The 115343-nt window shown below is 70.3% G+C and carries 84 protein-coding genes, 2 tRNA genes and 1 pseudogene (2 of these 87 cut by a window edge); 35 read left to right on the top strand and 52 right to left on the bottom strand.

What is annotated here, in order from left to right; all coding sequences use genetic code 11:
* Positions 1-1198: the 3' portion of a glutamate decarboxylase gene (locus OHB13_RS20610; protein ID WP_266854719.1), read on the top strand. 224 nt of this gene lie to the left of the window's left edge; only the last 1198 of its 1422 coding nucleotides appear in the window; its start codon lies off the left edge, out of view; its stop codon occupies positions 1196-1198.
* Positions 1199-1233: 35 nt separating this feature from the next.
* Here the strand turns inward: OHB13_RS20610 and OHB13_RS20605 are convergent, their stop codons facing one another.
* From OHB13_RS20605 to OHB13_RS20595, 3 genes are all read right to left on the bottom strand, one after another.
* Positions 1234-1875 carry a PadR family transcriptional regulator gene (locus OHB13_RS20605; protein WP_328378090.1) on the bottom strand — a complete coding sequence of 214 codons (642 nt, stop codon included), beginning with the start codon at positions 1873-1875 and terminating at the stop codon, positions 1234-1236.
* A 21-nt stretch (positions 1876-1896) separates the two neighbouring features.
* Complete coding sequence (locus OHB13_RS20600) at positions 1897-3354, bottom strand: aldehyde dehydrogenase family protein (RefSeq protein ID WP_328378089.1); 1458 nt, start codon at positions 3352-3354, stop codon at positions 1897-1899.
* 79 nt (positions 3355-3433) lie between these two features.
* Entirely contained in the window at positions 3434-4327 is an 894-nt protein-coding gene (locus tag OHB13_RS20595; RefSeq protein WP_405753406.1) for a helix-turn-helix domain-containing protein, read from the bottom strand.
* 279 nt (positions 4328-4606) lie between these two features.
* On the opposite strand from OHB13_RS20595, the gene OHB13_RS20590 reads away from it, so the two are divergent.
* On the top strand, positions 4607-5098 hold the full coding sequence (locus OHB13_RS20590) for an ATP-binding protein (protein WP_328378087.1): 492 nt from the start codon (positions 4607-4609) through the stop codon (positions 5096-5098).
* 194 nt (positions 5099-5292) lie between these two features.
* Here OHB13_RS20590 and OHB13_RS20585 read toward each other — a convergent pair.
* Positions 5293-5467, bottom strand: a pseudogene (locus tag OHB13_RS20585) (IS1380 family transposase); the annotation flags it as partial.
* A 49-nt stretch (positions 5468-5516) separates the two neighbouring features.
* Positions 5517-6140 carry a TetR/AcrR family transcriptional regulator gene (locus OHB13_RS20580; protein WP_328378086.1) on the bottom strand — a complete coding sequence of 208 codons (624 nt, stop codon included), beginning with the start codon at positions 6138-6140 and terminating at the stop codon, positions 5517-5519.
* 125 nt (positions 6141-6265) lie between these two features.
* Between OHB13_RS20580 and OHB13_RS20575 the strand changes: the two genes are divergently transcribed.
* A complete protein-coding gene (locus OHB13_RS20575) occupies positions 6266-7717 on the top strand; it encodes an amidase (protein ID WP_328378085.1) in 1452 nt (483 codons plus the stop codon).
* A gap of 111 nt (positions 7718-7828) precedes the next feature.
* Here the strand turns inward: OHB13_RS20575 and OHB13_RS20570 are convergent, their stop codons facing one another.
* On the bottom strand, positions 7829-8074 hold the full coding sequence (locus OHB13_RS20570; protein WP_266854733.1) for a DUF397 domain-containing protein: 246 nt from the start codon (positions 8072-8074) through the stop codon (positions 7829-7831).
* Between the two features lie 258 nt (positions 8075-8332).
* Here OHB13_RS20570 and OHB13_RS20565 point away from each other — a divergent pair, with 258 nt between their 5' ends.
* Positions 8333-8821: a hypothetical protein gene (locus OHB13_RS20565; protein ID WP_328378084.1), complete on the top strand. Its 489-nt coding sequence runs from the start codon at positions 8333-8335 to the stop codon at positions 8819-8821.
* On the opposite strand, the gene OHB13_RS20560 is transcribed toward OHB13_RS20565, so the two are convergent.
* The 3 genes from OHB13_RS20560 to OHB13_RS20550 all read right to left on the bottom strand — a co-directional run bounded on the left by OHB13_RS20560 (position 8822) and on the right by OHB13_RS20550 (position 13380).
* The gene (locus OHB13_RS20560; RefSeq protein WP_328378083.1) at positions 8822-10906 is read right to left on the bottom strand and encodes an FUSC family protein; all 2085 of its coding nucleotides are present in this window, start codon (positions 10904-10906) and stop codon (positions 8822-8824) included.
* 268 nt (positions 10907-11174) lie between these two features.
* Positions 11175-12305 (bottom strand): DUF2786 domain-containing protein, encoded by a 1131-nt coding sequence (locus OHB13_RS20555; RefSeq protein ID WP_328378082.1) that lies wholly within the window; start codon positions 12303-12305, stop codon positions 11175-11177.
* 163 nt (positions 12306-12468) lie between these two features.
* Positions 12469-13380: an NADP-dependent oxidoreductase gene (locus tag OHB13_RS20550; RefSeq protein WP_328378081.1), complete on the bottom strand. Its 912-nt coding sequence runs from the start codon at positions 13378-13380 to the stop codon at positions 12469-12471.
* Between the two features lie 264 nt (positions 13381-13644).
* Here OHB13_RS20550 and OHB13_RS20545 point away from each other — a divergent pair, with 264 nt between their 5' ends.
* Both OHB13_RS20545 and OHB13_RS20540 read left to right on the top strand, forming a co-directional pair.
* A complete protein-coding gene (locus OHB13_RS20545) occupies positions 13645-15327 on the top strand; it encodes a bifunctional 3'-5' exonuclease/DNA polymerase (protein ID WP_328378080.1) in 1683 nt (560 codons plus the stop codon).
* A 100-nt stretch (positions 15328-15427) separates the two neighbouring features.
* Positions 15428-15901, top strand: coding sequence for a Dps family protein (locus tag OHB13_RS20540; protein ID WP_266854745.1), 474 nt, complete (start codon positions 15428-15430; stop codon positions 15899-15901).
* 97 nt (positions 15902-15998) lie between these two features.
* Here the strand turns inward: OHB13_RS20540 and OHB13_RS20535 are convergent, their stop codons facing one another.
* Entirely contained in the window at positions 15999-17672 is a 1674-nt protein-coding gene (locus OHB13_RS20535; RefSeq protein WP_328380348.1) for a SpoIIE family protein phosphatase, read from the bottom strand.
* Positions 17673-18064: 392 nt separating this feature from the next.
* Here OHB13_RS20535 and OHB13_RS20530 point away from each other — a divergent pair, with 392 nt between their 5' ends.
* The 3 genes from OHB13_RS20530 (at position 18065) to OHB13_RS20520 (ending at position 20878) form a co-directional block, all read left to right on the top strand.
* Positions 18065-19120 (top strand): aldo/keto reductase, encoded by a 1056-nt coding sequence (locus tag OHB13_RS20530; protein WP_328378079.1) that lies wholly within the window; start codon positions 18065-18067, stop codon positions 19118-19120.
* Positions 19121-19310: 190 nt separating this feature from the next.
* The gene (locus OHB13_RS20525) at positions 19311-20540 is read left to right on the top strand and encodes a hypothetical protein (protein ID WP_266854749.1); all 1230 of its coding nucleotides are present in this window, start codon (positions 19311-19313) and stop codon (positions 20538-20540) included.
* The gene (locus OHB13_RS20520) at positions 20537-20878 is read left to right on the top strand and encodes a hypothetical protein (protein WP_266854750.1); all 342 of its coding nucleotides are present in this window, start codon (positions 20537-20539) and stop codon (positions 20876-20878) included. The genes OHB13_RS20525 and OHB13_RS20520 overlap by 4 nt, the downstream gene beginning before the upstream one ends.
* Here the strand turns inward: OHB13_RS20520 and OHB13_RS20515 are convergent.
* On the bottom strand, positions 20820-23153 hold the full coding sequence (locus tag OHB13_RS20515; RefSeq protein WP_328378078.1) for an ATP-binding protein: 2334 nt from the start codon (positions 23151-23153) through the stop codon (positions 20820-20822). The two genes, OHB13_RS20520 and OHB13_RS20515, sit on opposite strands and share 59 nt — an antisense overlap.
* 235 nt (positions 23154-23388) lie before the next feature.
* Here OHB13_RS20515 and OHB13_RS20510 point away from each other — a divergent pair, with 235 nt between their 5' ends.
* Positions 23389-26574: an AfsR/SARP family transcriptional regulator gene (locus OHB13_RS20510; protein WP_328378077.1), complete on the top strand. Its 3186-nt coding sequence runs from the start codon at positions 23389-23391 to the stop codon at positions 26572-26574.
* Between the two features lie 340 nt (positions 26575-26914).
* Here OHB13_RS20510 and OHB13_RS20505 read toward each other — a convergent pair whose 3' ends face one another.
* Positions 26915-28816 carry a glycoside hydrolase family 2 protein gene (locus tag OHB13_RS20505; protein WP_328378076.1) on the bottom strand — a complete coding sequence of 634 codons (1902 nt, stop codon included), beginning with the start codon at positions 28814-28816 and terminating at the stop codon, positions 26915-26917.
* Positions 28817-29023: 207 nt separating this feature from the next.
* On the opposite strand from OHB13_RS20505, the gene OHB13_RS20500 reads away from it, so the two are divergent.
* The 4 genes from OHB13_RS20500 to OHB13_RS20485 all read left to right on the top strand — a co-directional run bounded on the left by OHB13_RS20500 (position 29024) and on the right by OHB13_RS20485 (position 33425).
* Positions 29024-30055 (top strand): LacI family DNA-binding transcriptional regulator, encoded by a 1032-nt coding sequence (locus OHB13_RS20500; RefSeq protein WP_328380347.1) that lies wholly within the window; start codon positions 29024-29026, stop codon positions 30053-30055.
* 146 nt (positions 30056-30201) lie between these two features.
* The gene (locus OHB13_RS20495; protein WP_328378075.1) at positions 30202-31542 is read left to right on the top strand and encodes an extracellular solute-binding protein; all 1341 of its coding nucleotides are present in this window, start codon (positions 30202-30204) and stop codon (positions 31540-31542) included.
* A gap of 11 nt (positions 31543-31553) precedes the next feature.
* Positions 31554-32513 (top strand): carbohydrate ABC transporter permease, encoded by a 960-nt coding sequence (locus OHB13_RS20490; protein ID WP_328378074.1) that lies wholly within the window; start codon positions 31554-31556, stop codon positions 32511-32513.
* Positions 32514-32525: 12 nt separating this feature from the next.
* Positions 32526-33425, top strand: coding sequence for a carbohydrate ABC transporter permease (locus OHB13_RS20485; RefSeq protein WP_328378073.1), 900 nt, complete (start codon positions 32526-32528; stop codon positions 33423-33425).
* Here the strand turns inward: OHB13_RS20485 and OHB13_RS20480 are convergent.
* From OHB13_RS20480 to OHB13_RS20435, 10 genes are all read right to left on the bottom strand, one after another.
* Complete coding sequence (locus tag OHB13_RS20480) at positions 33418-36861, bottom strand: SAV_2336 N-terminal domain-related protein (protein WP_328378072.1); 3444 nt, start codon at positions 36859-36861, stop codon at positions 33418-33420. The genes OHB13_RS20485 and OHB13_RS20480 overlap by 8 nt on opposite strands.
* Positions 36858-37871: an AAA family ATPase gene (locus OHB13_RS20475; protein WP_328378071.1), complete on the bottom strand. Its 1014-nt coding sequence runs from the start codon at positions 37869-37871 to the stop codon at positions 36858-36860. The genes OHB13_RS20480 and OHB13_RS20475 overlap by 4 nt, the downstream gene beginning before the upstream one ends.
* Complete coding sequence (locus OHB13_RS20470; RefSeq protein WP_328378070.1) at positions 37868-40012, bottom strand: VMAP-C domain-containing protein; 2145 nt, start codon at positions 40010-40012, stop codon at positions 37868-37870. Before OHB13_RS20470 ends, OHB13_RS20475 begins: the two co-directional genes overlap by 4 nt.
* Before the next feature lie 2 nt (positions 40013-40014).
* Entirely contained in the window at positions 40015-40488 is a 474-nt protein-coding gene (locus OHB13_RS20465; protein WP_328378069.1) for a CU044_2847 family protein, read from the bottom strand.
* 320 nt (positions 40489-40808) lie between these two features.
* A complete protein-coding gene (locus tag OHB13_RS20460) occupies positions 40809-41708 on the bottom strand; it encodes a Gfo/Idh/MocA family protein (RefSeq protein ID WP_328378068.1) in 900 nt (299 codons plus the stop codon).
* Positions 41705-42556: a carbohydrate ABC transporter permease gene (locus OHB13_RS20455; RefSeq protein ID WP_328378067.1), complete on the bottom strand. Its 852-nt coding sequence runs from the start codon at positions 42554-42556 to the stop codon at positions 41705-41707. Before OHB13_RS20455 ends, OHB13_RS20460 begins: the two co-directional genes overlap by 4 nt.
* Complete coding sequence (locus tag OHB13_RS20450) at positions 42553-43509, bottom strand: carbohydrate ABC transporter permease (protein WP_328378066.1); 957 nt, start codon at positions 43507-43509, stop codon at positions 42553-42555. Before OHB13_RS20450 ends, OHB13_RS20455 begins: the two co-directional genes overlap by 4 nt.
* Before the next feature lie 82 nt (positions 43510-43591).
* Positions 43592-44845, bottom strand: a complete 1254-nt coding sequence (locus OHB13_RS20445; RefSeq protein WP_328378065.1) for an extracellular solute-binding protein — start codon at positions 44843-44845, stop codon at positions 43592-43594.
* Positions 44842-46296, bottom strand: coding sequence for a sulfatase family protein (locus OHB13_RS20440; protein ID WP_328378064.1), 1455 nt, complete (start codon positions 46294-46296; stop codon positions 44842-44844). The genes OHB13_RS20445 and OHB13_RS20440 overlap by 4 nt, the downstream gene beginning before the upstream one ends.
* Positions 46293-47339: a hydroxyacid dehydrogenase gene (locus OHB13_RS20435; RefSeq protein WP_328378063.1), complete on the bottom strand. Its 1047-nt coding sequence runs from the start codon at positions 47337-47339 to the stop codon at positions 46293-46295. The genes OHB13_RS20440 and OHB13_RS20435 overlap by 4 nt, the downstream gene beginning before the upstream one ends.
* Positions 47340-47428: 89 nt before the next feature.
* On the opposite strand from OHB13_RS20435, the gene OHB13_RS20430 reads away from it, so the two are divergent.
* On the top strand, positions 47429-48646 hold the full coding sequence (locus tag OHB13_RS20430; RefSeq protein WP_328378062.1) for an ROK family protein: 1218 nt from the start codon (positions 47429-47431) through the stop codon (positions 48644-48646).
* A gap of 158 nt (positions 48647-48804) precedes the next feature.
* Here OHB13_RS20430 and OHB13_RS20425 read toward each other — a convergent pair.
* The 11 genes from OHB13_RS20425 to OHB13_RS20375 form a co-directional block, all read right to left on the bottom strand.
* Positions 48805-48878, bottom strand: a tRNA-Thr gene (locus tag OHB13_RS20425).
* A 97-nt stretch (positions 48879-48975) separates the two neighbouring features.
* Positions 48976-50544 (bottom strand): alpha/beta hydrolase, encoded by a 1569-nt coding sequence (locus OHB13_RS20420; protein ID WP_328378061.1) that lies wholly within the window; start codon positions 50542-50544, stop codon positions 48976-48978.
* Positions 50545-50730: 186 nt separating this feature from the next.
* A complete protein-coding gene (locus tag OHB13_RS20415; RefSeq protein WP_328378060.1) occupies positions 50731-51942 on the bottom strand; it encodes a DNA polymerase III subunit delta' in 1212 nt (403 codons plus the stop codon).
* A 195-nt stretch (positions 51943-52137) separates the two neighbouring features.
* Positions 52138-55431, bottom strand: coding sequence for a dTMP kinase (gene tmk, locus OHB13_RS20410; RefSeq protein WP_328378059.1), 3294 nt, complete (start codon positions 55429-55431; stop codon positions 52138-52140).
* A gap of 324 nt (positions 55432-55755) precedes the next feature.
* On the bottom strand, positions 55756-58602 hold the full coding sequence (topA, locus tag OHB13_RS20405; RefSeq protein WP_328378058.1) for a type I DNA topoisomerase: 2847 nt from the start codon (positions 58600-58602) through the stop codon (positions 55756-55758).
* A 426-nt stretch (positions 58603-59028) separates the two neighbouring features.
* Complete coding sequence (locus tag OHB13_RS20400) at positions 59029-59226, bottom strand: hypothetical protein (RefSeq protein ID WP_328378057.1); 198 nt, start codon at positions 59224-59226, stop codon at positions 59029-59031.
* Positions 59227-59415: 189 nt separating this feature from the next.
* Complete coding sequence (locus OHB13_RS20395; RefSeq protein ID WP_266854790.1) at positions 59416-60927, bottom strand: N5-glutamine methyltransferase family protein; 1512 nt, start codon at positions 60925-60927, stop codon at positions 59416-59418.
* A gap of 199 nt (positions 60928-61126) precedes the next feature.
* Positions 61127-61696, bottom strand: a complete 570-nt coding sequence (locus OHB13_RS20390; RefSeq protein WP_266854792.1) for a small secreted protein — start codon at positions 61694-61696, stop codon at positions 61127-61129.
* A 322-nt stretch (positions 61697-62018) separates the two neighbouring features.
* Complete coding sequence (locus OHB13_RS20385; RefSeq protein WP_328378056.1) at positions 62019-64424, bottom strand: sodium-translocating pyrophosphatase; 2406 nt, start codon at positions 64422-64424, stop codon at positions 62019-62021.
* 438 nt (positions 64425-64862) lie between these two features.
* Positions 64863-65327, bottom strand: a complete 465-nt coding sequence (locus tag OHB13_RS20380) for an ATP-binding protein (RefSeq protein ID WP_328378055.1) — start codon at positions 65325-65327, stop codon at positions 64863-64865.
* An 84-nt stretch (positions 65328-65411) separates the two neighbouring features.
* Complete coding sequence (locus tag OHB13_RS20375; RefSeq protein ID WP_003967428.1) at positions 65412-65765, bottom strand: STAS domain-containing protein; 354 nt, start codon at positions 65763-65765, stop codon at positions 65412-65414.
* Between the two features lie 79 nt (positions 65766-65844).
* On the opposite strand from OHB13_RS20375, the gene OHB13_RS20370 reads away from it, so the two are divergent.
* Entirely contained in the window at positions 65845-68364 is a 2520-nt protein-coding gene (locus OHB13_RS20370; protein WP_328378054.1) for a DEAD/DEAH box helicase, read from the top strand.
* Here OHB13_RS20370 and OHB13_RS20365 read toward each other — a convergent pair.
* The 7 genes from OHB13_RS20365 to ssd form a co-directional block, all read right to left on the bottom strand.
* The gene (locus OHB13_RS20365; protein ID WP_328378053.1) at positions 68276-68806 is read right to left on the bottom strand and encodes an Rv3654c family TadE-like protein; all 531 of its coding nucleotides are present in this window, start codon (positions 68804-68806) and stop codon (positions 68276-68278) included. The two genes, OHB13_RS20370 and OHB13_RS20365, sit on opposite strands and share 89 nt — an antisense overlap.
* Complete coding sequence (locus OHB13_RS20360; RefSeq protein ID WP_443063004.1) at positions 68803-69264, bottom strand: TadE family type IV pilus minor pilin; 462 nt, start codon at positions 69262-69264, stop codon at positions 68803-68805. The genes OHB13_RS20365 and OHB13_RS20360 overlap by 4 nt, the downstream gene beginning before the upstream one ends.
* 55 nt (positions 69265-69319) lie before the next feature.
* Positions 69320-69511 carry a DUF4244 domain-containing protein gene (locus OHB13_RS20355; RefSeq protein ID WP_328378051.1) on the bottom strand — a complete coding sequence of 64 codons (192 nt, stop codon included), beginning with the start codon at positions 69509-69511 and terminating at the stop codon, positions 69320-69322.
* A gap of 337 nt (positions 69512-69848) precedes the next feature.
* Positions 69849-70652 carry a type II secretion system F family protein gene (locus tag OHB13_RS20350; RefSeq protein ID WP_328378050.1) on the bottom strand — a complete coding sequence of 268 codons (804 nt, stop codon included), beginning with the start codon at positions 70650-70652 and terminating at the stop codon, positions 69849-69851.
* On the bottom strand, positions 70649-71554 hold the full coding sequence (locus OHB13_RS20345; RefSeq protein WP_405753380.1) for a type II secretion system F family protein: 906 nt from the start codon (positions 71552-71554) through the stop codon (positions 70649-70651). The genes OHB13_RS20350 and OHB13_RS20345 overlap by 4 nt, the downstream gene beginning before the upstream one ends.
* Positions 71515-72705, bottom strand: coding sequence for a TadA family conjugal transfer-associated ATPase (locus tag OHB13_RS20340; protein WP_328378049.1), 1191 nt, complete (start codon positions 72703-72705; stop codon positions 71515-71517). The genes OHB13_RS20345 and OHB13_RS20340 overlap by 40 nt, the downstream gene beginning before the upstream one ends.
* On the bottom strand, positions 72702-73805 hold the full coding sequence (gene ssd / locus OHB13_RS20335; RefSeq protein ID WP_328378048.1) for a septum site-determining protein Ssd: 1104 nt from the start codon (positions 73803-73805) through the stop codon (positions 72702-72704). Before ssd ends, OHB13_RS20340 begins: the two co-directional genes overlap by 4 nt.
* Before the next feature lie 484 nt (positions 73806-74289).
* Between ssd and OHB13_RS20330 the strand changes: the two genes are divergently transcribed.
* The gene (locus tag OHB13_RS20330; protein WP_328378047.1) at positions 74290-75147 is read left to right on the top strand and encodes an HAD family hydrolase; all 858 of its coding nucleotides are present in this window, start codon (positions 74290-74292) and stop codon (positions 75145-75147) included.
* Between the two features lie 377 nt (positions 75148-75524).
* Here OHB13_RS20330 and OHB13_RS20325 read toward each other — a convergent pair whose 3' ends face one another.
* The gene (locus tag OHB13_RS20325; protein WP_266854812.1) at positions 75525-76385 is read right to left on the bottom strand and encodes an oxidoreductase; all 861 of its coding nucleotides are present in this window, start codon (positions 76383-76385) and stop codon (positions 75525-75527) included.
* A gap of 102 nt (positions 76386-76487) precedes the next feature.
* On the opposite strand from OHB13_RS20325, the gene OHB13_RS20320 reads away from it, so the two are divergent.
* The 7 genes from OHB13_RS20320 to OHB13_RS20290 all read left to right on the top strand — a co-directional run bounded on the left by OHB13_RS20320 (position 76488) and on the right by OHB13_RS20290 (position 86708).
* The gene (locus tag OHB13_RS20320) at positions 76488-77477 is read left to right on the top strand and encodes an ATP-binding protein (protein ID WP_328378046.1); all 990 of its coding nucleotides are present in this window, start codon (positions 76488-76490) and stop codon (positions 77475-77477) included.
* A gap of 502 nt (positions 77478-77979) precedes the next feature.
* Entirely contained in the window at positions 77980-80664 is a 2685-nt protein-coding gene (locus OHB13_RS20315) for a SulP family inorganic anion transporter (protein ID WP_328378045.1), read from the top strand.
* Between the two features lie 216 nt (positions 80665-80880).
* The gene (gene acs, locus OHB13_RS20310; RefSeq protein WP_266854818.1) at positions 80881-82875 is read left to right on the top strand and encodes an acetate--CoA ligase; all 1995 of its coding nucleotides are present in this window, start codon (positions 80881-80883) and stop codon (positions 82873-82875) included.
* Between the two features lie 525 nt (positions 82876-83400).
* On the top strand, positions 83401-84765 hold the full coding sequence (gene nhaA / locus OHB13_RS20305; RefSeq protein ID WP_266860829.1) for a Na+/H+ antiporter NhaA: 1365 nt from the start codon (positions 83401-83403) through the stop codon (positions 84763-84765).
* A gap of 189 nt (positions 84766-84954) precedes the next feature.
* Positions 84955-85473: a phage holin family protein gene (locus OHB13_RS20300; RefSeq protein WP_266854822.1), complete on the top strand. Its 519-nt coding sequence runs from the start codon at positions 84955-84957 to the stop codon at positions 85471-85473.
* Positions 85470-86396 (top strand): alpha/beta fold hydrolase, encoded by a 927-nt coding sequence (locus OHB13_RS20295; RefSeq protein ID WP_328378044.1) that lies wholly within the window; start codon positions 85470-85472, stop codon positions 86394-86396. Before OHB13_RS20300 ends, OHB13_RS20295 begins: the two co-directional genes overlap by 4 nt.
* A gap of 129 nt (positions 86397-86525) precedes the next feature.
* On the top strand, positions 86526-86708 hold the full coding sequence (locus tag OHB13_RS20290) for a hypothetical protein (RefSeq protein WP_266854825.1): 183 nt from the start codon (positions 86526-86528) through the stop codon (positions 86706-86708).
* A 15-nt stretch (positions 86709-86723) separates the two neighbouring features.
* Here OHB13_RS20290 and OHB13_RS20285 read toward each other — a convergent pair whose 3' ends face one another.
* The 4 genes from OHB13_RS20285 to nth all read right to left on the bottom strand — a co-directional run bounded on the left by OHB13_RS20285 (position 86724) and on the right by nth (position 91654).
* Complete coding sequence (locus OHB13_RS20285) at positions 86724-88184, bottom strand: 6-phospho-beta-glucosidase (RefSeq protein ID WP_328378043.1); 1461 nt, start codon at positions 88182-88184, stop codon at positions 86724-86726.
* 142 nt (positions 88185-88326) lie between these two features.
* Positions 88327-89532: a MarP family serine protease gene (locus OHB13_RS20280; RefSeq protein WP_328378042.1), complete on the bottom strand. Its 1206-nt coding sequence runs from the start codon at positions 89530-89532 to the stop codon at positions 88327-88329.
* Positions 89533-89649: 117 nt separating this feature from the next.
* The gene (locus OHB13_RS20275) at positions 89650-90360 is read right to left on the bottom strand and encodes an NUDIX hydrolase (RefSeq protein ID WP_328378041.1); all 711 of its coding nucleotides are present in this window, start codon (positions 90358-90360) and stop codon (positions 89650-89652) included.
* 133 nt (positions 90361-90493) lie between these two features.
* A complete protein-coding gene (nth, locus tag OHB13_RS20270; RefSeq protein ID WP_328378040.1) occupies positions 90494-91654 on the bottom strand; it encodes an endonuclease III in 1161 nt (386 codons plus the stop codon).
* Between the two features lie 331 nt (positions 91655-91985).
* On the opposite strand from nth, the gene OHB13_RS20265 reads away from it, so the two are divergent.
* A complete protein-coding gene (locus OHB13_RS20265; RefSeq protein WP_164258843.1) occupies positions 91986-92660 on the top strand; it encodes a Crp/Fnr family transcriptional regulator in 675 nt (224 codons plus the stop codon).
* 195 nt (positions 92661-92855) lie between these two features.
* Here the strand turns inward: OHB13_RS20265 and OHB13_RS20260 are convergent, their stop codons facing one another.
* From OHB13_RS20260 to OHB13_RS20245, 4 genes are all read right to left on the bottom strand, one after another.
* The gene (locus tag OHB13_RS20260; protein ID WP_266854835.1) at positions 92856-93686 is read right to left on the bottom strand and encodes an MBL fold metallo-hydrolase; all 831 of its coding nucleotides are present in this window, start codon (positions 93684-93686) and stop codon (positions 92856-92858) included.
* An 82-nt stretch (positions 93687-93768) separates the two neighbouring features.
* Positions 93769-94638, bottom strand: coding sequence for an NUDIX hydrolase (locus OHB13_RS20255; RefSeq protein ID WP_328378039.1), 870 nt, complete (start codon positions 94636-94638; stop codon positions 93769-93771).
* Positions 94639-94768: 130 nt separating this feature from the next.
* Positions 94769-95236, bottom strand: coding sequence for a RidA family protein (locus tag OHB13_RS20250; RefSeq protein WP_266854839.1), 468 nt, complete (start codon positions 95234-95236; stop codon positions 94769-94771).
* The gene (locus OHB13_RS20245; protein WP_164258849.1) at positions 95233-95394 is read right to left on the bottom strand and encodes a DUF4177 domain-containing protein; all 162 of its coding nucleotides are present in this window, start codon (positions 95392-95394) and stop codon (positions 95233-95235) included. The genes OHB13_RS20250 and OHB13_RS20245 overlap by 4 nt, the downstream gene beginning before the upstream one ends.
* 59 nt (positions 95395-95453) lie before the next feature.
* Between OHB13_RS20245 and OHB13_RS20240 the strand changes: the two genes are divergently transcribed.
* Together OHB13_RS20240 and OHB13_RS20235 are read left to right on the top strand one after the other, a co-directional pair.
* The gene (locus tag OHB13_RS20240; RefSeq protein WP_328378038.1) at positions 95454-96413 is read left to right on the top strand and encodes an ArsA family ATPase; all 960 of its coding nucleotides are present in this window, start codon (positions 95454-95456) and stop codon (positions 96411-96413) included.
* Positions 96410-97864, top strand: a complete 1455-nt coding sequence (locus tag OHB13_RS20235; RefSeq protein ID WP_266854843.1) for an ArsA family ATPase — start codon at positions 96410-96412, stop codon at positions 97862-97864. The genes OHB13_RS20240 and OHB13_RS20235 overlap by 4 nt, the downstream gene beginning before the upstream one ends.
* Positions 97865-97891: 27 nt before the next feature.
* On the opposite strand, the gene OHB13_RS20230 is transcribed toward OHB13_RS20235, so the two are convergent.
* Positions 97892-98239 carry a WhiB family transcriptional regulator gene (locus OHB13_RS20230; RefSeq protein WP_164258855.1) on the bottom strand — a complete coding sequence of 116 codons (348 nt, stop codon included), beginning with the start codon at positions 98237-98239 and terminating at the stop codon, positions 97892-97894.
* 412 nt (positions 98240-98651) lie between these two features.
* Between OHB13_RS20230 and OHB13_RS20225 the strand changes: the two genes are divergently transcribed.
* The gene (locus OHB13_RS20225) at positions 98652-100916 is read left to right on the top strand and encodes a transglycosylase domain-containing protein (RefSeq protein ID WP_328378037.1); all 2265 of its coding nucleotides are present in this window, start codon (positions 98652-98654) and stop codon (positions 100914-100916) included.
* A 234-nt stretch (positions 100917-101150) separates the two neighbouring features.
* Here OHB13_RS20225 and OHB13_RS20220 read toward each other — a convergent pair whose 3' ends face one another.
* A complete protein-coding gene (locus OHB13_RS20220; RefSeq protein ID WP_266854848.1) occupies positions 101151-101615 on the bottom strand; it encodes a GatB/YqeY domain-containing protein in 465 nt (154 codons plus the stop codon).
* A 77-nt stretch (positions 101616-101692) separates the two neighbouring features.
* On the opposite strand from OHB13_RS20220, the gene OHB13_RS20215 reads away from it, so the two are divergent.
* The 4 genes from OHB13_RS20215 to OHB13_RS20200 all read left to right on the top strand — a co-directional run bounded on the left by OHB13_RS20215 (position 101693) and on the right by OHB13_RS20200 (position 108550).
* Entirely contained in the window at positions 101693-102631 is a 939-nt protein-coding gene (locus tag OHB13_RS20215; protein ID WP_328378036.1) for a metallophosphoesterase, read from the top strand.
* 113 nt (positions 102632-102744) lie between these two features.
* A tRNA-Pro gene (locus OHB13_RS20210) sits at positions 102745-102818 on the top strand.
* A 557-nt stretch (positions 102819-103375) separates the two neighbouring features.
* A complete protein-coding gene (locus tag OHB13_RS20205) occupies positions 103376-106558 on the top strand; it encodes a type ISP restriction/modification enzyme (RefSeq protein ID WP_328378035.1) in 3183 nt (1060 codons plus the stop codon).
* A 363-nt stretch (positions 106559-106921) separates the two neighbouring features.
* Positions 106922-108550: a class I adenylate-forming enzyme family protein gene (locus OHB13_RS20200; protein WP_328378034.1), complete on the top strand. Its 1629-nt coding sequence runs from the start codon at positions 106922-106924 to the stop codon at positions 108548-108550.
* Between the two features lie 264 nt (positions 108551-108814).
* Here the strand turns inward: OHB13_RS20200 and OHB13_RS20195 are convergent, their stop codons facing one another.
* Positions 108815-109312, bottom strand: coding sequence for a hypothetical protein (locus tag OHB13_RS20195; protein WP_328378033.1), 498 nt, complete (start codon positions 109310-109312; stop codon positions 108815-108817).
* Between the two features lie 454 nt (positions 109313-109766).
* Between OHB13_RS20195 and OHB13_RS20190 the strand changes: the two genes are divergently transcribed.
* The 3 genes from OHB13_RS20190 to OHB13_RS20180 form a co-directional block, all read left to right on the top strand.
* A complete protein-coding gene (locus tag OHB13_RS20190; RefSeq protein WP_328378032.1) occupies positions 109767-113807 on the top strand; it encodes an NACHT and WD repeat domain-containing protein in 4041 nt (1346 codons plus the stop codon).
* Positions 113808-114357: 550 nt separating this feature from the next.
* Complete coding sequence (locus OHB13_RS20185; RefSeq protein ID WP_266854855.1) at positions 114358-115146, top strand: GntR family transcriptional regulator; 789 nt, start codon at positions 114358-114360, stop codon at positions 115144-115146.
* 3 nt (positions 115147-115149) lie between these two features.
* Positions 115150-115343, top strand: partial view of a glycosyltransferase family 2 protein gene (locus OHB13_RS20180; RefSeq protein WP_328378031.1) — the 5' portion only. It continues 568 nt past the right edge of the window; the window shows 194 of its 762 coding nt (coding positions 1-194); its start codon is at positions 115150-115152; its stop codon lies off the right edge, out of view.

Genomic DNA, 115343 nt, shown 5'->3' with positions numbered 1-115343 from the left:
CACGACGTGGATGGAGCCGCAGGCCGGGGTGCTCCTGGCGGAGTGCCGCGACAAGAACATGATCGACAAGGACGAGTACCCGCGCACCGCCGAGCTGGAGCGGCGCTGTGTGGCGATGCTCGCCGACCTGTGGAACGCGCCGGATCCCACGACCGCCGTGGGCTGTTCGACGACCGGTTCCAGCGAGGCGTGCATGCTCGCGGGCATGGCGTTCAAGCGGCGCTGGGCGAAGCGGAACGCGGACCGCTATCCGGCCACCGCGCGGCCGAACCTCGTCATGGGGGTCAACGTCCAGGTCTGCTGGGAGAAGTTCTGCACCTTCTGGGAGGTCGAGGCGCGGCAGGTCCCCATGGAGGGCGACCGCTACCACCTGGACCCGCAGGCCGCCGCCGACCTCTGCGACGAGAACACCATCGGGGTCGTGGGCGTGCTCGGCTCCACCTTCGACGGGTCGTACGAGCCGATCGCCGAGCTCTGCGCGGCCCTGGACGCCCTCCAGGAGCGCACCGGCCTGGACATCCCCGTCCATGTCGACGGGGCGTCGGGCGCGATGGTCGCCCCCTTCCTCGACGAGGAGCTGATCTGGGACTTCCGGCTCCCCCGGGTCTCGTCCATCAACACGTCGGGCCACAAGTACGGGCTGGTCTACCCGGGTGTCGGCTGGGCGCTGTGGCGCTCCGCCGAGGAACTGCCCGAGGAGCTGGTCTTCCGGGTCAACTACCTGGGCGGCGACATGCCGACCTTCGCCCTCAACTTCTCCCGGCCGGGCGCGCAGGTGGTGGCGCAGTACTACACGTTCCTCCGGCTCGGCAAGGAGGGATACCGCGCCGTCCAGCAGGCAACACGCGACGTGGCGCAGGGACTTGCCGGCCGGATCGAGGCGCTGGGCGACTTCCGGCTGCTGACCCGGGGCAATGAGCTGCCGGTCTTCGCCTTCACGACGACGCAGGACACCACGAGCTTCGACGTGTTCGACGTGTCACGCCGGCTGCGCGAGCGGGGGTGGCTGGTGCCCGCGTACACCTTCCCCGAGAACCGGCAGGACCTCTCGGTGCTGCGGGTGGTCTGCCGCAACGGGTTCTCCGAGGACCTGTCCGATCTGCTGATGGACGATATGGAGTCGCTCCTGCCCGAACTCCGGCGCCAGTCCGGACCGTTGGAGCGGAGCAAGGCGCAGGCCACGGCGTTCCACCACTAGGTCCTTCCCGACCGGCTTCGGGCCGGCCGCACCCGTCAGGCGCTGTCCCCCGGGTGCGGCCCGCCACTCGCGTACGGGTTCTCCTCGCCATCGGCGAGTACGCCCACGAACGGCTCGCCCTCACCCGCGAAGACATACGCCCCGCCCTCGATCCGCGCGATCAGTCCGCGTGTCCACTCGGCCCCGCCGTCCGCCGTGTGGACCCAGAGGTTCATGATCTCCCCGATGTGGCCGAGCTGCTGCGGGCCGCCCTCGGGGATGTAGTGCTCGGTGACCGAGGCGCGCCAGGCCTCCATCGCCCGGACACGTTCCTTCAGGAGCGCGACGGCCTCGGCCCGCTCCAGGTCGACGATGCAGCCGAGCGCGGCCGACATGACGTCCATCTTCTGGTCGTAGGTGACGAGCGCCTCGCGGAGCAGTCTGAGGTACTCCTCCCGGCCCGCCGCCGTCATCTCGTACTCGGTACGCGGCGGGCCGCCCGCCGTGCTCGGAGCGGTCTCGTGAGCCAGCAGCATTCCCTGCTTCGCCAACTGCTTCAGGGCGTGGTAGATCGACCCCGGCTTGGCGTTGGACCACTCGTGGGCGCCCCAGTACTCCAGGTCGTTGCGGACCTGGTAGCCGTGTGCCCGCCCGTGCTGGCGGACCGCTCCGAGGACGAGCAGACGGATCGCTGACATGGGGCCAGCCTAGATCCTGTCTCAGAACGGGAAGCGGCTGCGCCCGTGCTGGATCGAGATCCACTGCTGGGTGGTGAACACGTCGACCATCGACTCACCGTTCAGCCGCCCGAGCCCGGAACGCTTCTCGCCGCCGAAGGGGACGATCGGCTCGTCGTGCACGGTGCCGTCGTTGATGTGGATCATTCCGGTACGGACCCGCCGGGCGAGCCGGACACCGCGCTCCACGTCCCCGGTGTGCACCGCGCCGCTCAGGCCGTACGGGGTGTCGTTGGCGATACGGACCGCCTCGTCCTCCCCGTCGAACGGGACGAGCAGCGCCACCGGGCCGAAGATCTCCTGCTGGAGCGCCGGGGAGTCGGGGGCCAGACCGGTCAGGACCGAGGGCGAGACCAGGCTGCCATCGGCGCGCCCCTGCACCAGGGCCGTCGCTCCGGCGGCCACCGCCTGCTCGACGACCGAGGTGACGGCCTCGGCCTGCGAGGCGTTGATGAGCGGGCCGATGTGGGTGGCCGGGTCGGCCGGGTCGCCGGTCCTGAGCGTGCACACCTTGGCGACGAACTTCTCGGTGAACTCCTGCTCCACGCTGCGGTCCAGCAGGATGCGGTTGGCGGCCATACAGACCTGGCCCTGGTGCACGTACCGGCTGAAGACCGCCGCGTCGACCGCGTAGTCGATGTCGGCGTCGTCCAGCACGATCAGCGCGCTGTTGCCGCCGAGCTCCAGGATCGCGTGCTTGAAGTGGGCGGCGCAGACCGTGGCGACGTGCTGGCCGACCTTGTCGGAGCCGGTGAAGGAGATGACCTTGGGCACCGGGTGGGTGAGCAGTGCGTCGCCGATCTCGGCGATGTCGGTGACCACCACGTTCAGCAGGCCGGCGGGCAGTCCCGCCTCCTCGAACACCTTCGCCACCAGGGTGCCGCCGCAGACCGGGGTGTTCTGGTGCGGCTTGAGGACCACGGCGTTGCCGAGCGCCAGTGCCGGGGCGACCGACTTCATGGAGAGCAGGAAGGGGAAGTTGAACGGGCTGATGACGCCCACGACGCCGACCGGGACGCGGTAGACGCGGTTCTCCTTGCCGTCGACCGGCGAGGCGAGGATGCGGCCCTCGGGGCGCAGCGCCAGGTGCACGGCCTCGCGCAGGAACTCCTTGGTGAGGTGCAGCTCGAAGGCGGCCTTCAGCCGGGTGCCGCCCAGCTCGGTGACGATCGCATCGGCTATCTCGTCCTCGCGCTCCTCGATGATGCGCAGGGTGCGTTCGAAGACGGTGCGGCGGGTGTAGGGATTCGTCTCGGCCCAGGTCTGCTGGGCGCGTTCGGCGGCGCGGTACGCCTGGTCCACTTCGGCTGCGGTGGCCACCGTGACCGAGGCCAGCTTCGCCCCGTCGTACGGGTTGAAGTCGATGATGTCCCAGGAACCGCTGCCGGGCTTCCACTCACCGTCGATGTACTGAAGAGCCAGCTCGCTGAAGAAGGACATGGAATCCCTAACTGCCGCTGCCGCGCGCGCAGATGCTCATGACGCCAAAGGCCTGATGGCATCTCATCGTACGTGCGTTTCAGGCGGTGCGGAGGATGTCCCTGATGATGGCTCGGGCGTCTTCCGGCGGCGGGCTGTCCCGCTGGAGCTGGCTCATCGCCCGGTCGTACTGGGCGACTTCGTCTCCCTTGTCGAGATAGAGGGAGCCGGTCAGCTGCTCCAGATAGACGAGGTCCGACAGGTCCGACTCGGGGAAGCGCAGCATCGCGAACGATCCGCTCTCGCCGGCATGCCCGCCGAAGCTGAAGGGCATCACCTGGAGGGTGACGTTCCCCATCTCGGAGATCTCGATGAGGTGCTCCAACTGGGCCCGCATCACGTCCCGTTTACCGTACGGACGGCGCAGGGCGGACTCGTCAAGTACGGCGTGGAACTGCGGCGCGTGCTCGGCTACGAGGACCTTCTGGCGCTCAAGACGCAGCGCGACCCGGCGGTCGATGTCGGAAGCCGACGCCGAGGAGTTGCCCCGGGTGACGACCGCGTGGGCGTACGCCTCGGTCTGCAACAGGCCGTGCACGAACTGCACTTCGTACGCGCGGATCAGCGATGCGGCGCCTTCGAGGCCGATGTACGTCTGGAACCAGCCCGGCAGTACATCGCCGTAACTGTGCCACCAACCGGCGAGGTTGGCCTCCTTGGCCAGACCCAGCAGCGCTTCGCGCTCGGTCGCATCGAGCACTCCGTAGAGCGTGAGGAGGTCCTCGACGTCCCTGGACTTGAAGCTCACCCGTCCCAACTCCATGCGGCTGATCTTGGATTCCGAGGCCCGGATCGAGTATCCGGCGGCCTCCCGGGTGATCCCGAGTGAATCGCGCAGCCGTCTGAGCTGTGAGCCCAGGAGGATGCGCCGCACGACGGACCCACCTCCGGTGCTCAGCGTCTGGGAAGACCCCCAGGACTCGCCTGCTGACACTTTCCAACCCTCCCCGGTCGTGATGTGGGGGGCAGTCTGCCACTAAAACGCTCCGCCCTGTACTCGATCGATTACAGAAAGAGCAAAGCCCGGCAGGCGGCTGTTAGAAGAGGGCAAGAAGAAATCCGCAAGAACCGGCACGGGGCCGCTCAAGTCCGGCGCGTGCACGTGCATCTGCCCTTGCATCTGCTGTGCGCATTCGGAACCATGGGCCCCGCGCACCTGCGTTCTCGTACCACCGCACGCTGGCCACGGCCGCGAATCCGGGGAGTGCCTCGCATGGGGACGAATGGATCGACCATGCTCAAGCCGTTAAGGCAGGGGCTTCCTCCCATTGACCCCTCGACCGTGTCGAGTTCCGCCTCCTGCGCACTGCCGCCGAAGTTCGAGGCAGTACGGGGTGCACGGCACTTCACCAAGTCGACGCTCACGTCCTGGGGCATCGGCGAGCGGTTCGACGATGTGGCGCTGGTCGTCTCGGAACTCGTCACCAACGCCCTGCGCCACGCTCTGCCGACCGACGCCCCGCGCGACGAGGACGCCCCGGTGCGGCTGCACCTGATGCGGTGGACCACCCGCCTGGTGTGCGCGGTGCGCGACCCGAGCGACAGCGCCCCCGCGGCCCGCCCGACGGACGACTTCGCGGCGGAGTCGGGCCGGGGCCTCTTCCTGGTCGACTCCTTCGCCGACAGCTGGGGCTGGCACCCACTGGCGGGAACACTGCACGGGAAGGTCGTCTGGGCGCTGTTCCGGTTGCAGGCGGAGCAGTAAGGGGCGCGGCGCCCAGGAAGCCGACACGGCCGGCGCCGCAGCGTCATGCGCCTGTGGTGGAAGTCCAACCAGGCGTCAAACAGGGCGCGTTCACCGGCGCGAGGTGGTGGGACGAGCCGCCCGTCCGGAGTCGTACTCACACGGGGCACCTTTGCACGGAGTGCCGGGCGCGCGACAGACCACCCGTGGCTGCGCGGGCAGGACAGCCACCGCCGCCACCGGGTGAGCCGGGCCAACGAAGTCGTGGGTGCCGCCCGCGGAGTCGGCGCGGATCAGGGCCCGCCGCCCGCGCCGGTACTTCTTCGGCAGCTGGGCCAAGGCCAGTTGGGCGACGGTCATGTGGTCGGCCGCCGTATTCGATCCCGTGTCGTCACTTGTATGCCCACGCTGAGGGCGGCGGGCGGGCGGGGCGGGGCGGTCAGTCAGCCGCCCCGTAGGCGCCGAGGTGGGAGCGGTGCCGGTCCACGATTCCCTCGACGATCTTCATCAGTCGGTCTCCCGTCTGATCGATGCTTCCGTTCTGTGTGCTGACCTGCGCCCCTTCGAGCACGAAGGTGATCTCGGCCGCGGCCTGTCCGGGGTCGGGCATCCGGGCTTTGGTGCACATGCCGATCAGCCTGCGGGTCTGGTCGGCCTTGTGCTCCTCGATCACTTGCCGTGCCGGATGAAGGCAGTCGGGCAGCTCGGCAAGGGAGTTGATGAACGGGCAGCCCCTGTATGAGATCGCCGGCAGCCCCTCGGCGATGAAGCGGGCCAGGCCCAGAATCTGCTCCTCGGGTCGGTCGGGGTATTCGGTTTCCACGCGGTCGAAGGCCGCCCGATAATCGGCGGCGACGATCCGCAGCCATTCCGCGACCAGCGCGTCCTTGGTCTCGAAGTGCCGGTAGATCGCCATCTTGGTGGTCTCGGCCCTGTCGGCGATCGCCTGAACCCCCACCTGCCGGATCCCTTCTCTCTGGAAGAGCTCTTCGGCGGCGTCGAGAATGCGCTCACGAGGCGGCAGCTTCGCCACTCTGCTCGGCCTTCTGGGGGTCGATGCCATGACTACTCCGTCACTCCGGCCGGTCGATCGTGGGGTTCGCACCCCCTACGGTACCAGCCCGGCCCTTTCGATACCGTAGGGTATCGTCCGGTGCTCGACGGTATCGTTCTTGTCAGGGAGTGACAGTGAGAGTTTCTGAATACGTGAGCTTTGACGCGGTCGGGCTGGCGGAGCTGGTGGCCAGGGGCGAGGTGCTCCCCGCCGAACTGGAGGCAGCCGCACGCGAGGCTGCACAGGCAGTTGATCCGCAGATCAACGCCGTCGTAGAGACATGGCCGACCGACGACGAACCTGTCCCCGGCAGCGCACCACTGGCCGGCATCCCTTTTCTGATCAAAGACATAGCGGTGGCCATGACCGGGAGGCGAATGGAGCTGGGAAGCCGTCTGGCGGCCGGTAACGTCGCCGGCGCCGACTCCTCACTGATGCTGCGCTTCCGTCGCGCCGGCCTCGTGACGTTCGGGCGCACCGCGACACCGGAGATGGCTTACGGCATCTCGACGGAATCAGCGTTGTACGGCGCGACCCGCAACCCGTGGGACCTGGAGCGGAGCGCGGGCGGATCCAGTGGAGGCGCGGCCGCCGCTGTCGCCGCCGGGGTGGTCCCGATCGCCCATGGCACCGACGCCGCCGGATCGGTCCGCATCCCCGCCGCCTACAACGGCCTCTTCGGGATCAAGCCCACCCGTGGCCGGGTCTCCATGGGGCCCGACATGGACGAGGTCTTCAGCGGCCTGGCCGTACACGGCAGCGTCAGCCGCACCGTACGCGACAGTGCGGTACTGCTCGACCAGATACGCGGCCCGGAACCGGGCGACCCCTACTTCGCCCAGCAGCCGTCACGGCCGTACGCGGAGGAAGTCACCCGTCATCCGGGCTCTTTGCGCATCGGTGTCCTCGCCCAAGCGTGGGGCGGACGCCGCACTACCGCACCGGTGACCGACGCCCTCTCCCGCACCGTGCGGTTGCTTGAATCCCTCGGCCACCAGGTGAACGAGGTCGAGGTCGGCCTCGGCGCCGACTGGGAGGAATTCGTCCTGGCCAATGCCCGGCTCATGACAGTGAACCTCACCACCCTGGTCGACGGGTTGGCCGCCGCCCTCGGCCGTCCCATCGACTCCTCGACCCTTGAGCCGGCGACCCTCGCCGGCTACCACTACGGGCAGCGGGTCGGCGGCGCGCAATTCCTCACCGCTCTCGCGATGCGGAACCGGGTGGCCCGAAGCCTGGCGCGGTACTTCGACGCGTACGACATCCTCCTCACGCCGACCCTGCCGGAGCCTCCAGTACCTCTGGGCACCCATACCGAGGGCGCGGAGACACTGGACGGCCTCGGCTGGATCGAGCGCATCAATGACCTGTCGCCGTTCACCATGCCGTTCAACGTGGCGGGCACGCCCGCCATGTCCGTACCCGTGACGGCCGACGCCGGGACGGGGCTCCCGGTCGGTATGCAGTTCGCTGCCGGATACGGCCTTGAAAGCCGGCTCTTCCGCCTCGCCGGACAACTCGAACAGGCAAGCCCGTGGTCAGGCCGAACCCCCACGGTATGGGCTGGGAACCACCCGGGCCGCTGAAGAACGCCGGACCAGCGCTTCCAGCACTCCATCGAGATCAAGTACTACGGATGTCCCACTGCCCGGAGACGGAGCTGCCCTCACCTTCACCGCACCCAAGTAACCGTCCGCTCAAGCCTGTTCCGCGACCAGGTGGTCGAACTCCCCCGCCTTCGCACCGTGCAGCATCGCCGCTATCTCGGCCGGGGTGTAGACGAGAGCCGGTCCGTCCGGGTGGCGTGAGTTGCGTACCGCCACGTCTCCGCCCGGCAGCCTGGCGAACTCCACGCACGAGCCCTGCGAGTTGCTCAGCTCGCTCTTCTGCCAGATGACCCCGTGAAGTGCCGTTGACGCCATGCCGTTGTACGCGTGGTGCACAGGTCGCTCCCGGGTAGTGCAGATAGTGCAGAAGTACGCGGTACCGGAGTACGGGCGTACAGAAGTACAGGTCTCAACTGTCCTGGATCATAGCTGTGTTCACTTGCATATGCATGAGCATATGCACGTGCACGCGGGGTGGTCGCTCCACTACAGCCTTGCCGGTGAAACGTTCCTCATGCACTGGGACGCACCGCGTCCCGATCCGGCTCCCTGGTAGTTTGGCGCGTTCCGTCATCCAGATCAGGGGGAAACGAAGTGAACAGGTTCGTACGTACCACCGGCATAGCGGTCGCCGGGCTCGCGGCGGCGCTCGTGATGAGCGGGTGTTCCAGCAGCGACAGCAAGAGCTCCGACGCGTCGAACGACCAGGGCAAGGGCGCGAACACCGCGGCCCCCGCGCCCTCCTCGTCCAGTGGCGGCGGCGCCGACGGTGCAGGTGCGAAGGCCGGGGACATCGAGGGCAGCTGGATCGCCATGACCGGCGGCAAGTCCACCGCGCTGGTGATCCAGGGCAAGCAGGCGGCCATCGCCGGGCAGCACGTCTGCACCGGCGTGGTCGCCGCCATGGGCAAGCAGATGCTGACCCTCAAGTGCCCCGACGGCAACAACGACCGCACCATGGGGACGATCGACTCCTCCGACGGCAACATCATGAAGGTGTCGTGGGAGGCCGGGATCAAGGACACCTTCAGGCGGACCGACGGTGCGAAGCTCCCCGACGGGCTGAAGATGCCCAAGCCCTAGCTAGGGGCTGTCGTCCGGATCGGGCCGCGGGCGGGGCGGCTCCTCGTCCAGGGCCGCGGTGAGTTCGTCGAGGGTGTCGAGCAGCAGCCCCGCCCCGCTGCGTACGACCTGGTCGGGTACGCCTTCGCCGTCCCACGCTTCGAGGTTCTCGCGCACCTCGTCCCAGTGCGGTACGCGCCGCTGCCGGATGTCCTTGGCGCCCCGCTCGACCGCGTGCAGCAGCGCCTGCGCGACGTCGCGCGCGTCCGGTACGGGGGTGGTGGAGCGGCTGGGCAGATGGGCCTCCATCAGCATGGCGGCCCGGCCCAGTTGTGCCATCGCCTCCTCCGCGTCGGCGGCTGCCGACCTGGACAGGCCGCGGTGGCGCACCGGTTCGTGGGTGGCCCGCTCCACCGCCTCCTGCCAGGCGATCCTGGCGGTGCGCGCGGCCAGCACCGCGTCCCGGACATCGGTCCTGCGGGCGCCGGCCGGGTCGGCGTAGTGCGCGACGACCGCCGCCGCGTAACGGCCGTCGGCGAGCAGCCAGTCGGCGAGCCGGTTGCGCAGCCTGGGTGTCTCCCAGGCCGGATAGACGGCGTACGCGACCATCGCGAGCAGTCCGCCGATCAGGGTGAGCAGCACCCGGTCCCGGACGGTCTGGCCGACGTCGAGTCCGCTCATGCCGAGCAGGAAGACCACATAGGCGGAGACGCAGGCCGAGCCGGCCGCGTACCCCGTGCGCATCAGGAGGAACATCAGCCCCGCGCAGACCACCGCGAGCGCCCCGGACGGGTACGGCCCGGGATGCGCCAGCTGGACGACCGCGGTGGCGACCGACACCCCGACGAGCGTGCCGCCGAAGCGCGCGACGGCGCGGCCGTACGTCTGGGCGAAGGCCGGGCGCATCACCATCACGGAGGCCAGCGGCACCCAGTAGCCATGCCCGAACGGCAGGGCGACGCCGATGAGATAGCCCACCGCCGCGACCACCGCGGTGCGGATCGCGTGGCGCAGGACCGCTGAGTCGTGGCTGTGCAGTTCCTTGCGCATGGTCCGCAGCACGACCGGGGCCATCCGCACCAGCGTGGGCCGTACCAGCGGCTCGGTGTCGTTCGTGGTGCCCTCGCCCTGCGCCGTCTCGACGACGTCGCGGAGCAGGGTCGCCAGCCGGGCGCCGGCCCGGCGGGCGGGTCCGGTGAGCACGTCGGGGTTGTCGGGGGCCTCCAGTACGGCGAGGGCCGGGGCGGAGATGACCACCGGTTCGCCGTGCCGGACGGCGTGGGCGGCGGAGTCCAGTACGGAGCCTGCGGCGGCCAGGAGTTCGCGCACCCGGTCGCGTTCGGGGCCCTCGGCAGCGGCGCCGACGGCCGGGTCGGCGAGGGAGGCGAGCACGGGCCTGACCCGCTCGGCGAGGCCGCGGGTGCCGTGCAGTTCGGCGGGGCGCCTGCGGGCCTCCCGGCGGGTGACGGCGGCGGCGCTGCGGGCCGTCACGAACGGCTCCGGGTCGAAGGGGGCGATCGGGTCCTGGCGCAGCCTGCGTGCGTAGTCGGCCTCGGCGGCCAGCGCGTCGGCGAGGGCGTCGCGCTGGGCTCCCCACCGGCGGACGGGGAAGAGGACGATCAGGCCGGCCTGGACGACCGCGCCACAGGCGATGATCGCGGCGTGGCCTGCGGCGGCCAGCACGGAGGTGGGGAGGGTGACGGTCACCAGCATCATCGCGACGTTGGAGGCAGCGATGATGCCCGCGGTGGGACCCACGGCCCAGGCCAGCCCCGCCACGAACGCCCAGAGCGCGATCAGCGTCATGAACAGCGCGGTGTGCACGCCGGAGAGATAGCCGAGGAAGGTCGACACGGCCAGCGTCCCGCCCGAGAACAACGCCAGGACGGGCCGGGCGCGCCAGCTGCGCTGGAAGCTGGCGATGGCGGCCTGGTAGGCGCCGAAGGCGGAACTCGCCGCGACGGCGGGGCCGAAGAGGTCGAGGCTGAGCAGGACGACCAGGGCGAGGCCCGCGGCGCCGCGGAAGGCGATGAGCGGTTCCAGGCGCCGCCGTTCGATCGTCAGCCCGGAGCGGGCGGTGGCGTACAGGGCCCGGAGCCAGGTCATGGGTCTGAGAGTAACGGGATATGGGGGCATATCGGGCGCATGGAAGTGCGGGGGGGGGAAGGCTGGGGCGCTGGGGCGCTGGGGCGCTGGGGCGCTGGGGTGCTGGAGTGCTGGGGCGCTGGGGCGCTGGAGTGCTGGAGTGCTGGAGTGCTGGAGTGCTGGAGTGCTGGAGTGCTGGAGTGCTGGAGTGCTGGGGTGCCGGGCGGGGCTCGCCCGCGGGGGAGGGCCGCCCGCACCTGGCCGTTGGGGCCGGGGACGGCCTCCGCCGTCAGGCCCCCGGCTCCAGCCGGGCCTTCGGCCCCAGCCCCGCCGCGTCCGCCGCCGCCGTGCCGTCCAGCCAGCCCGCCTCGTCCGTGACGCCCCGCACCCGGCTCACGGTCGTCTCGGGGAACATCCGGTCCGCCTCCGACACCACCGCCACGTCCCGCTCCGCGAGCACGGGCAGCAGCGAGCCCGCGGCCTCCGCCGTCACCTCGTCCGCCGTCCGGGCGAGCCGGTGGCCGAGCCTGCTGGCGTACGCCGCCAGGAACGACTGCCGGAACGTCTTGGTCCGCTTGCGCCCGCCCGCGCGCTGCGCCGCCTCCGCGCGGGTCATCGCCGCCGCCCCCTGGACCAGGAGTGAGGTGTGGAGCAGTTCGACGACCTCCAGGTCGGGCTCGAAGCCGACGACCGTGGAGAAGCCGAACGCGCTGTTCCACACCGCGCGGCAGCGGTTCGCGGTGGCGACCGCGTCGAGCAGGACCGCCTTGGCCGTCTCGTACGGGGCGTCGACGCCGATGCGGCAGGCCGCCGGGGTGTCCGTACCGTGCCCGTCGGCCGCGAGCCGCGCCTCGTCGATGCTGTGCCGGGCCATCAGCTCCTGCGCCTTCCCGCTGAGCGCCTCGGCCTCCGCCGCGTAGTCCGTCGCCTCGGCCTTGGCGAGCAGCGCCCGGATCCGGCCGAGCGTCCGCGGCTCGGCGTGGTGGTGGGGCGGGAGAAGTACGTCGGCGCCCGGCGCGGGGCCCACCGGTTCGATGGCCGGGAGGCGCAGGAGCAGCCGGTACAGCTCCAGGAGCGCGGTCGCGTACGAGAAGCGGTCGGCCTCCCAGGGCGGTGCGGCCAGTTCGTCCAGCTGGGTCTGCCAGCGCGGCGGCAGCCGCTTGTACGCCCGTACCTCCGCCGTGATCAGCGCCGAGAGCAGCCGGACGTGCCGGTCGGCCAGATCACGCCGGACGAGCCGTACGACATCGGCGGGCTGCCACCCCCGCTGCCAGGCCCGGCGCAGGAACTCCTCGCCGCGCCTCCCCACCTCCGCGTCGGCGGCCGGGTCGGCGGCGAGCAGGGAGGCTCCGGTGTCCAGGCCCGCGTCACTCTCGCTGTAGAGGGCGGCGGCGAAGGCCCGGTCGGTCACCGATTCCATACGTTGTCCCCGCGCCCGGCATCCCTGCGGCCAGTCTCCATACCGCCAGTCTCCATGCGGCCAAGGGTAGGTCTCGGCCGGCACCGCCGTAGGGGGCACCCCGGGCCGTGAAGCCCGACGGATTCTCTGTCCACAGCCTGTGGACAGAGAATCCGTCGCCGCCTCACACCCTCAGCACCAGCTTCCCCCGTACATGCCCCTCCTCGCTCAGCGTCTGCGCCTGCGCGGCCTGCTCCAGCGGAAGCACCTTCGCCACCTCCACACGCAGCGTGCCGTCCGCCGCCAGCAGGGCCTGCTCCGCCAGGTCCTCCGCCGCGTCGGCGGACATGGAGCCCCCGCTGAAGACCACACCCAGCTCCCGCGCCGCCGGGTCGGCGATCGTGACGACGCGGTCCGTCGTACCGCCGCGCAGTTCGATCGCGTCCGGGAGCGCCCCCTTGCCCGCGATGTCGAAGACCGCGTCCACCCCCTGCGGGGCGACCGCGCGGACCCGCTCCACGAGCCCTTCGCCGTATGTCACGGGCGTCGCGCCGAGCTCCCGCAGGAAGTCGTGGCTGGCCTCGGACCCGGTGGCGATGACCGTCGCGCCCCGGGCCGCCGCGAGCTGGACGGCGATCGAACCGACCGCCCCCGCACCGCCGTTGACGAGCAGCGTCTCGCCGTTCTTCAGCTCCAGCAGGTTCAGGACGCGCTGCGATGTCTCACCGGCCACCGGCAGCGCGACCGCCGACTCCCAGGGGAGCGCGTCGGGCTTGGGCGCGAAGGTCTCGACGAGTGCGTAGGGCGCGTACCCACCCATGACGCTCCAGCCCACCACCTCGTCGCCGACCGCGGTCCCGGTGACGCCCTCACCGATCTCGTCCACGGTCCCGGCGACCTCCGACCCCGGGATCGCGGGCAGCGCGGTCGGGAAGAATTCCTCCGCCCAGCCGCTGCGGATCTTGTAGTCGAGGGCGTTGACCCCGGCGGCGGCCACCTTCAGACGGACCTGGCCGGGCCCCGCGTGCGGCTCGGCGGTCTCTTTGAGCCGGAGCACCTCGGGGCCGCCGAACTCCTCGAACACGATCGCTTTCATGGAATCTCCTCCGTCAGTCGCAAAGTCTCGAAGTCTCGAAGTCGCAAAGCCGCGAAGCCGCGAAGCCGCGAAGCCAGTCGCAGAGTCAGTCGCCCTATCGTTCCCGGCCCCGCCCGTCTTCCACACGGTTCCACCCGTCCGAACGGACCGGGGCCGGTACAAGTGCCGCCCGTACGCAGTCGTTGCCCGGCGGCCGAAGCCCCCTCACCGTGCCCCACCGCGGCATCCGGCCGATTGTCAGTGGCGGCTGCCACACTCGATCGCATGACCGATCGGTGGGCTCTGGCGACGGCGGAGGGCGGCGGGGCACACCTCGCGCCACTCGGCGGAGACGGGCTGCCCACCGGGGACGTGGTGTTCGAGCCGGACCTGGCCGAGGCGGTGCGGGCCCGGCCGGATGTCGGGCGGTGGGTGTGGCGCTCGACCGCCGAGATCTATCCGCGGCTGCTCGCCGCCGGGGTGCGGGTCGAGCGGTGTTACGACATCGAGGACGCGGAGCTGCTGCTGCTCGGCCACGACGGGCGGTACGGCGAGCCACGGTCCGCTGCGGCGGCCTGGGCCCGGCTGCACCGGGCGCCCGTGCCGCCCGATCCGCGCCCCCGGTCGGCCGAGCCCGGCGCACAGTCCTCCCTCTTCGAACCGGCCCCCGTCCCCATGGAGTTCGGCGCGCTCCTGGAGGTGTACGCGGACCAGCTCGTCCGGTACGGGACCACCACCCACCCGGACCGGATGCGGCTGCTGACCGCGTCGGAGTCGGCGGGGATGCTGGTGGCGGCCGAGATGCACCGGGACGGGCTGCCCTGGCGGGCGGATGTGCACCGGGCCGTCCTGGACGAGCTGCTCGGCGAGCGGTATGCGGGCGGCGGCGAGCCGCGCCGGATGGCGGAGCTGGCGGACGAGGTGTCGGCGGCCTTCGGACGCCGGGTCAGACCGGAGCTGCCCGCCGATGTCATCAAGGCGTTCGCCCAGGCCGGGATCAAGGTGAAGTCGACCCGCCGCTGGGAGATCGAGGGCATCGCGCATCCGGCGGTGCGACCCCTCCTCCAGTACAAGAAGCTGTACCGGATCTGGACGGCCAACGGCTGGAGCTGGCTCCAGGACTGGGTGCGGGACGGGCGTTTCCGCCCGGAGTACCAGCCGGGCGGGACGGTCTCCGGGCGGTGGACCACCAATGGCGGCGGGGCACTTCAGATCCCGAAGGTGATCCGGCGGGCGGTCGTCGCGGACGAGGGCTGGCGTCTGGTGGTGGCCGACGCCGACCAGATGGAGCCCCGGGTGCTGGCGGCGGTCTCCCGCGACCGGGGCCTGATGGAGGTGGCAGGACAGGACAGGGATCTGTACTCGGCCCTCTCCGACCGGGCGTTCAGCGGGGACCGCGACCACGCCAAGCTCGCACTGCTCGGCGCGGTCTACGGCCAGACCTCGGGGGACGGCCTGAAGAACCTCGCGGCGCTGCGGCGCCGGTTCCCGGCAGCCGTGGCCTACGTCGACGACGCGGCGAAGGCGGGCGAGGAGGGGCGGCTCGTACGGACCTGGCTGGGGCGGACGAGTCCACCGGCGGCCGGGGCCGAGGACGGCGACGAAGCGGGCATCCCGCAGGAGGACCCGCCCCACGGCCGGTTCCCGGAGGCCGGACCCCGCTCGTCGGACGCCCGCGCCTGGGGCCGGTTCACCCGGAACTTCGTGGTCCAGGGCAGCGCGGCCGACTGGGCGCTGCTGATGCTGGCCGCGCTGCGCCGCGCTCTGCACACCGCGGGGCTCCGCGCCGAGCTGGTCTTCTTCCAGCACGACGAGGTGATCGTGCACTGCCCGCGGGACGAGGCGCCACAGGTGGTCGAGGCGATCCGCGCGGCCGGTGAGCTGGCCGGGCGGATCGCCTTCGGGGAGACGCCGGTGCGGTTCCCGTTCACGACGGCGGTGGTGAAGTGCTACGCCGACGCGAAATGACCGGTTCGCACCGCGACGACTGTTCGCCGGGCCGTCGGGTACGCGGAGGGACGAGCAGACAGCAAGCGAACAGCGAATCGACGCAAGGAGTGCACGCACCATGACTGCCACCGTGAAGAGCACCCTGCCCGACCCGGCACGTGAGACCACCGGGAAGGCGCTCCAGGACGCCCTGGTCGATCTGCTCGGCCTCTCCCTCCTCGCGAAGCAGGCGCACTGGACCGTGGTGGGGCCGCGTTTCCGCTCCATCCACCTCCAGCTGGACGAGGTGGTCACCACGGCCCGCGACTACGCGGACACGGTCGCCGAGCGGTCCTCGGCCATCGGCGTGCCGCCGGACGGGCGCATCACCGCGCTGGCCAAGACGAGTGAGCTGCCCGAGCCCGCCACCGGCTGGACACCCGACGACGACGTCGTGGCGCTCCTGGTGGACGCACTGGGTGGCACGATCACCCGGCTGCGCGCCGGGATCGCGGCGACCGAGCAGGCGGACCCGGTGTCGCAGGACCTGCTGATCGGGCTGACCGCCGAGCTGGAGAAGCAGCGCTGGATGTTCCAGGCGGAGAACGTCTGACCCGGCCCCGCCCTCCCTCGCCGACTACCGAGCCGCCGCCCTACCCCTGGGTTGTGTTTGAGAAGTCCCGTCTGTCGCGCCCTCCGGGCAGACGACGCTACTTCTCAGACACTCCCTGGGTCCGCCCCGAGCGGATCCGGGACGCGAGGACCGCGATGTCGTCCGTGGCGTCCCGGCCGAACCGGTCGAGCACCTCGTCGAGCAGGCCCTCCAGGGTCCCGCCGACCGGCAGCCGCAGGTCGGCCAGCCGGTTGACGGACACATCGATGTCCTCGTCCCTGCGTTCCACCAGGCCGTCGGTGTACATGAACAGCACGGTTCCCGGGCCGCAGGGCAGCGAGGCGGTCCGGTAGCCGCCGAGCCCCGTGCCGAGCGGCGGCCCGACCGGTATCCCGGCGATCACGGCGCCCGCTCCGCGGTCGATGAACACCGGCGGCAGATGACCGGCGCTGGCCACCTGGCACTCCCCCCGGAAGCGGTCCACGACCGCAAGCAGACAGGTGGCGGCCCGGTCGATGCCCGCCTTCTCCACCATCAGGTCGAGCCGTTCCAGGATGACGTGCGGCGGCAGTTCGTCCTGGGCGAGGAGCCTCACCATGGACCGGTAGTGGCTCATCGCCACGGCCGCCTCCACCCCGTGCCCCATCACATCGCCCATGACCTTCAGATGGCGGGCGTCCGACAGGGGTACGACGTCGAACCAGTCGCCGCCGACCTCCGCGCCCTGGCCGACCGGCAGATAGCGGGTGGCGACCTCGATGTGCGGGTGCGGTTCGCGCGGCTCGGAGAGCAGGGCGCGCTGGAGTTCCAGGGCGATGCCGTGCTCACGCGTGTAGCGGCGGGCGTGGTCGAGGTCGACGGCGGCCCGGACCGCGAGCTCCCTGGCGACCGCCACGTCCTGGTCGGTGAAGGCCGGCGAGTCCCCGGCCCGTACGAGTGCCAGGCAGCCCAGCGGACGGCCCCGGGAGGTGAGCGGCACGATGCACACGGAGTGGAAGCCGAGCGCGCGGTAGACGGCGACCCGCTCGGGGCTGGGGGCGGACGCGGTCAGCTGGGCGTCGGTGGAGAGGTTCTGCACGACGGGCTGGTTCGTCTCCAGACAGACCGGGATGGCTCCGCCGTCCTGGTAGTCGGCGTACTGCCCCGGTTCCCCGAACTGCCGTACCGCTTCCGCGAGACCCGGTACGGCCGCCATGCCCGCTCTGCGCAGCCGGGCCACCCCGGCGGGCGGCGGCCGGACCGGATGGCCGATCTCCGGTACGGACACCTCGACACTCGCCACGTCGGCGAGCTCGGGGACCACGAACTCGGCCAGCTCCCGGCAGGTGGTGTTCATGTCGAGTGTGGTGCCGATCCGGTTCGTCGCCGTGTCGAGCATCGTCAGATGCCGGCTGACCCGTTCGTACTCCGCATGCCGGCGGCGCGGCGCCAGGACCTCCAGCATGATCAGGACGAGCCCGCGGACCTCCCCGTCCTGTTCGACGCGGTGACATGCGCCCTGCCAGAACCGCAGCCCGGGATGGTCCGACGAGGGCGTACGGCCGCTGGACGCCACCTCACGGGCCCGGCCGTCGGCCAGCGCCCCGCGCAGCAGGTCCGTGGACACGTTCAGCTCCGGAAGGATGTCCTCCACGGTGCGGCCGAGATGTTCGGCCGCCGGAATGCCGTGCATCTCTTCGAGTGCCGGGTTGACGTACAGATAGCGCAGCTCGGTATCCAGCACGCAGATACCCGCCGGGGTGCCCCTGAACAGCGATTCCAGGCATTCCACGCCCTCTGGGGGCTCGACAGGCGGAACATCCGGCGCATCGGCGCACACGGGACCTCCTGGGACGGGACGGTGATCGCCCTGACCTCCATGGTCGGCCGCGCCGGCGTCGCGCGCATCCGCCAGGGTCCGTCCGCCGGGGATCGTCCGCCGGGGCCCCGCGGATGCGCGCGGCGCCGGCGCGGTACCCCAGAAGCGGGACTCCAGAGACGGGACCCGGAGACGGGGCTTGCGCTGGAGCGCGCTCCAGCTCCTAGCGTCGTGCCCACCACGCCGTACGTGCCACGCCGTACGTATCGCGTCACGCCGATACGTATCGCGTCACGCCGTACGTACCGCGTCACGCCGTACGTACCGCCACCGTACGTACCACCACCCGACCGAAGGGCAACACCGTGCGCTACACACTGTTCGGCAGGACCGGTCTGCGCGTCAGCGAGCTGAGCCTCGGCGCCATGACCATCGGCGACGACTGGGGCTGGGGCGCCGCCGAGGACACGAGCGAACGCATCGTCAACTCCTATGCCGAAGCGGGCGGCAACTTCATCGACACCGCCAACAAGTACACCGACGGCAGCTCGGAGCGCATTCTCGGGAAGCTGCTGGAAGGGCGCAGGGACCGGTTCGTCCTGGCGACCAAGTACACCTGCGCGATCGACCCCGACGATGTCAACTCGGCGGGCAACCACCGAAAGAACCTCGTGCAGTCGGTGGAGGCCAGCCTCGGCCGGCTGCGTACCGACCGGGTCGACGTCCTGTGGGTGCACGCCCGTGACAACTTCACCCCGGTCGACGAGGTGATGCGGGCCCTGGACGATCTGGTCAGGTCCGGAAAGGTGCAGTACATCGGGGTGTCCGACTGGCCCGCGTGGGAGATCGCGCAGGCGAACACCCTGGCCGAGCTGCGCGGGTGGACCTCCTTCGCGGGCTCCCAGCTGCGCTACAACCTTCTGGAGCGGACCCCGGAGCGCGAACTCCTGCCGCAGGCCCGCGCGTTCGACCTGGCCGTGCTGGCCTGGGCACCGCTCGCGGCGGGCAAGCTCACCGGCAAGTACCGCAGGGGCGAGACCGGCCGTCTGGACGGCGCCGATCCGGGCGACCGGGATCCGAACGAGGACGCGGTGATCACCGCGGTCCTCGACGTGGCCGAACAGGGCGGCTGGACCCCGGCCCAGGTGGCGCTGGCCTGGCTGCGCAGCCGCCCCGGCAACATCATCCCCATCATCGCCGCCACCAAGGAGAGCCAGCTCGCGGACAACCTGGCCTCGGTCGACGTCCGGCTGGACGACGAAGCCCTGGCCCGCCTGAACGAGACGAGCGCCGTCCCGCACGGCTTCCCGCACGACTTCCTGCGGGAGCCGGGCACCACCCGGACGGTGTACGGGGACCGCTGGGCGGAGATCGACGACCGCCGCTCCACCTACCGGCGCACCACGGGGGAGGTGCTCTGAGCAGTGGCGGGGCGGCGTCCCCCAGCGAACTTCCCGGGCCCGAAACCCGCGTTCTCCGGGCCTCTCCGCGGCAGTGCAAGGTTTCGTCAAGGCCGCGGCAAGGCTCCTGCGCCGCGCCCCGGGCATGCCCTCTGTGCACGGATCCCGCTCCGGGGTCCGTGACAGGCGCTCAAAGGCAACGGGGGAACGCATGCCAGTCAGCGAAACCGGAAGGCAAGCAGCGGCGGAGGGAGCCGGGGCGGCGCAGTGGCGCACGCTGCCCGAGCGGAAGAAGGTACTGGTACTCGTCCACACGGAGGTCTACGGCAAAAGGCTCCAGGAGGTACTGCCCCTGCTGGATTCCGATCTGCGCGTCGAAGTCGCTTTCACCGTCGCACCGCACGCGTTCAACGACGGCGCGGCGCACTTCCTGCGCGGCATCGGTGCGACGGTCATGCCCTGGCGCGAGGCGAGGAGGACCCGGTTCGACCTGGCGCTCGCGGCGGGATCACAGGGCATGGAGCAGGTACGGGCCCCGCTGATCCGGATGTCCCACGGCGGCGGTCACATGTCGCTGGCCCGATCGCCGGAGAGCGGCGGCCGGGACACCGAACGGGAGCCGGGCGGGATCACCGGGCGGAAGCATCTGACGTGGAAGGGGAGGGTCGTGCCGCGCGCGGTCGCACTGCCGCACCGTGATGATCTCGGCGCGCTGAGGCGGTGGTGCCCGGAGGCGTTGCCGGTCGCCGAGGTGGTGGGCGACCCCTGCTACGACCGCATCGCGGCGAGTCTGCCGCTGCGGGAACGCTACCGCGCGGCACTCGGCCTGCGGCACGACGAGCGACTCGTGCTCGCGACCTCGACCTGGGGCCCGAAGTCGGCGTTCAACCGGCTCGACGCCCTGCTGCCCCGGCTGCTCACCGAACTGCCCGCCCGCCGCTACCGCACCGCGCTGCTCGTCCACCCCAACGTCTGGTCCCGGCACGGCCACTGGCAGGTACGGGCATGGCTGGCCGACTGCCGCCGGGCGGGCCTCATCCTGATCCCGCCGGACGTCGACTGGCGGGTACCGCTGATCGCGGCCGACTCGGTCATCGGGGACTACGGCTCGGTCACGCTCTACGCGTCGATGACCGGCGCCCCCGTCATCCTGTCCCGCTACCCGCACCACGACGCCAATCCGCTCTCGCCCGGGGTGGGCCTGGCGCTCGCCGCGCCCTCGCTGTCCCCCACCCGGCCGCTCGCGGAGCAGCTCGAATACGCGGCCGCGGAGTATCCGCGGCGGGCCTACCGGCGCATCGCGGCGGGCATCTCGTCCGAACCGGGCCGGTTCAACCGCCGGATGCGGAAGCTGATGTACCGGGTCCTGGGCCTGGGGCGGCCCGCCTGCCTGCCGGCCACCGAGCCCGTACCGCTCCCCGACCGCCAGGTCGCGGCATGACCGGGGTGACGGTCTCGCACGACCACATCCGGGTGGACATCGACAGCGACCCGGGCGACACGTGGCTCTGCTGCGCCGATGTCCTGTACGGAACCGGCAGCGCCGGCCGGGCCGTCGAGACGGCGCGCAGCTACCCCGGCTGCCAACTGGTCGCGCTCCGCGATCCGGCGGACGGCCTGTGCGTGGTGGTGGTGCGCGGCCGCGCCGCCTTCACGGTGGGCCCGCTGTGCGGGGCCGGGGACATGGGGCCGCATCTCTCGGTGCTCTACCGGTGGCTGCTCAGCCCGCGTCCAGGGCCCGAAGCCGCTCCTGGAGACGCCGGGTGTCACCGGGACTGACCGGCGCGTAGCGGGCGAGGGACTGCCGGTACCGTGCCGCGGCGGCCCGCCGGTCGCCGCGGTCCTCCGCGCACTCCCCGAGCATCTCCAGCACCCGCCCCTGCCAGTGCACCGACCCGGTGGCCGCGAACTCATCGAGTGCCAGAAGGAGTTGGCGGTCGGCCGCGGCGAAGTCCGCGATGCCGTCCGCCGCTCTGGCCCGGCCGAGAAAGGCGAGGGCGCGCGCAGCGTCGTAGGGGTCGGGTACCGCGAGCAGGTCGCTCCGCGCGCGGGTCAGCAGTACGACGGCACGGTGCGGGTCCCCGGTGGCGAGCGCGATATCGCCCAGGCACAGCCTGCTCAGGGCCGCGCCCCGCACGTATCCGATCTCCTCGCGCAGAGCGAGGGCCTCGGTGAAGTACCCAGTGGCCCGGTCCAGCCGCCCCGCCAGCCGGTGCGACTGGCCCAGGCCGTGCAGCGCCTGGGCTTCCGCCCGGCGGTCGGCGTCCCGGCGGGCGCCGTGCAGGGCCCGGGTGAACCACCTCACCGCCTCGTCGTAATGGCCCGCGTTGTACAGCCCGCTGCCCCCGGTGGTCAGCATGCGGCTCTCGCCGTCCGGATGGCCGGCCAGGCGCGCGGCGGCCAGCCCGTACCGGTGGGCCTCGATCCACAGGTCGTAGGGGCGCAGCCGCAGGAACAACGGCTGCATGCTGTCTGCGAGTTGCCACACCGGAGCGGACCAGCCGTGCTCCACAGCGGCCCGCAGCGCCGTCATGAGGTGCAGCCGCTCGCTGTCCAGCCAGCGCAGGGCGTCCTCCGCGGAGCTGAAGGGCGTCGGCAGCCCGACGGGCTCGTAGGCGTAGTCCCTGCGCAGCGTGCGGTGCGTGGGTGAGAGCAGCGCCCTGGCTTCCGTCGCGGTGCGCAGATACCAGTCGACCGTCCTGCGTACGGTCTCGTCGCGGGTCCCGGGGGTGTCCTCGGCGGCGGCCCGCTGGGCCGCGTGCAGCCGCACCAGATCGTGGAACCGCCAGCGTTCGGAGCCGAGTTCCTCGATGAGGTTGACCTCGATCAGCTCGTCGAGCACCCGTTCCGCTTCCTCGGCGGAAAGGGCGCAGGAAGCGGCTGCCAGGAGCGGTCCGAACTCCCCGACCGGCAGCAGGCCGAGCCGCCGGTAGCTCCGGGCGGCACCGGCGGAGAGCGTCCGGTAGGAGTCGTCGAGCGCGGTCTGCACGGCCCGCTCACCGCCTGCGTTGAGGGCGCCGAGGCGGTCGTCGGCCCTGCTCATGGCAGCGGCGAGGGAGGCAAGGGACTGCTGGGGCCTGGCGGCAATACGGGCTGCGGCGACACAGACCGCGAGAGGCAGCCCGGAGCAGGATTCGGCGAGCCGGTGCGCGGCGGCGGGCTCGCCGGCCACCCGTCCACCGCCGAGCCGGTGGCTCAGCAGCTCGACGGCGGAGCCGATGGCCAGGCCGCCCAACTGGTGGAAGGAGGCGCCGTCCAGGGTGAGCCCGGGCAGCCGCCGTCTGCTGGTCACCACGACGAGCGCGCCGGGACCGGCCGGGAGCAGCGGGCGGACCTGCGCCGCGCTCAGCGCGTTGTCCAGCATGACCGCGACGCGCAGGTCGGCCGTGACCGTACGCCACAGGGCGGCCTGTTCTGCCAGCTCGGCCGGTACGTGATCGATACCGAACGCCCTCAGGAACTGGCCCAGGGCCTCGCCCGGACGGAGCGCCGCGTGCCGGGCGTGGCCGCGGAGGTCCACGTAGAGCTGGCCGTCCGGATACTCGCCGGCCACCGCGTTGAGCCAGTGGGCCGCCAGGGCGGTCTTGCCGACTCCGGCCGCGCCGGTGACCACAACGGTCGGCGGCGCGACGCCGGGGTGGCCGGTACGGAGTGCCTCCAGCGCTGCCAGGTCCGGGGTCCGTCCGGTGAAATGGGCGGGCCCGGGGATCAGTTGCCGGGGGCGGCCGGAGCGGTGCGGGGGCGGTGTCAGCTGGTGGACATGGACGTTCTTGATGTCTCTCGCCTGGACGACCGTTCCCTCGATGCGCGCCTCTCCCGCGATGCTGTTGGTCATGGGCACGGCCGTCAGCCAGAGGCGGAGGGCCGCGCCCAGCTCCTGGCGGGCGGCGGCCGCAGCCGCCAGTGCCTCGGCGAGAGCCGCCGTCGCCACGGGATCCGTCGGCGGACGCCGCGGAAGTCCCTGCCCGGGCAGCAGATCCGCCAGTGCCTGCCACGCAGCGTCATCGACCCGGCCGAGAACGGTGGCGAGCCGGGCGGCGGTCACCGGTTCCATCGCCGACCCCCCTGGTGTCGCCGTTTCCTACCCGCGCTGCGACCCGGTGCCCCGGACCGGTGGAATCCAGAACCGGTGGAATCCAGAACTCTCTCCCGACCTTGAAAGACCGAAGGCGGCAACATAAGGAACATTCGAGCCAAGCATGAGAGCCAACTGGTGTATCTATTGACCAGAGTTGACGATCTGTCACCCTTGTTGGTCTACCTGTCGGGCCGGCCGGGGGGAGCTGCTGGTGCACTTCGACATTCTTGTTCTGGGACCGGTCGAACTGCGCGTGGACGGGCGCCGCGGGATGTACGGGTCCGCGAAGGCCGTCCATATGCTGGCCGCGCTCGCCCTCGACGTCGGCACCCCGGTGCCGCTGAGCACACTTGCCGAACGCCTCTGGGACGACGACCCACCCGGTAAACCGAACTCGTCACTGCACTCCTACGCCACCCGGATCCGGAGAAGACTCGGTGCCGACCGATTACCCAACGAGGCACACGCATATGCCCTGGACATAGATCCGGACGTGGTGGACCACCATCGGTTCCTCCGTCTCACCACCCAGGCCCGTTCGCTGTCCGACAGCGGCGACGACACCCAGGCGCTGGCGCTCCTGCGGCAGGCGGAGAGCCTCTGGCGCGGGGAGCCGCTCACCGGTCTCGGCGGCCTGTGGGCAGAACGGATACGCCGCGGCCTCGGCGAACGCCTGCTCGCGGCGACGCTGTTGCGGGCGGAGATCGAACTGGGCATGGGACGGTTCACCGCGCTCGTCCCGGAGCTCACGGCCCTGGTCGAACAGCGGCCCACGGACGAGACAGTGGCGCGCCACTTCATGACCGCCGCCTACGGCTGCGGCCGGCAGACCGACGCCCTGCGCGCGTACGAGACGCTGCGCACGCTCCTGCGCCAGGAGGGCACCGAACCGGGCGAGGCCCTCAACCGCACCTACCGGCTGATACTGGACCGCTCTCCCGTCGGCGAACTGCTCCCGCAACGCGTGCCGGGTGCCCCGGCCGCGCCCGTCCCGGACAACCTCCCCGCTCACGCGGAACTGGTGGGCCGCACGAGCGAACTGCGCCACCTGGAAACGGAATCACCCGACATCACCTACGTCCACTCGATCTCCGGGATGGCGGGGGTGGGAAAGACCCTGCTCGCACTGCACACCGCGCGCCGGCTCTCCCAGCACCATCCGGAAGGTCTCCACTACCTGAACCTCCACGGCCACAGCGCGGGCCGGCAACCGCTCCCGCCGGAGACGGTGATCGCCACGCTGCTGCGTCAGCTCGGCGTCCCGGCCGGAGCCGTTCCGCACGAACTGGACGAACTCAGCGCACTGTGGCGCACCGTGCTCGCCACCCGTCGCGTGGTCGTCGTGCTCGATGACGTCGCGGACCCGCGGCAAGTACGGCCGCTCCTGGCCGGAAGCCCCTCATCCGTGGTGCTCCTCACCAGCCGCCGGCGCCTGAGCGGGCTGCCAGGTGTCCGCCACATCAGTCTGGATGTGCTGCCCCCGAAGGAGTCGGCCGCGCTCTTCGCCGGGCTGGTCGGCCGTGAGCGGGGCGGGACCCCGTCCGAGCGGTCCGCGCTCGCCACTCTCTGCGGCCACCTGCCGCTGGCCCTGGAGCTGGTCGCGGGACGGCTCAACTCCCGTCCGTCGTGGACCGTCGCGCACCTCATCGAGCGCATGTCCCGGCCCAGTGACCGGCTCTCCGAGATCCGCGACGGCGACACCGAGATCGCCTCCGCTTTCGCACTGTCCTACGACACACTGCCGGCCGACCATCAAGAGGTCTTCCGCCTCCTCGGCCTCCACTTCGGCCATGACTTCGGCCCGCACGCCACCGCCGCCCTCACCGGCCGGTCCGTGGGAGCCACCGAGCGCATCCTCGAATCGCTGCTCGACTCGCATCTGCTGCAGGAACCGGCCCCGGACCGTTACCGGTTGCACGACCTCATCGGGGAGTTCGCCCTCGGCCTGACCACCGCGCACGACACAGTGTCCGCCCGGGAGGCCGCGCGGGACCGCCTGGCCGACTTCTCCCTGCACGCGGCGGCGGCAGCCGTGCGGCTCGCCCACCCGCGACGCTCCCCCGAAGTCCTGCCCGGCCGGCCGGCGGCCCGGGCACTCCCGGGATGGCAGGAGCCCGAAGAAGCCAGAGCCTGGCTCGTCGCGGAGCAGGCCGCCCTGCTGGCCGTGGAGCGCCACTCACGGAGCCACGGCCGGCCGGCCAGGGCCGCGCGCCTCGCGCATGTACTCGCCGACTTCCTCGACGCGGAGGGCTACTGGGAGGCGGCAGAGCTGCACACCCACGCGGTCGGCCACTGGTGTGCGGTCCATGACCGGGCATCCGAAGCCCGCGCCCTGGTCGACCTCACCACCGTTCAGTACCGGACAGGGCGGTACGGGCAGGCCGAAGGGAACGGGCACCGCGCCCTCGAACTGGCCAGGACCATGGGTGACATCGCCACGGAGGCCGAGTCGCTGCGAATGCTGGGACTGCTGGCCTGGGACGTCGGCCGGCTGGACGACTCGCTCGTCCTCCAGCGGGAGGCACTCGACATCAGATCAAAACTCGGAGACCCCTGGCACATCGCGCGGTACCAGAATAATCTTGGTATCACTCTCCTCCAGCTGGGCGACCACGACGGCGCGATGAAGAACTTCCGGCTGTCGCTTTTCGGCTTCGTGCGCGCCAAAGACGAAAGGGGAGAGGCGCAGGCCCTGAACAATCTGGGCGACCTGCACCTCCACCGAGGGGAGAACGAGGCAGCTCGCGCCTCATTCTCCCGGTCCCTCGACCTCGTCATGCGCGTGGGGAGCAGAACGGAACAGGCAATTGCCCAGCTGAACCTCGGGAGCTCACTCCTGACACCGGAGAATTCAAGCCAGGCTCTCACTCTCCACCGCCAGGCTCTTTCCACTTTCCGCCTCATCAATGACAAAAGGTGCGAGGCAATCACTCTGAATGCTGTCGGGAAGAACATGCTCTCGGCGGGCCGCCCGATGGAGGCTTCGGCTCACTATGCGGCGGCACTCGACCTGGCGCGGCGCATAGGTGCGGTGCAGGAAGAGATTCAAGCGCTCCGGGGTGTGGCCATGGCCGAGTTGAGTTATGGCCGCGGCGCCGACGCCGAGGAGCAACTGACCACGGCCCTCTCGCTGGCGGAGCGGATCCACGCGACGGACGAGGAGGCGGGCTCCCACGCGGACCTCGCCACATTCCATCTCGCGGCAGGACGGCAGGGTGAGGCCGCGGCACACCTGGAGGAAGCCATCGCCTTCTTCAGCGGGCACAACGAGAATGAGTCCGACCGCCTCCGGAGACTGCTCCTCGACATCCGTGCCGATGAGTCCGCAGAGGCTCAGGAAGCTGCCGGACACAGCCAGAACGGGCACCCCAAGAACGGTACGTACAAGCGATTTTGAACCCGCACAGCCCGTGTCGTATGGTCCTCGCGAACGATCACTGTGAATCACATCACGAGGACACTCCTTGCTCATGTTCGTGCCATACGTGCCGCCTCAGCATTTTCCGGTCACGGTCAATTCGGCCGAATCTTTCATACCCTTCGGGTCGGCCCGGGCGTACGGAACTCCCCGAGCCGACCCTTCGGTTCTGACAGAATTCGATACATCCATCGTCGTGCCGGTCCAGCCGGTCCACTGCATGTCCTCCCGGGTTTATTCCAGCAGGTAGACATCCCCGACCGCGGACCGAAAACCGAGCGTCTCGGACTTCGGTCCGCATACGCCGCCCCGCCGCCGCTCAGCCCCCCGCAGCGCCCTCCGCGCCCGTCGCCCCCTTCGCTCCCTCCCCGTCCACGACCCCCGTGACAATCCCGCGGATCGTCTCCAGTGGCAGTTTGGGGGTGCCGTCCGGGAAGAGCAGGCCGTTCGTCTCCTGTGCGGTGTCCATGAACTGCGTGTAGCAGAAGCCCGCGACCAGCGGGCTCTTCCGCAGTTCGCCGAAGAGGGCGCCGAGCAGTTCCGCGTACTGGGTGTCCGAACCGGTCTGCGTGTAGAAGAAGTCGTCGTCGCCGCCCGCCAGCGAGAGGCCGCCGAACTCCGTGATCATCAGCGGTGCTTCACCCGCGGCGAAGCGCTCCGTCTGCCGCTCGGAGAGGGAGACCACACGGCCCTGCGGGCCACCGCCCGCCAGCACCGCCGCGAAGCCCGTCGTATCTCCGTAGCGCTCCTTCAGCAGGGCCGCGTCGCCGGCGTAGTCGTGGACGCCCAGGATGTCGCTGTCGGTGTGCTCCCAGCCCTCGTTGGACAGCACCGGGCGCGTCGGGTCCAGGGCCCGGGTCAGGGCGGCCAGGGCCGTCGAGTACTGCTGCTGCGCCGGGTCGTGCGCGATGTCGGAGAGGCCCCAGCTCTCGTTGAAGGGCACCCAGGTGACGATCGACGGGTGGCTGCGGTCGCGCCGCACCAGGTCCAGCCACTCACGCGTGAGCAGTTCGACGGCGTCCGTGCCGAACTCGTACGCCGCGCCGGTCTCGCCCCAGACGAGCAGGCCGAGCCGGTCGGCCCAGTACAGGAACCTCGGATCCTCGGCCTTCTGGTGCACGCGGACCGCGTTGAAGCCCATCTCCTTGATCAGCTCGACCTCGCGACGCAGTTCGGCGGTACCGCTGTTCGCGAGCAGAGTCCGCGGCCGGTAGCCCTGGTTCAGTACGGAACGCACGTAACAGGGACGGTCGTTGAGCAGGAAGGCACCACCCCCGACGCCCGCGCTGCGCAGGCCCAGATAGCTGTCCACGCTGTCGGTGGTGTCGGTGGTGTGGGCGGTGTCGGCACCCTCGGGCGTTCCGGGGTCGCGCACGGTGACCCGGGCGTCCACCAGGGTGGGTGATTCCGGGCTCCACCACAGGGCTTCCCGGTCGATGCCGTTGCGCAGGGCGGGGATCGCGATGTCGATCCGGGTGCGGCGGCCGGTGGTCACGGTGGAGGTCTCGGCCAGCACGCGGTCGCCGACGCGGAGCACGATGTCGACCGTGAGCGGCCGGGGCAGCGGCCGGGCGAGGACGAGCTCGGCCACGACTCCGCGCTGGGGGTCGGGGATCCAGGCGAGGTCGGTGATGTGCTGGTCGGGGACCGTCTCGGTCCAGACGCTCTGCCAGATCCCGGTGGTCCGCTCGTACCAGACGGCGTGCGGTCGCTCCTGCCAGTCCTGCTTGCCGCGCGGTACGGAGAGGTCGGCCGGGTCGTCCTCGGCCCGTACGACGAGTACGTGCTCGGTGGCGCCCGGCCGCATCGCGTCGGTCACGTCGGCGGTGAACGGGGTCTGGCCGCCCACGTGTTCGGCCACCAGCCGACCGTCCAGCCAGACCCGGGCGCGGTGGTCGACCGCACCGAAGTGGATCAGCGTGCGGCCACTGGAGGAAGCGGCCGGGACCAGCGTCTCGTGGGCGATGCGGCGGCGGTACCAGACGATCGGGTGCGGCGCGGTCTCACCTATCCCGGAAGCGGGCGCCTCGGGCGGGAAGGGGACGGTGATCTCCCGGTCGAATCCGCCGGCGAGGTGACCGGCGTCGCCGGAGAACCACGACTCTCGCTCGCCCGCGTCGGCGTCGTCGTACCCGAAGTCCCAGGCGCCGTCCAGGCTGTTCCACTGCTCACGGCACATGAGCGGCCTCGGATACGTGCCCTCCTGCTCGCTCGCCCTCACGGCTCCTCCTTCTTCTGCCTCACCGGCCATCGGGTTTCGTACAATCGAATTCCGCTCATCATGAGTGAACCTTTGCATCGATGCAAGGAACAGCGGAAAGCCCGAACCAGGCACCAACAGCAGCACAGCAACGCACAGCAACGCACGACCGCCGGCCACCACCGGCGGGAACCGACCGAGAGGGACGCGCCGGTGGGCAGGGTACGGATGCGGGACGTGGCCGAGCACGCCGGTGTATCGGTGCGGACCGTGTCCAACGTGGTCAGCGGCTACACACACGTCAGCCCGGAGATGCGCGCCCGCGTGCAGCACTCGCTGGACGCGCTGGGCTACAAGATGGACTACCTGGCCCGCGGCCTGCGTTCGGGCCGCACCGGGTTCGTCGCGCTGGCCGTGCCCTTCCTCGCCGAGCCGTACTTCGCCGAGCTGGCCCAGGCCGTCATCCGCGCCGCGGCCCGGCGGGGCATCACGGTGCTGGTCGAGTCGACGGAGGGCGACACCGAGACGGAGCGGCGCATCCTCGCGGGCGGCCTGACCAATGTGGCCGACGGCGTCCTGTTCAGCGCCCTGACCGTGCCGGTCGCCGAGGTCGCGGCCACCGCTCCGGACTTTCCGCTGGTCATGCTCGGTGAACACGATGTCGGCGCCCGCTTCCCGCGCGTCGGGATCGACAACGTGGCCGCCGCCCGCGCCGCCGTGGAACACCTCGTGGAGCAGGGCTGCCGCCGTATCGTCGCGCTCGGCCGGAACGGCAGCGAGAACGGCCGTCAGCGCGTCGAGGGCTACCGGCAGGCCCTGTCGGCAGCCGGGGTGCGGCGGGTGAACTGGCTGGTCGAGCCGGTGAAGGACTGGAACAGGGCCCAGGGTTACGAGGCCGTGCGGCAGCTCCTGGAAGGCAGCGGCCCCCTGCCGGACGCGATCTTCGCCTTCAACGACGCGCTGGCCGTCGGCGCCCTGCACGCGCTGAACGCCTCCGGCGTCCGGGTGCCCGACGACGTCGCCCTGGCGAGCATCGACAACGTCCCGGAGTCGGCGTACACCCACCCGCCGCTCACCTCGGTCGCCCCCGATCTCGACGTCATCGCGGAGCGCGCCCTCACCCTGCTCGACGAGCAGATCAACCGGAAGCCGGACAAGGGAAACACCGGCCCGGATTCAGGTGATGCGCCCGCCCGGCGGGAGTCGACACCCTTCCGGCTGGTCGTCCGCGAGTCCTCGCAGCGCCTGCGTACGAGCTGACCCCGGTCCTCCACCGCCTTCACCTGTACCGATAGCTGCACCGATAGCTGCACCAAACAGCCGTACCGATCTATTGCATCGATGCAAATCGTATGCCAAGGTCTCGGCCATCGAGTTCACATCGAATTGACGAGGTGAATACCCCTATGAGCGGAGCGATGGCGCGCCGGCGCTTCCTGGCTCTCGGCGGCGGTCTGGCCCTGGCCGGCGGGCTGTCCGCGTGCTCATCCCCGCTGGCCTCCGGACTGACGGGTTCTCAGCCGAACACCGCCGACGTCATCTTCTGGAACCTGTTCACCGGCGGCGACGGCGCCAACATGACGCTGATGGAGAACGCCTTCCGCAGGACGCATCCCGGAACGACGGTCGAGGCGACCATCCTGGGCTGGGGAAACCCGTACTACACCAAGCTGGCCCTGGCGACGGCGAGCGGTACCCCGCCCGACGTCGGTATCTCCCATCTGTCCCGGCTGCCGCTGCTCGCGGCCTCGGGCCTGCTGGAGCCCGTGGCCGAAACCGGCGTCACCGAACTGGGCGTCACCCCGGACCGGTTCACCCCGGCGGCCTGGAAGAAGGCCACCGTGAACGGCACGGCGTACGCGGTGCCGCTGGACACCCACCCGTTCGTGCTCTTCTACAACGTCGCCCTGGCGAAGAAGGCCGGCCTGCTCAACGCCGCCGGTGACGGGCTGAAGCCCATGAAGGGCAGGGCCGCCTTCACCGGCGCGGTCAAGGCGATGAAGGAGGCGGGCGCGCAGTACGGCGCCGCGATGTCCATCACCGCCGACCCGTCCACCGCCTGGCGCTGGTTCAGCATGATCTACTCCGGCCTCGCGGGCCCCGTCGTCACCGGCTCCGGCACCACGATCGACATCGACGCCGATGCGATGCAGGAGACGTTCGACTTCATGCAGAGCCTGACCGGGCCCGGCCTGATGCCGAGCAGCCTCAACGGGTCGGGCGCGAACGCCCTGTTCAGCACCGGAAAGGCAGGGTTCCTCTTCGACGGGGAGTGGCAGATCCCCTCGTACCGGCTCGTCAAGGGACTGGACTTCAACGTGGTGCCCTTCCCCGCGCTGCTCGGTCCTGAACCGGTGGCGTACGCGGACTCGCACGCGCTCGTCGTGCCGCGCAACCCGAAGCGCTCCCCCGCACGGACCGCGCACGCGGCGCAGTTCATCAAGAGCCTGCTCGACAACAGCGCCACCTGGGCGCACGGCGGCCATGTGCCGGCCTGGCTCCCCAGCCAGCGCAGCAAGGCGTTTCTCGGGCAGTCCCCGCAACGCAACTACGTACAGGCGGCGTTCAACGCCCAGTACGACCCCGTCGCCTGGTACACCGGCGCCGGTTCGGACTTCCAGAACACCGTGGGTGCGACCGTCATCGAGGTCCTCGCGGGGCGGCTCGGGCCGAAGAAGGCGGTCGCCGCCATGCGGGCGGATCTGAAGCGCTACACCACGGCCCGACCACCGGTGACGATGAAGTAGGAGGCAGTTCCATGACGACCGTCGCCTCGACGCGGCCGGCCCGGCGCCCAGCACCCGTGCGGACGGCGCGCGGCCGGCCGCCCCGCTCCGACCGGCGGGCGGGCCTGCTGCTCAGTACCCCGTTCCTGGTCGTCTACCTGCTGTTCCTGGGCGGCCCACTGCTGATGGGCATCGTGCTGAGCTTCTTCAACACGACCACCGTCAAGGACGGCCTCGGCGACTGGGTGGGGGTGTCCAACTACACCCAGGTGCTGCGGGACTCCCTCTTCTGGGACGCCATGTGGCACTCGGTGCTGTTCACCCTGATCACCACCCCGCTGCTGGTGGTCCTCGCGCTGCTGTTCGCCGTCCTCGCGTCCCGGATCCGGCGCGGCCGGGTCTTCTACCGGCTGGCGTTCTTCGCGCCGTACGTGGTGCCGTCGTCCGTGGTCGCCCTGATCTTCCTGTGGATGTACACACCCCAGGTCGGTCTGCTCCCCAAGCTGTTCGGCGCCGTCGGCCTGCCGGTGCCCGACTTCATCGGCAGCACGTCGGGCGGCTGGACCGCAGTGGTCCTGATGACGCTGTGGTGGACGTTCGGCTTCAACTTCGTCCTCTACACGGCCGCGATCCAGGACGTACCGCCGGATGTGTACGAGGCCGCCGCGATCGACGGGGCGAGCCCCTGGCAGCAGATCCGGCTGATCACCGTGCCGCTGCTGCGCCCGACCACCGGGCTGGTGCTGATCCTCCAGATCCTGGCCTCGCTGAAGGTCTTCGACCAGATCTACCTGCTTCTCGGCGGCGGCCCCGACCAGTCGACGCGGCCGGTCATCGAGTACATCTACGACACCGGATTCACCTCCTACCGGGGTGGCTACGGCGCCGCCGCCACCATGGTCTATTTCGTCATCATCGTCGCGATCTCGACAGCCTGGTACGTGCTGCGCCGCCGGTCCGCGACCCCGGCCGCGCCCCGCACCGCGGCCTGAGCGGAGGACACCTTGAGCAGCATCACCCAGCCGCGGCCCGCCGGCGCCGGGGGACCGGCCGCATCGCCCGGCTCGCACACACCGCCCGGCGTCAACGGCGCGAAACTCTTCAACCGGCTCTGCGCCGTCTGTCTCACCCTGTTCGCGCTGATCTGGCTCGTCCCGTTCGCGTGGGCGCTCATCACCTCGCTGCGGCCGGACGGCTCGATCACCGCGAACCCGACGTCGCCCTTCGCCGGGGGCTGGTCCCTGCACGCGTACTCGTACGCCTGGGACACCTATCCGATCGGCTCCTGGTACCTCAACAGCCTGGTCATCGGGGCCCTCGCGGTGGTCTTCACCGTGGCGTTCTGCTCGATGGCGGGCTTCGCCCTGGCCTTCCTCCGCTTTCCCGGCCGGAACGTCCTCCTGGCGCTGGTCACGGCGGGGCTGATGCTGCCGACCGAGGCGCTGATCCTGCCGCAGTTCATCGAGTACCGGTCGCTGCATCTGCTCGGCACCTACTGGGCGCTGGTCCTGCCGTCGGTGGCCGCGCCGGTGTCGGTCTTCATCTTCCAGGCGTTCTTCAAGGGCATCCCGGTCCCGCTGATCGAGGCCGCGCGCATCGACGGGGCGAGCTGGTGGCGGGTCTACTGGACGATCTGTATGCCGATCTGCCGTCCGGCGGTCTCGACGGTGTCGATCCTGACGTTCATCAACTCGTGGAACGCGTTCCTGTGGCCGCTGCTCGTCCTGAACCAGACCAAGTCGCAGACGATCCCGGTGGGTCTGGCGTCCCTGGTCAACAACAGCAACATCCAGTACGCGGAGGTCATGGCGTCGTCGGTGCTCGGATTCCTGCCGCTGATCGCGGTGTTCCTGGTCTTCCAGCGGCGGATCGTGCAGGGCGTGGCGACCACCGGGATCAAGTAGCGGGCGGGGAACCGGGATCCGGGGCCGGCGCCGGCTCCGGGTCTGCGGCCCCGGTGCCGTCGGCGCCCAGGACCAGCTCGGCGAGCCGGAGGTACGCGTTCACGGTGGCCGCCCGCAGCCAGCCGAGCTCCCAGCCGGGCGACTGCAGCGCCGTGTCGAAGGGGACGTGCACCACCTGGCCGGGGTCCACGCCGAGCCGCCCGGCGAAGGAGGCGGGCAGCCGCCGGCCGGACGACCCGCCGACCTCGGCGGCCACCACGACCGCCTCGCGCGCCATCCGCTCGTGCCCCGCCTCCCGTACGTCGTCGAGGGTCCGCACCGCAGCGTCGAGGAACCAGTCCGCGGTGCCGCAGCAGAGGACCAGCCGGTCGGTGTGGTCCAGGACCACCTGGGCCGAACGGTCGAGCCGCAGCCGGGACCAGTCGGTCAGCACACAGGAGTAGTGGCGAGCGGTCTGCGCCAGCACCCGGGCGTACTCGTGTGCGTGCGCCGGGTTCTGGCTGAAGTGGCCCCCACGGTGGGCCATCACTTCGAGGCCGGACGGCAGCCGGGTGGTGAGGGCGCGGATCTCCGCGTACGAGGGGGTGGGTTCGAGCGCAGCCAGATCGCGTACGACGGCCTCGTTGCGCCGGGTGAGGAAGGCGTCGAGCGACCCCTCGGACGCGGCGCCGTCGAGGGCCAGGACCGGCTCGGCGCGTACGGAGGCGAGCAGCGAGCCGAGCACCATCGTCGCCGTGGCCCGCCCGCTGTAGTGGTAGGCGCCGGCCAGGGTCACCCGCCTGCTGTACGGCAGTGGCCTGCGCAGCCGCTCCAGGCGCGCCAGCGTCTCGCGGCGGGCGGACCCGAAGCGCGGCAGTCGCAGCCCGCTCCCCGCCGGCCGCTGCTCGCTCCCGTCCCGGGGCGGGTCGAGCGGCACCCGCGCCGACGGCCGGTGGCTGCCGGTGGCGAGCGGGGCGGGGCCTTCGGCGCCGCCGCGCTGGAGCCGCACCCTGGCGACGTACCGGGCCAGGAGTTCGGCGACCTCGCTCGCCGCGGGACGCCGCGCCGGATCCACGTCGAGGCAGCGCAGCACCAGGTCGCGCAACTGGTCCCAGGCGCCGCCCTGCCACAGGTGCATCCCTTCCGGCAGACCCGGCAGCTCATACCCCACCTTGCTGCTGATGAGCTGGAGCAGCTCGCCGAGGGAGCGCATGTTGTCCTCGCGGGTGGGGACCGGTCCCGAACCCGCATACACCCCGTCGACCGCACAGTCCGAGAGATCCGCGAGCACCACGGAGCGGCGCAGGACGAACACACTGTCGGCACTGAGGTCGGCGAGCACGATGCCGTTCACATGGCACACGCTGAGGGCGTTCGCGAGGTAGCAGGCGACGAGCAGCCCGCGCAGGATGTCGAAGGGAGCGGTGTAGCCCCGCACGGCCTGCGCGTAGATGTCCCCGAGGCGCGGGGGCTGCGCGGCCGGCGAGTCCGCGTCCGCGATCGGCGTCATCGCGAGCCAGCGCGGCGAGTCCCGGAGCCCGTCGGCGAGCAGGACGGGTGCGCACTGCCCCTGGAGCCGGCGGAGCACCTCGGCCTCCACGTCGATCAACCGGCTGTTGGACGCGGGGAGATCGGGGCGCGGTATCCGCAGCACGGCCTCCTCGCCCTCTGGATCGACTCCCCGGTAGACGACCGTGCGGCGCCCGCGGCGACGGCCGCGCAGCTCGTACCCGCCGAGCCGGCGCGGGTCGTCGTCGGTGAGCGGTTCCCAGTGGTCGGCGTCGGGGCCTTCGGGCTCGCGCTCAGGGCCCGGGGTGGACGCCGGGTCGCCGAACGAGACACCGAACCGGCTGAGCAGCCGCCGCTCGACGCTGGTGAACGGCTGGTGCGAGCCGGGCAGCTGGGCGGAGCCGTCCGGATGGGCCAGCCAGGCCGGGAAGTCGGGCGAGTTTCCGGCGAGTTCCCCGAGGCGGCGTCCGATCCGGCGGCTGGTGTGGAGGAGTTCGGCCTGCGGGACCGCGTCGAGCAGTACGGCCTTGGTCTCGTCGGAGAAGTCGAAGACCCGGTGCTTGGCGGGCAGCGGACCTGGTACGGGCGCCGGATGCGGGCGTACGAGCCCGCCGAGGAACACCTCCGCGAGGTCGGACGTACCGGCCTTCCAGGGCACCGCGCTCTGCACCAGCCGCATCACCGGTACGGACAGCGGGGAGACCGCGGCGAGATGGGCCGCGAGGCGGTACGCCTCCGGGGTGGCCGCGTCGCGGAAGTGCTGGACGCTGCTGAGGTCCCGGGAGGGGGCCACGGCCCCGAACCGGCCGGGCCCGGCCAGCAGCGGCAGCTCCACGGTGGTGCCCGGCGAGGCGAGCAGCCGCGCCCAGTCCCGCAGCGAGCGGGCCGTCGGCTCAAGGACGGGCACCGGCACCCCGTCGAAGTCGGCGAGCCCCGGAGGCAGTACCGGATCCGCGATCTCCCAGGAGGTGTTGGCGCCACCGATGCGCCGGGTGGTGGCCCGCCAGCTCTCGGCGGATATGCCGGACGCCTCCCACATGTCGGGCGGCAGGGTGTGCAGCACCGCGACCGGGCCGCGCGCCGCCCGCACGGCCAGCAGCTCGTGCATCGTGCCGGACCGCCAGGCGGCGCCCATGCCGTCGCTGACGACCAGCAGGAGGGTACGGCCCGACGGGTCGTTCACGATGCTCAGCGGCAGCTCCGCGCCGTCCGTACGGAACGGCCTGGCGTGCAGCCGCGGTTGGTGCGGAGTACGGGTGTCGAGACCGAGTACGCGGATGGTGGCGAAGGCGCCCAGCCGTTCCAGCAGGGCGCGCAGCTCCGCACCGAGGCGGTGCCACAGCAGCATGGACAGACCGTCGTCGACGAGCAGGACGAGGTTCAGCCAGCGCTCGCGCACCGGCCGCTGCACCACGTCGGCGAGCCGGGTCTCGGCGAGTCCGGCCGCAGTGCGCTCCTCGTCGATCTCGGTGCGGTGCCGGCTGTCCCGTCTGCGGCGCAACGGCCGCAGCGCCCGGCCGAGTTCGAGCTCGTCGGCGAGTGCCTTGTCCTCGGGGATCCGCAGCGGCATCGCCCTGCGCGGCCGCGGGCCCGGCTCTGGCGGCCGCGTTCCGGGCGCGGGGCCCTGGCGGGCCGCCGCGTACAGGGCCGGGGTGGTGAGGTCGGGCAGATCCGGGTCGTCGGCCTCCGGTACGGGCTGCCGCGGGCCGCCCGCCTCCGGTCCGGAGTCCGGCGGCTCGGGGGGCGGCGGTGCGGCGGGCTCGTCCCGGTGGAGCGGCGCGTGTTGGCCCGCGGGCAGCCTGCGGGCCAGCCAGAGCACGTCGAGGACCTGGTCCGCGTCCAGGTCGTGACCGCAGGCGGACAGGACCCGCAGCGCGTCGGCGAGCGGGCCGCCGGGGGTGGCTGCCGCCCCCGGACCCGCCGCCTCCGGATCGCCCGCCGTGGTCACATCGCCCCGGTGAGCTGATGCAGTACGGCGTCCAGCAGCCCTTCAGCGTCCAGGTCGATACCGCCCGCGCGCAGGAACACGGCGTTGAGCAGCTGGTCGGTGGCGAGTTCGCCCGGGGCCCGGCGGCGCAGGAAGACCTCGATCAGGTCCTCGGCCTCCCGCAGCGCCTCCTCGCCGAGGTGCGCGGCGACGATGGCACGCAGCCGCTCCTCGTCGGGCACCGGCAGGTCGAGCCGGACGCAGCGGCGCAGGAACGCGGGCGGGAAGTCCCGCTCGCCGTTGCTGGTGATCACCACGACGGGGAACTCGGCGCACTGGACGAGCCCCTGGTGCACCCGGACCGTGCCCCGGTGGTCCAGGTTCTGCACCTCCACGTCGGCCATGTCCTCCGGGAGCCGGGTCAGCTCCGCGATGTCGAAGACGCCCTCCTCGAAGACGGTGAGCAGGTCGTTGGGCAGATCGACGTCGCCCTTGTCCATCTCGTCGATGAGCAGGGCGCGCGGGGTGGACGACGGCACCAGGGCGGTGCCGAGCGGGCCGAGCCGGATGAACGTGCCGATCGACGGCTCGCGTTCGCCGCGGTCCCGGCTCAGCGTCGTCTCGCGCAGCCGGCCGATCGCGTCGTACTGGTAGAGGGCGTCCTTCACGGTGGAGCGGCTGTTGACGGGCCAGCGCAGCAGCTCCCCCAGCCGCAGTTCGTGCGCGATGGCGCGGGCCAGCGACGACTTGCCGGTGCCGGCGGGGCCGGTCACCAGCAGCGGACGGCGCAGGTGCAGCGCCGCGTTGACGACGTCGGCGTGCCGGGGCTCGATCAGATACGGCAACTCGGGGCGCATCGACCGTACGGGCGTGAAACGCCGCCAGGGCGGGGCCGACGGGAGGGCGATGGCCCGGGGCACGCCGTCGCCGCGGAAGAGCCGCCAGTCCGCGTCGGCACCACCGGCACCACCGGCACCATCGGCAGGGGCACCGGCATCGGCGTCGGGAGCGGGACCGGGAGCGGATGTCATGTGCTCTCCTGTGGTTCGGTCAGGTGCAGTCGGGGCACGGTGCGGTCGGCGTCGGCCCAGGCGAGGACCGGGCGGCCGGGGAACTCGGGCGGACTGGCCATGGCGTTGGCCCGGTAGCCGCGCACCCCGTCGGGCAGCTCCCGGGTGGCGACGTCCGCCATGTGCTCGACGACATGTGACGCTCCGTCCCCACCGCGGTCCCACACCACCACAGGTATGCCCAGCGCGAGACAGATCTGCACGATGCCGTCACGCGGGCCGGGTGGTACGTCCACGGAGACGCGCACCGTGTCGAGTTGGTTGACAAGGGTGGAGTAGACGGCGTCGCGGTCCATGGACTCCGAGACGACAACGGTCTTCCCCGAGTCGAGCCGGTTCCACCGGGTGCGCCAGTGGGACATGAACCGGCCGTGTCTGCGCAGGAGCTCGGGGCAGTGCACGACCAGCGGGTACTCCACGCCGAGCACCCCCGGCACGATCTCGTCCGGGTCCCGCGCCTCCCACTCGTCCACGGGCAGGTTCAGGCTGCCGCGGTCCACCAGCACCTCGACCAGGGGCGGCCGTTCGTCCCCGTCCGGGGGCCTGAGCGAGTCCAGTACGCGCAGCACCTCGCGCGCCGCCTCCGACGCCGAGTACGACACGGCGCTGTCCGTCGACACCTGCCGGGGCCCGGCCCCCTCGTCGCACCAGCTCCGCAGGTGGTGCCGGCCCGGCTCCGCCCGTGTCACCTGCACCAGGACGCGCACCCGCGCGGAGCGCTCGCGCACGGAGCGCACCCACTCCTGGGCATCGGCCCGGCGCTCGCCGAGCGCAGGCCGCGGGATACCGAGGCGCTGGGCCACCCCGTCCGCCCACATCCGCAGCTGCGCCCGCCGGGGCCCTGTGCCCAGCGCACCGACGTACTCCATGACGCGCAGCAGCGCCGGGACCCGGCGTTCCCGGCCGGTGGAGTGACCGTCGCCCGGCAGCACCTCCAGGTGGTCGAGGAGCTCGTCCAGGGAGTCTCCGCCGGGCTGGGCTGCCAGATGCGGCAGCGCGGCGCGCACCGCCTCCGGGAACCGGTCGAGCACGGCCCGGTCCATGGCCCGCAGATGCTTGCGCAGTGCGGTGTACTCCTGCGGGGACAGCAGCCTGGGCGCGCGCGAGAGGCTGCCCGCCGCGAGCAGCCGGTCGGCGGCTTCCGGGGTGTCGCGGCGCATGATCCCGGAGAGGGCCGCCAGAGCGCGCGGGTGCGTGAGGAGGAACGCCGCGAACTCCTCGGGGGTGGGCGGGGTGACGCCGCTGCCGTTCGGGATGCCGCACGCGGTGGCCAGCCGCTGGGCGCGGTCGATGCGCTCGCTCATCACCGGCAGGAGTTCCACGATCGCCTCCGTCAGCAGCAGGAAGGCGGGGTCCTCCATGTCGAGGGGTGCGGGGAGCACCGCGTCGAGGATGCCCAGGGGGCGCAGTTCGGCCTCGACGCGCTGCCAGGGGACGGCCCAGCTGCGCCGCACGAGATGCTGGGGGCTGTACGGGAGCGGGGCCCCGGTGCCGGGGTCGCGCGGCGGCATGAAGTGCGCGACGACCAGGCCGACGACGGCCCGCTCGTGCCGGCACCAGAGCGGTCCGCCGCTGTAGCCCGGGCCGACCGCCATGCCGGTGGACTCGCCGTCCAGGTAGCCCAGGGAGCGGTGGAGCGAGGCGACGGTGAGGCGGGCGAGGGTGGCGGCCCGGCCGCCGCCGTGCCAGGCCCCCACCTCCTGGCCGACCGCCATGGCGGCCCGGCCGGCGACGGGCAGGCCCCCGGCGGGCCCGTCGACGCGCAGCACCGCGAGGTCGCCCAGCCACTCGTCGTCGCCCCTGCGCACCGCGCCGCCGTCCCGGCCGCGTGGCGGGATCCAGTGCGCCACCCGCGCGGGGTACCGGTACCACCGCACGGCGTCGCGCAGTTCCACGGGAATCTCGCCGGTCCCCGGCGACCGGAACTCGAACATGTCGCGGCCCAGGGCGTCGTTGACGACGTGGGCGCAGGTCAGCACGGTGTCGGCGCCGAGTACGAAGCCCGCTCCTGCGGCCTTGTCGCCCTCGGCCCGCAGTACGGACACGACGTGGAGGGACGGGTCGTCGTCGTCCACGTCCCCCGCGGAGCGGAACCACCCCACGCTCACTCCCCGTCGGACGTCGGGGCGGCGGCCGGGGCGGAGTTGGCGGGCGGGGCAGCGGGAGCGGAGTTCGTGGCGGCGGGCGCGGAGTTGGCGGCGGAGTTGGTGGCGGGCTTCCAGCTGGCGGTGACGGTGAGATGGGCCTGACCGTTGGAGCCCACGATCCCGAACTTGAGGTCCTGGCCGACCTGCACCCCGAAAGTCACGCTCAGCTCCGTGGGCGGCTCGGGCGCTGAGGAGACGGCGTGGTGCACCTCTTGGAGCAGCGGACCCAGCGGCTTGAACACCCCGCGCAGGGCCCCGGCCGCGAAGTTGGCGACGCCCCGGCCGCCCGCGGCCACCGGCACGGCCTGCCCCATGCCTTCCGGGAGGTCACGGTCGGAGGCGGCAGGCGCGGGGTCCGCGCCCTCGACGGGGGTGAGCAGGAAGCGGACCGGCGTACCGTCGTCGAGTTCGAGGTCAGGCGTAGTAGACACGTGCACATTGTCGCCAGTCGAACGCGTCCGGGGGGCACCGAACCGGTAACTCGGTTACCTGATCGGTGCATTGGGTGTTGCGCATGATCGAGCCGGACCCTTCGCGCCGGCGCCAGTCCGCGCCCGGGATCTCCCGCCACGACGGTGTCGTCGCCACGGGGCGCGTGCCGCGCATACCGTGGGGCAGGAGCCCCGCACGAATACGAAAGCCGGTTGGCGAGCAGACACTGGGCCTGGGAGACGTGCAGACGGGGACCTTGCGTACCGGCCCCTCACTGTCGCGGCCTCGCGGCTCGCGGAGCAGCACGAACGCTGATGGATCACGCCAGGTTCACCGGTGCGCCGCTCGTGCGGCTGCGGTGGGCGGCCTCGACGATCGCGACGATGTCGAGCACCTCCGCCTCGGGGACATTGGGGGTGCCGGTGCGGCAGGCGTCGACGATCGAGGTGAGCAGCCCGGTGAGCATGGGCGGTCCGGCCTCGATGGTGAACTCCGCTGCTCCGCCGGGACCGCTGACGCGCCCCGTCGTGAGCGGTGACCACCGTTCCTCGCCGCCGAGGGTCGCCGTCCGCCCGTCCGGCCAGGTCAGCGTGACCCTTTCGCCGGTCGAGGCGTCGACTTGTGCGCATCCCGGTCCGAGCGCCGCGACCGCGAGGTCGACCAGGTGCACGCCGTACCAGGCCAGGAACGGATGTCCGGGCTGGGTGGGCAGCGGGCCGGTCAGGTCGACGCGGTCGGGCCGGCCCCGGTTGGCGGCGCAGCGGAACTCGGGCGTGAAGCGCTTCGGCGAGCCCGCCAGCGGCAGACACCCGTGGACACCGGCCGTCGCCAGCATGGCCCTGGCGTCCTCAGTGGTGAGAGCGAAGCGCGTGTCGACGTAGACCGGCTTGCCGAACGGAGCCAGCCGGGTGAAGTGGTCCGCGTGGGTGCGGGCGTCGGAGGCGACGACGAGCAGAGCGTCGCAGCCCTCGGCGACCTGCTCAGGGGTGGCGTACAGCGGGACCCCGAGTTCTGTCACCTCCCGGGCGAAGGAGTCGATGCGGCCCCGGCCGAGCGGGAAGTCCGCGGCCACCATGCCCTTCCAGGCCGCGGCGATCGTGCCGCCCGGCACGTTGCCGTTGACGCCGTCGCCGAACAGGCGCGTGAAGGACGGCGCGTGCGGGGAGTCGAGGCCGATGAGTCCGAGGCGCAGCGGCGGTTCCGGCGATCGGGGCGTCATCCCTTCACCCCCGAGGACGTGACGCCGGCGACAATGTGCCGCTGCAGCACGATGAAGATCACGAAGCAGGGGATGAAGCTGACGAAGGCGGCGGACATGATGCTCGGCGTCGACACGGTCTCGGTGTGCAGCGTGGCGAGCCCGACGGTCAGCGTGCGGGCCTCGTCGGTCTGGCCCACGACCAGCGGCCACAGCAGGTCGTTCCAGTGCCACAGGAAGACGAAGATGGCGAGCGTGGCCAGCACCGGCCGGATCAGGGGCAGCACGATCCGCGCGAAGGTGCGCCATTCCCCCGCTCCGTCGATACGTGCCGCGTCGAACAGTTCGTCGGGCAGGTCGCGGACGAACTGCCGGATGAGGAACACGGCCTGCGCGTTGGCGAGGGTGGGCATGATCAGGCCCCAGAGCGTGTTCACCCCGTTCATGCGGGCGACGAGGATGAACGTGGGGATGAGCGTCGCCTGCATCGGCACCATGAGAGTGGCGACGATCGCCCACAGCACGGCGTTGCGGCCCGGGAAGCGCTTGCGTACCAGGGCGTAGGCGGCCATTGACGCGGTGAGCAGGATGACCACCACCGAGACGACGGAGTAGACGAAGGAGTTGAGCAGCCAGAGCGGGAAGTCGCCGACCTGGAAGATGCGTGTGATGTTGTCGAGGGTCAGCGAGTCGGGCAGCGCGTCCGGCAGTGTGGGTGCGTCCTCAGGCGAAAGGGCCAGGACGGCAACGGCGAGCAGCGGGCCTACCGTGAACAGCGACATGAGGGTCAGCAGGAGGGCCGCGACGCGCCGGCTGCGGTGCGTGGGGCTCCCGCGTCGCGTGCCGAGGGTGGTGGACGGGGAGGTCACTTGGCGTCCTTCCTTTCGACGAAGTGCCGCTGGATGAGGGAAAGGACCAGCACGATGGCGAAGAGCACCATGCCGATGGCCGCCGCGTAGCCGAAGTCGAGGTACTTGAAGCCCTCGTCGTAGAGGAAATAGATGAGGCTGTAGCTGGCCCTGTTGGGGCCACCGCCGGTCATGACGTAGATGGTGTCGAAGACCTGGAAACCGACGATCGTCTCGATCACGAGGACGAAGAACAGCACGGGCTTGAGCAGCGGCAACGTCACGTGCCAGAAGGCCTGCAGGCTGCTCGCCCCGTCGATGCGGGCCGCCTCGTGCACCTCCGCCGGCTGGGCCTTCAGGCCGGCGAGGAAGACGAGCATGGAGTAGCCGAAGCCCTTCCACACCGACACCATGGCGAGGCAGCCGATCACCAGCCACTGGTCCCCGGACAGGAAGGGCACCGTGCCGGCACCGAGTCCGCGCAGCGCGGCGTTCAGCGGTCCGTCGGTGTCGAAGATCCAGGACCAGATGATGCCGGCCATGACGAAGGAACTCAGGTAGGGCACGAAGAGCAGGGCGCGGAATGTGCCGGTGAAGCGCACCAGCGTGTTCAGCAGCAGCGCGCCGCCCAGGGACACGGCGATGGTCAGCGGCACGAAGATGACGACGTAGGCGGCGGTGGCCGTGAGCGACTGCCAGAAGTTCGGGTCGGAGAAGAGGCGTTGGTAGTGCTGCGTCCCGAGCCAGGACACGTCGCCGTTGAGCCGGTACTGCGTCAGGCTCATGGCGCCCGCACCCGCGATGGGGAGGAACTTGAACAGGCCGAAGATGACGAGTGTCGGAAGGACGAACAGGATGCCTGCGACCGCTTCGCGACGGTGGGCCGCACGGCTGCCGGCAGAGGTCTTCACCGCGGCCGGGCGGGACGCCGCTCGGCTGTCGGGTGCTGTTCTGGTGGGTGTGCGCACGGGCATGGCGGCCAATCGACGTGGCGGAGACGGTTCGGGAGCGGTGCGGCCTCTCTCGGGGCCGGGGACGCATGGCTCGTCTGCTGGGTCAGGAACGGGCGAGCAGGGCGCGGGCTTCCTTCGCGGCCTTGTCGAGCGCCTCCTTCACCGAGAGGTCACCGTCGAGCGCGGCCTGGATGCAGGGCGCCAGCGCCGACATCACCTGGCGGGCGGCGGGCGAGGGCTCGCCGGGGTTGGCGTACTTCAGGGCCTTCGTCATCGTCTTGAAGTCCGGTCCGGTTCCGGGGGCCTGAACGTCGGTGCGTGCCGGGAAGTTGCCCGCCGCGGCGTTGAGGGAGGCCTGCGCCTTCGCGGAGGACAGGTAGGACAGCACTTCGTAGGCGGCCTTGCGGTTGCTGTCCTTGTTGATCGAGGTCAGGGAGAGCAGCCCGGGGTTGCCGTAGGTCGCGCGCGCCTGGTCCTTCAGCGGGAGGCCGAGAGTGACGCTGTCCTTGCCGAGGGCGGCGCGCATCTGCTGCAGTTCGGGCAGTGAAGTGACCGGACGCATGGCGACCTTGCCGGCCGCGATGGGGGCACCCTGGACGGCGGGTCCCGCGATGGCGGCGCCGGCCGGCAGTCCGCCCTTCTTCTTCAGGTCGACGAGGAACTGCAGCGCGGAGACACCGGCGGCGGAGTCGAACGCCACGTCCTTGCCGTCCTTGGTGAAGACCGCACCGCCGGCCTGCCACAGCAGCGGGTAGAAGGAGAGGTTGAGCGTCTGTTCGGTGCTGCCGGCGTAGTCCATGACCGCGATGCCCTTCTTGGCGAGCACGGGAGCCGCCTTGAGAACGTCGGCCCAGGTCCTGGGCAGTTCGAGACCGGCGTCAGCGAAGATCTTCGTGTTGTACGCGGTGGCGTTCACGTTCTGGAAGAGCGGCACCCCGTACAACTTTCCGTCGAAGGTGGCGGCCTTGAGTGTCCCTGGGTAGAAAGCCCCCCGCTGGTTCGCCACGGCGTCGTCCACGGGCAGCAGCCCCTGCACCTTTTGGTACGTGGCGGCTTGGTCGGGGGTGATCAGTACGATGTCCGGGCCGGAGCCCGCCGCGAGTGCGGCGGATATCTGGGCGTCCCGCTTGTCAAAGGTCTGCAGATCGATGTTCAGGTCGATGCCGGGGTGGGTCTTCTCGAAGTCGGCCTCGGTCTTCTCCCAGTACTTCTTGCTCGCTGCCGCGTCCTTGATGACGGGGTACATCCACAGCGTCACCTTGGCCTTGCCGTCGGAGCCGGAGGACGAGGAGCAGGCTGTGAACGCCAGAAGTGCGGCGGCTGCCAGGGCCGCGTAGCGGAGCGGTCGGATGCTCATGCGGTTTCTCCCTCTCGTGGTCCTTCTGGTCCTTCGACGGCCTGGGCGAGGGCCGGTCCGTTCGCGGCGGCAGAGAACGGGCCGGGGGCCGGGGCCGCGTCGGGCCCCTGCGCGACGGCGGTCAGGGTCGCGAGGGCGTCCCGGTGACGGGCGAGCAGCGGTTCGCCGGTCAGCAGGGGGTCTGCGGTGTCGCGCATCCAGCCGAGCAGCGCGGCGGCGAGCCCGGTCAAGGCGTCCCGGCAGGTGAGGTCGTCGGCTCGGTTGTCCCTCTCGTGCGGGTCTCGCTCCAAGTCGTACAGCTCCAGCAGAGGGCTGGAGCCGATGGTGGGACCGTTGAGGTCGGCCGGCAGGCTCCGGTGCACCCAGGACTGCGTGGGGTCCATCGCACGGGGGGCGTTGGCGAGGTTGACGATCAGCTTGTGCGTGGCGGAGCGTGCCGAGCGCTTCGGGTCGTAATACGTGTGGTGGGTGAGCTGGCCGAAGGTGTGCTCACGCGGGGGCCGGCCGTCCGCCGCCAGCGGGACGAGACTCGTGCCGGCGAGGCCTTCGGGCCGGGGCAGACCGACCAGGTCCAGGAGCGTGGGCAGCACGTCGACGTGGCTCACCATCGGGGCGAGACGGCGTCCCGCCCATGGGGCGCGGCCCGGGACGCGCATCATGAGGGCCACTTCCAGGCCGGGGTCGTAGAGGGTGCACTTGGCCCGGGGCAGGGCGAGACCGTGGTCGGTGGTGAAGACGACGATCGTCTCCTCCCGCAGGCCGAGCGCGTCGAGGTGGTCCAGGATGCGGCCGACACCTTCGTCCATGTGCCGGACGGCGCCCTGCAGTTCGGCGATCTCCTCGCGGGCACCCAGGTCGTCGCGCAGGTAGGGGGGCACGGTATGGCCGAGAGAGCTGTCGGGTCGTACGGCGTCACCGAGGAAGCCCATGACGCCGGGCCGGTCGTCTCTGGAGGGTGTGCGGTGCGGTTCGTGGAAGCCGACCTGCAGATAGAACGGGGCGTCGGAGGCCGAAGCCCGGTTCAGAGCGTCGGTGGTGCGCTCGACGACCACGTCGCGGTCGCCGCCGCTGCGCACCCGGTCGAAGCCGAGGCGCGCGGCCACGGTGTCGTCGGGGAGTACGCGGGACTCGTGGTGCACGCCGATGAGTTCGGTCCGGTAGCCGGCTGACTTCAGGCGGTGGGCGATGTGGGTGTTCGGCTCGTGCAGGTCCCAGCCGAAGGGGTCGTGGGTGAGGCCGAGCACGCCATTGGTCTGCGGGTAGGTGCCCGTGAACAGCGACGCCCTGGCGGGGCTGCAGTGCGGCGCCGTGGCGAAGGCGGTCTCGAAGACGGCCGACTCCGCGGCCAGTTGATCCAGGCGGGGGGTCACCACGGTGGGAACGGCGTACACGCCGAGGAACCGCCCCAGGTCGTGGCAGTGGACAAGCAGGATGTTGCGCGGCTCGGTCATCCCATCCGCTCCAGGTCCGTGCGCGTGAGCGCGTGCTGCAGAGGCTGCCCGGCGAGGTGCCGGCTGATCTCGTCGACGACAATGTGTCCAGCACGCCGCCGGGAGCCGGCGCTGGCTCCGCCCAGATGCGGGGTGAGCAGGACGTTGGGCAGGCCTCGCCACCGGTCGTCCCCGGGAAGCGGCTCGATGTCGAACACGTCGAGCGCGGCGTCGATCCGGCCGGAGGCGACCGCCTCGAACAGGGCGTCCATGTCCACGAGCGAGGGGCGGGCCGTGTTGACGAACAGGCCCCCGTCGCGGATTGCGGCGATCTCCGCAGCGCCGATCATGCCCCGGCTCTCGGCGGTGTCCGGGGCGTGCACCGCGATGACGTCTGCCCAGGACAACAGGTCGGGCAGGTCACCGGCCAGTGATGCCAAGGGATCCGGCGGGATCAGGTAGGGGTCGTACACCCGGACCTCGGCGCCCAGCGCCCGGCAGGTCTCGATGTATGGCCGTCCGGTGCGTGAGGCACCGATGACGGCGATGCGGGCGTCACGGATCTCACGGGCACGCTCGACCGCGCGGGCTTCCTGCCAGCTCCTGCCCGAGCGCAGAGCGTGGTCGAGGCGGTGGGTGCGGCGCAGCAGGGAGAGCGTGAATGTGAGCGAGAGCTCGGCGACGGAGGACGCCATCGCGGCGCCGGCCTGCGAGATCTGCACACCCGCGGCCCAGAAGTCGTCGCTCACCAACGTCTGCACGGAGGAGGCGGCGTGCATGACGAGACGCAGCTCGGGGGCGAGCGCCAGACGCGTGGCGTCCAGCCGCGGGAACCCCCATGCGGTGACGAAGACGTGCACGCCTGCGGCGGCCGCGCGGAACGCGTCCGGGTCCTGCAGTGCGCTCGGCTGGATCTCGGTGACCTCGCCGAGCTGCTCCAGGGCGCGGACCGTCTCCGGCGGGAAGAACGCGTCCGCCTCGGCAGCGGGGACGCTCAGCAAGATCCGCGTGGGTGAGCGACGGGGAGCTGAGGCTCCCCGGTGGGCTCCGAGGTGATGGTTCATGGCGGCGAAGCTAGTCAGGAGGAGTAACTTCTGTCAATGACCGAAAGAACTACAATGGAGCCCTGTTGCCGTTGAGGAGGCCTGTTTTCATGCCGTCGTCCAGCTCCCCTGATCCCGAGGGCCCGCCCGCGACGAAGCCGCGCGCCGGGAGCAAAGCCCTGATCCGCGAGATCAACGAGGCACTGGTCCTCGATGTCGTGCGCGCGCAACGTCCGGTGGCGAGGGCGAACATCGCGACCACCACCGGACTCAGTCCGGCCACCGTCACCGGGATCACCTCCAAGCTGCTGCGCGCGGGGCTGCTCATCGAGACGGACGTCGTCCGGGGCACCGGAGGCCGGCCGGCCCGCCTGCTCGACCTGGGCAGTGACGCGGTGGTCGCCGCCGGTGTGCGGCTGTCGGACTCGGACGCGTTCGTACTGATGGTCAATCTGCGCGGCGAAGTGGTCGCCTCGCACCAGGAGCCGCTCACGTCCACCGACCCGGACGACGTCGGCAAGGCCGTAGCCCGGGCCGTGCGCGCAGCAAAGGCAGGCCGGGCCTCCGCGACGCTCATCGGTGTGGGCATCGCCGTCTCGGGCGTGGTGGACCACGCGGGAGGCGCCGTACGGCACAGCGGTTCGCTCGGCTGGGACGACGTCCCGTTCCAGGCACAGTTGACGTCTCTGCTGGAGGCTCCCGTCGCCATCGACAGCTACGTCAACTGCGTGGCATCGGGCCTGCTGCTCTTCGACGGCCGCCTCGCCGGACGCGACCTGCTGGTGTTCAGCGTCGGAACGAGCCTGGGGGCCTCAGTGGTGGTGCAGGGACGCATCCACCGCGGCTTCAACGGCGCGGCCGGCGGGTTCGCCCACTCCCGCGTCGGCGCGGGCGCCGAACGCCCGTGCCACTGCGGTGCACTGGACTGCCTCGAAACCTGGTCGAGTCACTGGGGCATACAGCGCGAACTCGAACGGCGCGGCCGGCCGGGCGACGGCTTGGCCGAGCGTGACGACGGCCTCGTCACCGAAGCAGCCGACCGTCTCGGCATCGCCATGGCCAACTCTTCCAAGATGTTCGGTCCCGAACACGTGGTGGTCGCCTTCACCCAGGAGATGAACATGCCCGCACTCACCACCCACGTGGAGAAGGTGTTCCACCGGCAGTACGAGCACGACAACACACCCGCCCCCGACCTGGAACTGACAGCGACGGACCCCTCCACGCATGCCCGTGGCGCCGCCTACACCGTACTCGCGCAGATGTTCACCACCGCCACCCATCACGCTCACGTCACCAGCGGACGGAACGCGTTCACGGCCGGATGAGTTCGACAACGGCTTCGAGATCCAGTGGGAGCCGTTCCTCGAACGCGTGGCCACCAGCGGCGACCACAGCACCCCGGAAGCGGCGTCCAGTTGCCGCGAATTGTTCTTGGAAAGCACAAAACCCCAGGTCACGGCGAGTGAGTCCTGGGGTTTCGCTGGGCCGCCTTCGGGATTCGAACCCGAGACCTACGCATTACGAGTGCGTTGCTCTGGCCAACTGAGCTAAGGCGGCACGCCGTCCTGACCATGGTGCGGTCAGCAGCGACGCCAAGTCTACACAGTTTCCGGGGGTGCTCCGGACAGCCCCCGGCTGGGCCACTCCGTGCAGGTCAGGAGCACTTCTTGCCGTTCTTCGGCGGCGTGCCGTCCAGGAGGTACTTGTTGATCGCCGTGTCGATGCAGGTGCTGCCGCGGCCGTACGCGGTGTGGCCGTCGCCGTCGTAGGTGAGCAGCGTGCCGGAGTCGAGCTGGGCAGCCAGGGCCTTCGCCCACTTGTACGGGGTCGCCGGGTCGCGGATCGTGCCGACCACCACGATCGGGGCCGCGCCCTTCGCCGTGATGCGGTGGGCGGTGCCGGTGGCGTGGAGCGGCCAGTACGAGCAGTTCAGGGCGGCCCAGGCGAAGCCCCTGCCGAAGACCGGGGACGCCTTCTCGAAGGACGGGAGCGCCTTGGTGACGGCTGCGGGGTCATGGAAGGCGGGGGGCAGGTCCAGGCAGTTCACGGCGGCGTTGGCGAACATCAGGTTCGCGTACTTGCCCTTGCTGTCGCGCTCGTAGTACGAGTCGGACAGGGCGAGCAGGCCCGCGCCGTCGCCGGCCATCGCGTGGGTGAGCGCGGTGCGCAGCTGGGGCCAGGACGTCTGGTCGTACATGGCCGAGATCACGCCGGTCGTGGCGAGCGACTCCCCCAGTTTGCGGCTCTGGCCGGTGGGCACCGGTTTGGCGTCCAGGCGCTGGAAGAAGGCCTCCAGCCGGTGTGAGGCGTCAGCGACGGATGTGGTGCCCAGCGGGCAGTCCTTGTGTTTGATGCAGTCGGCCGCAAAGGACTTGAAGGCGGTCTCGAAGCCTGCGGTCTGGTCGCGGTTCATCTGCAGCGACGTCAGCGACGGGTCCATCGCACCGTCCAGGACCAGCCGGCCCACCCGCTTCGGGAAGAGTCCCGCGTACGTCGCGCCGAGGAAGGTGCCGTATGAGGCGCCCACGTAGTTCAGCTTCTTGTCCCCGAGGATTCCGCGCAGGATGTCCATGTCCCGGGCGGCGTCGACCGTGGACACATGCGGAAGGATCTTGGCCGAGTGCTTCTCGCAGCCCTGCGCGAAGTCCTTGAGCGACGTGGTGAGCTTCTTGGTCTCCCCCGAGTTGTCCGGGGTCTGGTCGACCTCCGTGTAGGAGTCCATCTGCTTGCCCGTAAGACATTCGACGGGCTGGCTGCGGGCCACCCCGCGCGGGTCCATGGCCACCATGTCGTAGCGGGCACGGACGGACGCGGGGTAGCCGATTCCCGCGTACCCCTGGAGGTAGTCGATCGCCGAGCCGCCCGGCCCGCCCGGGTTGACCAGCAGGGAGCCGATCCGCTTTCCGGGGCCGGTGGCCTTCTTCCGGGAGACGGCAAGCTTGATGTCGCCGTCCGAGGACTTGGTGTAGTCGAGCGGCACCTTCATCGTGGAGCACTGGAACCCGGGGGCACCGCAGGAGCGCCACGTCAGCTTCTGGTCGTAGTACTTGGTCAGATCCACCGACGGTGCGGACGTCGCAGCCCCGGCCGGACCCGCGCCGGACGCCGAGGCCCCGGCCTGCGACGCGGTGGGGGCCGAGCCCCCCGACGAACAGCCCGAAACAAGCAGACCGGCCATGGCCAGCACGGTGGCCGGAGCGGAGAGCAGACGCCTGAAGTCCATTCCCGGAGCGTAGTCCGGCCCCAGCCGAAGCCCCTCTTTTCCGGCCCGTACGAGTGAGCCGTCAACCCGCGCAGACCGTTCCGACCGGGCAGCTCTGCCCGTCTCGGCCGGGTCGGCCCTGCCTGTCTCGGCCGGGTCGGCCCGTGTCATGCCGCCCGTCCGTCAGCCCGTCAGCCCGCGCGTCCGTCAGCCCGCGCGCAGTGACACCGCCATCGCCTCGACTGCCAGCAGCGGTGCCACGTTCCGGTCGAGTGCCTGGCGGCAGGCGGTGATTGCCTCGATCCGGCGCAGGGTGCTCTCCGGGCTGGAACTCAGCGCGATCCGGTCCAGCGAGTCCCTGACGTCCTCGTTGGCGATGGCCACCTTGGAGCGCAGCTGGAGCGCCAGCACGTCCCGGTAGAAGCCGGTCAGATCGGTCAGCGCGAGGTCGAGCGTGTCGCGCTGGGTACGGGTCGAGCGGCGCTTCTGCCGGTCGGCCAGTTCCTTCATCGCCCCCGCCGTGCCCCGGGGCATCCGCCCGCCGGCCGACGCACCGAGCGCCGCCTTCAGATCCTCGGTCTCCTTGGTGTCCGTCCCCTCCGCGACCTCCTTGGCATCCTCGGTCGCGGCGTCGATCAGCTCCTGCGCCGACTTCAGACAGCCGCCGATCTCCTCGACACGCAGCGGCATCCTGAGCACTGCGGCGCGCCGGGCCCGGGCGCGCTCGTCGGTGGCGAGGCGGCGCGCCCTGCCGATATGGCCCTGCGTCGCACGGGCCGCGTCCATGGCCGCCTGAGGGTCGATGCCGTCCCGTCTGACCAGGATGTCGGCCACCGCCTCCACGGGCGGTGTGCGGAGGGTGAGATTGCGGCAGCGGGAGCGGATGGTCGGCAGCACGTCCTCCAGGGACGGCGCGCAGAGCAGCCACACCGTACGGGGGGCGGGCTCCTCGACGGCCTTCAGCAGTACGTTTCCCGCGCCCTCGGTGAGGCGGTCCGCGTCCTCCATGACGATGACCTGCCAGCGGCCGACCGCCGGCGAGAGCTGAGCACGGCGAACCAGCTCGCGGGTCTCCTTCACGCCGATGGAGAGCTGGTCCGTGCGGACGACCTCGACATCCGCGTGCGTACCGACGAGGGCGGTGTGGCAGCCCTCGCAGAAGCCGCAGCCCGGGACTCCACCGAGCGCGCGGTCCGGGCTGACGCACTGGAGGGCCGCCGCGAAGGCACGGGCCGCGGTGGACCGGCCGGATCCGGGCGGGCCCGTGAAGAGCCAGGCGTGCGTCATGGTCGACTTCGACATGGCGTCGGTGGAGGTGCCCTCGGTGTTGGCGGTGACGAGCGCGTCGGCGTCACGGGCGGCGGCGGCGAGCTGCGTCTGGACGCGGTCCTGGCCGACGAGGTCGTCCCATACGGGCATGCGGTCGCCCCCCTCTCTACTTCTTATGGTGCTGCGCGGTTCCTGCCCCGGTGTGGTGCGGATTCCATTGTGGCGCAGGGGTCTGACAGTACGGTCCCGTCCTCGTCCCGTGGACCGGACCTCCGGCCTTCCGGCGGCCGACAACAGCACCGCGGGCCCGGAGGACAGTGGTGTCCTCCGGGCCCGCGGGGTGAGTCAGCTGCGGCCCTTGCCCCGGCCTCTGCCCCTGTTGTCGTGGTCCTCGTCCTCACGGTCCGAGCCCAGCAGTTCGTCCGCCAGCGAGGGCAGATCGTCCAGCGGAGTCTCCTCCGCCCAGTCCGAGCGGCGGCGCGGGCGGTCCGGATCGATCTGCGGCAGCTCGCGGGTGCGCTCGTTCGCGTTCTCCGGCGGCGACTGGTGCGGCTGCGCGGGGTGCTCGTCCCGGAAGTACCCGGGCGGGACCCGGTCCGCGGGGGTGGCGCCGTGCAGGTGCGCCTGCGGCAGTACCGTCGTCTCCTCCGAGTCCCCGGTGGAGCCCGCGGCCCCGGCCCCGGCCCCGGAAGCGGACCCGTCCGCCGGCTCCGACGGCCTCGCGGCCCACGAAGGACCGGCGGACCGAGCGGACCGTCCAGAGCCTCCCGACTGCGCGGAGCCCTCGGACTGCTCACCGCGTGAAGAGCCCGAGCCGCCCGAAGAGCCGGACGTACCGGAGCTGCCGGAAGACCCAGAGGAGCCGGACGTACCAGAAGCACCAGACGTCCCGGATTCCCCAGGAGTCTCCGCGATCTTCGGGATGACCCTCGTCTCGTCCGCGTCGGACGCCGGCGGCGTGGGGTGCACCGCGACCGGCTGGGTCACCTCGTTGGCGCCCACCACCGGCGTCTCGACGGTCGTCTCGTTGTCGGCCGCCGCTGTCGCCTTCGCCGCCTCGGCGGCCTCCGCCTCGGCCTGCCTGCGGGCCTCCTCGGCCCGGAGCAGCGCCTGCTCGGCCTTGCGCTGCTTCTCCTTGCGGCGCTCCTCGGCCTCGGCGCGGAGCCGCGCCTCTTCTTCCTTCTGCTTACGGAGCCGCTCCTGCTCCTGCTCCCGCGCCTGCTCCTCGGCTTCGCGGCGGGCCCGCTCCTCCTCGGCGAGCCGCCTGGCCTCCTCGGCCTGACGGCGCGCTTCCTCGGCCTGGCGCTCCTCCTCGCGCCGCCGCGCCTCTTCGAGTTCGCGGCGCTTGCGCTCCTCTTCCTCGGCCCGGAGCTTCGCGAGCTGCGCCTGGCGCTCGCGCTCCAGCCGCTCCTCCTCCGCCTTGCGGGCCGCTTCCTCCTCGGCCTTCCTGCGGGCCTCCTCCTCGGCGGCCTTCCGCGCCTCCGCCTGAGCCTTGATCTCGGCGTCGGAGAGCGGGAGCAGCTGGTCGAGACGGTGGCGTACGACCGTGGTGATCGCTTCCGGTTCCTGCGCCCCGTCCACCACCAGATACCGGCCGGGGTCCGCGGCGGCGAGCGTCAGGAACCCGGACCGCACCCGCTGGTGGAACTCCGCGGGCTCCGACTCCAGCCGGTCGGGCGCCTCCGTGAAGCGCTCACGTGCGGCCTCCGGGGAGACATCGAGCAGCACCGTCAGATGCGGTACGAGGCCGCCGGTCGCCCAGCGGTTGATACGGCCGATCTCGGTCGGCGCCAGTTCACGGCCCGCGCCCTGATAGGCGACCGACGAGTCGATGTAGCGGTCGGAGATGACGATCGCGCCGCGCTCCAGGGCGGGCAGGACGACCGAGTCGACGTGCTCGGCGCGGTCGGCCGCGTACAGCAGCGCCTCCGCGCGGTTGGAGAGACCGGCCGACGCGACATCCAGCAGGATGGAGCGCAGCCGCTTGCCCACCGGTGTCGCACCCGGTTCGCGGGTGACGACGACCTCGTGGCCCTTGGCGCGGATCCACTCCGCGAGCGCCTCGACCTGGGTGGACTTTCCGGCCCCGTCGCCGCCTTCGAAGGCGAGGAAGAAGCCGGTCGCCGCGGGAGCCTGGACCGGGTCGGCGCCGCCGCGCAGCGCGTCGCGCAGATCGTGGCGCAGCGGTACGCCCGTACGGTCGTCCGCCTTGACCAGGACGAGCGCGGCCACCGGCAGCAGCAACGCCCCGACCAGCATCAGCGTGAAGGCGGCACCGCCGTGGGCGAAGACGAAACTGCCGTTGCCGAGGTGGTGCGGACCGATCAGGGCCGCGACCAGCGGGGCCACGATCGCGCCCAGCGCGACAGCGACCCGTACGACCGCCTGGAGGTGGTCGGTGGTCCGGGCCCGCCTGCTGTCCTCGGTCTCCTGGTCGACCAGCGTGTGCGCGGTGTTCGCCGAAACCCCCGCCGCCCAGCCGGCGACTGCGGCGATCAGTACGACGGTCGCGGTGTCCGGGACCAGGCCCATCACCAGCAGCGCCACACCGGTCAGGGTGATCGCCAGGGCGAGCAGCCTGCGGCGGGAGAGACCCGGGAGGGTCTTGGGGGCCGTACGGATTCCGGCGGCCGTGCCCGCGGTCAGGACGAGGACGAGCAGCGCGAAGGCGAGCGGGCCGCCGTCCAGGTCGGTGGCGTCCAGTACGGCGACGGCAACGGCGGAAGCGATGGCTCCGGCGACTGCGGCGGCCGCCAGGATGAGCAGCGGGACCGTGCCCGTGCGGCCCTTGTCGGGGCCGTTGGCACCCGCCGGACGGCGCAGCCCCTCCAGCGGGGAACGGGCGCGCGGCGTCTGGCCGTCGGGCAGTTCGAGGAAGTACAGCGTCGAAACGGACGCGGCGAACAGACCGGCCGCGGCATAGGAGCCGAGCGCGGCCTGGTGCAGTGAGAACCAGTCGATGCCCGATCCCAGCAGCTTGCTGATCAGCGTGGCGACCAGCAGTGCGGCGGCGGCCGCAGGAATGGCGAGGAAGGCCGTACGCAGCGAGAGCCTGCGCAGCGCGTCCAGGTGGTCGGGCAGGCCCCGCACCGCCACGCTCTCGGGCGGCGGCTTCGGCAGCAGCGCGGGCGCGGTGCTCTCCTTGGCGACCGTCCAGAAGCGCTCGGCGACGCCCGCCACGAAGACCGTGGCCAGGAGCGCGGCAGGCGCGTTGGCCGGGGTCCAGTTGACCCACAGCGGGGCGATGATCAGCAGCGCGACCCGCAAGCCGTCCGCGCCGATCATGGTCCAGCGCCGGTCGAGCGGCCCGTTCGGCGCGGTCAGCGCGGCCACCGGGCCGAGCAGTACGGCGCCGAAGAGCAAGGTGGCAAGGGCCCGCGCGCCGAATACGGCTGCTACGGCGAAGGCGGCACCGCGGTACCCGCCCCCGAAGGATTCTTGCGAGACCGCCGCCTGCAACGAAAGAAGCAACAGCACGAGAAGGGCGAGGGCATCGCCGATATTGCCGACGAGCTGGGCGCTCCACAACCGCCGGAGCGGGGGGATGCGCAACAGGGCTCGAACGGCACGCTCGCGTGAGTCTGCGGCTAGTTCGTCGGAGGTGGGGCTCACGACCGTTGGCTGCTCGGCTCGCGTCATCCGACCAGCCTATCCGGAAGGGTCAAACCGCCGCCGGGCCCCCCGAACATTTGGGCGGCCGGTACGCCGCGCCCATTCCGCACGCGCCGTACCGGCCGTTCGCTTCACCGGGCTCCCGCCCACCCGGACTGCGATGAGCCCGGACTCCGGTGCACGGCGCACGGGTTCACCGAATCACGCGGCTCACCTCGGCACACGAATCACCCGCGTCACACGTCACACAGTTCACGGCAGCGCATGGCTCACCCACGCCACACGGCTCATCGCAGCTCACCGCAGTCCACAGCTGGCCGTGCCACACGGCTCACCGGCCTCCAGCGATTCCTACTCGTCGGCGGAGGACGTCGCGCCCGTCTTCTGCGTGGCCTTCTTGGCAGGCGCCTTCTTGGCAGGAGCCTTCTTCGCCGCCGCGGTGGTCTTGTCCGCAGTGGTCTTCTTCGCGGCGGTCTTCTTCGCGGCCGTGGTGGTCTTCTTGGCCGCCGTCTTCTTCGCCGGAGCCTTCTTGGCGGTCTTCTTCTTCACCGGGCCCTTGGCGCGCTTCTCGGCGAGCAGTTCGTAGCCCCGCTCGGGCGTGATGTCCTCGACGCTGTCGCCGGTCCGCAGCGTCGCGTTCGTCTCGCCGTCCGTGACATAGGCGCCGAACCGGCCGTCCTTCACGACGACAGGACGCTCGCTGACCGGGTCCGTGCCCAGCTCCTTGAGCGGCGGCTTGGCTGCGGCGCGCCCGCGCTGCTTGGGCTGGGCGTAGATCGCCAGCGCCTCGTCGAGCGTGATGTTGAAGAGCTGGTCCTCGGTCTCCAGGGAGCGCGAGTCGGTGCCCTTCTTGAGGTACGGGCCGTACCGGCCGTTCTGCGCGGTGATCTCGACACCCTCGGCGTCCGTGCCGACCACCCGGGGCAGCGACATCAGCTTGAGCGCCTCGGCCAGCGTGACCGTGTCGAGGGACATCGACTTGAAGAGCGAGGCGGTCCGCGGCTTCACCGCGTTCTTGCCGGTCTTCGGGGTGCCCTCGGGGAGGATCTCCGTGACATAGGGGCCGTAGCGGCCGTCCTTCGCCACGATCTGGTTGCCCGACTCGGGGTCGGCCCCCAGCTCGAAGTCACCGCTCGGCTTGGCGAGCAGCTCTTCGGCGTACTCGACGGTCAGCTCGTCGGGCGCCATGTCGTCGGGGACATCGGCGCGCTGATGGTTCTCGGAGTCCTTCTCACCGCGCTCGATGTACGGGCCGTACCGGCCGACGCGCAGCACGATGCCCTCACCGACCGGGAAGGACGAGATCTCCCGGGCGTCGATGGCACCCAGGTCGGTGACGAGCTCCTTGAGCCCGCCGAGGTGGTCGCCGTCGCCGTTCCCGGCGGCGGCCGCCGCGCCCGCGTCGCCCTCACCGAAGTAGAACCGCTTCAGCCACGGCACGGACTTGGCCTCGCCCCGCGCGATGCCGTCGAGGTCGTCCTCCATCCGTGCGGTGAAGTCGTAGTCGACGAGCCGCCCGAAGTGCTTCTCCAGCAGGTTGACCACGGCGAAGGAGAGGAAGGAGGGGACCAGCGCGGTGCCCTTCTTGAAGACGTAGCCGCGGTCGAGGATCGTGCCGATGATCGACGCGTAGGTCGACGGACGGCCGATCTCGCGCTCTTCCAGCTCCTTGACCAGCGACGCCTCGGTGTAGCGGGCCGGCGGCTTGGTGGAGTGGCCGTCGACGGTCATCTCCTGGGCGGAGAGCGCGTCGCCCTCGGCGACCTGCGGCAGCCTGCGCTCGCGGTCGTCCAGCTCGGCGTTCGGGTCGTCGGCACCTTCGACGTACGCCTTCATGAAGCCGTGGAAGGTGATCGTCTTGCCGGACGCCGAGAACTCGGCGACCCGGCCGTCGGACGAGGTGCCCGCGATCTTCACGGTGACGGAGTTGCCGACCGCGTCCTTCATCTGGGAGGCGACGGTCCGCTTCCAGATCAGCTCGTACAGCCGGAACTGGTCACCGGAGAGACCGGTCTCGGCAGGCGTACGGAACCGGTCACCCGAGGGACGGATCGCCTCGTGCGCCTCCTGCGCGTTCTTGACCTTCCCGGCGTACGTGCGCGGCTTGTCCGGCAGGTAGTCGCTGCCGTACAGCTGCGTGACCTGGGCACGGGCCGCGCCGATCGCGGTGTCCGAGAGGGTCGTGGAGTCCGTACGCATATAGGTGATGAAGCCGTTCTCATACAGCTTCTGGGCCACCTGCATGGTCGACTTCGCGCCGAAGCCCAGCTTGCGGCTGGCCTCCTGCTGGAGGGTCGTCGTACGGAACGGGGCGTACGGCGAGCGGCGGTACGGCTTGGACTCGACCGAGCGCACCGCGAAGGCCGAGTCGGTCAGGGCGGCGGCGAGCGCGCGGGCATTGGCTTCGTCCAGGTGCAGGACGTCGCTCTTGAGCTGCCCCGTGGAGTTGAAGTCACGGCCCTGGGCGACCCGGCGGCCGTCCACCGAATTCAGCCGGGCGACGAGGGTCGACGGGTCGGAGGCGTCGCCCTGGCGGCCGGTGGAGAACGTACCGGTCAGGTCCCAGTACTCAGCAGAACGGAAAGCGATGCGCTCGCGTTCCCGCTCGACCACGAGGCGGGTGGCGACGGACTGCACGCGGCCGGCCGAGAGGCGCGGCATGACCTTCTTCCACAGGACCGGGGAGACCTCGTAGCCGTAGAGACGGTCGAGGATCCGGCGGGTTTCCTGGGCGTCGACCATGCGCTTGTTGAGCTCGCGCGGGTTGGCGACGGCGGCCCTGATCGCTTCCTTGGTGATCTCGTGGAAGACCATCCGGTGGACCGGGACCTTGGGCTTCAGGACCTCCTGGAGGTGCCACGCGATGGCTTCGCCCTCGCGGTCCTCATCGGTGGCGAGGAAGAGTTCATCGGACTCCGCGAGGAGATCCTTGAGCTTCCTGACCTGCGCCTTCTTGTCGGCGTTGACGACATAGATGGGCTGGAAGTCGTTGTCGACATCCACTCCGAGGCGGCGCACCTCGCCGGTGTACTTGTCCGGTACCTCAGCGGCACCGTTCGGCAGGTCGCGGATGTGCCCGACGCTCGCCTCGACGACATAACCCGGGCCGAGGTAGCCCTTGATCGTCTTCGCCTTGGCGGGCGACTCGACAATGACGAGTCGGCGGCCGCCGTGTGCGGTCTCGCTGGTCGGGGACAACGTGGCTCTTCTCTCCGGTCGGCACTCGGTGGTCATGCTCGCTGCGGAGTGTGACGGTACATCCCGTCCCCGTGTCAAACGGCAAAAGCCCGCAACGGCCACTGGAACGGTAACCCGACTACCGGCATTTCTGCCGCCCGGATCGGCCCAGTGCCCTCCCCGGGGCTTGCCTCACACCCCTCCAGGACCCCCTTCAGGACTCCGTTGTGGAGTTCCTCCGGCGGCTCGGCGGGTAGGGCGATAAGTGCGTCCATGCGCCGGTACGGCCGATTCCGGATCCAGTACCGGAGGTGGCGCCGGAGCCCGTACGGGAGGTGATGCAGGAGGCGATGCGGAGCCGTACCGGAGGCGACGAAGGCGGGGCCGTTTCGGCCGCAGCCCCCGACGCGTGACCCAGGCGTGCCCCGAGGCGTGCCCCGAGCCGCGTCAGAGGCGGGTGAAGCACCACACTCCCAGGGCGAGGGACACCACGCCGAACGCCACCGCCAGGGTGCGGGCGCGCGTGGGATTCACCCCCGCGGCCACCGGAGCACGACGGCGGGTCCGCGTCCCGGTCCACAGCAGCAGCGCGCCCCCGAACAGTGCGAATGTCGTTCCGGCGAAGACCGCGGGCGCGCTCTCCATGTCCGTACCATCCCGTCCCCCGAGTTCCAGGACGGTGAGGCTGGCACCCCGGGACGACACCGGCACGAACGACGGGTGAACGGTGGGTGCGGAACGCCCGGGGAGACGGGCGCGGAACGCCTGCGGAGGCCGGCCGAACGCCTGCGGATCAGTGCGCTCCGGCGGGCGTCAGACCGACGCGGGCGGGCGTCAGACCGACGCGGGCGGGCCCACCGGATCGAGGAAGCCCTCCTCGACCAGCGTCCTGATGGACTGCGGGGTGCGGTCCCTGAGCACCACCGGGTCCTCGCCGAGCAGTTGGGCGATGGCATCCAGGATCTGCCCGGCGGAGAGCGTCCCGTCACACACTCCCGCGAAGCCGGCACCCACCGTGTCGACCTTGGTGGCCCTGCGCATACCGCGGTTCTGCCGGAGGATCACATGCTCGGGATCCTCGGCGCCCGGCATACCCACCTGCTCCTGCACGACCTCGGGCGCGAGCCTGAAGTGGCCGGCCAGCAGGGCGGCGTCGTCGTGGTCGCGCAGATAGTCCCGGCGCTCGAAGTGCGCCCGCACGGTCTCGCCGAGCGGCTGCTCGACCGGGTGCGGCCACTCCTCCACGAGGATCGACGGACGGTCGGATCCCGACTTGTACAGCGTGATCCAGCCGAAGCCGACAGCCTTGGTCCTGCGGGCGTCGAACTCGTCGAGCCACGCCTCGTACCGCTCGGCATAGACGTCCGGGTCCGTACGGTGGTCGCCGCTGTCCCGCAGCCACAGCTCCGCGTACTGCGTGATGTCCTGCACCTCGCGCTGCACGATCCACGCGTCGCAGCCGCGCGGCACCCAGGAGCGCAGCCGGTCCTGCCACTCCTCGCCCTCCACGTGCTGCCAGTTGGCCAGGAACTGCGCGTATCCCCCGGCGTTCAGATGGGCACCCGCCTCCGAGACGAGCGAGCGGCAGAGGTCGTCCCCGCCCATCCCGCCGTCCCGGTAGGTCAGCCTGGCTCCGGGCGAGATGACGAAGGGCGGGTTGGAGACGATCAGGTCGTACGTCTCACCCGCCACCGGCGCGAAGAGCGAGCCCTCACGGAGATCCGCCGCGGGGGCCCCGGAGAGCGCGAGGGTGAGACGGGTGAAGGCGAGTGCCCGCGGGTTGAGGTCGGTGGCCGTCACACCCGTGGCGTGCTGCGCGGCGTGCAGCGCCTGGATACCGGATCCCGTACCGAGGTCGAGCGCTCGTCCGACTGGCGTACGAACGGTGATCCCGGCGAGCGTGGTGGACGCCCCTCCGACCCCCAGCACCACGCCCTCGTCATGGCTGCCGATGCCTCCGGCGCCGCCGACCCCGCACCCCGGATCCGAGACGATGAACCAGTCCTGCCCCTCCGGGCCTCCGTACGGCCGGACATCCACCGTCGCCCGTACTCCGCCGTCCGTACGCGCCACCCAGCCGTCGGCGACGCATTCCTCCAACGGCAGCGCGGCCGCCGCCTGCCCGGCGGGAACGGACTGCTGGAGCAGGAAGAGCCGCACCAGCGTCTCCAGCGGTGCCCCACCGCGCGTGGCACGCAGGGCGGGAACCGTCTCGCTGCGGGCCAGCGCGGCGTACGCGGGTGCGCCGAGCAGGTCGAGCAGGCCGTCCGCGGTGAAGGCGGCGGCGAGCAGAGCCTCACGGATCAGGGGCGAGTGGTCGGGCGCGGGAAGACTGGTCGTACTCACCCGCCCATTGTGGCTGCTCCCACTGACAACGCCCGCACCGAGCGCCCGCGAACACCCGGACACGCAGACAGCGGGGACACGCAGACACCCGGACACACGGACACGCAGACAGCGGAAAACCGCCGATGGCCGGCGCCCCGACCGCTGTCGGGGCGCCGGTCATCGGCGGTCGCCGGCCGGTCCGTCAGTCCCCGCTGTACTACGCCTTGGAGGGCGCGACGGTGGGGGACGGCGAGGACGTCGCGACCTTGCACGCGTCCTGGTTGAGCAGCGCCTTGCCCGTGTCGCCGGAGAAGAGCTTCTTGTAGGCGGTCTCGTTGATCTTCTTCATGTTCTCGCCGACGCTCTTGAGACCGTCGGAGAACTTCTGCTGGTCCTTCACGTCCAACGCGTCGACCTGCTTCTTCAAGTCGGCGTACGCCTTCGAGTTGGTGTTCAGCTCGGTGATGGCGTCCTGCTGGATCTGCTTCCCGTTGTCGACGGGCGGCGGTCCGGCCTTCTTGAGATCGGCGGCGATGGCCGCGTCGGCCGAGGACAGATCCTGGAACGCGGCCGAGTCGGCCTTCTGGATGTCTGCGGGCTTGCCGTCCGCCGCTACGGCGGTGATCTGCTGGTTGGCCTTGTTGATCTTCGTCAGCTGAGGCCCGATGTCGCCGCAGAGCGACTTGGCCCAGTCGTCCGTCTTGTTGCTGCTGTTGTCGCTGCAGCCCGACAACGCCAGTACCAGTACCGCACCGCCGGACAGTGCGGCAGCAAGCTTCTTGTTCACCGGATTGGTCCCTTCCAAGGCTCTCGGCCCCGGAACATACACGCCAAGTGGGCGACATTCGCGTGTCGTAAGACCGTTTTTTACCGTATTGAAGCCATTTGCACCAAGACGGATGGGAGAGACAAGGCTCACGGGCGCGGAGCCGTGCGACGGCATACGACAGGGGGCGGACGGGCCGTCAGCGCGACCTGTCCACCCCCCGCCTGATGGGGCATTACCGAACTGACCGCCCGCCTCATGGCCTGAGCTGTGCGGCCTGTCGCCAGTGCTATGGCGGCCGGTGCTGCGCGCGGCCGGCTCTGTCGCCGTCCGTCGGCCTGTCCTATGGCCCGTCCTGGGCGACCACCGCCGGGCCCGTCAGCTCACCGGCCTCTTCCGCCCCGTCCTCGCCACCCACGGAGATGCCTCGCCGCTTCGACACATACACCGCGCCGACGATGACCAGGATGGCGACCGTCGCCACTACCGCACGCACCGGAGCACTGGCGTTGTCGCCGTAGCTGAACTTCACCACCGCGGGTGCGATCAGCAGCGCCACCAGGTTCATCACCTTGAGCAGTGGGTTGATCGCCGGGCCCGCCGTGTCCTTGAACGGGTCGCCGACCGTATCGCCGATGACGGTCGCCGCATGGGCGTCGCTGCCCTTGCCGCCGTGGTGGCCGTCCTCGACGAGCTTCTTCGCGTTGTCCCACGCGCCACCGGAGTTGGCGAGGAACACAGCCATCAGGGTGCCCGCCCCGATCGCACCCGCCAGGAACGAGCCGAGCGCCCCCACACCGAGGGTGAAACCCACCGCGATGGGTGCCATCACCGCGAGCAGACCCGGCGTGGTCAGTTCGCGCAGGGCGTCCTTGGTGCAGATGTCGACCACCCGGCCGTACTCGGGTTTCTCGGTGTAGTCCATGATCCCCGGATGCTCGCGGAACTGCCGCCTGACCTCGTAGACCACGGATCCGGCCGACCGCGAGACCGCGTTGACGGCCAGTCCGGAGAAGAGGAAGACGACCGCGGCTCCGAACATCAGACCCACCAGATTGTTGGGCTGGGAGATGTCCATGCTCAGGCCTAGTTCGCCCGCTTTGGCGTGTACGTCGTCGACGGCGGTGGCAAGCGCGTCACGGTACGAGCCGAAGAGCGCCGAGGCCGCGAGCACCGCTGTCGCGATGGCGATGCCCTTGGTGATGGCCTTGGTCGTGTTGCCGACCGCGTCCAGGTCGGTGAGGACCTGGGCGCCCGCGCCCTCGACATCACCGGACATCTCCGCGATGCCCTGCGCGTTGTCCGAGACCGGGCCGAAGGTGTCCATGGCGACGATGACACCGACGGTGGTGAGCAGCCCGGTGCCGGCCAAGGCCACCGCGAAGAGGGCGAGCATGATCGACGTACCGCCGAGCAGGAACGCGCCGTACACACCGATCCCGATGAGCAGCGCGGTGTAGACGGCGGATTCGAGCCCGATGGCGACACCCGCGAGCACCACCGTGGCGGCGCCGGTGAGCGAGGACTTGCCGATGTCCCGGACCGGACGGCGGCTGGTCTCGGTGAAATACCCGGTCAGCTGCTGGATAAGGGCGGCCAGGACGATACCGATGGCGACCGCCACCAGGGCGAGTGTCCTCGGGTCGCCGCTGTGCGCCCGGATGGTCGCATCGGTGACGCCGTCCAGGTCGCCGTACGACCCGGGCAGATAGCTGTAGACCGCCACGGCCACCAGGACCAGGGAGATCACCGCGGAGATGAAGAATCCGCGGTTGATGGCGGACATCCCGCTGCGGTCGGAGCGCCGCGGGGCGACCGCGAAGATGCCGATCATCGCGGTGACCACGCCGATCGCCGGGACGATCAAGGGGAAGGCGAGCCCGAAATTCCCGAAGGCGGCCTTGCCGAGGATGAGGGCCGCGACGAGCGTGACGGCATAGGACTCGAAGAGGTCGGCGGCCATGCCCGCACAGTCGCCGACGTTGTCACCCACGTTGTCCGCGATGGTCGCCGCGTTGCGCGGGTCGTCCTCCGGAATGCCCTGCTCCACCTTGCCGACCAGGTCGGCGCCAACGTCGGCGGCCTTGGTGAAGATGCCGCCACCGACCCTCATGAACATGGCGATCAGCGCGGCGCCCAGTCCGAAACCCTCCAGCACCTTGGGCGCGTTGGCCGCGTAGACGAGGACGACGCAGGAGGCACCGAGCAGGCCGAGGCCCACCGTGAACATGCCGACCACACCGCCCGTACGGAAAGCGATCTTCATTGCTTTGTGCGAGACAGCGGTGAGATCCTTTTCCGGCTCGCCCTCCCCTGGAGTTGCTTCCCGGGCCGCTGCCGCCACGCGCACATTCGCTCTTACGGCCAGCCTCATGCCGATGTATCCGGTGACCGCCGAGAAAAGCGCGCCGACCAGGAAGAAGGCGGAACGCCCCGCACGCTGGGACCAGTCGTCGGCCGGCAGCAGGAAGAGCAGGAAGAACACAACGGCGGCGAAGATGCCGAGTGTGCGCAACTGCCTGCCCAGATAGGCATTCGCACCTTCCTGCACGGCTGCCGCGATTTGTTTCATGGAATCGGTGCCCTCGCCGGCGGCCAGCACCTGACGTACCAGCAGCTGGGCGACGAGCAGGGCCGCCAGCGCCACTACGGCGATGACGATCACGATGATCCGGTTGCCGTCGGTGAGGGCCGCGGCTGCGAGGGTTGTGGAGTGTTCGGACTGCTGTGGGTTAAGGAGCCCCGCCATTCGTCCTCCTTGACGCTCAGAGCTCAAGATGTGACGGATTGTAGGGAGCGGACCCTGATCAAAACAGTGCGTGGTAAACGGAATTGAACCTTGCCTGAATAAACCTGTCCGGGGATGCAAAGGAAAAGTAATGGGGCAGAGGCATTCAATGGGATGTATGCTGCGGAACGCATTATGACTCAAAGATCAAGGCAAGGATCAAGGAAAACAAAAAAGGCCCTGCTCAGCAGGGCCGATAAAGGGATCAGAGATCCGAACGGAGAAGCAGAGATCCGAACGGAGAAGTCAGCAGTCAGGACCCCGGTCGCAGCAGGATCCCGGTCCGGCGGATCTCTGCCAGGGCAGGATCCCGGTCAGGATCGGGTCCCCGGTCAGGGTGGGATCCCGTCAGGGTCGGAATCTGGGTCAGGGTCGAAATCTGGGGGGGCAGGACCTGCGTCAGGGCAGGGCCGTTGCCGATGCCGTCGGCCACGTCATGCGGATGACTCCCCCGTACTCGCCGGAGGTGACCTCCACATCGTCGACGAGACCGCTGATCACCGCGAGGCCCATTTCGTCCTCGCCGTCCGCGGACGCGTCGAGGGACGGATCGGCGCCCCCCACGGCCGAAGCGTCGGGCGCCCCGGAATCCGCGGAGGCCGCACCACCCGTACTCGGCACCTCGTCCCCGACCTCGATGGAGAAGGACTTCTCCTCCTCAATCAGTACGACGCGGACGGGGGCCGCGATGCCATTGCCGCGGTGGAGACCCACCGCACGGGAACACGCCTCGCCGACCGCGAGTCTCACTTCGTCCAGCACAGCCTCATCGACCCCGGCCCGGCGTGCCACGGCGGCCGCCACCAGGCGAGCCGTCCTCACATGTTCGGGCTGGGCGCTGAAACGGAGTTCAACGGTGGCCATGCGATCCCCCTCAGACGTACGGGCGTGCTTCTCGGGGGGACCGGGCTGGAAGCCCGGTACCCCTGCGTTCTTCCTCCGGAGCCGTCAGTCGGTTGCCGCGACGGCTTCATCGACCGTGGTGTGGATCGGGAACACCTTGGTCAGACCGGTGATTCGGAAGATCTTGAGAATGCGCTCCTGGTTGCAGACCAGGCGCAGCGAGCCCTCATGGGCACGCACGCGCTTCAGGCCGCCTACGAGCACGCCGAGTCCGGTGGAGTCGAGGAAGTCCACGCCCTCCATGTCGACGACCAGGTGGTAACTGCCGTCGTTCACCAACTCGACCAACTGCTCGCGCAGCTTGGGCGCGGTATATACATCAATCTCGCCACCGACCTCGACGACCGTACGGTCGCCACCAGGCCCGGACACATTGCGAGTCGACAGGGACAGGTCCACGGATCCTCCAGCACCTTGCTATCGAGCGGCCGCCCACGTGGTCTCCCCGGCGGAGCCAGGGAACGGATCGCCAGCCGCGATGGCATTCAATCACTTACCAGCAGGCGTGCACGACGCCTTGAGCCCATTGTCCGTCATGCCAGTGACACACTCGGTACCGATGGCCAAGAATCACCGCACCGGGCGACCCACTGCGGACACGGGTGCACGACCCGGTCCACGGCAGATACTCGAACGTCTCTCCGCGGGGCAGAGCCGGGCTTCGCGCATCACTCATACGGAGCACCTGCCCCCGCGTGCGGGGCGTCATGCCGTCTGGCCCGATCGCATCCGGCCTGAAGTGATTGCCGCCATTCGGGCACGTGGCATCGAACATCCATGGGCCCATCAGGCCACAGCTGCCGAGCACGCGCTCGACGGCGAGTCTGTGATCATCGCCACGGGCACCGCTTCGGGCAAGTCGCTCGCCTACCTCGCACCGGTGCTCTCGGCTCTCCTCGACGGGTCGGAGGCGCCCAACGGACGGGGCGCCACGGCCCTCTACCTCGCTCCCACCAAGGCCCTGGCCGCCGACCAGCGGCGCTCCTTCCGGGAGCTCGCCGCACCGCTGGGCCACGGCATCAGACCGGCCGTGTACGACGGGGACACACCCGTCGAAGAGCGTGAATGGGTACGTCAGTTCGCCAACTACGTCCTCACCAACCCGGACATGCTGCATCGCGGGATCCTGCCCTCCCACCCGCGCTGGGCCTCCTTCCTGCGCGCTCTGCGGTACGTGGTCATCGACGAGTGCCACACCTACCGGGGCGTCTTCGGCTCGCATGTGGCCCAGGTGGTGCGCAGATTGCGCCGCCTCTGCGCCCGTTACGGCTCCGACCCCGTCTTCCTGCTCGCGTCCGCCACTGCGGCGGAGCCCGCCGTGACCGCAGGCCGCCTCACCGGCCTCCCCGTGCATGAGGTGGCTGACGACGCCTCTCCCCGCGGCGAACTGGTCTTCGCCCTGTGGGAGCCACCGCTCACCGAACTCCACGGCGAGCAGGGCGCTCCCGTACGCCGTACCGCCACTGCCGAGACCGCCGACCTCCTCACCGATCTGACCGTGCAGGGTGTCCGCTCGGTCGCCTTCGTACGGTCCCGGCGTGGCGCGGAGCTCATCTCCGTCATCGCCCAGGAACGTCTCGCCGAGGTCGACCGCTCGCTGGTCTCCCGGGTCGCCGCCTACCGGGGCGGCTATCTCCCCGAGGAGCGACGCGCCATCGAAGCCGCCCTGCACTCCGGCGAACTGCTCGGCCTCGCTGCCACCACCGCCCTGGAACTCGGCATCGACGTCTCGGGGCTGGACGCCGTTGTCATCGCCGGCTATCCCGGCACCCGGGCGTCCCTGTGGCAGCAGGCGGGCCGTGCCGGCCGCGCCGGCGGCGGCGCCCTCGCCGTCCTGGTGGCCCGTGACGATCCGCTGGACACCTACCTCGTCCATCACCCCGAGGCCCTCTTCCAGCAGCCGGTGGAGTCCACCGTCCTGGACCCGGACAATCCGTACGTCCTCGCCCCCCATCTGTGCGCGGCCGCAGCGGAACTACCGCTGACCGCGTCCGATCTTGAACTCTTCGGTCCGGCGACCACCGGGCTGATGCCACAGCTGGAGACCGCGAAACTGCTGCGCCGGCGGGGAAAGTCCTGGTACTGGACCCGGCGGGAGCGGGCAGCCGACCTCACCGACATCCGGGGCGAGGGCGGACGGCCCGTCCAGATCGTCGAGGCGGGCACAGGGCGGCTGCTCGGCACGGTCGACGAAGCCTCCTCCCACACCACCGTCCACGACGGCGCCGTCCACCTCCACCAGGGGCGCACATACGTGGTGAAGCACTTGGATCTGGAGGATTCCGCCGCCCTGGTCGAGGAGGCCGGCCCGCCGTACTCGACCACCGCCCGGGACACCACCGCCATCGCCGTCCTGGAGACCGACACCGAAATCCCCTGGGGCACCGGGCGGCTCTGCTACGGGTCTGTCGAGGTCACCAACCAGGTCGTCTCCTTCCTTCGGCGCAGGCTCATCACGGGGGAGGTACTCGGCGAGACCAAACTCGACCTGCCGCCCCGCACTCTGCGCACCCGAGCCGTGTGGTGGACGGTCACCGAGGACCAGCTCGATGCCGCCCGGATCAATCCGGAACAGCTGGCGGGCGCCCTGCACGCCGCCGAACACGCCTCCATCGGCATGCTGCCGCTCTTCGCCACCTGCGACCGCTGGGACATCGGCGGTGTCTCCATCCCATTGCATCCGGACACCCTGTTGCCGACGGTCTTCGTGTACGACGGCCACCCCGGCGGGGCCGGCTTCGCAGAACGGGCCTTCCACACGGCCCGCGAATGGCTCACCGCGACCCGGGAAGCCATCGCCTCCTGCGAGTGCGAAGCGGGCTGCCCTTCCTGCATCCAGTCCCCGAAATGCGGCAACGGCAACGACCCGCTCCACAAGCGAGGCGCCGTACGCCTCCTCGCAGAACTTCTCAGGGAAGCTCCTGCCAGCGATTCGCCCGAGCGGGGGAGTCGTCCGGAGACGGCAGAGGCAGGAGACCGCCCCGCGGCGGAGGCATAGGCGACGCAGGCGGAGTCGGAAGCGGAGGTGGAGATGGGGGCAGCGGAGGTGCAGGTGACGGCGCCGGGCTTGGAAGGGCGTCGGCCTGACCCACCCCATCCGGTGGACCGGCCCGCGCCCTGACCTTCGGCGTGTACGGCCCGAACCGCGCCTCGGCCGTCACATCGGCGATCTCACCCCTCACCGCGCACCGCACCACCCTGGCCCCTTGCGCCACGGCCACCCTCCCCGCCGCAGCGCACGCCGTTCCCTGCCCCTGGAGCGCCCGGTCCGCAGCTGCCAGGGCTGCCAGATCCGCCGCACCACCGGCACGGTGACGGGCCGCCACGCTCTGGCCCATCGCGAGCAGAGCCGCGAAGACCACGCAGAGGGAGGTCATCGCCATGGCCACCCACACCGTCGCCGAGCCGCGGTCGTTCAGATGTCCCCCGATCCTCCTCATGTCCGCACCACCGAGCCGTCGGGCCGAGCCCGCGTTTCGCCGTTCGCCGTCCCGGGGTTGCCGGGGCTGTTAGGGCTGTTAGGACTGTTAGGACTGTTAGGACTGTCAGCGTCGCTAGAGCCGCTGGGGCCGCTGGGCCCACTCACCTCGCGCTCATCGAGCGCCGCCGCTTCCGCCTTGAGCGTCAGTGTGAGGGGGCCAGGTCCCGGCGTCGGCGCCTCCACCCGAACCCGCCAGAGCTCCCCCGCGCGGCCCACCGTGACGCGTGCGCCGCGCGGGGCTGCCGAACGGGCGGCGGCGAGCGCAGCCGCCCGTGGCTCCGACCTGGCAGCCGCCCGCGCACCGATCCGCGCCGCATCGACGCACTGGATCTGGGCAGCTGCGGCGGTCAGAGCCCAGACCAACGCCATCGTGAACAGCACCAGCGCCGGAATCACCACCGCAGCCTCAGCCGACACGGACCCCCGGTCGGCCGGCCCCCTACTGACCGACCTCTCACCCGTGTCCGAAGTGTCAGAACTCCGCATGGAGCGCCTTCTCGACCACGGATTGCAGCGCCGCAGCAACAGGCCCGCTGGTAACCACCTTGTAGAGCACGGCCGCGAATGCGCAGGCCGCGATGGTGCCCATTGCGTACTCGGACGTGGACATCCCCGCGTCGCCCCTGCCGGCCCCGAACCTCAGCAGATGCCACCGAGCCCGCATCCACCTCCATGCTCCTGAGCCACCCGACTCACCCGGCACTCCGGGCTCCACCGGCCGACCCGACCCGTTCAGTCCGCCCGAACCGTTCGACAGATTCCGTTCATTCACCATGTCAAGCCCCGTTCTTTCCTGTGCTGTTCGCGCGGCCGGGACGGTCACGCACCCGGCTCGCAGTCCTCTTTCGCGCTTCGCACCACTCAGGAGTGATTCAGCCCATTGATCCGATTCCGCCGATTGGCTTCACTCCAGTCATCCCGTTCGATCGAGGGAGAGTTGGACGAATTTGTCGAGTTAGTCGAGTTGTTCCAGCGATTTCCCCCGCTCTCAGCCGAGTTCGTCAGCTCGCCTTCAGGAGGTGGCCCGCCAGGCCGATCACCACAGGCACCACCCCGACTGCCAGAAACGCGGGCAGGAAGCAGAGACCAACCGGCCCGGTGATCAGAACGCCCGCCCGGCCTGCCCTGTCCTTGGCGGCTCTGGCCCGGCCCGCTCTGAGGCCTGCCGCAAGCCGGGCAACCGGATCGGCGGCCGGGGCCCCCGTCGACGCGGCCCGCTCCAGGCAGCGGGCCAGGGAAGTCGCCCCCGGTATCGAACCGAACCGCCCCCAGGCCTCGGCGGGTTCACTGCCGAGGCGCAACTCCGCCGCAGCCCGGGCCAGGGCGTCACCGACCGGTCCGCCCAGCGATTCCCCGACTGCCTCGGCCGCCTCACGAGGGCCGGCCCCGGCGGCGATGCACGCCGCCAGGAGCTCGGCAGCAAGCGGCAGTTCATGTGCGGCGGCCTTCGCCAGGGCCTCGTCGGCTCCGGACGACGAACGCCGGCGCTGGTAGCGCCGCACTCCGTACCCGGCTGCGAGGCCGAGCGCGCATCCGGCCCATCCACCCACCAGGACGCAACCGGTGGCCACTGCGGCCAGCGGAGCGCCCCACCGGGCGGCCCACGCTCGGTACTCGGGGCGCCATGCCGCCCTGCCCGGTGCCACGGCCAGCAGTGCGGCGGCCCGCTTGCGTGACAACCGGTCGTGCCGCCGCCCGGCCCAGGCAAGGCCCAGGCGGGCTGCAGCCGCCACGGCGCACAGCACTGCCCCCAGCCTGTGGACAACCTCACCCGTCATGACGCCGCCCCCAGCGGCCCCGGTCATACGTCCTCCCCGGCCCGTACGATCCGCGCTGCCCAGAAGAACCCCGCGCTCTCCAGCACCCCGCCCGCGAGCAGGCAGCACAGCCCCGCCGGTGTGTGCAGCAAGGTCCACAGCGGATCGGCCCCGAGGGCAGTGCCCAACAGCAGACCACCGACCGGAAGCAACGCGAGGACCAGCACCGTGGACCGCGCACCGGCCAGTTCTGCCCGGAGGCCGGCCCGTTGGTCACGCTCGGCGCGCAGCGCGCCCTCCAGCCCTTCGAGGCCGGCCGCGAGTCCGGCGCCCCCGTCCACCGACACCCGCCAGCAAGCGGCCGCACCGCGCAGGCCACCCGCTCCTGGCTCCCGCGCCGCACGCCGCAGCGCCTCGGGCACGTCCCCGCCGAACCGCGCCGCCGCCAGTACCGCGGCTCCGGCCGCACCCAGGGCCCCTGAACCCCGTCCGGCAGCCAGCAGCGCCTCTCCTGGCTGTTTCCCGGCCCGCAGTTCGGCAGCCACCGCCCCGCACAGTGCGATCACCGCGTCGGCCCGCGCCAGCCGGTCCCGTGCCGCAGCCGCGGCTCGCAGCCGTCGGCCGAGGAATGGCACGGCCAGCACTCCCACCAGGAGCGGCAGCACCGATCCGCCCAGTACCGCCACGGCTCCGGCCACCACCGGACAGAGCCACTCCGGCCGCAGACGGTCACGCACCCGGCCGCGGAGCGAATCGCCCCACGGCGCGACGCTCTTCCCCGATGCCCCGCGCGTGTGGCGCACTGGGCCGCCCGCGAACAGCAGCCGTCCCCTGCGCAGTCCCCGCTCCCGCGCGCCCAGCATCCACAGGGCCGTACCCGCGCAGAGCACGGTCAGAAAGACCAGGGCCGTCACAGCGCGCCCCCGATCATGGTCCGCAGCCTGGGCCATCCGCGTCCCTCGGTGAAGCCCTGCGTGCCCCAGCGCAGGGCGGGCACGGTCATCACCAGCCCCGTCGCATCCCGCTCCAGCACATGCACCTCGGCGACCCTTCGCCGTCCGCTCCGATCCCGTACGAGATGCACCACCACCGCGAGCGCCGCCGCCAACTGACTGTGCAGGGCTGCCCGGTCGAGCCCTGCGGCCGTCCCGAGTGCCTCAAGGCGGGCCGGAACATCCGATGCGGCATTCGCGTGCACAGTCCCGCACCCTCCTTCGTGTCCGGTGTTCAGCGCGGCCAGCAGCTCGGTGACCTCGGCCCCGCGCACCTCACCCACCACCAGCCGGTCGGGCCGCATCCGCAAGGCCTGACGCACCAGATCCCGCAGGGTCACCCGGCCCGCGCCCTCCTGGTTCGGTGGCCGCGACTCCAGCCGGACCACGTGCGGGTGCTCGGGGCGCAGTTCCGAGGAGTCCTCTGCCAGCACAATCCGCTCGGCGGTCCCCACCAGGCCCAGCAGCGACGACAGGAGCGTGGTCTTGCCCGAGCCGGTGCCACCGCTGACCAGGAAGGACAGCCGGGCGTCGATCAACGCCCGCAGCACCTGGCCGCCGCCCGGTGGGACCGTGCCCGCCGCCACCAGCTCCTCCAGTGAGAAGGCCTTCGGCCGCACCACCCGCAGCGAGAGGCACGTCGACCCGACGGCCACTGGTTCGAGCACCGCATGCATCCGCGTCCCGTCCGGCAGGCGGGCGTCCACCCAGGGCCTGGCATCGTCGAGCCGCCGCCCGGCCACGGCGGCGAGCCGCTGTGCCAGGCGGCGCACCGCAGCCGCGTCCGGGAAGGCCACATCGGTCAGTTCGAGTCCGGCACCACGGTCCACCCAGACCCGGTCGGGCGCGGCGACCAGCACATCGGTCACCGCGGGATCGGCGAGCAGCGCCTCCAGCCTTCCCGAGCCCACCAGTTCGGACCGCAGTTCCTCGGCGTGCCCCAGCACCTCGGCGTCCCCCAGCAGCCGGCCCTGGGCGCGCAGCGCAGCTGCCACCCGTGCCGGGGTGGGCTCGGCCCCGCTCTCCGCGAGCCGCTGGCGTACGGCGTCGAGCAGCGGCGGCGTACCGGCGGGAGTCGATGCCCCGACGGACGCGGGTGTCGTGATCATGAGACACCTCGCCCCGACAGTGCCTGCGCCCAGAACGCCGTACAGAACCTGGCCAGTGGCCCCCGGGCCCGACCGCCCGGCGGAGCGCCGCCACTCTCTGCTGCGAGCAGCCCCTCCTCGGCGGGCAGTTCACCCGCGAGGGGCAGCTCCAGTGCCCGCGCCACCCACTCCTCGTCCAGCCCTGGCGCATAGGGCCCGCGAACCACCGCCCGCAGGTCCTGGAGGACCATGCCGGCCATCGAGGCCACCCTGGCTGCGGCAGCGACCGCCCGAAGCTCCCCCGGCACCACCAGGAGACCGAGATCGAGCTGGGCGAGCGCCTCCGCGACGCCCTCGTCGACCCGCCGGGGCAGATCCACGACGACCACTCCGCCGCCCCTGCGTGCGGCTGCCAGAACGGCGCGCATCGCCTCTGGTGCGATCACGACGGAGTCCGTCCGGTCCCAGCTGAGGACGCGGAGCCCGTGCAGTTCCGGCAGGGATTCCTCCAGCGCGCTCCCGGCCAACCGCCCCTTGGAACGGGCGAAATCCGGCCACCGCCTGCCCTGCGCGTGTTCGCCCCCGAGCAGCACATCGAGCCCGCCGCCCAGCGGGTCCCCGTCGATGAGCACGGTGCGCTGTCCGCTCCGGGCCGCGGTGACCGCCAGCGCACACGCCAGCGTGGATGCCCCGGCCCCACCCCGGCCGCCGATCACTCCGACGGTGAGAGCCTGGTCCCCCGCCCCTTCGGCAACGTCCGCGATCCGCTCGACGAGCCAGCTCTCGGCGTCCGGCAGCCGCAGCACATACTCCGCTCCGATCTCGACGGCCCGCTGCCAGACATCCGGGTCGTCCTGGTCCTTTCCCACGAGGTACACCCCTGGTCTGCGGGTGCCCCCGCGCACCCGGGCCGCCGCGTCGTCCCCGACGAGGATCAGCGGCGCGCTCTCCCAGCCGCCCTTGTGCTCGGGCACCCCGTGATGGACCTCCGGCTCGGCGCCGGCCGCGGCGCACAGCCGCAGCAGGTCGTCGAGGAGCACCGCGTCCTCGGTGACGATGAGCGGCCCGCCCCGCCGCTTCCCGGCCGCCGGCAGCCGATCAGGTGTGATGGATCCAGCCACGATCCCGCCTCCTCTGACAGTGATTCCTTCATGCCTCGAAGTCGCAGCGAACGGCCACTGACTTCGCGATGGGAATCACCGTGCGGGGATCCGGGAAATTAAGTGGATCTTGCTTGAAAACTGTGGACAACTCACCGGTTGTGAATATGTCCCCCACTCTTTTCGGTGACTTCCGGAGAGGAGCGCAACGACTACAGAGCGTCACGCGTATCCAGTGTTGAGGACCATCGCAGCCGACCGGAGGAGAGTGCCGCAGATGACCGCAGAGCCGCTGCTGACACGGGGGCACGCCCGAAAACGTGTCCGGACATGCGACGACCCCAGCCGGGGGGGAGAGCTGGGGTCGTCCCCACGTCCGACTCGGGGGGGGGAGGAGCCGGACGGGGATAACACGGTCGCGAACGATCCGTGACTTCCATGGTGTACCCGAGAGCCTTCTCAGGCAAACCCACGCGCCGCCGCGTAAGCCGAATGGCGGGCACCTATGCTCAGAGTTGTGGAAAACCACTCGTCGCCCCGTACCGCCGCCTTCTTTGACCTCGACAAGACAGTCATCGCCAAGTCGTCGACACTGACCTTCAGCAAGTCCTTCTATCAAGGCGGCCTGATCAACCGCAGGGCTGTACTGCGTACGGCGTACGCTCAGTTCGTATTCCTGGCAGGTGGCGCGGATCACGACCAGATGGAGCGGATGCGCGAGTATCTCTCCGCCCTCTGCAAGGGCTGGAACGTCCGGCAGGTCAAGCAGATCGTCGCCGAGACCCTGCACGATCTGATCGACCCGATCATTTACGACGAGGCCGCTTCCCTCATCGAGGAGCACCACACCGCCGGGCGCGATGTGGTGATCGTCTCCACCTCCGGCGCCGAGGTGGTCGAGCCGATCGGCGAGCTTCTCGGCGCCGACCGGGTCGTCGCCACCCGCATGGTGGTGGGTGCCGACGGATGCTTCACCGGCGAGGTGGAGTACTACGCCTACGGCCCCACCAAGGCCGAGGCCGTAAAGGAGCTCGCCGCCTCCGAGGGGTACGACCTGGCGCGCTGTTACGCGTACAGCGACTCGGCGACCGACGTGCCCATGCTGGAGTCGGTCGGCCACCCCCACGCGGTCAACCCGGACCGGGCACTGCGCCGCGAAGCAGGCGCCCGCGAGTGGCCGATTCTCGTCTTCAACCGGCCGGTGCGGCTGAAGCAGCGGCTGCCCGCCCTGCGGATGCCGCCGCGGCCCGCACTGGTCGCCGCAGCAGCGGTCGGCGCCGCGGCAGCCACGGCCGGCCTCGTCTGGTACGTGAACAGGGGCGGCCGGAGCAGCGTCCGACGTGGGCTCTTTGCCCGAGTTTGAGGATAAAAGTAAAGAAGTGGAGCAGAGGGTTCCCCTCGCCCCGTGAAGAGGAGTACAAAGGAGTCAACGGCCCGCGAGACCAAGGACATCCGAGAGGAAGACCTGAAACCGCAGAAGGCCCCACGGACCGAGCACGAAAACTGAGTACCCACGCGACGTCGACCCGTCGATTACGGGCCAGCCGCACCAGGCAACGGGCGAAGCTCCCGGCTTGATGGGCACATATTCGAGGACGCTTGGTAACCCGGTGGACGTGCCAGCGGCGGCACCTTTCGGTGCCGCCGCATTTTCGTGGAACGGGCCCGGACCGCCAGCAGCCGGCCCCAGGACCTCAGCCCGCTCCGACCCGCCTCGGCGTGATCCAAACGGAAGACCAGCTAGGCCGCCCCGCGCTGAAGCGCCTCACATACGGCTGTCGACTCCCGGACGCCCAGCTCGACCGCACGGCCGCAGTGCACGATCCACGCCGCCATACCCTCCGGGGTTCCCGATACGTAACCGTCCAGCGCCGCCACGTACGCCGCGCGGCCCAGCTCCGCGTGGCCGACCTCCGCAGGGCAGATGGACTTGGGATCGAGACCGCTGTTGATCAGCACGACCCGCTCGGCGGCCCGCGCGACGAGGCCGTTGCAGGAAGTGAAAGGGCGCAGCGCGAGCAGTTCACCGTGCACCACTGCCGCCGTCACCAGCGCCGGAGCAGCGCTCCCCGCGATGACCAGCTGCGAAAGGCCTTCAAGCCGGGCGGACACCTCGTCGGCACCCGGCAGCGGGAGCTCGATCAGCGGCTCGTCGGCCTTCTCCCCCGCCAGTCGCGGACGGCCGACCGCGTCACCGGAGTCCGCTGCCGCCACCAGATGCAGCCGGGCCAGCACCCGCAGCGGCGACTGCCGCCAGATGGACAGCAGTTGACCCGCCTCCGCGGACAGCCGCAGCGCGGCGCCGACCGTGAGGGCCTCCGGGTCGCCGCCGAAGTCGGTTCGCCGGCGCACCTCCTCCAGAGCCCAGTCCGCACCCGAGAGGGCAGCCGACCCACGCGAGGCACGCAGCGCGGCCTCGCCCGTGACCTCGGTGCTGCGACGTCGCATGACACGGTGCCCGTAGACCCGGTCGACGGCTTTGCGTACGGAGTCGACAGCGGCGCCGACACCCGGCAGCTGGCCCAGTGCGGCAAGAGGATCTGAGTGATCTGGAGGAGTCACCGGGGCTCCGGCGGCCGCCTTCCGGGAGAACGCAGTCATAGGAAGCGAGGCTACGCGTCCATAGCAGCCGCCCCACCTTGGAGTGGTCTTCTTCACTCACCGTACCCACGCACCGCATTCACCCCACTACCCTTTGTGAACATGAAGATCGCTTTCGTAGGGAAGGGCGGCAGCGGCAAGACCACGCTGTCCTCTCTCTTCATCCGCCACCTGACCGCCAACGAGGCCCCCGTCCTCGCTGTGGACGCCGACATCAACCAGCACCTCGGTGCCGCGCTCGGTCTCGACGACGCGGAGTCCGCCGCGCTGCCCGCGATGGGCGCGCACCTTCCGCTGATCAAGGAGTACCTGCGCGGCTCCAACCCCCGGATCGCCTCCGCCGAGACGATGATCAAAACGACTCCGCCGGGCACCGGCTCCCGGCTGCTCCGGATCCGCGAGGACAATCCGGTGTACGGCGCGTGCGCCCGTCACGTCGCACTGGACGACGGCGACATCAGGCTGATGGCGACAGGGCCGTTCACCGAGTCGGATCTCGGCGTCGCCTGCTACCACTCCAAGGTCGGCGCGGTCGAACTCTGCCTGAACCATCTGGTCGACGGGCCCGAGGAATTCGTCGTCGTCGACATGACAGCCGGCTCGGACTCGTTCGCCTCCGGCATGTTCACCCGCTTCGACATGACGTTCCTGGTGGCCGAGCCGACCCGCAAGGGGATCTCCGTCTACCGCCAGTACAAGGACTACGCACGGGACTTCGGCGTCGCACTGAAGGTCGTCGGCAACAAGGTGCGCGACGCGGACGATCTGGAGTTCCTGCGCGCCGAGGCCGGTGACGACCTGCTCGTCACCGTCGGCCACTCCGACTGGGTCCGCGCGATGGAGAAGGGCCGCCCGCCGCGCTTCGAGATGCTGGAAGCGGAAAACCGGCTGGCACTCCAGTCCCTGCAGAACGCCGCCGAGGACAGCTACGCGCACCGCGACTGGGAGCGCTACACGCGCCAGATGGTGCACTTCCATCTGAAGAACGCGGCGAGCTGGGGGAACGAGAGGACGGGTGCCGATCTGGCTTCCCAGGTCGACCCAGCCTTCGTCCTCAGTGAGCAGTACGCCGAGGTCAGCACCGCCTCCTGAGGCTCTCTCCAGGACTGACGCGGAGACCGACCGGACGGACCGGGGAGGGGTTGGGACGGGCGAACAGCCCGTCCCGGCCCCTCCCCGACCCATGCCCGGCACCCTCCCGGCACCCCCCCGTCGCCTCCACCCGCACCTTCCCGGCACCTCGCGACTTCGGACCTGCGCGTCTCGATACGAACGACCTGACCCGCCCCGGAGTAGAACAACGAACCGCAGCGGCTCCTGCCCCGGCTCCATCCGCCTTGACCCCACCCGTCGCGGTCACATCCGCACCACGCCCTGACGGACCGACAGCGATTCGAACCGATGTCCAGTCAAGCTATTCAATCACCGAATCGAGTGAACCACTCGACCATTTGCACTGAATGTCCATTCATGGCCTTTACTCTGGATTACGATCTATTTACCGAGAGTTGATAATCCCGCCGCTGCACGCCGTGTCCCACGGCCGCGTCCCCACTTGTTCCGCGACCGCGTCGCCCCGGAAGAGACGGGAACCATGCCTGCCTGCGTCCCCACCCGTACCGAGAACCCTTCCGACTACTCACCCAGCACTCGCGTCCGCCCCTCGCGCAGGCCGCCACCCGGCGGAGACGGCCATCGCCCCCGCTTCCGGAATTCGGGAGCCGATCTGTCCGCCTCGATCACGGTCTTCCTGATCGCGGTCCCCATGTCCCTGGGGCTCGCCGTCGCCATCGGCGCCCCCCTCGAAGCCGGGCTGCTCGCAGCGGCCGTCGGCGGCATCGTCGCCGGACTGCTCGGAGGCTCCGCGCTCCAGGTCAGCGGCCCCTCAGCCGGGCTGACCGTAGTGACGGCCGGACTCATCCAGGACTACGGCTGGCGCACGACCTGCGCCATCACCGTCGGCGCGGGCCTGCTCCAGCTGGTCCTGGGCTCGCTGCGCACCGCCCGCAGCGCGCTCGCCGTCTCCCCGGCGATCGTGCACGGCACTCTCGCCGGCATCGGTGTCGCCATCGCGCTCGCCCAACTCCATATCGTGCTCGGCGGTACACCCCAGAGTTCGGCCGTCGCCAATGCCCTTGCCCTGCCCGGGCAATTCGCCCGCGTCGCTCCGGCCGCACCGCTGATCGGCCTGCTCACCATCGCTGTATTGGTGCTGTGGCCGCGAATTCCCGGTCGAGCGGGACGGGCGCTGCGCAGAATCCCCGCAGCCCTTGCCTCGGTCGCGGCGGCCACCGCGCTGGCCGCCGTCGCCGCGCCCGGTATCGCGCGCGTCGATCTCCCGTCCTGGAAGGCGCACGCTCTGCCCGAACTGCCGCATGGTCCGGTACTCGGCCTGCTCGGCGCCGTGTTCACCGTGATGCTGGTGGCGAGTCTTGAGTCGCTGTTGTCGGCAATGGCCGTGGACAAGCTGACCGCTGACCGCCCCGGAGACACCGGCAGACGCGCCGACCTCGACCGCGAACTGCGCGGTCAGGGCATCGCCAACACCGTGTCCGGGCTGCTCGGCGGCTTGCCGGTGTCCGGCGGAGCGGTGCGCGGCACCGCGAATGTCCGGGCGGGAGCCACCGGCCGCACCTCCACCGTGCTGCACGGCGTGTGGATGCTGCTCGCCGCAGGACTGCTGGTCGGCGTCCTGGAATGGATGCCGCTGGCCGCGCTGGCCGCTCTCGTCATGGTGGTCGGCCTCCAGATGGTGAGTTACGCGCACATCCGCAACGTCCACCGGCACCGGGAGTTCCCGGCGTACGGGGCCACGGTCGCCGGTGTCGTGGGCTTCGGTGTACTGGAGGGGGTCACGGTCGGAATCGCCGTCGCGGTCGGCACCGCCCTGCACCGGCTGACCAGAACCCGGATCACTCTTCATGACGACAGTGGCACCCATCGGCTGCGGGCACGCGGGCAGTTGACGTTTCTGGCCGTGCCCCGCCTGAGCCGGACACTCGGGCAGATCCCGCCAGGGGCGAACGCGGTGGTGGAGCTGGACGGTTCGTTCATGGACCACGCGGCGTACGAGACGCTCCAGCACTGGCAGGAGGCGCATGTCGCCCAGGGCGGCACAGTCGATGTGACAGGCAGGACAGGCAGGACAGCCAGCCGGATCGTCGAGCCGACATCCGCAGCCCACACCTGCTGCCGCCCCTGGACGCCCTGGCGCAACCACCACTGCAATGACCGCGCGCTCGACTCGGCGGGCACCGGCGGCCCGGCCTCCATGGCCGGCCCGCCCGACTCCGGCCCGCCCGGCTCCGACTCCGACCCCGCCCCTCGGTCCGGCCCCGGGTCCGCCCTTCCCAGTACAACGTCCCGCTCGGCAGCACCGCGTACCGCAGTACATCCAGCCACCACGCCGGAGAAGACGATGCCCCACGCCACCACCCCAATCGCCCATGAACCCCACTCCCCCGCGGTCCAGGACGGCACCTCCGCCACTGCGTCCGCCCCGCCCGTCACGCCCGTCACGCCCATCGCGCCCGTCACGCCCACGGCGTCCGCTGCATCCGCCGCGTCCCAGCGGCCGGGGAGCCGTCAACTGGCCAGTGGCCTGAGCTCGTTCCAGCGTGACACCGCTCCCCTGGTGCGGGACGAACTGGCGCGTCTCGCCCGGGAGGGCCAGCAGCCTTCGCAGCTCTTTCTCACCTGCGCCGATTCCCGGCTGGTGACCAGCATGATCACATCGAGCGGTCCCGGAGATCTGTTCACGGTGCGGAACGTGGGCAATTTCGTACCGCTGCCCGGCGCGGAGGCTTCCGACGACTCGGTGGCGGCTGCGATCGAGTACGCGGTCGACATTCTGAGAGTCGAGTCGATCACTGTCTGCGGGCACTCCGGCTGCGGTGCCATGACTGCTCTCCTGAACGACCCACCAGACGCCCCCTCCACCCCTACTGGCACCTCCACCTCCACCTCCAGCGCGGCGAGCACACCTCTACGGCGATGGTTGCGGCATGGGCAGCCCAGTCTGGACCGGATGCTGAGCCGTCATCACTCCTGGGCCCGGATCTCCGGGCGGATGCCGGCCGACGCGGTGGAGCAGCTCTGCCTGACCAATGTGATCCAGCAGCTGGAGCATTTGAGGGCGCACGAATCGGTGGCGCGCCGGCTCGCGGAAGGCACGCTGGAGCTGCACGGCATGTACTTCCACGTCGGCGAGGCTCAGGCGTATCTGCTCACCGACTCTCATGAGCTGGACGGAGTCTTCGCCCAGGTGGCTCCCGCCTGACGGGTTTTGTGTGTGATGTGCCACTGGATCTCCTCCCGGCCCATATGGCCCACAAACACCCGTAACCGTTCCTGATCGCGCACGCCCCGCCGAAGAGCCGCCGCAGAACCCCTCAGAACCGCACCGGAAGGAGCCTCTGCCCGCTCCCAGCCATAGAGGTCTAAACCAATTGATTCGCGTGAGCCCTTGTCAGAGTGGCTTACGGGCTGATGAGCTATGAGCTGGGACACAAGGCTTTGTCGAAAGGGCGATCTCGTGAGCAACGAAAGCTTGGCCAACCTGCTCAAGGAGGAGCGACGCTTCGCGCCGCCCACCGAGCTGGCCGCGAACGCCAACGTCACAGCGGCGGCGTACGAGCAGGCGGCAGCGGACCGGCTGGGCTTCTGGGCCGAGCAGGCCCGGCGGCTGACCTGGGCCACCGAGCCCACCGAGACGCTCGACTGGTCGAACCCGCCGTTCGCGAAGTGGTTCGCCGACGGTGAGCTCAACGTCGCGTACAACTGCGTGGACCGGCACGTCGAGGCCGGCAACGGCGACCGCGTCGCCATCCACTTCGAAGGTGAGCCCGGAGACAGCCGGTCGATCACCTACGCGCAGCTCAAGGACGAGGTGTCGCAGGCCGCGAACGCCCTCGCCGAGTTGGGCGTCGTCAAGGGCGACCGGGTCGCCGTCTACATGCCGATGATCGCCGAAGCCGTCGTGGCGATGCTCGCCTGCGCCCGGGTCGGCGCCGCGCACTCGGTGGTCTTCGGCGGCTTCTCCGCCGACGCCGTCGCCTCCCGTATCCAGGACGCCGACGCCAAGCTCGTCATCACCGCCGACGGCGGCTACCGGCGCGGGAAGCCGTCCGCGCTCAAGCCCGCGATCGACGAGGCCGTGGCGAAGTGCCCGCAGGTCGAGCACGTCCTCGTGGTCCGGCGCACCGGCCAGGACACGGCGTGGACCGAGGGCCGGGACGTCTGGTGGGACGAGTTCGTGGGGCGCCAGTCCACCGAGCACACCCCCGAGGCGTTCGGCGCCGAGCACCCGCTGTTCATCCTCTACACCTCGGGCACGACGGGTAAGCCGAAGGGCATCCTGCACACGTCCGGCGGCTATCTCACCCAGGCGGCGTACACCCACCACGCGGTCTTCGACCTCAAGCCGGAGACGGACGTCTACTGGTGCACGGCCGACATCGGCTGGGTGACCGGCCACTCCTACATCACGTACGGACCGCTGGCCAACGGCGCGACCCAGGTCATCTACGAGGGCACCCCGGACACCCCGCACCAGGGCCGGTTCTGGGAGATCGTCCAGAAGTACGGCGTCTCGATCCTCTACACGGCGCCGACCGCGATCCGTACGTTCATGAAGTGGGGAGACGACATCCCCGCCAAGTTCGACCTGTCCTCGCTGCGGGTCCTCGGGTCGGTCGGTGAGCCGATCAACCCCGAGGCCTGGATGTGGTACCGGAAGAACATCGGCGCCGACAAGTGCCCGATCGTGGACACCTGGTGGCAGACCGAGACCGGCGCGATGATGATCTCGCCGCTGCCCGGGGTGACCGAGACCAAGCCGGGATCCGCGCAGCGCGCGCTGCCGGGCATCTCAGCGACGGTCGTCGACGACGAGGCGCGCGAGGTACCGGACGGAGGCGGCGGCTATCTGGTCATCACCGAGCCGTGGCCCTCGATGCTCCGCACGGTCTGGGGCGACGACCAGCGCTTCATCGACACCTACTGGTCGCGTTTCGAGGGCAAGTACTTCGCGGGTGACGGTGCGAAGAAGGACACGGACGGCGACCTCTGGCTGCTCGGCCGGGTGGACGACGTGATGCTGGTGTCCGGGCACAACATCTCGACCACCGAGGTCGAGTCGGCGCTCGTCTCGCACCCGGCCGTCGCCGAAGCGGCGGTCGTGGGCGCTGCCGACGAGACGACAGGTCAGTCGATCGTCGCCTTCGTGATCCTGCGGGGCACGGCGGAGGAATCGGCGGACCTCTCGGCGGAGCTGCGCAACCACGTGGGCGCGGTGCTGGGGCCGATTGCCAAGCCGAAGCGGGTCCTGCCGGTGGCCGAGCTGCCCAAGACCCGGTCCGGGAAGATCATGCGGCGTCTGCTGCGTGACATCGCAGAGGACCGCGAGCTGGGTGACGTCTCCACACTCACCGACGCCTCGGTGATGGGCCTGATCCAGACGAAGCTGCCGAGCGCCTCCAGCGAGGACTGAGCCGGAGCCCGGGGACAGAGCCAGTTCGACGTTGGTTCAACTCAACGTTGGTTCAACTCAACAGGGCCCGGGAGCAGCACAGCAGCAGGACAAGCAGGACAGCAGGACCCTCAGCAGCGCGCGTAGCAGTGTGAGTACGGGCCGGCAGGGGGCATCGGAGCGCCGGACGGGCTTGATATGCCCGTCCGGCGTTCTGTCCGTAAGGTGGCGAAGAGACGATCACCGGATGCTCCCTGCCACCCCGCCGAGCCGCACCGCCTCTGGGCCTCTGGAAACAGACCGCCCACAGCCCAGCCCCGCCTCGGATAACGTAGAGGCAGACGAAATAGGTAAACGGGTGCGCCGGGAAGTCTGGTCGGCATGTGTTCTGTGCTGTCCACCTGACCGGAGGTCCCCCGCGTGACCGCGCCCGCCCCGAAGCCCAAGCCCGAGCCCGAGCCCGATTCGAAGAACCAGCCCGAGCCGCAGGACCAACCAGCGTCGCAGGACCCATCAGCGTCGCAGCGCTCGGGGCCCACGTCGTTCCTGGGGCGGCTCCCGCTCCCCGAACGGACTTATCTCGCTGACGCACTGCGCGCCGAGACGGTCGGAGGCCTGCTCCTCCTCGTCGCCGCCATTGCCGCCCTCGTCTGGGCGAACACCCCGTTGAGCAGCAGTTACGCCACTGTCAGCCACTTCCATCTGGGGCCGGGCGCCATCGGTCTGCACCTCTCCGTCCAGCACTGGGCGGCCGACGGGCTGATCGCCGTCTTCTTCTTCGTCGCCGGGATCGAGCTGAAGCGCGAGATGGTCGCGGGTGAGCTGCGCGATCCGAAAGCCGCCGCGCTGCCGGTCATCGCGGCGGTGTGCGGGATGGCGGTACCGGCGCTGGTGTACGCGCTGGTCAACGTCGTCGGCGGCGGTTCGCTGGGCGGCTGGGCCGTACCGACCGCCACCGACATCGCCTTCGCGCTCGCTGTCCTCGCGGTCATCGGGACCTCGCTCCCCTCCGCCCTGCGCGCCTTCCTCCTCACGCTGGCCGTCGTCGACGACCTCTTCGCGATTCTGATCATCGCGGTGTTCTTCACCAGCGACATCAACTTCGCGGCGCTCGGCGGTGCGGTGGCCGGTCTGGCCGTCTTCTGGCTGCTGCTGCGCTTCGACGTACACGGCTGGTACATCTACGTCCCGCTCGGACTGGTCATCTGGGGGCTGATGTACAACAGCGGCGTGCACGCCACCATCGCCGGTGTCGCCATGGGGCTGATGCTCCGCTGCACCCGCCGCGAGGGGGAGCGGTACTCCCCGGGAGAGCACATCGAGCATTTGGTGCGGCCGTTCTCGGCGGGCCTCGCCGTACCGCTGTTCGCGCTGTTCTCCGCCGGGGTCTCGGTGTCCGGCCGGGCGCTCGCCGACGTGTTCAGCAGGCCGGAGACGCTGGGCGTCGTCCTGGGCCTGGTCGTCGGCAAGGCGGTCGGCATCTTCGGCGGTACGTGGCTGACCGCCCGCTTCACCAAGGCCGAGCTCAACAAGGACCTGGCATGGGCCGATGTGTTCGCGGTGGCCTCCCTCGCCGGGATCGGCTTCACCGTCTCGCTCCTCATCGGGGAGCTGGCCTTCGCCGGGGACCCCACGACGACCGCCGAGATCAAGGCATCGGTGCTGCTGGGCTCGGTGATCGCCGCCGCCCTCTCGTCCGTACTGCTCAGAATGCGCGACCGCCGGTACCGGGTCCTGTGCGACGAGGAGGAGCGCGACGAGGACCACGACGGGATCCCCGACATCTACGAGGAGGACGAAGCCGCGCACCATCTGCGCATGGCTGCGATCCTTGAGGGGAAGGCGGCCGAGCACCGCCGTCTCGCCGAACGGGCGGGGGCAGCAAGCGAGGACGAGGACCGTCCGGCATGATCTGAAGTCAGATCACTCCGGACAGACCGTTTGTGACGACCGTGACGACCAGGATGACCGGGACGACCGTGCCGACCGGGACGACCGGCATGACACACACGGCGACGCACTCGGCGACGCCCATGACGATGCCGCGCGGATGACCGCTCGTACAGACGAACGCTCGCGCAAGAGAAGAGGGATTCAGCGATGAGCCACCCCAGCAGCCCGGCCGGCACCGCCGACCGCAGTCTCGGTCAGCTGGTTGCCTCGGCGACCGCCGAGATGTCCGCCCTGGTGCACGATGAAATCGCCCTGGCCAAGGCCGAGCTCCGCCAGGACGTCAAGCGGGGCGCCGTCGGCAGCGGCGCGTTCATGGCGGCCGGGATCGTGCTCCTCTTCTCCCTGCCGATGCTGAGCTTCGCCCTCGCCTACGGCATCCGGACCTGGAGCCACTGGAACCTGGCGATCTGCTTCGTCCTGTCCTTCGCCGCGAATGTGCTGGTGGCCCTGATCCTCGGACTGATCGGGATGGTCTTCTTCAAGAAGGCCAAGAAGGGCAAGGGCCCGCAGAAGGTCGTCGCATCCGCCAAGGAGACGGCGGCTGTCATCCAGGGCGTCAGGCCGCACCCCCGCCCGTCCCTCGACAAGGCGGCCGTGCTGGTCCCCGCGGATGCCCCCCTCGCGGTCATCGGCGAGCCGTCAGCTGTGGCACGCTCGTCGGCATGACCGCTTCTGCCGAAATGGGCTCCGTTGTACGGATCGACGGGCCCTGGACCCACCGCGATGTCGCCGCGAACGGCGCGCGCTTCCACATCACGGAGGCCGGTGACGGGCCACTGGTGCTGCTGTTGCACGGCTTTCCGCAGTTCTGGTGGACCTGGCGTCATCAGCTGACCGCGCTCGCCGACGCCGGTTTCCGGGCCGTCGCGATGGATCTGCGGGGCGTGGGCGGCAGCGACCGCACGCCCAGGGGGTACGACCCCGCCAACCTGGCCCTCGACGTCACCGGAGTGATCCGCTCCCTCGGGGAGCCGGACGCCGCGCTCGTCGGGCACGACCTGGGCGGATATCTGGCGTGGACGGCGGCCGTGATGCGGCCCAAGCTGGTGCGCAGGCTCGCCGTGTCCTCAATGCCGCACCCCCGCCGCTGGCGCTCGGCGATGCTCTCCGACTTCTCGCAGTCCCGGGCCGGTTCGTATGTCTGGGGCTTCCAGCGGCCGTGGCTGCCGGAGCGGCAGCTCGTCGCCGACGACGCGGCGCTGGTCGGTGAGCTGGTACGCGAATGGTCCGGGCCCGTCCGGCCGGACGAGGACGCCGTGGAGACGTACCGGCGCGCCATGTCGATCCCGTCCACGGCGCACTGCTCCATCGAGCCGTACCGCTGGATGGTGCGGTCGCTGGCGCGGCCTGACGGCATTCAGTTCAACCGCCGGATGAAGCGTCCGGTGCGGGTGCCGACACTGCATCTGCACGGATCGCTCGACCCGGTGATGCGCACCCGCAGCGCGGCGGGGTCGGGGCAGTACGTCGAAGCGCCGTACCGCTGGCGGCTGTTCGACGGCCTTGGACACTTTCCCCAGGAGGAGGACCCCGAGGCGTTCTCGGCGGAGCTCATCAACTGGCTGAAGGACCCCGAGCCCGACCGCTGACCTCAGCCCGGCCTCGCCCGCGACCGCACAGGAACGCTTGTCCTACGAACAGCCAAATGCCTGACGCATAGGCCAATTGGCCCCGTGGGACGCGATTACCGACCATGAGGCACGGGCAAACACGGTGGTATGGGCTGGACGCACGACTACGGTGACGCAGCACGCAACCGCCGCTCGGCCACAGGCCTGAGCACATATGAGAGGGGCGGATCACACGACGGGGAGGACGACGATCCACGTCTCGGCATTCCGCGCATCATCCGCCGCCGGGCCCGCTGGGTGTCGGCGCGGTTACGCCACTCCAGGCCGTGAGCGGACGCTCGGCGCTCAGCTCTTCGTGAGGTAGCCGAGGCCCGGGTGCACGTCCCGGTAGCCGTCGAGCAGCCTTCCCGCCACATTCACGGAGTCGACCAGCGGATGCAGGGCGAATGCCCGCACCGCGGCCCGCGCCGATCCGCTCTCCGCCGCTTCCAGTACGGAGCGCTCCACCGCCTTCACCGCTGACACCAGAGCCGCCTCATGGCCCGACAGCTGTGAAACCGGCAGCGGGCGGGGGCCGTTCGCGTCGACCCGGCACGGGACTTCGATGACGGCGGCCTCATCGAGCACGGCGAGCGTACGACCGCCACCGGAGGCGCCGGAGCTGCCGATGCCAGTGCCCATGCCGATGCCACTACCGCTGGGTGAGCTTCCAGCGGGTGCGCTGCCGTTGGGTGCGCTGCCGCCAAGTACGTTGCCATTGGGGACGTTCAGGATCAGCGTGGCGCTCTCGTCCCGCGCGATGGCCCGCATCAGAGCCAGTGCGACGTTCTCGTACCCGCCCGACTCCAGGTCGTCGGCCTCCCGTTCGCCCGCCCCTGCGGCCTCGCGGTTCTCCGCCATGTACGTCGCCTCGCGCTCGGCACGGGTACGGTCCCAGGCCGCGAGCGCGGGCGTCGACGGGTGCGCCATCTCGTCGTAGAACCGGGCCTGCTGGTCGTGCAGGAAGGCGCCGCGGGTCTGCTCCGCCTGCTGATAGGCGGCGACCGTCTCGCGGTTGAAGTAGTAGTAGTGCAGATACTCGTTGGGTACCGAGCGGATCGAGCGCAGCCACTCCGCCCCGAACAGCCGGCCCTCCTCGAAGGAGGTCAGCAGCCGCTCGTCGTCGAACAGCCGGGGCAGCACGTCCTGCTCGTCCACGTACAGACCGCGCAGCCAGCCCAGATGGTTCAGCCCCACATAGTCGAGCCGCGCCGACCCGGGGTCCGCGCCGAGGACCCGGGCGACCCTGCGGCCGAGACCGACCGGCGAGTCACAGATCCCGACGACCCGGCGGCCGAGGTGGGCGGCCATCGCCTCGGTGACAAGACCCGCCGGGTTGGTGAAGTTGATGACCCAGGCGTCCGGGGCGAGCCGGGCGACCCTGCGGGCGATGTCGACGGCGACCGGGACCGTACGGAGTCCGTACGCGATACCGCCCGCGCCGACGGTCTCCTGGCCGAGGACGCCCTCGGCCAGCGCCACCCGCTCGTCGGCCGCACGGCCCGCGAGCCCGCCGACCCGGATCGCGGAGAAGACGAAGTCGGCGCCGCGGAGGGCGTCGTCGAGGTCGGTGGTGGTACGGACCTCGGGCGCATCCGGTACGTCCGCCGCCTGGTCGGCGAGAACACGGGCCACGGCCGCCAGCCTGGCGGGGTCGAGGTCGTGGAGCGTGAGGTGGGTGACCCGGCCCGCCGCGTGGTCGCGCAGCAGCGCCCCGTACACCAGCGGCACCCGGAATCCGCCGCCGCCGAGAATCGTGAGCTTCACCGTGCGCCTCCCGCTGTCGTCACCGATTACGCCTTCCCCGCGGTGTACGTCGCGGTGTACGCATGCCCCGCTGTGTACGTCACTGGGTTCGGCCCCTGTGTGCGGCCGGGTCCAGCCATGTCTCCAGCCCTCGGGCCCGTCGTCACAACGCGCACCCCTGAGTGTCCACCTGCTGGCTCGCGGTGCGGCCCTGGGCGATGTCCTGGCGGATCTCGTCGGCCGAGAGCGCGTACCCGGTCTTGCTGTCGTCGAGCGATTTGGCGAAGACCACCCCGTACACCTTGCCGTCGGGGGTCAACAGGGGGCCGCCGGAGTTGCCCTGCCGGACGGTCGTGTAGAGGGAGTAGACGTCGCGGGTGACCGTCCCGCGGTGGTAGATGTCTGGGCCGCTGGCGTTGATCCGGGCGCGGACGCGGGCGGAGCGGACGTCGTAGCCGCCGTTCTCGGGGAAGCCGGCGACGATCGCGCTGTCATTGGTGTGGGCGTCGTGGTGGGTGTCGGTGAACTTCAGCGCGGGCGCGTGCAGGTCCGGCACGTCCAGGACGGCGATGTCGCGTGACCAGTCGTAGAGCACGACCTTCGCGTCGTACAGCTTGCCCTCGCCGCCGATCTGCACGGTCGGTTCGCTGACGCCGCCGACGACGTGGGCGTTGGTCATCACCCTGTGGTTGCCGAAGACGAAGCCGGAGCCCTCCAGGACCTTGCTGCACCCGGTCGCCGTGCCGACGACCTTGACGATGGACTTCCTGGCGCTCGTCACGACCGGACTGTTGGCCAGGGCCGGGTCGGGCGCCTTGACGTTGGTGATCGGTTCATTGGCGAACGGGCTGAAGACCTGGGGGAAGCCGTTCTGCGCGAGGACGGATGTGAAGTCCGTGAACCAGGTGCTGGCCTGCGACGGCACCACCCGGGAGACCCCGATGAGCACCTTGGAGGTACGGACCTCCTTGCCGAGGGTGGGCAGCGTCGTACCGGCCAGGGCCGATCCGATCAGCCAGGCGACCAGCAGCATGGCCACCACGTTCACCAGGGCGCCGCCGGTGGCATCCAGGGCGCGCGCGGGTGACCAGGTGATGAAGCGGCGCAGTTTGTTGCCCAGGTGGGTGGTGAGGGCCTGGCCGACCGAGGCGCACACGATCACGATGATGACCGCGACGACCGTGGCCGTCGTGGAGACTTCGGACTTCTCCGTGAGCTCGTCCCAGATGATGGGCAGTACGTAGACGGCGACGATGCCGCCCCCGAGAAAGCCGATCACCGACAGGATGCCGACGACGAAACCCTGGCGGTAACCGATGACCGCGAACCACACAGCGGCCAGCAGCAGCAGGATGTCCAGCACGTTCACCGTCGGGAGCCTCGCTTTTCGTCGCCGGTCACGGTCCGCCGGCCGGTGGTGCGGCCCGTCGGGGAGCCACAGTGGTTCGCAGCGTCGCCCGAGTGGCCCAGTACTTCGGCCACCCTGTCATGCGCGCCAGTCGAGCGGGACCTGTCTGGAGCGGTCCCAGGGGCGCTCCCAGCCCGCGAAATGCAGAATCCGGTCGATCACTCCGGCCGTGAAGCCCCAGACCAGGGCGGATTCGACCAGAAATGCTGGGCCCTGGTGACCGCGCGGGTGGACACTCGTCACCCGGTTGGCCGGGTCAGTGAGATCCGCCACGGGAACCGTGAAGACCCGGGCCGTCTCCCCGCTGTCCACGGCCCGTACCGGAGTGGGCTCGCGCCACCAGCCGAGCACCGGCGTCACGACGAAGCCGCTCACCGGGATGTAGAGCCGGGGCAGCACACCGAAGAGCTGCACGCCCGCTGGTTCGAGGCCGGTCTCCTCCTGGGCCTCGCGCAGCGCCGCCCGCAGCGGGCCGGTGGTCTGCGGATCCCCGTCCCCGGGGTCGAGGGAGCCACCGGGGAAGGAGGGCTGTCCCGCGTGGGAGCGCAGGCTGGAGGCCCGCTCCATCAGCAGCAGCTCGGGCCCGGCCGGGCCCTCGCCGAAGAGGATCAGCACAGCGGACTGCCGCCCGCCACCGCCCTCGGGCGGCAGGAACCGGCTGAGCTGCTCGGGGCGCACCGTATCGGCCGCACGCGCCACGGGCGCCAGCCATCCGGGCAGCCCGGACTGCGTCACGGCGACCGGACTCTCCTGAGTCCGGCCCGTGTGTCTCTCTCCAGCGCGCGTCATCGACACCCCCGCCTCTTCCAACGCCTGCGGCGGGCCTGATCGTTCCGCACGAACGGGTGGTTCCGCACTTCGACTTCGTCCCGCACGCGGACGGCGGGGTGATCCTGGCCCTGCGGGCCGGTACGGGCCGCCGTCACCCGGCCGCCATCGGTGGGGCCGGCTGCCCGGGATAGTCCGCCGGGGGCTTCAGCCGCTGGCCGGGCCGGCCGCCCTTCTCGTACTTCAGCAGCTTCCGCGCCTTCTCCGGGTCCGTCTCGCCCTCACCGTACGAAGGGCAGAGCGGGGCGATCGGACAGGCACCGCAGGCCGGTTTACGGGCGTGGCAGATCCGGCGGCCGTGGAAGACGACCCGGTGCGAGAGCATCGTCCAGTCGCTCTTCGGGAAGAGCGCGCAGATCTCCGCCTCGACCTTCTCCGGGTCCTGCTGCTCGGTCCATTTCCAGCGGCGCACCAGTCGCCCGAAATGGGTGTCCACGGTAATTCCAGGGACTCCAAAAGCATTACCGAGAACAACATTTGCCGTTTTCCGCCCGACTCCGGGCAGCGACACCAGGTCCTCCAGCCGGCCCGGCACCTCGCCGCCGAAGTTGTCCCTGATGGCGGTGGAAAGCCCCAGGACCGACTTCGCCTTCGCCCGGAAGAACCCGGTCGGCCGCAGGATCTGCTCCAGTTCCTCGGGGTCCGCCGCCGCCATGTCCTCCGGCGTCGGGAACTTCGCGAAGAGCGCGGGCGTCGTCTGGTTGACCCGGAGGTCGGTGGTCTGGGCGGAGAGGACCGTCGCGACCAGCAGCTCGAAGGGGTTCTCGAAGTCGAGCTCGGGATGGGCGTACGGGTAGACCTCGGCCAGCTCACTGTTGATCCGGCGCGCCCGGCGGACCAGGGCGGCGTGGGACTCGGACTTGGGAATCCGGACAGCCTCGGGCGCGGGCCCGGACTTCTTGGCGGGGGCAGCTTTCTTGGCGGGCGCGGACTTCTTGGCGGGCGCGGTCTTCTTCGCTGACGCGGGCTTTTTCGCCGCCGGGGCCTTTTTCGCTACCGCCGCCTTCTCAACGGGCGCAGCTTTCTCGGCAAGCGCAGCCTTTTTGGCGGGCGCAGCCGTCCTGGCGGGCGCAGCCTTTTTCGCCGGGACGGTTTTCTTCGCCGGGACGGTTTTCTTCGTGGCGACAGCCTTCTTGGCCACCACAGCCTTCTTTGCTGCTGCGGCCGTGGTCTTCCTTGCGGGTGCGGCCCTCTTCGCGGCCGTTCTCGCAACCTGCTTCCCGGCTTCCTTCGCCGGCCCAGCCGCCTCTGCCATCTCGGCCCCTTTCACCGGTTCGCCGGTTTCATCACGTTTGCGGCCTTTTTCGCCCGGGTGGGCGACTGTTCGCCCACAGCAGAATTTCGGCTCGGCGACACCCGTTCAGCCCCCCTGCCCCTCTGCTCTCACCGGCGTTCTGGACACCCGGCCAGCCTAGAGCCAGCCACTGACATCCGCCCCGGTCACAGCTAATTCCGAACCCAATCGGCCCCCTCCCGCACAAGCCGCAGCGCCAGTGCGTCAAACTTGTGACTGATCACACTGATTGACCCGTCCGGCATGATGGGAACCAGCCGGTTCCCTGAGCAGGTCGACAAGGAGAGAACTCGTGGACGACGTTCTGCGGCGCGCCCCGCTCTTCGCGGCGCTCGATGACGAGCAGGCCGCTGAGCTGCGCGCCTCGATGAGTGAGGTGACGCTCGCCCGCGGCGACGCCCTCTTCCACGAGGGCGACCCCGGCGACCGCCTCTATGTGGTCACCGAGGGCAAGGTGAAGCTGCACCGCACTTCCCCCGACGGCCGCGAGAACATGCTGGCCGTTCTCGGCCCCGGCGAGCTGATCGGCGAGCTGTCCCTCTTCGACCCGGGCCCGCGTACCGCCACGGCGTCGGCGCTGACCGAGGTCAAGCTGCTCGGCCTGGGCCACGGCGACCTCCAGCCCTGGCTGAATGTCCGCCCCGAGGTGGCCACGGCGCTGCTGCGCGCGGTCGCCCGCCGTCTGCGCAAGACCAACGACCAGATGTCCGACCTGGTCTTCTCGGACGTTCCCGGCCGGGTCGCCCGCGCGCTCCTCGACCTGTCGCGCCGCTTCGGTGTGCAGTCGGAGGAGGGCATCCACGTGGTCCACGACCTCACCCAGGAAGAGCTGGCCCAGCTGGTCGGCGCCTCCCGCGAGACGGTCAACAAGGCCCTCGCGGACTTCGCGGGCCGCGGCTGGCTGCGGCTGGAGGCCCGTGCGGTGATCCTGCTGGACGTGGAGCGCCTCGCGAAGCGGTCCCGCTAGCCCGGACCCGTTCCTGCCTGTACGTACGTGAAGGGGCGCCCCACCGCGAGTGGGGCGCCCCTTCACGTACGTACAGGCACGGACACCACCGCGTCCTCCCACCGCGCGGCTCGCGGCTCGCGGCTAAGCCCAGCCCGAGCGCATGAGGCAAGCGCGTGATGCCGACAGGGGATCCGTCGGCGGATCCGCAGCCGTTCAGATCAGCCCGTGCTCCCGCAGATACTCCAGCTGCGCCCGCACCGACATCTCAGCCGCGGGCCAGAGCGACCGGTCGACATCCGCGTACACCTGCGCGACGACCTCCGAAGCCGTCGTGAAGCCCTTCTCGGCCGCCGTCTCCACCTGGGCGAGCCGGTGGGCGCGGTGCGCGAGGTAGAAGTCGACGGCCCCCTGCGCGTCCTCCAGCACCGGCCCGTGCCCCGGAAGCACCGTGTGCACCCCGTCGTCCACCGTCAGCGAGCGCAGCCGCCGCAGCGAGTCCAGGTAGTCGCCGAGCCGGCCGTCCGGATGCGCGACCACCGTCGTGCCCCGGCCCAGGACCGTGTCGCCCGTCAGCACCGCCCGGTCGGCCGGCAGATGGAAGCAGAGCGAGTCCGCGGTGTGGCCCGGCGTCGGTACGACCCGCAGTTCCAGGCCGCCGGTGGTGATGACGTCCCCGGCGCCCAGTCCCTCGTCGCCGAGGCGCAGCGCGGGGTCCAGCGCCCGTACGGACGTACGCGTCAGCTCGGCGAACCGCGCCGCGCCCTCCGCGTGGTCCGGGTGGCCGTGCGTCAGGAGCGTCAGCGCGACGCGCTTGCCCGCCCCTGCCGCCGTCGCGACGACGGCCTTGAGATGGGTGTCGTCGAGCGGTCCCGGGTCGATGACGACGGCCAGGTCGGAGTCCGGCTCGGCGATGATCCAGGTGTTGGTGCCGTCGAGCGTCATCGCGGAGGCGTTCGGCGCCAGGACATTCACCGCCCGTGCGGTGGCGGGCCCGGACAGGACCCCGCCCCTGGGCTGGCCGGGGAGGGCTGCGGCATCACTCACGCGGGGTCTCCTGTCGTCCGGACCGTCACTCGGACCGTCACCGGGGCAGTCACTCGGGCCGTCACTTCGGGGAACCGGCCGGTCATTCCGGCGTCCCGGTCGCCGGAAGCCGCCGGGTGAACTCATCATGACCCGGCCAGCTCAGCACCAGCTCACCGGCCTCCAGCCGGGCCCGTGCCAGCACCGGGGTGAGTTCCTGCGCCGCCGCACCCGCCAGGGTGTCGGCCACGGTCGCGTACGGCTGGAGCGAACGGAGCGTCGAGATCGTCGGGGGCATCATCAGCAACTCCCCCTTGTCGTACGCCGCTGCCGCCTCCTCCGGCCGGACCCAGACCGTGCGGTCCGCCTCGGTCGAGGCGTTGCGGGTCCGCTGCCCGGCGGGCAGCGCGGCCGCGAAGAACCAGGTGTCGTACCGCTTCGGCTCGAACTCCGGCGTGATCCAGCGCGCCCACGCGCCCAGCAGGTCGGAGCGGAGGACGAGCCCCCGCCGGTCCAGAAAGTCCGCGAAGGAGAGTTCGCGGTCGACGAGCGCGGCGCGGTCCGCCTCCCAGTCGTCGCCGGAGAGGTCGCCGACGACGGTGGAAGCGGTCTCGCCCGCGAGCAGCACACCGGCCTCCTCGTACGTCTCCCGGACGGCTGCGCAGACGATGGCCTGGGCGGATGCCGCGTCGACGCCGAGCCGCGCGGCCCATACATCGCGCGGCGGCCCGGCCCAGCCGACCGGGCGGTCGTCGTCGCGGGGGTCCACCCCGCCGCCCGGATACGCGTACGCGCCTCCGGCGAATGCCATGGAGGCGCGTCTGCGCAGCATGTGCACGGCGGGACCGGCCGCGGTGTCGCGCAGCAGCATGACGGTCGCGGCTCTGCGCGGCGCGACGGCGGTGAGCTCGCCGGCCGCCAGGGCACGGATACGGTCGGGCCATTCCGGCGGGTACGACTGACCTTGGGACATGGCCGGAGGCTAACCGCTCTCGCGCCGATGTTCGAGGGTGTGGGCAGGGGTGCTGCTTGCCCACCGGGTGCCGACGGAGCGGGGGCGCCCGCCCGACCGGCCCCCGCTCACCCCGTCAGCCCTCGTCCCCTCAAGCCTTCAGCTCGACCTGGATCTCCACCTCGACCGGCGCGTCCAGCGGCAGCACCGCGACGCCCACCGCGCTGCGCGCATGGACCCCGCGGTCGCCCAGGACCTCGCCCAGCAGCTCGCTCGCACCGTTGAGCACGCCCGGCTGACCGGTGAAGTCCGGGGCCGACGCCACGAATCCCACGACCTTCACGACCCGCTCGACACGGTCCAGGTCACCGGCGACCGACTTCACCGCCGCCAGCGCGTTCAGCGCGCACGTACGCGCCAGGTCCTTCGCGTCCTCGGCCGTGACCTCGGCGCCGACCTTCCCGACCAGCGGAAGCTTGCCCTCCACCATCGGCAGCTGGCCCGCCGTGTACACGTACACACCGGACTGCACGGCCGGCTGGTACGCGGCCAGCGGCGGTACGACGTCCGGAAGCGTCAGTCCCAGCTCGGTCAGGCGCGCTTCGACGACCCCGCTCATGCGGACTTCTCCCGCTTGAGGTACGCCACGAGCTGCTCGGGGTTGTTCGGTCCGGGCACGACCTGGACGAGCTCCCAGCCGTCCTCGCCCCAGGTGTCCAGAATCTGCTTCGTCGCGTGCACCAGCAGCGGCACAGTCGCGTATTCCCATTTGGCCATACGGCGACTGTAGCTGCCCTCGGGCGTACCACCGTGCCCGACTGGTTAGGCTCGAATACGTGAGCAGGCTTCAGGTCGTGAGTGGCAAGGGCGGGACCGGAAAGACCACGGTCGCCGCCGCGCTGGCGCTTGCCCTCGCGACGGAGGGCAAGCGCACTCTCCTCGTCGAGGTGGAGGGCCGGCAGGGCATCGCCCAGCTCTTCGAGACGGAGGCGTTCCCGTACGAGGAGCGGAAGATCGCCGTGGCACCCGGCGGCGGGGAGGTGTACGCCCTCGCGATCGACGCCGAACGCGCCCTGCTCGACTACCTGCAGATGTTCTACAAGCTGGGCAGCGCGGGCCGGGCCCTGAAGAAGCTCGGCGCGATCGACTTCGCCACGACCATCGCACCCGGCGTACGGGACGTGCTCCTCACCGGCAAGGCCTGCGAGGCCGTACGCCGCAAGAACAAGCAGGGTCGTTTCGCCTACGACCACATCGTCATGGACGCGCCGCCGACGGGCCGCATCACCCGTTTCCTCAACGTCAACGACGAGGTGGCAGGGCTCGCGAAGATCGGGCCCATACACAACCAGGCCCAGGCCGTGATGCGCGTCCTCAAGTCCCCCGAGACTGCGGTGCACTTGGTGACGCTGCTCGAAGAGATGCCGGTGCAGGAGACCACGGACGGCATCGCCGAGCTGCGCGCTGCCGACCTCCCCGTGGGCAACGTCATCGTGAACATGGTCCGCCCGGCGCTCCTGGACGAGCAGACCGTACGGACCGTGTCGGGCGACCGCCGCAAGGAGGTGGCCAGGGCGCTGACCCGCGCGGGCGTCAGCGGCGCGGCGAAGCTGGTGACCCCGCTGCTCGCCGAGGCCGTCGACCACGCGGAGCGGGTGGAGCTGGAGCGCGAACAGCGCGCCGTACTGGCGGAACTGGAGCTCCCCACCTACGAACTCCCGCTGCTCGGCGACGGAATGGACCTGGCCGGGCTCTATCAGCTGGCGACGGAACTGCGGAGGCACACCACGTCATGACCCTGGACAGCGTGCCTCTCCTCGACATCGACCCGCTGCTGGACGACCCGGCCACCCGCATCATCGTGTGCTGCGGCTCCGGCGGCGTGGGCAAGACCACGACCGCGGCCGCGCTGGGGGTGCGGGCGGCCGAGCGCGGGCGCCGGGCCGTCGTGCTGACCATCGATCCGGCGCGCAGGCTCGCCCAGTCCATGGGCATCGACTCGCTCGACAACATCCCGCGCCGGGTGGCGGGCATCAAGGCCACCGGCGACGGTGAACTGCACGCCATGATGCTGGACATGAAGCGGACGTTCGACGAGATCGTCGAGGCGCACGCGGACGGCGAGCGGGCCGCCGCCATCCTGAACAACCCCTTCTACCAGTCGCTCTCCGCGGGCTTCGCCGGTACGCAGGAGTACATGGCGATGGAGAAGCTGGGCCAGCTGCGGGCCCGGGACGAGTGGGACCTGATCGTCGTGGACACCCCGCCGTCGCGGTCGGCGCTCGACTTCCTGGACGCGCCGAAGCGGCTCGGGTCGTTCCTCGACGGCAAGTTCATCCGGCTGCTGATGGCCCCGGCGAAGGTCGGAGGCCGGGCCGGGATGAAGTTCCTGAACGTCGGCATGTCGATGATGACCGGCACGCTCGGCAAGCTGCTGGGGGGCCAGTTCCTGCGCGACGTGCAGACCTTCGTCACGGCGATGGACACCATGTTCGGCGGCTTCCGCACCCGCGCCGATGCCACGTACCGGCTGCTCCAGGCGCCCGGCACCGCCTTCCTGGTGGTCGCCGCGCCGGAGCGGGACGCGCTGCGGGAGGCCGCGTACTTCGTGGAGCGGCTGGCCGCCGACGGAATGCCGCTGGCCGGGCTCGTACTCAACAGGGTGCACGGCAGCGGGGCCGCGCGGCTCACGGCGGAGCGGGCGCTGGCCGCCGCGGAAAATCTTGACGACAGCGGCATTGTGGATCAGGAGGCCGGGAATGAAGCAGTTCGTGACTCCACGGGCCCCTCCCCCGAGCCCGGAACCGCGGAGCACGCAGAGCTTTCACAGCCCCCTGAGGACACTGAGCACACCGAGAACGCTGAACACACTGAGCACGCTGAGAACCCCGAGAACACAGCGACATTCACAGCGGCACACACCGCGAAAGCCACCGCGAAACCCACCGCGACTTTCACAACGCCGTCCGCAGCGACATCCCCGGAGGCCGACACACCAGAATCCACACCGGAGCCGGCGCAAGCCGTGCCGGAGCCGACGGTCGATGCACTGACCGCCGGCCTGCTCCGACTGCACGCCGAGCGCATGCAGGTGCTCGCCCGTGAGCAGCGCACCCGCGACCGTTTCACCGCGCTCCACCCCGAGGTGGCCGTGGCCGAGGTGGCCGCGCTGCCCGGCGACGTCCATGACCTGGCGGGGCTCCGGGCCATCGGTGACCGCCTCGCGACCGGTCGTTCTCCGGCCTGAGTCCGCCCCGGGAGTCCGCCCGGCGCCCTACCCCACGGCGGCGTACGTCTCCTCGAACGCTTCGTCGTCCGCGACGATCGCGGGCAGGATGCCCGTGCTGCGCTCGTACTCGGTACGCGCGGTCTCCAGCAGCCGACGCCACGAGGTGACGGTGGGGCGCCGGCGCAACAGTGCGCGCCGCTCCCGCTCGGTCATGCCGCCCCACACGCCGAATTCGACGCGGTTGTCGAGCGCGTCGGCCAGGCACTCCGTACGCACCGGGCATCCGGTGCACACCGCCTTGGCCCTGTTCTGCGCTGCCCCTTGTACAAACAGTTCGTCCGGATCCGTAGTGCGGCAGGCTGCCTGCGCACTCCAGTCAGTTACCCAGCCCATCCCGGCGCCGTCCTCTCCCGAATTCGAGGCTCCCCCACGGCGGTAGCGGCATATTCACCGCTGCCAGTTGAGGACGTTACGGAAGGTGGGCACAGCGCAACACCCCCTTCGGGCCCAATCTTGAATGGTCCGAACGGACTATGCGTACGCGGCAGATCACCCAACGGAGTGAGCGGGGGACATTCTTCATAACCCTGGCAAACCAGGACGGTTCACCCACGCCAGATCGGACACCGGGCTACACATGGGGCATATTCGGACGCGCATTCACCCCATTCGGGAAGGGGAACATCGCGCCGGGGGGCTTGATACGGGAGGGCACTGCTGTGACAGTTAGGTGCAGCTTAGGCCAAGGCATGTCCGCGTGTCCGGCGAATGAAGTCGCTCCTTCTCCACAACGTAGGCTGCCCTCATGCCAAAGAATCGCTCCGGCGGGGGTCTCACCAGGACCCAGCAGGCCGCCAAATTCCTCGGTGTCGCCGCGCTCTCCGGAGCTGTACTGGCGGGCATCGCGCTGCCGGCAGCCGGAGCACTCGGGCTCGCGGCCAAGGGCACCGTCAAGGGATTCGACGACATCCCCGCCAGCCTCAAGACGCCGCCGCTCAGCCAGCGGACCACGATTCTGGACGCCGACAACAACCGGATCGCGTCGGTTTACGAGCGGGACCGCACGGTGGTCAAGCTCCAGGACATCTCGCCGTACATGCAGAAGGCGCTCATCGCGATCGAGGACGCGCGCTTCTACCAGCACGGCGCGATCGACGTCAAAGGCGTGGCGCGCGCGCTGAACCGCAACGCGCAGGAGGGTGGCGCGGCCCAGGGTGCGTCGACCCTCACCCAGCAGTACGTCAAGAACGTCTTCGTCGAGGAGGCGGGCGACGACCCGACCAAGGTCGCCGAGGCGCAGCAGAAGAGCCTCGGCCGCAAGGTCCGCGAGCTCAAGTACGCGATCCAGGTCGAGAAGTCGCTCGGCAAGAAGAAGATCCTGGAGAACTACCTCAACATCACCTTCTTCGGTGAGCAGGCGTACGGCGTCGAGGCGGCGGCCCAGCGGTACTTCTCCACGTCCGCGAAGGACCTGACGATCGGTGAGTCAGCGCTGCTGGCCGGTCTCGTGCAGTCGCCGAGCCGGTACGACCCGATCAATGACATGGAGGAGGCCACCAAGCGGCGCAACACCGTGCTGCAGCGGATGGCCGATGTCCATGCCATCTCGCAGCCCCAGGCCGACAAGGCGATGGGCGAGCCGATCAAGCTGAAGGTAACCAGGCCGCAGAGCGGGTGCATCACCGCGGTCAAGGGCGCGGGCTTCTTCTGCGACTACGTCCGCAAGGTGTTCCTGACGGACCCGGCCTTCGGCAAGACCAAGGAGGAGCGCCAGAAGCTCTGGTCGGTCGGCGGTCTGACCGTCAAGACCACCCTGGACCCCAAGGCCCAGGCGTCCTCGAATGTCGCGGCCACCTCCCGGGTCAACAAGAACGACAAGATCGCGGACGCGGTGGTGCAGGTCCAGCCCGGCACCGGGAAGATCCTCGCGATGGCGCAGTCCCGCCCGTACGGCCTGGACCCGTCGAAGCACGAGACGGTGCTGAACCTCTCCGTCGACAACAAGATGGGCGGTACGTACGCGGGCTTCCAGGTGGGCTCGACGTTCAAGCCCATCACCGCGGCCGCCGCGCTGGAGAAGGGCATCAGCCCGGCGCAGAGCTTCACGACGGGCTCGCACATCTCCCTGCCCGGTTCGAGCTTCCGCAACTGCCAGAGCCAGCCGGCCGACAGCAGCCCCTGGTCCGTGGGGAACGAACTCACCACGGAGAAGGGCACCTTCGACATGACCAGCGCGCTGGGCAAGTCGATCAACACGTACTTCGCGAAGCTGGAACAGAAGACCGGCCTCTGCGAGACGATCACCATGGCCAACAAGGTCGGTTACATCCGGGGCAACAACAAGCCGCTCCAGGCGGTGCCCTCCACCACCCTCGGCGGCCAGGAGTCGACCCCGCTGGCGATGGCCTCGGTGTACGCCACCTTCGCCAACCGCGGTACGTACTGCTCCCCGATCGCCGTCGAGTCGGTGACCGCGCCGGGCGGCAAGCAGATCCCGGTGCCGAAGTCGACCTGCGCATCGGCGATGAGCGAGCACACGGCCGACACCATCAACCAGATGCTGAAGGGCGTGGTCGCGGACGGCACCGGTAAGCAGGCCGGGCTGAGCGACCGCGACAACGCGGGCAAGACGGGTACCACCGACGAGCGCAAGAACGCCTGGTTCGTCGGCTACACGCCCAACCTGGCCACGGCCGTCTGGGTCGGCAGCGACGGGGCCCGGCAGATCCCGATGACCAACATCAACATCGGCGGCCACTACTACGACGAGGTCTGCGGTGGCTGTCTCCCCGGCCCCATCTGGAAGACGGCGATGACCGGCGCACTGTCACCCTCCGAGACGCCCTCCTTCAACAAGGTCGACGTCCCGCGCGGGCACGAAAGCGGCGGCAAGAGCCACGACCACCACCAGACGGGCGGCGGCGACCAGGGCGGCGGCGACCAGGGCAACGGCGGAACCGACGGCAGCACGAACGGCGGCGACGACGGCAACGGCGGCCAGCCCGGAGGCGGCGGCATCTCGTTCCCGCCGGGCTTCATCGGCGGCAACAACGGCCACCACCGGAGATAGCGGGCCGGCGGACGCGGTACGTAGCACTCCGCAGCAGAAAGGGAGGGGCGCCCGGTGAATTCACCGAGCGCCCCTCCCTTTCCGGCTTTGCCGACTTTTCCGACGGTCGGACGCAGCCGACTCTGCCGACGGGCGGGCTCAGCCGACTTTCCTGACGGGGAAGCTCTACCCGGCTCTTCCGACAGGGAAGCTCAGCCGGCCCGCACTCAACTCAACTCAACTCAACAGGCGGGCTCAGCCCGCGAGCCGCTTCTTCACCTCGGCGGCCACCCGGCCGCCGTCGGCGAGCCCGGCCACCTTCGGGTTCACGATCTTCATGACGGCGCCCATCGCACGCGGCCCCTCGGCGCCCGCGGCCTTCGCTTCCTCGACGGCCTGCGTGACGATCGCGCCCAGCTCGTCGTCGCTCAGCTGCTTCGGCAGATACGTGGCGAGCAGCTCACCCTCCGCCTTCTCCCGAGCGGCGCTCTCGGTACGGCCGCCCTGCTCGAAGGCCTCCGCCGCCTCGCGGCGCTTCTTCGCCTCCTTGGCGATCACCTTCAGCACCTCGTCATCGGTCAGCTCGCGAGCCGACGTACCCGAGACCTCTTCCTTCGTGATCGCGGAGAGGGTCAGCCGGAGCGTCGAGGAGCGCAGCTCGTCACGCGCCCTGATGGCCTCGGTGAGTTCTGCGTGCAGCTTGGACTTGAGCGTGGTCATACGGCCAAGTGTCGCAGGTACGGTTCCCCCGCCGCCCACAGATTTTGCGGTGACCCGCTGTCTGCGACGATGGAGGTATGCGCGCACGCTATGGGATCCCCCTCAAAGTCACCGCAGGAATCACGGCCGTTGGCGCGGCAGGCATCGCCTATGCCGCCGGATTCGAGGCGCGCTCGTTCCGCCTCCGGCGGGTGACCGTACCGGTGCTGCCACCGGGTGCCCGGCCCGTACGCGTACTCCAGGTCTCGGACATCCACATGGTCGGCGGCCAGCGCAAGAAACAGCGCTGGCTCCAGTCGCTGGCCGGGCTGCGGCCCGACTTCGTGGTCAACACCGGGGACAACCTCTCGGACCCGCAAGGCGTACCGGAGGTCCTGGACGCGCTGGGGCCGCTGATGGAGTTCCCGGGGGTGTACGTGTTCGGGTCGAACGACTACTACGGCCCGAAGTTCCGCAACCCGGCCCGCTACCTCTTCGAGAAGGCGCAGGGCAAGCACGGCCTGAACGGCAAGGCCCCGGCGGTGGGCGTGGTGCACAACCCGTGGGAGGGCCTGCGGGACGGCTTCGATGCGGCGGGCTGGGTGAACCTCACCAATACGCGCGGCCGGCTGAAGGTGGACGGCATGGAGATCGCCTTCACCGGCCTGGACGACCCGCACATCAAGCGGGACAGGTACGCCGAGGTGGCGGGCGGCCCGGAAGCGGGCGCCGACCTCTCGGTCGCGGTGGTACACGCGCCGTACCTGCGCGCCCTGGACGCGTTCACGACGGACGGCTATCCCCTGATCCTCGCGGGCCACACCCACGGCGGCCAGCTGTGCATCCCGTTCTACGGAGCGCTGGTCACCAACTGCGACCTGGACACCGACCGGGTCAAGGGCCTCTCCGCCCACGAGTCCGGCGGCAACCGCTCCTACCTGCACGTTTCGGCGGGCTGCGGCACGAACCGCTACACCCCGGTGCGCTTCGCGTGCGCCCCGGAGGCCACGCTGCTGACGCTCACAGCAAGGCGGTAGAGCCGCCCCCCGGGACAGAATCCGGCCCCACCCGCCCGCCAGGGAAAACCGGATTTCGTCTCAGGCCACGGGTCCGCTAAAGTAAACGATGTCGCCGCCACGCGAGCGACAATCGGGGTGTAGCGCAGCTTGGCAGCGCGCTTCGTTCGGGACGAAGAGGTCGTGGGTTCAAATCCCGCCACCCCGACAGCTGAAACACCAGGTCAGGGACCTGATCCGCAGTGCGGGTCGGGTCCCTGACTGGTTCCTGGAGATCGCTTGGGAGAAATCTGGGAGAAGATCTTGGTCGGGGTCTCCCAGCGAGCGGCAGCCGCACCCACCTGATCACCACATCCCCGCACCGGACAACGCCCGCCGCTTCGCGACGGCCCTTCCTGGCCGGGTGCATCCAACGCCTCAGCTCCAGTCCGGCATCGGCGCATATTGCGCACATACGCGCCTCCATGCGCCCTCGCATGCACCCTCCTTGCGCCCCGCGCTCCCCTCCTACGGTCATGGAACAGCGAGGGCCGGAATGAAGTCCGACCCCGACGGAAGCAAGGTGCGGCAGATAGCCGCACCGACCTGACGTCGGCCGGATCTGCCCGCCTTGGGGGATGAGGCGGTTTGAGTGCCCGACGCAGGATCCATGACAGCTTCGAACAGGCAGTCCAGGCCGCTGTGTCCGCGTTTGGAGCGGAGGTCACGCCGAAGCTGAGAGGCGGCGGGTGGCAGGAGGACCAGCTCCGGGGGCCGCTGGAGAACATGATCCGGTCCGTATGCCGTGGCCTCGGTCTGGACGTCACCCTCATCGGCGAGGTTCCGCTCGTCGACATGGGAGCCCGCCCTGACTATGCGGTTGAGGTCGGCGGCGCTCTCGTCGGTTACGTCGAGCTCAAGAAGCCGGGCACCCAGGCCGACCCGTCCGTCTACACAGGCCGCAACGCCGGGCAGTGGGCGAAACTACGGCTGCTCAACAACGTACTGCTCTGTGACGGTAACGAGTTTTCTGTCCACCAGCAGGGCCAACAGGTTGGAGAAGTGGCCTACCTGCGCGGCTCGGTCCTCACCTCCGGCACCCGGCTTGCTCCCGCCGACGGGGCGCTTGCGCGGGTGTTGTACGACTTCCTGACCTGGGAGCCGCAGACGCCCCGCACCACGAGCCAGCTCATCCGAGCAGTCGCAGGACTGTGCCAACTGCTGTCGGAAGAGGTCGGTGAGGCGATCGCGCAGGAAAGGAGCCGACGCCGTCTGCCAGCCTTTACAAAGCTGGCCAAGGACTGGCGACACTTGCTGTTCCCGGAGGCGACCGACGCCGAATTCATCGAACAGTACGGTCAAGCCGTCGTGTTCGCGCTTCTGCTCGCTCGGGTGGAGGAGATCACCTTCGAGGGCGAGACCATGCACAGTATCGCCACGAAGCTGGGCAAGAAGCACTCACTTATGGGCCAGGCGCTGGATGTCCTCGCCGGAGACTCGGTCGCGGGCCTCTCCACCACGCTCAACACACTGCTCCGTGTCATCGGGGCGGTCAGGTGGGACGTGCTGGACGACGGAACAGGCGATGCCTACTTCCTGCTCTACGAACACTTCCTTCAGATTTACGACCCTGAGCTGCGGACACGTACAGGCTCGTACTACACACCACATGGCGTCGTCTCGGCCATGGCCCGGCTGGTCGAGGACGTCCTGAGGCGGGAGGGCTTCCATATTCCTTCCGGCTTCGCCTCCCCTGATGTGGTCCTTGTCGATCCGGCCATGGGCACCGGCACCTTCCTGCTGTCGGCACTGGAGCTCGCTGCCGAGACCATCGCTGAAGAAGAGGGACCAGGCGCGGTGGGCCCCCGCCTGCGAGAGATGGCGGGGCGTCGACTGGTCGGTTTCGAGATGCAGGTCGGCCCGTTCGCCGTCGCAGAACTGCGCATGCACGCCATGCTCAAGAAGTATGGGTCCGCGGCCCCCGCCCAGGGACTCAGGCTGTTGGTGGCCGATGCCCTGGACAGCCCAACAGCTGAGTTCAACTGGATCCCCCACACCTACCGAGCACTCGCAGAATCCCGCCGCCAGGCCAACCAGGTAAAGAGAGACGAGCGTGTCATGGTCGTCATGGGCAACCCGCCCCACGACGCCGTGAAACGGGGTGCGGGCAAGTGGGTGGAGCGAGGGGAACCCGAGGCGGACATCCCTGCCCCGCTGGGGGCCTTCCGGCAACCCGGTAACGGCAGGTACGAGTCGAAGATCGCCAACCTCTACGTCTACTTCTGGCGCTGGGCCACCTGGAAGGTCTTCGACGCACACGACGACGTACCTTTCGGCGTGGTCGCGCTGATCACTCCTAAGGCATGGCTCAAAGGGCGGGCGTTCGCCGGAATGCGGCGCTATCTGCGTGAAACCGCCGACGAGGGCTGGATCATCGACCTGTCGCCGGAGGGCCACCGAGCTGATGTCGCGACCCGCATATTCCCCGAGGTCGCGCAGGAGCTGTGCATCGCGATCTTCGTACGATGGCGGAACAGCCCCAGGCCGCGGACAGAGCAGCAGACCGCAAAAGTAAGGCACCTCAAGGTCGCCGGGCGCCGCGACGAGAAGATCGAACGTCTGGCGGCCCTCAGGCTCGACGACTCCGAATGGCGCGAGTGCGCCACGGGCAAGACGGATGCTTTCCTGCCGCCCGGCAGCGACCTGTGGGAGTCCTGCCCGCAGCTGAGAGATCTGATGCCGTGGTCATCACGTGGCGTCACTCCGGGGCGCATGTGGGTCTATGCGCCGGACGAGGGCACGCTCCATGAACGGTGGCGGCGCTTCGTCGCTGCGGACACCGAGAGGCGCGCCAAGATGCTCGGAGACTCGGGAGAGCGAACGCCCGATGACAGTGTCCCGCCCCTGCCCGGGGTGGAATCGCATGGCCGGACAACACTCGCCACCGAGCACAGGACAAACACTCAAGCGGTGCGTATAGGATTCCGGTCGTTCGACCGGCAGTATGTCCTGCCGGACAGCCGATTGATGGAACGCGGCAGACCAGACCTCTGGCGAGTCCGGAGCGACCGGCAGGTCTACACCGTCGAGCAGAATGCCCACCCGCTGGCCAACGGGCCGGCGCTGGTCTTCAGTGCCCTCATTCCCGACATGCACTACTTCAACAACCGCAGCGGTTGCGCCCGTCCTCTCTACCGCAACGCCGCCGGCACGCTGCCCAACGTCACGCCCGGTCTACTCCCCCTGCTCGCCAGGCGGTTCGGAGTACCGGTCGTCGCTGAAGACCTCCTGGCCTACATTGCCGCACTCGCGTCCCATCCGGAGTACACGTCCCGATTCCAGGAAGACCTCGAAGTCCCTGGCCCGCGCATACCCCTCACCGCTGACCTCTGTCTGTGGGAGCAGGCTGTTGCCATCGGCCAGCGGGTCCTGTGGCTGCACACCTACGGCGAGCGGTATGCCGACGAGACAGCTGGGAGGCCGTACGGCAGGGTGTTGCTGCCACGCGACCGCCCCCGATGCGTCGCGGAGATTCCGGACGATACGGAAGCCATGCCGGAGAAGTTGGCGTACGACCCCGTGACTCAGGACCTGTGGGTCGGCAGTGGACGGATCAGTCCGGTGCCTCTCGCGGTCCGGGAGTACGAAGTGTCCGGGATGAACGTTCTCGACAAGTGGTTTGGCTACCGCCGAAGGAACCCCGCCGGCAAGCGACGCCTCGAACTGGACCATGAGTTCGCTCGGCGCTGGCTTCCCTCATGGACCACGGAACTGCTGGAGCTGCTGAACGTCCTCGGCCTGCTCGTGCAGGGGGAGCCGGCGCAGGCCGATCTCTTCAATGAGGTGTGCGCGGGCCAACTGATCACGGTGGCAGATCTGACCACGGCGGGCGTCCTTCCCGTGCCCACAGAGGCGACCAAGGCACTGAAGGCGACATCGGACGCGGGCGACGCGCTATTCGACCTGTGAGCGAAACAGCAGCTCGTTTCTACTGTCGGGCCCGTCGCTCCGGCAGAACCAGCCTGCGTAATACGCGTCAGTCCTGGCGCAAACCGCTTTGCGCACCGTGCATGAGCTCCTTGCCTCCGACACCGAAGGGGTAGTGCAGTCCGTCGCCCTGAACGGACATGTGTCCACCAGTGGTGGCGGTCGACCCGCCAGTCCCCGGCGTCCTCGTTGTGCCCTCTCCTCACCGGACGACGCCACCTGGCAACACCGATTGCGGAGAGGTAATTTGCCCGTCCCGGGCCGGGGCACGGTACTCCACCGCCCGATGGCCAAAAACGCCCCCTGCGCTGCAATGGCTCCTGGGCGGCATGTTTGCATATGTTCATGATCAGTAACGCACACGGGATATCCGAGCCCCGGACGTACGTGGACCACATCCTGGAGCACTGGCACAAGGACGAGGACGCCGAGGCGCTCGTCCAGGGTGCGCAGCGGTTGACCCGGGGGGAAGCTCGGCAGCGGTTGTTCCGTCTGGGGCACGCGCTGCGCCGGCAGGGGCTGGAACCCGGCGACGGAGTGGGGCTGTTCCTGGCCAACCGGGTGGATTCCGTCCTGGTGCAGCTCGCGGTCCATCTCATCGGCTGCCGCGTCGTGTTCCTGCCGCCCGAGCCCGGCCCCGGCGAACTCGCCGCGCTGGTCGAGCAGTCCCGGGCTCGCGCCGTGGTCACCGACCCCCTGTTCGCGGAGCGGGCCGCCGACGCGGCCGGCCGCAGCGTTCACGCCCCCGTGCTGCTCAGCCTCGGGCCCTGTGAGCAGCGGTGTGCGGACCTGCTGGCGCTGGAGGCCGAGTGCCCGGCGGAGCGCCCCGACGGAGTGCCCGCGCCGGGAGCGGACGAGGCCGTCACCGTCCTCTACACCGGCGGCACCCTGGGCCGTCCCAAGCTCGCCGCGCACAGCCACCGGCTCTATGACGCGCTGGTGGGCCTGGTGGAGGGAGCTCTGCAGGGCTCCCGGCCGACGCCCTTCCCGGCCATGGATCCGGGCACGGATCGCGTGCTCGCCTCCACACTGCTCACGCACGGCAGCGGCCACCTCACCACGATTCAGGCGCTGGTGACAGGGTCCACCCTCGTCGTGCTGCCCGAGTTCGAAGCGGGCGCGGCGCTGGCGGTGCTGCGCGAGGAGCGGATCACCGCCACCATGTTCGTACCGCCGATGCTGTACGCGCTTCTCGACCACCCGGAGTGCGTGCCGGGGGCTCTCCCCGCACTGCGGCGGATCGTCGTCGGAGGCGCGGCCTCGTCGCCCAGCCGGCTGCAGCAGGCGGTCGAGGTCTTCGGGCCCGTACTCAGCCAGGGGTACGGGCAGTCCGAGGCGCTGGGGATCGCAGCGTTCAGCGCGGAGGCGCTCGCATCGGAGGGAGCCCAGCGGCCCGAGCTCTGGCGCAGCTGCGGTCGCGCGATTTCCGACACCGAGATCGAGATCCGTGACGAGGGCAGCGCGGTGGCGCTCGCCGTCAGGCAGGTCGGCGAGGTGTGTGTCCGGGGCGAGACGGTGATGCTCGGCTACTACGAGGACCCGGAGCGCACCGCTGAGGCGCTGCACGACGGCTGGCTGCGGACCGGGGACGTGGGGTACCTCGACGCCGAGGGGTACCTCTATCTCGTCGATCGGGCCAAGGACATCATCGTCACCGGCAGCACCAGCGACAACGTCTACTCCCGGGTCCTGGAGGACTTCCTGCTCACGCTGCCCGGTGTGCGCAACGCGGCGGCTCTGGGCATACCCGACGAGGAGTACGGGGAGGCCGTACAGATCTTCCTCGCCACGGCCGAGGGCGCCGACATCGACCCGGATGCGGTCCGTGCCTCGGTGACCGCCGAGTTGGGAGAGCTGTACACGCCCCGGAAGACGGTCCTGCTGGACCGGCTGCCGACGACCAAGGTCGGCAAGGTGGACAAGAAGGCACTGCGCGCCGCGTGGACGGGTGCGGCCTTGGAGGCCACGCCGTAGTCGCCGCGGCGGGAGGGAAAGAGCCGACGCCGCGCGACCGGGCCCCTGGGCTCCGGGCTCTTCCCTCCCGCTGGCCGTCCCGCTTGCGAGCGGAGGTCCAGCCCGTCGGCCACGGGCAGCATGACGGCTTCCACCCGGGTTTCGGGTGGCCGGAGAAGGTGCTGGTGCCCGGGCGCTGTCAGGTCGCCCAGGTTCGTGGTCGGCGTCCGGAGGACGGCGAAGCGTCGAGCGACAACTCGCCGCCGTCTCATTTCTGACCGGGCACTACTGACGCCGGCCCGCCTGCCCGAAGCGACCGAAGCGACCGAAGCGACCGAAGCGACCCCTGGACCTCAGACCCAGCGGTCCACGGATGTGCCGGTGGGCTCGGCGAAGTAGTCGCCCCTCTTCCAGGTCCTCCAGCAGGCTCCGGTGTGTCGCTGTCCAGCCGAGGAGTTGGCGGGCGGCTGAGGCATCGGAGCGGGCCAGGGCGGTGACGGTGTGGCCCGCCCGGATGAGCTCGGAGACGACTTCACCCAGGCTCTGAAGGCCAGCACCGCGGATCTCCTCACGATCACCGCCGGTGTCAGCAGCCCCGTAGAGCTGCCGTAGAACTCCCGTAGAGCTGCCGCTGGAGCTCCCGCAGAGCTGCCTTTGCCGCATGCCGTACACGCCGTACACGCCGTACACGCCGTACACGCCGTACACGCCGTACACGCCGAAGAGGCTGCCCTCTCGTAAGAGGACGGCCTCTTTGTCTGCATACGCCGCGTCGTCCGGCACCGGTCCCTCCCCTCGTGGGGACCGGTGCTGAACGACGCGAGCGGCGTCGATCCGTGCCGTGTCGTCGTACCGGCGTGGATCGAGGTCTGGCTCGACCCGTGTCCGCCGTGGTCGATGTTCGACGTGAGTCGATGTTCGACGTGGTCGGTACGGCAGCCGTCCGGACGGGACGACGGCTCCACGGGTCTCTCGGGCTCAGGCGGCGAGACCGCCGCCGCTCTCTCGTAACTCCGGTGGAATTTGACCGAGAACATGCGGCGTCATGATGCGTCTCTCCGAGCGCTGAGCTGGTCGGCTGGCCGGGCGACGCCCGGTTGATGCGCTGCTGGGACGTGATCCTGCCATCTACGGCGCCCGCCAAGGATGTTCCGGCGCCTGGCCGACGACTAACCCCAGGTCAGCCCTATAAGGTGAGTTTTCCGGTCCGGAAGCCAGGCGTGGGGGGAAGTAAGGAGTGGAGACCTTGAGTTCCGACTCAGGGGCACGCACAGCCTTGGCGGAGCGTCTCGCGCTCCTCTACAAGGAGGCTGGCAACCCTCCCCTCAAGAGCGTGTCCGACGCGGTCGTCCGGCTCCAGCGGGCCGACGAACGAGGGCGGCCCGTACGGGTGTCCGCGCAGCGGATCAGCGACTGGCGACGGGCCAGGAACGTGCCGGCCCAGTTCGTCGCCCTCGCAGCGGTGCTGCACGTCCTGATACCTCAGGCACGGCGCGCGCAGCCCGTGCCGGTCTCCGCCGGCCTGTACGACCTGGCCCAGTGGCAGCGTCTGTGGGAGCGCGCGGTGGCCGACCCGGTCGGCGAGCACCCCGCGGCATCCGCGGAAGAGAAGGGACGCCCGTCGGGTGAAGAGGCCCCGACCGTCCCGGGTGGGGTGTGCCCCTACCGGGGGCTGGCTCCGTACCGCCGGCAGGACGCCAGGTGGTTCTTCGGCCGGGACCGGAGCACGGACGCCCTCGTTACTCAGCTCCGGTCGGCCGAAAGTACGGGCGGCCTGGTCATGCTCGTGGGCGCCTCGGGGTCGGGAAAGTCCTCCCTGCTGAATGCCGGCCTGGTGCCCGCGCTGCGGGACGGCGCGCTGCGCGACGGAGGCGGTCAGGCGGGGGACGTGCTCCAACTGGTGCCGGGAAACGATCCTCTCGCGGAGCTGACCCGCCGGATACCTGAGCTCGCGCACGTCGTTTCGGAGGCGCAGGGGCGGGAGGTGCGGCCCGCCGGGGAGCGGCCGGCCGGAGTGCCCGGTACGCGCCGGTTCGCTCGCGCGGCGCGCGAGGCCGTCACCGCGTGGGCGCATCGCGAGACATCGTCCCCCGGCCGTCCGGTCGTCATCGTCGACCAGTTCGAAGAGGTCTTCACCCTCGGCTCCGACGCCACGAACCAGCGCACTTTCATCCAGCTCCTGCACGCCGCGTGCACGCCGAAGGACACGGGTGAACCCGCCCCCGTGCTCGTAGTCCTCGGGATACGCGCCGACTTCTACGAGCAGTGCCTGGGGTACCCCGAACTGGCCGATGCGCTGCAACACCGGCACATGGTGCTCGGGCCGCTGACCACCTCGGAGTTGCGCGAAGCGGTGACGAGCCCGGCCAAGGCCGTGGGTCTGGAGCTCGAACCGGGGCTGGCCGAACTGATCGTCCGGGAAGTGAGCGACGACGGTCCCCGCGGTACGCACGCGGGCGTGCTGCCGCTCCTCTCCCACGCCCTGCTCGCCACCTGGCAGCGGCGTAAGGCGGGAAGGCTGACGCTGGCCGGCTACAGCGCGGCAGGCGGAATCCAGGGTGCGGTGGCGGCGTCCGCCGAGCGGGCCTGGTCCAGCCTCGACCCGGCAGCACGCACGGCCACGAGACTGCTCCTCCTCAGGCTGGTACGAGTGGGCGAGGACACCCAGGCCACCCGCAGGCGGGAGACGCGGCGCCAGCTCGCGGAGGAGTCAACAGACCGTCACAAGGCGGAGGAATCGCTCGAAGCGCTGGTGAACGCCCGATTGGTGACACTCGACGCGGATACCGTCGAGATCACCCACGAAGCACTGCTCCACGCCTGGCCGCGCCTGCGGGACTGGATCGGCGAGGACAGGAACGGCAACCTGCTCCGCCAGCAGTTGGAGGAGGACGGCAGGGCCTGGGAGGGCACGGACCGGGACAGTTCACTCCTCTACCGGGGTTCGCGTCTGGAGCAGGCCCGCAGCTGGGTCAAGTCCGCCGGTGACCCCTTCCTGACCCGGAGCGCGGTGGAGTTCCTGGCCGCTTCGGTCAGGCTGCGCAAGCGCACCGTCCGGATCAGCCGTGGTGCGGTGGCGGCCCTGGTCGTCCTGGCGATGGTGGCTGCCGGTTCGGCGGTGGTCGCCCGGCAGCAGCGGGACGATGCCGTGTTCGAGCAGGTGGTGGCCGAAGCCGATCGCGTCCAGTTCACGGATCCGTCCTTGTCGGCCCAGCTCGACCTGGTGGCACACCGTCTGCGGCCGCTCGACGAGGCCACCAACAACCGTCTGATCTCGATCGTGAACGCGCCGCTGGCCACGCCGCTGCTCGGCCACACCGGCGCCGTGTACCTCACCTCGTTCAGCCCGAACGGGCGGGTCCTGGCCACCGCCAGCTACGACCGGACCATCCGGCTGTGGGACGTGGCGGACCCGACTCACCCCAAACCGCTGGGCAAGCCCCTCACCGGCCACACGAGCTGGGTGAGCAGTGCGGTCTTCAGCCCGGACGGGCACACCCTCGCCAGCACGTCGGACGACGGCACGATCCGGCTGTGGAACGTACGGGATCCCAGCCGGCCGAAGCCGCTGGGCACGCCGCTGACCGGCCATGGCGGCACGTCGTACCTCCTGGCCTTCAGCCCCGACGGGCGCACGCTGGCCTCCGCCGACGAGGACCACACCGTGCGGCTGTGGGACATGGACCACCCGAGCCGGCCGAAGGCGATCGGCACGCTGACGGGCCACACCGCCGCCGTGCGCTCCGTGGCGTTCAGCCCGGACGGACGGACACTGGCAGCGGGCAGTGACGACAGCACGATCCGGCTGTGGAACATGGCCGACAGGCGTCACCCGAAACCGGTCGGCAAGGTGCTGACCGGCCACACGAGCACGGTGCACTCCGTGGCCTTCAGCCCCGACGGCCGCACTCTCGCCAGCGGCAGCGCGGACAACACCATCCGGCTCTGGAACGTGACCGACCCGCGCCATGCCTCCTCGCTCGGCGCGCCCCTCACCGGCCACACCGGCCCCATCTGGTCAGTGGCCTTCAGCCCCGACGGAACCAAGCTCGCCGCCGGCAGCGCGGACAGCACGGCGAGCCTGTGGAACGTCCGTAATCCGGCGTTTCCTTCCCAGGTCGGCGAGCCGCTCTCGGGCAGCAGTGGCGAGATGTACGCCGTCGGCTTCAGCCCCGACGGGCGGACCCTCGCGACCGGGAGCGGTGACAACAAGGTCCGCCTGTGGTCGATACCGACGTCGGACATGATCGGCCGGATCGGAGCGTTCCGCCCGGACGGGCGGCTGCTCGCCACGGCCTCGCGCGACGGGAAGATCCGGCTGTGGAACGTGCAGACGCCCAACTCGCCCGTGCTGCTGAGTGCACCGTTCATGCCCGGGAAGGGGGACGTGCGTTCGCTGGTGTTCTCGCCCGACGGACACACACTCGCGGTGCTGACCGGCAGCCGAGCGGTGCAGTTGTGGAACGTCTCGGACCCGGCCCGGCCGGTCCCCTACGGTCCGCCCGTCGCGCTGCGGACCCGCTTCGCGGGCCCCGACGTGCTGGCGTTCAGCCCGGACGGCCACACACTGGCGACCGCCCTCGACGACCGCACCATCCGGTTGTGGAACGTCAGCGACCCGGCCCGTCTCCGTCCGCTCGGCGCACCGCTCAGCGGCCAGACGGGCTGGGTCAACGCCTTCGTCTTCAGCCCCGACGGCCGGACTCTCGCGAGCGGCAGCGCCGACGGCGCCATCCGGCTCTGGAACGTGGCCGACCCACGTCATGCCACCCTGCTCGGCGCACCGCTGAAGGGGCACCTCGGGCCCGTCAACGCGGTCACCTACAGCCCGGACGGCCGCACACTGGCCAGCGGCAGCGACGACGGCACGGTCAGACTCTGGAACGTCACCGACCCTCGCAGGGCCACACGGCTGGGCCCGCCCCTCGCCGGCCATACCGAAGCGGTGGTGTCCCTGACGTTCAGTCAGAACGGGCACACCCTCGCGAGCGGCGGCAACGACGACACGGTCCGGCTCTGGCAGGTCACCCACCCGGCCAGGGCCACCCCCATCGGCCAATCGCTGAGCCCTAATGCCAAGACGGGCAATTTCCTGTCGTTCAGCCCCAACACCCACCTGCTCGGAGTGTCCAGCGGCGCCGATAGCGTCCGGCTGTGGAACCTCGATCCCGACAAGGCGATCAGTCGCATTTGCTCGTTCACACGGGGCGTCCTGACGCCGCAGAAATGGCACGAGTATCTTCCCCGCCTCCCGTACGACCCTCCATGCAATCAGTGACGGAGCCGGGGCTCCGCGTGAACCCCTACTGGTGATCTAGGTCACAACTCCGCTTTGTGGCCGAGCAGTTCTCCCCCTGCGCAGGCAAGCCTTGTTACTGTTGGATACAGCCCGATCGCTGATGCATCCCCCGTCGTCAGCGATCGGGCGTTGTCATGCCGTTACGGACACGGGGCACATCGGCGGCCGGCCACATTGAAGAAAATTCAAGAAGATTGAAGAAAATTCAAGAAAGCGGCATCCCGCGCCTTCCCGCGATATCCGGTCGCGGTTGATCCTCGATTCTCCAGAATTACCAAAGGCCCGCCCTCCTCGGCCAACAGCGCCTCCACAAGGACGGCCCCTTGCCCGTCACTTGCTGCTCATCGCTTACTGCTCATCACTCGCTGCTGATGACTTTCCCCTCCTGACTTGCTGCCCATGACTTGCTGCCCATGACCTGCCGATGGCACCAGCGGGCCGCGGCCCGCCCGCCCGTCGACTCCACTCGTCAGGACCTCTTGAGGAGTCGTAGGGTGAGGGCGTCGGACCAAGGGAGCGGTGGACACCAGTGGCCAAGGCGTACGAGCGGATCGCGGACGAGCTCCGGCAGTCCATCCGTACAGGCCGGCTGAGGCCCGGCGACCAACTGCCCGCGGAGACAAGGCTCGCGGAGCAGTCGGGGCGGAGCGTGCCGACGGTCCGGGACGCCTTGCGTCTCCTCCAGGCCGAGGGGCTGATCGAGAAGGTGCACGGCCGCGGCAGCTTTGTCCGTCGCGCTCGCACGCGGGTGCAGCGGACGAACGCCCGCCATCAGTGGGAGAAGGACCGGGCACGCCAGCCGCACGAGAAGCGGGCGCAGACCGGGGCGACGGAGCACGACACCGGACTTGAGGTCGACGACCTGGTCTTCCGCGCCGCCTATCGCGAGATCACGGCGGACGAGGACATCGCGGCGGCCATGGGGATCGCCGAGGGGACGGTCCTCGTCGAGCGCACCTACCGGACGCGCTACAGCGCCGAGCGCGCGCCCCTCAGCCTGGTCACGTCCTACCTGGTCCGCGAGCGGATCGAGAGCAACCCCGACCTCCTGGACGAGACCAAGGAGCCCTGGCCCGGCGGCACCTGGAACCAGCTCCACACCGTCGGCGTCGAGATCGACCGCGTCGAGGAGCGCGTGAGTGCCCGTCCGCCGACAGCCGAGGAGGCGGAGGAGCTGGACCTGCCGCCCGGGACAGCGGTCCTGGTGCTCCGCAAGACCCTGGTCGACACCGGAGGCCTCATCGCCGAGATGTCGGACGTCACGCTCCCCGGTGACCGTACGGAAACGCTCTTCACCACTCACTTGGAAAGGTGGTGAGCCGTGACCCGGCGCATCATCATCGTCACGGCCGTGCACGCCCCTTCCGCCCGGTTCCTGCGGGACGCGTACGCATCCCTCTGCGCCCAGGAGCTCCCCGGCGGCTGGGAATGGCACTGGCTGATCCAGGAGGACGGCACGACCGACGAAGTCGCCCCGTACGTCCCCGACGACCAGCGGATCACCTTCGGCCAGGG

The organism is Streptomyces sp. NBC_00440, from assembly GCF_036014215.1.
GTDB lineage: Bacteria > Actinomycetota > Actinomycetes > Streptomycetales > Streptomycetaceae > Streptomyces.
This window is presented reverse-complemented; position numbering and strand designations above follow the sequence as displayed.

Coding starts and splice junctions, on each gene's coding strand:
- OHB13_RS20605 (WP_328378090.1), bottom strand. CDS start 1,875: ATGTCAGCGATCCGTCTGCTCGTCCTCGGAGCGGTCCGCCAGCACGGG.
- OHB13_RS20600 (WP_328378089.1), bottom strand. CDS start 3,354: ATGTCCTTCTTCAGCGAGCTGGCTCTTCAGTACATCGACGGTGAGTGG.
- OHB13_RS20590 (WP_328378087.1), top strand. CDS start 4,607: ATGGGGACGAATGGATCGACCATGCTCAAGCCGTTAAGGCAGGGGCTT.
- OHB13_RS20580 (WP_328378086.1), bottom strand. CDS start 6,140: ATGGCATCGACCCCCAGAAGGCCGAGCAGAGTGGCGAAGCTGCCGCCT.
- OHB13_RS20560 (WP_328378083.1), bottom strand. CDS start 10,906: ATGACCTGGCTCCGGGCCCTGTACGCCACCGCCCGCTCCGGGCTGACG.
- OHB13_RS20555 (WP_328378082.1), bottom strand. CDS start 12,305: ATGGAATCGGTGACCGACCGGGCCTTCGCCGCCGCCCTCTACAGCGAG.
- OHB13_RS20550 (WP_328378081.1), bottom strand. CDS start 13,380: ATGAAAGCGATCGTGTTCGAGGAGTTCGGCGGCCCCGAGGTGCTCCGG.
- OHB13_RS20545 (WP_328378080.1), top strand. CDS start 13,645: ATGACCGATCGGTGGGCTCTGGCGACGGCGGAGGGCGGCGGGGCACAC.
- OHB13_RS20540 (WP_266854745.1), top strand. CDS start 15,428: ATGACTGCCACCGTGAAGAGCACCCTGCCCGACCCGGCACGTGAGACC.
- OHB13_RS20525 (WP_266854749.1), top strand. CDS start 19,311: ATGCCAGTCAGCGAAACCGGAAGGCAAGCAGCGGCGGAGGGAGCCGGG.
- OHB13_RS20520 (WP_266854750.1), top strand. CDS start 20,537: ATGACCGGGGTGACGGTCTCGCACGACCACATCCGGGTGGACATCGAC.
- OHB13_RS20515 (WP_328378078.1), bottom strand. CDS start 23,153: ATGGAACCGGTGACCGCCGCCCGGCTCGCCACCGTTCTCGGCCGGGTC.
- OHB13_RS20500 (WP_328380347.1), top strand. CDS start 29,024: ATGCGGGACGTGGCCGAGCACGCCGGTGTATCGGTGCGGACCGTGTCC.
- OHB13_RS20495 (WP_328378075.1), top strand. CDS start 30,202: ATGAGCGGAGCGATGGCGCGCCGGCGCTTCCTGGCTCTCGGCGGCGGT.
- OHB13_RS20490 (WP_328378074.1), top strand. CDS start 31,554: ATGACGACCGTCGCCTCGACGCGGCCGGCCCGGCGCCCAGCACCCGTG.
- OHB13_RS20475 (WP_328378071.1), bottom strand. CDS start 37,871: ATGACATCCGCTCCCGGTCCCGCTCCCGACGCCGATGCCGGTGCCCCT.
- OHB13_RS20460 (WP_328378068.1), bottom strand. CDS start 41,708: ATGACGCCCCGATCGCCGGAACCGCCGCTGCGCCTCGGACTCATCGGC.
- OHB13_RS20450 (WP_328378066.1), bottom strand. CDS start 43,509: ATGCCCGTGCGCACACCCACCAGAACAGCACCCGACAGCCGAGCGGCG.
- OHB13_RS20445 (WP_328378065.1), bottom strand. CDS start 44,845: ATGAGCATCCGACCGCTCCGCTACGCGGCCCTGGCAGCCGCCGCACTT.
- OHB13_RS20440 (WP_328378064.1), bottom strand. CDS start 46,296: ATGACCGAGCCGCGCAACATCCTGCTTGTCCACTGCCACGACCTGGGG.
- OHB13_RS20435 (WP_328378063.1), bottom strand. CDS start 47,339: ATGAACCATCACCTCGGAGCCCACCGGGGAGCCTCAGCTCCCCGTCGC.
- OHB13_RS20430 (WP_328378062.1), top strand. CDS start 47,429: ATGCCGTCGTCCAGCTCCCCTGATCCCGAGGGCCCGCCCGCGACGAAG.
- OHB13_RS20420 (WP_328378061.1), bottom strand. CDS start 50,544: ATGGACTTCAGGCGTCTGCTCTCCGCTCCGGCCACCGTGCTGGCCATG.
- OHB13_RS20415 (WP_328378060.1), bottom strand. CDS start 51,942: ATGCCCGTATGGGACGACCTCGTCGGCCAGGACCGCGTCCAGACGCAG.
- tmk (WP_328378059.1), bottom strand. CDS start 55,431: ATGACGCGAGCCGAGCAGCCAACGGTCGTGAGCCCCACCTCCGACGAA.
- OHB13_RS20400 (WP_328378057.1), bottom strand. CDS start 59,226: ATGGAGAGCGCGCCCGCGGTCTTCGCCGGAACGACATTCGCACTGTTC.
- OHB13_RS20385 (WP_328378056.1), bottom strand. CDS start 64,424: ATGGCGGGGCTCCTTAACCCACAGCAGTCCGAACACTCCACAACCCTC.
- OHB13_RS20380 (WP_328378055.1), bottom strand. CDS start 65,327: ATGGCCACCGTTGAACTCCGTTTCAGCGCCCAGCCCGAACATGTGAGG.
- OHB13_RS20370 (WP_328378054.1), top strand. CDS start 65,845: ATGGCATTCAATCACTTACCAGCAGGCGTGCACGACGCCTTGAGCCCA.
- OHB13_RS20365 (WP_328378053.1), bottom strand. CDS start 68,806: ATGAGGAGGATCGGGGGACATCTGAACGACCGCGGCTCGGCGACGGTG.
- OHB13_RS20355 (WP_328378051.1), bottom strand. CDS start 69,511: ATGCGGGCTCGGTGGCATCTGCTGAGGTTCGGGGCCGGCAGGGGCGAC.
- OHB13_RS20350 (WP_328378050.1), bottom strand. CDS start 70,652: ATGACCGGGGCCGCTGGGGGCGGCGTCATGACGGGTGAGGTTGTCCAC.
- OHB13_RS20345 (WP_405753380.1), bottom strand. CDS start 71,554: ATGGCCCAGGCTGCGGACCATGATCGGGGGCGCGCTGTGACGGCCCTG.
- OHB13_RS20340 (WP_328378049.1), bottom strand. CDS start 72,705: ATGATCACGACACCCGCGTCCGTCGGGGCATCGACTCCCGCCGGTACG.
- OHB13_RS20330 (WP_328378047.1), top strand. CDS start 74,290: ATGCTCAGAGTTGTGGAAAACCACTCGTCGCCCCGTACCGCCGCCTTC.
- OHB13_RS20325 (WP_266854812.1), bottom strand. CDS start 76,385: ATGACTGCGTTCTCCCGGAAGGCGGCCGCCGGAGCCCCGGTGACTCCT.
- OHB13_RS20320 (WP_328378046.1), top strand. CDS start 76,488: ATGAAGATCGCTTTCGTAGGGAAGGGCGGCAGCGGCAAGACCACGCTG.
- OHB13_RS20315 (WP_328378045.1), top strand. CDS start 77,980: ATGCCTGCCTGCGTCCCCACCCGTACCGAGAACCCTTCCGACTACTCA.
- acs (WP_266854818.1), top strand. CDS start 80,881: ATGAGCTGGGACACAAGGCTTTGTCGAAAGGGCGATCTCGTGAGCAAC.
- OHB13_RS20300 (WP_266854822.1), top strand. CDS start 84,955: ATGAGCCACCCCAGCAGCCCGGCCGGCACCGCCGACCGCAGTCTCGGT.
- OHB13_RS20295 (WP_328378044.1), top strand. CDS start 85,470: ATGACCGCTTCTGCCGAAATGGGCTCCGTTGTACGGATCGACGGGCCC.
- OHB13_RS20290 (WP_266854825.1), top strand. CDS start 86,526: ATGGGCTGGACGCACGACTACGGTGACGCAGCACGCAACCGCCGCTCG.
- OHB13_RS20275 (WP_328378041.1), bottom strand. CDS start 90,360: ATGACGCGCGCTGGAGAGAGACACACGGGCCGGACTCAGGAGAGTCCG.
- nth (WP_328378040.1), bottom strand. CDS start 91,654: ATGGCAGAGGCGGCTGGGCCGGCGAAGGAAGCCGGGAAGCAGGTTGCG.
- OHB13_RS20255 (WP_328378039.1), bottom strand. CDS start 94,638: ATGTCCCAAGGTCAGTCGTACCCGCCGGAATGGCCCGACCGTATCCGT.
- OHB13_RS20250 (WP_266854839.1), bottom strand. CDS start 95,236: ATGAGCGGGGTCGTCGAAGCGCGCCTGACCGAGCTGGGACTGACGCTT.
- OHB13_RS20245 (WP_164258849.1), bottom strand. CDS start 95,394: ATGGCCAAATGGGAATACGCGACTGTGCCGCTGCTGGTGCACGCGACG.
- OHB13_RS20235 (WP_266854843.1), top strand. CDS start 96,410: ATGACCCTGGACAGCGTGCCTCTCCTCGACATCGACCCGCTGCTGGAC.
- OHB13_RS20230 (WP_164258855.1), bottom strand. CDS start 98,239: ATGGGCTGGGTAACTGACTGGAGTGCGCAGGCAGCCTGCCGCACTACG.
- OHB13_RS20225 (WP_328378037.1), top strand. CDS start 98,652: ATGCCAAAGAATCGCTCCGGCGGGGGTCTCACCAGGACCCAGCAGGCC.
- OHB13_RS20220 (WP_266854848.1), bottom strand. CDS start 101,615: ATGACCACGCTCAAGTCCAAGCTGCACGCAGAACTCACCGAGGCCATC.
- OHB13_RS20215 (WP_328378036.1), top strand. CDS start 101,693: ATGCGCGCACGCTATGGGATCCCCCTCAAAGTCACCGCAGGAATCACG.
- OHB13_RS20205 (WP_328378035.1), top strand. CDS start 103,376: ATGATCCGGTCCGTATGCCGTGGCCTCGGTCTGGACGTCACCCTCATC.
- OHB13_RS20200 (WP_328378034.1), top strand. CDS start 106,922: ATGATCAGTAACGCACACGGGATATCCGAGCCCCGGACGTACGTGGAC.